Source organism: Parabacteroides timonensis (genome assembly GCF_900128505.1).
GTDB classification, from domain to species: Bacteria; Bacteroidota; Bacteroidia; order Bacteroidales; family Tannerellaceae; genus Parabacteroides; species Parabacteroides timonensis.
Map to the genome: position 1 here is coordinate 57672 of NZ_LT669941.1, position 115343 is coordinate 173014.

General features: G+C 41.6%; 69 protein-coding genes and 1 pseudogene (2 of these 70 cut by a window edge). 43 read left to right on the plus strand and 27 right to left on the minus strand.

Annotated features, from left to right (window positions below; genetic code table 11):
- From BQ7394_RS07930 to BQ7394_RS07940, 3 genes are all read right to left on the minus strand, one after another.
- Positions 1-2422 carry the 5' portion of a TonB-dependent receptor gene (locus BQ7394_RS07930; RefSeq protein WP_235848706.1) on the minus strand. 863 nt of this gene lie to the left of the window's left edge, so the window shows 2422 of its 3285 coding nt (coding positions 1-2422); its start codon is at positions 2420-2422; its stop codon lies beyond the left edge, outside the window.
- Between the two features lie 435 nt (positions 2423-2857).
- On the minus strand, positions 2858-3880 hold the full coding sequence (locus tag BQ7394_RS07935; protein ID WP_075556959.1) for a FecR family protein: 1023 nt from the start codon (positions 3878-3880) through the stop codon (positions 2858-2860).
- 64 nt (positions 3881-3944) lie between these two features.
- Entirely contained in the window at positions 3945-4523 is a 579-nt protein-coding gene (locus BQ7394_RS07940) for an RNA polymerase sigma-70 factor (RefSeq protein ID WP_075556960.1), read from the minus strand.
- Positions 4524-4759: 236 nt separating this feature from the next.
- On the opposite strand from BQ7394_RS07940, the gene BQ7394_RS07945 reads away from it, so the two are divergent.
- Positions 4760-5098 carry a cupin domain-containing protein gene (locus BQ7394_RS07945; RefSeq protein WP_075556961.1) on the plus strand — a complete coding sequence of 113 codons (339 nt, stop codon included), beginning with the start codon at positions 4760-4762 and terminating at the stop codon, positions 5096-5098.
- A gap of 211 nt (positions 5099-5309) precedes the next feature.
- Here the strand turns inward: BQ7394_RS07945 and asnB are convergent, their stop codons facing one another.
- From asnB to gltB, 3 genes are read right to left on the minus strand one after another with little or no spacing between them, the layout of a single operon-like run.
- Entirely contained in the window at positions 5310-6974 is a 1665-nt protein-coding gene (gene asnB / locus BQ7394_RS07950; RefSeq protein ID WP_075556962.1) for an asparagine synthase B, read from the minus strand.
- A gap of 19 nt (positions 6975-6993) precedes the next feature.
- Positions 6994-8433: a glutamate synthase subunit beta gene (locus BQ7394_RS07955; RefSeq protein ID WP_075556963.1), complete on the minus strand. Its 1440-nt coding sequence runs from the start codon at positions 8431-8433 to the stop codon at positions 6994-6996.
- A gap of 45 nt (positions 8434-8478) precedes the next feature.
- On the minus strand, positions 8479-12993 hold the full coding sequence (gltB, locus tag BQ7394_RS07960; RefSeq protein ID WP_075556964.1) for a glutamate synthase large subunit: 4515 nt from the start codon (positions 12991-12993) through the stop codon (positions 8479-8481).
- A gap of 383 nt (positions 12994-13376) precedes the next feature.
- Here gltB and BQ7394_RS07965 point away from each other — a divergent pair, with 383 nt between their 5' ends.
- Positions 13377-13781 carry a GNAT family N-acetyltransferase gene (locus BQ7394_RS07965; protein WP_394333710.1) on the plus strand — a complete coding sequence of 135 codons (405 nt, stop codon included), beginning with the start codon at positions 13377-13379 and terminating at the stop codon, positions 13779-13781.
- Positions 13782-13819: 38 nt separating this feature from the next.
- Here BQ7394_RS07965 and BQ7394_RS07970 read toward each other — a convergent pair whose 3' ends face one another.
- The 3 genes from BQ7394_RS07970 to BQ7394_RS07980 all read right to left on the minus strand — a co-directional run bounded on the left by BQ7394_RS07970 (position 13820) and on the right by BQ7394_RS07980 (position 16821).
- Positions 13820-15364 (minus strand): sensor histidine kinase, encoded by a 1545-nt coding sequence (locus BQ7394_RS07970; protein ID WP_075556965.1) that lies wholly within the window; start codon positions 15362-15364, stop codon positions 13820-13822.
- Positions 15365-15464: 100 nt separating this feature from the next.
- The gene (locus BQ7394_RS07975; protein WP_075556966.1) at positions 15465-15920 is read right to left on the minus strand and encodes a GNAT family N-acetyltransferase; all 456 of its coding nucleotides are present in this window, start codon (positions 15918-15920) and stop codon (positions 15465-15467) included.
- A 10-nt stretch (positions 15921-15930) separates the two neighbouring features.
- A complete protein-coding gene (locus BQ7394_RS07980; protein ID WP_075556967.1) occupies positions 15931-16821 on the minus strand; it encodes an MBL fold metallo-hydrolase in 891 nt (296 codons plus the stop codon).
- Between the two features lie 163 nt (positions 16822-16984).
- On the opposite strand from BQ7394_RS07980, the gene BQ7394_RS07985 reads away from it, so the two are divergent.
- Both BQ7394_RS07985 and BQ7394_RS07990 read left to right on the plus strand, forming a co-directional pair.
- The gene (locus BQ7394_RS07985; RefSeq protein ID WP_075556968.1) at positions 16985-17692 is read left to right on the plus strand and encodes a DUF169 domain-containing protein; all 708 of its coding nucleotides are present in this window, start codon (positions 16985-16987) and stop codon (positions 17690-17692) included.
- 95 nt (positions 17693-17787) lie between these two features.
- Positions 17788-20868: a DEAD/DEAH box helicase gene (locus tag BQ7394_RS07990; protein ID WP_075556969.1), complete on the plus strand. Its 3081-nt coding sequence runs from the start codon at positions 17788-17790 to the stop codon at positions 20866-20868.
- Between the two features lie 60 nt (positions 20869-20928).
- Here the strand turns inward: BQ7394_RS07990 and BQ7394_RS07995 are convergent, their stop codons facing one another.
- The 3 genes from BQ7394_RS07995 to BQ7394_RS08005 form a co-directional block, all read right to left on the minus strand.
- Positions 20929-21558 carry an SLATT domain-containing protein gene (locus tag BQ7394_RS07995; protein ID WP_075556970.1) on the minus strand — a complete coding sequence of 210 codons (630 nt, stop codon included), beginning with the start codon at positions 21556-21558 and terminating at the stop codon, positions 20929-20931.
- 190 nt (positions 21559-21748) lie between these two features.
- The gene (locus BQ7394_RS08000) at positions 21749-22774 is read right to left on the minus strand and encodes an acyltransferase family protein (RefSeq protein WP_075556971.1); all 1026 of its coding nucleotides are present in this window, start codon (positions 22772-22774) and stop codon (positions 21749-21751) included.
- An 898-nt stretch (positions 22775-23672) separates the two neighbouring features.
- Positions 23673-24665 carry a helix-turn-helix transcriptional regulator gene (locus BQ7394_RS08005; protein ID WP_075556972.1) on the minus strand — a complete coding sequence of 331 codons (993 nt, stop codon included), beginning with the start codon at positions 24663-24665 and terminating at the stop codon, positions 23673-23675.
- A gap of 127 nt (positions 24666-24792) precedes the next feature.
- Between BQ7394_RS08005 and BQ7394_RS08010 the strand changes: the two genes are divergently transcribed.
- The gene (locus BQ7394_RS08010) at positions 24793-25203 is read left to right on the plus strand and encodes a hypothetical protein (RefSeq protein WP_075556973.1); all 411 of its coding nucleotides are present in this window, start codon (positions 24793-24795) and stop codon (positions 25201-25203) included.
- A gap of 308 nt (positions 25204-25511) precedes the next feature.
- Positions 25512-26223 (plus strand): annotated as a pseudogene (gene rhuM / locus BQ7394_RS25390) (RhuM family protein); the annotation flags it as partial.
- A gap of 21 nt (positions 26224-26244) precedes the next feature.
- Here the strand turns inward: rhuM and BQ7394_RS08020 are convergent.
- The gene (locus tag BQ7394_RS08020; protein ID WP_075556974.1) at positions 26245-27597 is read right to left on the minus strand and encodes an MATE family efflux transporter; all 1353 of its coding nucleotides are present in this window, start codon (positions 27595-27597) and stop codon (positions 26245-26247) included.
- A 157-nt stretch (positions 27598-27754) separates the two neighbouring features.
- On the opposite strand from BQ7394_RS08020, the gene BQ7394_RS08025 reads away from it, so the two are divergent.
- The 12 genes from BQ7394_RS08025 (at position 27755) to BQ7394_RS08080 (ending at position 47247) form a co-directional block, all read left to right on the plus strand.
- Entirely contained in the window at positions 27755-28588 is an 834-nt protein-coding gene (locus BQ7394_RS08025; protein ID WP_075556975.1) for a helix-turn-helix transcriptional regulator, read from the plus strand.
- A 67-nt stretch (positions 28589-28655) separates the two neighbouring features.
- On the plus strand, positions 28656-31604 hold the full coding sequence (locus BQ7394_RS08030) for a DEAD/DEAH box helicase (protein ID WP_075556976.1): 2949 nt from the start codon (positions 28656-28658) through the stop codon (positions 31602-31604).
- Between the two features lie 157 nt (positions 31605-31761).
- A complete protein-coding gene (locus tag BQ7394_RS08035; RefSeq protein ID WP_075556977.1) occupies positions 31762-32517 on the plus strand; it encodes a uracil-DNA glycosylase family protein in 756 nt (251 codons plus the stop codon).
- Positions 32518-32523: 6 nt separating this feature from the next.
- Positions 32524-33204 carry a hypothetical protein gene (locus BQ7394_RS08040; protein WP_075556978.1) on the plus strand — a complete coding sequence of 227 codons (681 nt, stop codon included), beginning with the start codon at positions 32524-32526 and terminating at the stop codon, positions 33202-33204.
- Positions 33205-33494: 290 nt separating this feature from the next.
- Positions 33495-35381, plus strand: coding sequence for an amidophosphoribosyltransferase (locus tag BQ7394_RS08045; RefSeq protein WP_075556979.1), 1887 nt, complete (start codon positions 33495-33497; stop codon positions 35379-35381).
- A gap of 83 nt (positions 35382-35464) precedes the next feature.
- On the plus strand, positions 35465-36550 hold the full coding sequence (carA, locus tag BQ7394_RS08050) for a glutamine-hydrolyzing carbamoyl-phosphate synthase small subunit (RefSeq protein WP_075556980.1): 1086 nt from the start codon (positions 35465-35467) through the stop codon (positions 36548-36550).
- A gap of 220 nt (positions 36551-36770) precedes the next feature.
- Entirely contained in the window at positions 36771-39995 is a 3225-nt protein-coding gene (gene carB / locus BQ7394_RS08055; RefSeq protein WP_075556981.1) for a carbamoyl-phosphate synthase (glutamine-hydrolyzing) large subunit, read from the plus strand.
- Between the two features lie 163 nt (positions 39996-40158).
- Entirely contained in the window at positions 40159-40899 is a 741-nt protein-coding gene (locus BQ7394_RS08060) for a (Fe-S)-binding protein (protein ID WP_075556982.1), read from the plus strand.
- The gene (locus BQ7394_RS08065; RefSeq protein ID WP_075556983.1) at positions 40896-42263 is read left to right on the plus strand and encodes a lactate utilization protein B; all 1368 of its coding nucleotides are present in this window, start codon (positions 40896-40898) and stop codon (positions 42261-42263) included. Before BQ7394_RS08060 ends, BQ7394_RS08065 begins: the two co-directional genes overlap by 4 nt.
- Before the next feature lies 1 nt (position 42264).
- Complete coding sequence (locus BQ7394_RS08070; protein ID WP_075556984.1) at positions 42265-42846, plus strand: LutC/YkgG family protein; 582 nt, start codon at positions 42265-42267, stop codon at positions 42844-42846.
- Positions 42847-43195: 349 nt separating this feature from the next.
- Positions 43196-45460: a bifunctional alpha,alpha-trehalose-phosphate synthase (UDP-forming)/trehalose-phosphatase gene (locus BQ7394_RS08075; protein ID WP_075556985.1), complete on the plus strand. Its 2265-nt coding sequence runs from the start codon at positions 43196-43198 to the stop codon at positions 45458-45460.
- The gene (locus BQ7394_RS08080; protein WP_075556986.1) at positions 45457-47247 is read left to right on the plus strand and encodes a glycoside hydrolase family 15 protein; all 1791 of its coding nucleotides are present in this window, start codon (positions 45457-45459) and stop codon (positions 47245-47247) included. Before BQ7394_RS08075 ends, BQ7394_RS08080 begins: the two co-directional genes overlap by 4 nt.
- A 29-nt stretch (positions 47248-47276) precedes the next feature.
- Here BQ7394_RS08080 and BQ7394_RS08085 read toward each other — a convergent pair whose 3' ends face one another.
- On the minus strand, positions 47277-49040 hold the full coding sequence (locus BQ7394_RS08085; protein ID WP_075556987.1) for a glycoside hydrolase family 13 protein: 1764 nt from the start codon (positions 49038-49040) through the stop codon (positions 47277-47279).
- Positions 49041-49327: 287 nt separating this feature from the next.
- Between BQ7394_RS08085 and BQ7394_RS08090 the strand changes: the two genes are divergently transcribed.
- Entirely contained in the window at positions 49328-50944 is a 1617-nt protein-coding gene (locus BQ7394_RS08090) for an ABC-F family ATP-binding cassette domain-containing protein (RefSeq protein ID WP_075556988.1), read from the plus strand.
- A 77-nt stretch (positions 50945-51021) separates the two neighbouring features.
- Here the strand turns inward: BQ7394_RS08090 and gldB are convergent, their stop codons facing one another.
- On the minus strand, positions 51022-52017 hold the full coding sequence (gene gldB / locus BQ7394_RS08095; protein ID WP_075556989.1) for a gliding motility lipoprotein GldB: 996 nt from the start codon (positions 52015-52017) through the stop codon (positions 51022-51024).
- A 209-nt stretch (positions 52018-52226) separates the two neighbouring features.
- On the opposite strand from gldB, the gene BQ7394_RS08100 reads away from it, so the two are divergent.
- Complete coding sequence (locus BQ7394_RS08100; protein ID WP_075556990.1) at positions 52227-53549, plus strand: MATE family efflux transporter; 1323 nt, start codon at positions 52227-52229, stop codon at positions 53547-53549.
- A 14-nt stretch (positions 53550-53563) separates the two neighbouring features.
- On the opposite strand, the gene BQ7394_RS08105 is transcribed toward BQ7394_RS08100, so the two are convergent.
- Both BQ7394_RS08105 and BQ7394_RS08110 read right to left on the minus strand, forming a co-directional pair.
- A complete protein-coding gene (locus tag BQ7394_RS08105) occupies positions 53564-54688 on the minus strand; it encodes a DNA polymerase III subunit (RefSeq protein WP_075556991.1) in 1125 nt (374 codons plus the stop codon).
- A gap of 76 nt (positions 54689-54764) precedes the next feature.
- Positions 54765-55352 carry an RNA polymerase sigma-70 factor gene (locus tag BQ7394_RS08110; RefSeq protein ID WP_075559927.1) on the minus strand — a complete coding sequence of 196 codons (588 nt, stop codon included), beginning with the start codon at positions 55350-55352 and terminating at the stop codon, positions 54765-54767.
- A gap of 108 nt (positions 55353-55460) precedes the next feature.
- On the opposite strand from BQ7394_RS08110, the gene BQ7394_RS08115 reads away from it, so the two are divergent.
- The 9 genes from BQ7394_RS08115 (at position 55461) to BQ7394_RS08160 (ending at position 74094) form a co-directional block, all read left to right on the plus strand.
- Positions 55461-56462 (plus strand): FecR family protein, encoded by a 1002-nt coding sequence (locus BQ7394_RS08115; protein ID WP_075556992.1) that lies wholly within the window; start codon positions 55461-55463, stop codon positions 56460-56462.
- Between the two features lie 234 nt (positions 56463-56696).
- Positions 56697-60011: a TonB-dependent receptor gene (locus BQ7394_RS08120; RefSeq protein ID WP_087880596.1), complete on the plus strand. Its 3315-nt coding sequence runs from the start codon at positions 56697-56699 to the stop codon at positions 60009-60011.
- 30 nt (positions 60012-60041) lie between these two features.
- Positions 60042-61511, plus strand: coding sequence for a RagB/SusD family nutrient uptake outer membrane protein (locus tag BQ7394_RS08125; RefSeq protein WP_075556994.1), 1470 nt, complete (start codon positions 60042-60044; stop codon positions 61509-61511).
- Between the two features lie 71 nt (positions 61512-61582).
- Complete coding sequence (locus tag BQ7394_RS08130; RefSeq protein WP_075556995.1) at positions 61583-64825, plus strand: glycosyl hydrolase; 3243 nt, start codon at positions 61583-61585, stop codon at positions 64823-64825.
- Between the two features lie 983 nt (positions 64826-65808).
- A complete protein-coding gene (locus BQ7394_RS08140; protein WP_075556996.1) occupies positions 65809-66462 on the plus strand; it encodes an RNA polymerase sigma factor in 654 nt (217 codons plus the stop codon).
- A 168-nt stretch (positions 66463-66630) separates the two neighbouring features.
- Positions 66631-67659, plus strand: a complete 1029-nt coding sequence (locus BQ7394_RS08145; protein ID WP_082211789.1) for a FecR family protein — start codon at positions 66631-66633, stop codon at positions 67657-67659.
- Positions 67660-67806: 147 nt separating this feature from the next.
- The gene (locus tag BQ7394_RS08150) at positions 67807-71280 is read left to right on the plus strand and encodes a TonB-dependent receptor (protein ID WP_161951785.1); all 3474 of its coding nucleotides are present in this window, start codon (positions 67807-67809) and stop codon (positions 71278-71280) included.
- Between the two features lie 26 nt (positions 71281-71306).
- Positions 71307-73073: a RagB/SusD family nutrient uptake outer membrane protein gene (locus BQ7394_RS08155; protein ID WP_075556999.1), complete on the plus strand. Its 1767-nt coding sequence runs from the start codon at positions 71307-71309 to the stop codon at positions 73071-73073.
- Between the two features lie 112 nt (positions 73074-73185).
- Entirely contained in the window at positions 73186-74094 is a 909-nt protein-coding gene (locus BQ7394_RS08160) for a metallophosphoesterase (RefSeq protein ID WP_235848708.1), read from the plus strand.
- 99 nt (positions 74095-74193) lie between these two features.
- Here the strand turns inward: BQ7394_RS08160 and metF are convergent, their stop codons facing one another.
- Positions 74194-75144, minus strand: coding sequence for a methylenetetrahydrofolate reductase [NAD(P)H] (gene metF / locus BQ7394_RS08165; RefSeq protein WP_075557000.1), 951 nt, complete (start codon positions 75142-75144; stop codon positions 74194-74196).
- Between the two features lie 83 nt (positions 75145-75227).
- Here metF and BQ7394_RS08170 point away from each other — a divergent pair, with 83 nt between their 5' ends.
- The 3 genes from BQ7394_RS08170 (at position 75228) to nifJ (ending at position 81202) form a co-directional block, all read left to right on the plus strand.
- Positions 75228-76247, plus strand: a complete 1020-nt coding sequence (locus tag BQ7394_RS08170; RefSeq protein WP_075557001.1) for a branched-chain amino acid aminotransferase — start codon at positions 75228-75230, stop codon at positions 76245-76247.
- Between the two features lie 185 nt (positions 76248-76432).
- Positions 76433-77611, plus strand: a complete 1179-nt coding sequence (locus BQ7394_RS08175; protein ID WP_075557002.1) for an ATP-binding protein — start codon at positions 76433-76435, stop codon at positions 77609-77611.
- A 33-nt stretch (positions 77612-77644) separates the two neighbouring features.
- The gene (nifJ, locus tag BQ7394_RS08180; protein WP_075557003.1) at positions 77645-81202 is read left to right on the plus strand and encodes a pyruvate:ferredoxin (flavodoxin) oxidoreductase; all 3558 of its coding nucleotides are present in this window, start codon (positions 77645-77647) and stop codon (positions 81200-81202) included.
- A gap of 88 nt (positions 81203-81290) precedes the next feature.
- Here nifJ and BQ7394_RS08185 read toward each other — a convergent pair whose 3' ends face one another.
- Complete coding sequence (locus BQ7394_RS08185; RefSeq protein WP_075557004.1) at positions 81291-82325, minus strand: aldo/keto reductase; 1035 nt, start codon at positions 82323-82325, stop codon at positions 81291-81293.
- A gap of 107 nt (positions 82326-82432) precedes the next feature.
- Between BQ7394_RS08185 and BQ7394_RS08190 the strand changes: the two genes are divergently transcribed.
- From BQ7394_RS08190 to BQ7394_RS08200, 4 genes are all read left to right on the plus strand, one after another.
- The gene (locus BQ7394_RS08190) at positions 82433-83209 is read left to right on the plus strand and encodes a Cof-type HAD-IIB family hydrolase (RefSeq protein WP_075557005.1); all 777 of its coding nucleotides are present in this window, start codon (positions 82433-82435) and stop codon (positions 83207-83209) included.
- Positions 83210-83242: 33 nt separating this feature from the next.
- A complete protein-coding gene (locus tag BQ7394_RS08195; protein WP_075557006.1) occupies positions 83243-83785 on the plus strand; it encodes a beta-class carbonic anhydrase in 543 nt (180 codons plus the stop codon).
- A 189-nt stretch (positions 83786-83974) separates the two neighbouring features.
- Entirely contained in the window at positions 83975-84133 is a 159-nt protein-coding gene (locus BQ7394_RS25960; RefSeq protein ID WP_007658304.1) for a hypothetical protein, read from the plus strand.
- 215 nt (positions 84134-84348) lie between these two features.
- Positions 84349-85347 carry a M28 family metallopeptidase gene (locus tag BQ7394_RS08200; protein ID WP_075557007.1) on the plus strand — a complete coding sequence of 333 codons (999 nt, stop codon included), beginning with the start codon at positions 84349-84351 and terminating at the stop codon, positions 85345-85347.
- 56 nt (positions 85348-85403) lie between these two features.
- Here BQ7394_RS08200 and BQ7394_RS08205 read toward each other — a convergent pair whose 3' ends face one another.
- The 5 genes from BQ7394_RS08205 to BQ7394_RS26240 form a co-directional block, all read right to left on the minus strand.
- A complete protein-coding gene (locus tag BQ7394_RS08205; protein ID WP_075557008.1) occupies positions 85404-86048 on the minus strand; it encodes a hypothetical protein in 645 nt (214 codons plus the stop codon).
- Positions 86049-86117: 69 nt separating this feature from the next.
- On the minus strand, positions 86118-88016 hold the full coding sequence (locus BQ7394_RS08210; protein ID WP_075557009.1) for a SusD/RagB family nutrient-binding outer membrane lipoprotein: 1899 nt from the start codon (positions 88014-88016) through the stop codon (positions 86118-86120).
- A 31-nt stretch (positions 88017-88047) separates the two neighbouring features.
- The gene (locus BQ7394_RS08215; RefSeq protein ID WP_075557010.1) at positions 88048-91473 is read right to left on the minus strand and encodes a SusC/RagA family TonB-linked outer membrane protein; all 3426 of its coding nucleotides are present in this window, start codon (positions 91471-91473) and stop codon (positions 88048-88050) included.
- A gap of 438 nt (positions 91474-91911) precedes the next feature.
- Positions 91912-93267: a VapE domain-containing protein gene (locus BQ7394_RS26235; protein WP_317043302.1), complete on the minus strand. Its 1356-nt coding sequence runs from the start codon at positions 93265-93267 to the stop codon at positions 91912-91914.
- Between the two features lie 83 nt (positions 93268-93350).
- A complete protein-coding gene (locus tag BQ7394_RS26240; protein WP_235848709.1) occupies positions 93351-93983 on the minus strand; it encodes a BT4734/BF3469 family protein in 633 nt (210 codons plus the stop codon).
- A 320-nt stretch (positions 93984-94303) separates the two neighbouring features.
- Here BQ7394_RS26240 and BQ7394_RS08225 point away from each other — a divergent pair, with 320 nt between their 5' ends.
- Positions 94304-94960 carry an HU family DNA-binding protein gene (locus BQ7394_RS08225; protein WP_075557011.1) on the plus strand — a complete coding sequence of 219 codons (657 nt, stop codon included), beginning with the start codon at positions 94304-94306 and terminating at the stop codon, positions 94958-94960.
- 98 nt (positions 94961-95058) lie between these two features.
- On the opposite strand, the gene BQ7394_RS08230 is transcribed toward BQ7394_RS08225, so the two are convergent.
- Entirely contained in the window at positions 95059-96969 is a 1911-nt protein-coding gene (locus BQ7394_RS08230; RefSeq protein ID WP_075559929.1) for a SusD/RagB family nutrient-binding outer membrane lipoprotein, read from the minus strand.
- 19 nt (positions 96970-96988) lie between these two features.
- Positions 96989-100411: a SusC/RagA family TonB-linked outer membrane protein gene (locus BQ7394_RS08235; RefSeq protein WP_075557012.1), complete on the minus strand. Its 3423-nt coding sequence runs from the start codon at positions 100409-100411 to the stop codon at positions 96989-96991.
- Between the two features lie 692 nt (positions 100412-101103).
- On the opposite strand from BQ7394_RS08235, the gene BQ7394_RS08240 reads away from it, so the two are divergent.
- From BQ7394_RS08240 to BQ7394_RS08265, 6 genes are all read left to right on the plus strand, one after another.
- Positions 101104-104520, plus strand: coding sequence for a SusC/RagA family TonB-linked outer membrane protein (locus BQ7394_RS08240; RefSeq protein WP_075557013.1), 3417 nt, complete (start codon positions 101104-101106; stop codon positions 104518-104520).
- A 22-nt stretch (positions 104521-104542) separates the two neighbouring features.
- Positions 104543-106408: a SusD/RagB family nutrient-binding outer membrane lipoprotein gene (locus tag BQ7394_RS08245; protein WP_075557014.1), complete on the plus strand. Its 1866-nt coding sequence runs from the start codon at positions 104543-104545 to the stop codon at positions 106406-106408.
- Between the two features lie 78 nt (positions 106409-106486).
- The gene (locus BQ7394_RS08250; RefSeq protein WP_075557015.1) at positions 106487-107137 is read left to right on the plus strand and encodes a hypothetical protein; all 651 of its coding nucleotides are present in this window, start codon (positions 106487-106489) and stop codon (positions 107135-107137) included.
- Between the two features lie 259 nt (positions 107138-107396).
- Entirely contained in the window at positions 107397-110564 is a 3168-nt protein-coding gene (locus BQ7394_RS08255; RefSeq protein ID WP_075557016.1) for a SusC/RagA family TonB-linked outer membrane protein, read from the plus strand.
- A 152-nt stretch (positions 110565-110716) separates the two neighbouring features.
- Entirely contained in the window at positions 110717-112636 is a 1920-nt protein-coding gene (locus BQ7394_RS08260; protein WP_075557017.1) for a SusD/RagB family nutrient-binding outer membrane lipoprotein, read from the plus strand.
- A 361-nt stretch (positions 112637-112997) separates the two neighbouring features.
- On the plus strand, positions 112998-114584 hold the full coding sequence (locus tag BQ7394_RS08265; protein ID WP_075557018.1) for a carboxylase: 1587 nt from the start codon (positions 112998-113000) through the stop codon (positions 114582-114584).
- Positions 114585-114681: 97 nt separating this feature from the next.
- On the opposite strand, the gene BQ7394_RS08270 is transcribed toward BQ7394_RS08265, so the two are convergent.
- A protein-coding gene (locus BQ7394_RS08270) for a sodium:solute symporter (RefSeq protein WP_075557019.1) crosses the window boundary here: on the minus strand, positions 114682-115343 show its end. 1018 nt of this gene lie beyond the right edge of the window; the window shows 662 of its 1680 coding nt (coding positions 1019-1680); the start codon falls outside the window, past its right edge — the gene reads right to left on this strand; the stop codon is at positions 114682-114684.

The following is a 115343-nucleotide window of genomic DNA, read 5'->3' on the forward strand; positions in this document are numbered from 1 at the left end:
CTCCGAATGTTCCCGGGATGGTACGGACACGATCCATCAGGATATCTGAAGTCTTTTTATGGAAATAGTCAAATTCAAAACTTAATAAACCATTCCACAGACCTAAGTCGAAACCGACGTCGGCAGTAGTTGTTGTTTCCCAAGTAATACCCAAGCTGGGGTAAACACCCGGAAGGATACCTGTTGCACCGGTACCGAATACGACATTGGTCGGGATTTTGTCTGTTTGTGTTGTGAATTTACTGAGATATTGATAGTAAGCAACATCGTCGCCACCATCGTTACCTAATGTACCATAAGATGCACGGAGTTTCAGGTTATTGATAAAGTTCAGTTTCTCATTGGCTTTGAAGAAGCTCTCTTCCGTAATACGCCAACCGGCAGATACTGACGGGAAGAATCCCCAACGTTTGCCCGGAATCCATTTTACTGATGAATCATAACGGAAGTTTGCTTCCAGTAAATAGCGGTTGTCGAATCCATAATTGATACGGCCTACATAACCGATACGTCCGATTTCCGATTCATTACCATCGGCGTCTTTCCATTGGCTATCTGCGCTACCGGCAAACAATTGTTCCAGGGAAGGGGAAAGTAACTCTTTGCGTTGTGCCCAGAATTTATCACCCCATTCTTCATATTGTTCATACAGGAACATGGCACCGATATCATGTTTGCCGAATGTACGGTTATAGTTCAATTGCAAGTTCAGTGTATAAGCACTGGTTTCGTTGAAATCTTTCCGGACGAAGTTACCATTTTCTGTTCTTGTACGGGTACCGACCACCGGAGCGTCATCGCGGATGATATGATTATGTTCGCCTGTTGTTTCATGAATATATAATGTATATTTCTTTCCTGCCTGTTTTTCATTTTCATAATACCGGCGGTAGTTGAACATTGCATTGGCCGTCAGACCTTCTACCCAGGGAATATCCCATTTAGCACTCAGTTTTGTATTCAATGTACTATGTTTCTTTGATACATGACCATTCTTGATTGCTTCCAGGATGTTCCAGTTATAAATAGTCGCGTTTGGCTGGCCATTGATATAAGCCGGTTCTGTCGACGGGAAATTCAATAAGGCACGATACATGTCGTTCATCAATTCCTTATCTGAGTCATGAGGCCAATACGGTGTGCGCTGGTCGCTCATATTACCGTCCACATCCAGTCCGATTGTAAAGTTGTCGGCAATTTTGGCATCCACGTTGGAACGGAAGCTATAACGTTTGAAATCCAGATTGTCGAATGTACCGCTTTGTTGGTAGTAACCTGCAGACATATAGTAATTAATACGGTCGCTACCACCATTTACGCTGAGGTTATGTTGTGTGGTGAACGGATTTTTCCAGGCAAGGTCGAACCAGTCTGTACTATGTGTCTTGAAATATTCCTGTTCGTCGGCTGTATAGTAACGAGAGTCTGTTTCAGGAATACCATTGTACATAAATTGATTATTTAAGTACACTGTTCTGTCATAGGCATTCATCACTTCCGGTGTACGGGTAGGGCGATCTGTACCGAACAATCCTGAGTAACTGAATTGTGGTTTCTGGTTCTTACCGCGTTTGGTCGAAACAACGATTACACCGTTGGATGCACGCGAACCGTAAACGGCGGCCGATGCAGCATCTTTCAATACGGAGATGTTTTCGATCGTATTCGGATCTAAAGCATCGAAGTCGGCTTTTTCACGAACGACACCGTCGATCACATAAGTCGGATTCGTATTATTCGGAGTATTGACACCACGAATGGTGATGGGGGAGGATACACCCGGCATACCGGATTTGTTGTAGGAGAAGATACCCGGCATACGTCCTGCCATTGCATTTGAGATATTAGACACCGGGATAGTGGCAATATTATCAGCGGAGATAGTGGCAACAGATCCGGTCAGGTTCATTTTCTTCTGCGTACCGTAACCGATAACGACGACTTCGTCCAGCTTCTGCGTATCTTCCCGTAGGTTGATTGTGAAATCGGTTTGTCCTTCTACTTTTATGGTTTGAGGCAGATAGCCGATAAATGAGATTTGCAAGGTCGCATTTTCCGGAACCTCCAGACTAAAACGACCGTCCATATCGGTGATTGTGCCAATAGTAGTACCGTTGACAGAAACGTTGGCACCGGTGATAGGTCCTAACTGATCGTTGACAACCCCTTTGATCGTTTTTGATTTCTGCTGAGTAGCTTCTGCTACCATATTTTTCGGACGTAGAATGATTTGTTTGTCATTGACGCTATATTCAATGTTTGCGGCTTTACAAATTTCATTCAAAATAGTTTCGATCGATTTCTCCTTTACTTTAATGTTTACTTTACGGTCAACATTAATAAGTTGACTATTGTACATAAAATAAAAGTCGGAACTTTCTTCGATTTCCTGTAAGACTTGCTCTACAGAAGCATTCCTCATGTCCAAAGAAATTCTAGCAGACTGGGAGTACAATGAGCTTGCACTTGCCGTGCTTAAAAAGCAAGTCAAACATAATGTTGCAAGTTTCATACGCATTGGAATTTTTGGTAATAAGTCAAAATTTGACTTAAAACCTTCTGGGTTTGATAAATTCTTCATAAATTCACATTATCAAATTTAATTAGGTTTGAAAAATAACTTGGTTGGGGATTACCATTCGTCAGGTGAGATTTTCGGATTGGTAATTCTTTTGATTGAAGCAGGAAAATGTGACCAGCATTTTTCTGCTTTTCTTTTAGGTGACTCTTTTCATATAATACTTCTTTTAAGTTAACGTTTATGACATTTGTTTTTATTTTTATATTAGACGTAGCGTGCGGGCAGACACCCTATGGGAAAATTGGCTTTTTTTGTTTTTTTCTTGTTATGTGATTTTTACTTTATTGTTTTTATTATAACTGTGCGTCGTGAATACGTAAAATCAGCGGTTTGCTTCGGCTCTATTACGGTACATTTTATAGGTGCCGTTTTTTCTAACAGGAGTAAAACATCATTGAGTGTTTCTGTTGTGAATGTGGCAGAGTATTTATAGTCATATAGCTCTTCTCCTTCCAATTTGATATCTACATTAAAATGCCGGGCGAGCCGTTGTACGATTTCATTCATGTTGGCACGTCTGAATATCATTTTACCATCTTTCCATGAAGTTTCTACTGCCAGATTGACTTTATCAACTTCCATTCTGCTGGTATTCTTATAATATATCACCTGTTCTCCCGGATGTAATGTTCTGGAGATTGGTTGTCCAATTTCAGATACTTCCACATGGCCTTTTGCCAAGGTAGCTTCTATTTTATTCTCATCTTCATAGGCTTTCACGTTGAATTCAGTCCCATAGGCGCTAACTTGTAAACCATTGGATGTTACTACATCGAAACGGTTTGATTTATCAGATGTTACTTTAAAATAAGCCTCTCCGGTCAGTTGTACATTTCTTTTATTATTGGTAAAGCGTTTAGGATAAGAGATGGAAGAGCCGGAGTTTAACCATACTTCAGAACCATCGGGAAGCGTAACTTTAGATATTAAGCCATAAGCAGAGCTTAACTCTACTTGTTCGACTGGAATATTGTTCCATTCTTTCAGTGTATCATACAAGGTATAAGTTGCGATTAGAACCGGAATCAATAATACAGCTGCTGCTGTCCGGATAAAACTCAAGACTTTCTTTTTATATTTATCTGTTGCAATTTGTTTTGAGATTTTTTTCCAGTTCTGTTGAGTGTTTATCTGTTTATGTAATTTGAGTTCGGCCGTGGTTTCCCAGATGAAACGAATGTCATCTACTTCTTTTTTGAAGTCGAGAGAAGATTGCATTTGTTGGTCGAAAGCTATTCTTTCTTCTATGGAAAGCTTACCTTCAAGATATGCTATTATATGTTCTGTATGAATGTCCACTTTTGCTTTTTATAAATTAGACGTATACTATGAAAGATACCCTATGTTAAATAGTGTTTTTGTATTACCAAAGTAGAAGAAGTACAAGGGGAAGATAGTCTTTTAATTCGATTCGGAGATGTTTTAGTGCTTTTGTCATATAAGCTTCAACCGTCTTGACTGAAATATTATATTCAGCGGCGATTTCTGTATAAGTCATGCCATCGAATCTGTTTTTTTCAAAAACGGTTCTGATATTATCCGGAAGTTTAGCTAATGCGGCCGATAACATCTGTTCCAGTTCGATAGTCGAATAAATATCTCCGGTAGTATATTGTAAAGCATTATTTTCGATCTCTTTTTGTTGCCAGTTTTGTTCTGTTTCCTGTTTGCGTAGAAAATCTATACAGGAATTTTTGACACTGGTGATAAGAAAGTTACGACTGGAAGTACTGATCTCGATATTTTTTCTGTTTTTCCATATTTTGAAAAAGGTTTCCTGTACGATGTCTTCACATGTCTCCCAACGGTCCACATATCTATGAGCGAAGACACATAAAGGAGAGAAAAACTGGAAAAAAAGAGTACGAAATGCTATTTCATCATCTTTGATCGCAATTTTCCAAAATAAACTGTCGATAGTACTAAATTCCTTTTCCTTCATTTTTGTTTATAGCGGGAAAACTATGATTTTTAAATAGTACGTAGTTCTTAAAGAACTCAAGTAAAAAAAGTCTATTTAATAGTTCGAATCCTTCATATTCTCGGTCATAATATTAGCAAAGTATCTAAACATTGAATAATTGACGTATGAAAGTGGAGAATACCCTATGATTATTTGAAAAAACAACAGTATCAGTTATCTTTACCATTTGAATAAAGAATTAAAAAGAAAAGTTTATGAAACAGGAAAGTGTTAATTTTCAGTTCGAAAATGGAATAGAATGGCAGGATCTCGGTGGAGGTGTGCAACGTCAGATCATGGGATACAATGATAACATAATGATGGTGAAGGTTAAATTTGAAACCGGGGCGATAGGTGCTCCACACGTGCATCCCCATTCGCAGGTTACTTACGTGGTAAGTGGCGTTTTCAAATTTATGACGGATGGAGAAACACAAATTGTGAGAGCAGGGGACGGGGTTTATATGAAACCGGATGTTATGCATGGCTGTGAATGCCTGGAAGCCGGTATTTTGATCGACACTTTCAATCCCTTGAGAGAAGATTTTCTGTAATTGTCAAAATGTAACTACGTTGCCGGGTAAATCGGATTAGTATGCCATATATTTAGAATTACCCTACCGGGTAATATTTTTTAACGTATCAGAATGTATCGGATAAGCGTTTATCTGTTGACATAAAGTAAAAAGACATCCGAAAGAATTTTATTTCTTTCCGGATGTCTTTTTGTTTTCTTTCGGAAGGAATAGAAATTCCATCCTTATATCAATAGGCCGCTTCATGTACCCCTTTAATAGAACGGCCACTCGGTTCATTCATATTTTTGAAGGTGGTATCCCATGCCAGTGCCTCAGGAGTGGAACAGGCTACACTCGGGACGGAGGGAACACTTCTCGCGGCACTTTCACTGGGAAAATGTTCTTCAAAAATCGTGCGATAGTAGTATTCTTCTTTATTTTGCGGAGGATTGATCGGGAAACGGTTGGCGGCGTTTGCCATTTGTTGGTCGGAGATCAGTTCGGAAGTAAGCTTCTTCAACGTATCGATCCAGCTATAACCCACTCCATCGGAGAACTGCTCCTTCTGACGCCAGACAATTTCTTCCGGAAGCATATCAGCAAAGGTTTCACGGAGAATTTTCTTTTCGATGGTCTTGCCCGGACACATTTTAGCCGCAGGGTTCAGACGCATGGCAACGTCCAGGAATTCTTTGTCGAGGAAGGGGACGCGTCCCTCCACTCCCCAGGCACAAAGACTTTTATTGGCACGTAAGCAATCATACAAATAGAGTTTACTTATCTTACGCAATGTCTCTTCATGGAATGTCCTGGCGTCGGGTGCTTTGTGGAAGTAGAGATAACCACCGAAGATTTCATCGGCACCTTCACCGCTTAACACCATTTTTATCCCCATGCTTTTGATTACACGGGAGATCAGGTACATCGGGGTGGATGCACGTACGGTCGTCACATCATAGGTTTCGATATAGTAAATCACGTCGCGGATGGCATCAAGGCCTTCCTGCACGGTGTAATTGATTTCATGATGAATGGTGCCGATCGCATCAGCTACCTTTTGGGCGGCGATCAGGTCGGGAGCGCCCTTTAATCCGATGGCGAAGGAGTGGAGCTGAGGCCACCAGGCATCCGCTTTACTGCCAGTCTCGATACGCTTGGCGGCATATTTCTTTGCGATGGCAGAAATAATGGATGAGTCTAGGCCACCGGAAAGCAGGACACCGTAGGGAACGTCACTCATCAGTTGACGCTGGACGGCGGCTTCGAGAGCATCATGTAACGCTGTTGTGCTGGCCTGATTGTCTTTTACGTTCTCATAATTCACCCAATCGCGCAGGTACCATTTCGTCAGGTCGGTATCTTTACTGTAAAAGTAATGACCCGGCTTGAATTGATTGTAGATGGTAGCAAATCCTTCCAGACCTTTTAGTTCAGAAGAAACGAGTAAGTGTCCGTTATCGTCGTAACCCATATACAGAGGGATAACGCCGATAGGGTCGCGGGCGATCAGGTAAGTGTCGTTTTCTTCGTCGTAGAGGGCGAAGGCAAAGATGCCACTTAGCCGTTCGACGCAACCGGTACCATACTTACGGTAGAGGGCGAGGATGACTTCACAATCGGAACCGGTCATGAATTCGTATTCATCTTTTAGTTCCTGACGGATTTCGCGGTGGTTGTAGATTTCACCGTTCACAGTCAAAATCAGTTTGCCGTCTTTGCTTTTCAATGGTTGTCCGCCGGAGGCAGGATCGACGATAGAAAGGCGTTCGTGGGCAAGAATGGCAGTAGGTCCTTGGTAGATACCACTCCAATCCGGTCCGCGATGACGGATTCGTTTACTCATTTCCAAAGCTTGGGCACGAAGGGCGGATGCACCTTCACGAATGTTGAATATTGCTGTAATGCCACACATAAATTATTATTATTTATTGTTAGTGTTTTTCTAAACTAGTTTCACTCAAATAGTTATCTATTGCCTCTGCTGTCTTTCTCCCCGAAGCCATAGCACGTACTACCAGGCTTGCTCCGCTGACGGCATCACCGCAGGCAAAAATTTTACTGCCGGCTATCTGGTTTTTATTGTCGACGGCAATATTTTTCCGGCTATCTGTTGCCAACGAGAGCTCTTTTACAAGGCCTTCCTGTTCGGGATGGACGAAGCCCATTGCCAGAAATACCAAGTCTACTTCTATCGTCTCCTTTTTTCCAGTCAGTTTCATTTCTGGACGGCCTCCATTGCCAGATGGTATCCATTCAACTTCTTCCACTTCAACGCCTTTCAGTATGTTTTTGTCCCCGATAAAGCGACAGGAGGTAAGACACCAGCGACGTATACAGCCTTCCTCATGACTACTACTGGTTTTCAATACCTGCGGATACATAGGCCAGGGAGTTTCAGGATTATGACCGATGGGTGGTTTCGGCATGATCTCTATCTGAGTTACACTGGCAGCTTTGTGACGGTTAGCCGTTCCTACGCAGTCGCTACCCGTATCGCCTCCACCGATTACCAGTACTTTCTTACCTTTGCAATTGATGATGTTTTTGGGAGGGATAGCGATGCCTTCAAGCAACCGGTTTTGTTGTCCCAGAAGTTCAAGAGCAAAGTGAACGCCTTTCAAGTTACGGCCTTCGATCGGCAGGTCGCGTGGAATTTCAGCACCGATAGCAATGCAGACGGCATCGAACCGGCTGATTATATCTTTCATATTAATTTCTTTTCCAACCATTGTATTGACACGAAACAGGATACCTTCCTTTTCCATCAGCTTGATACGTCGGTCGATAATATTTTTCCCCAGTTTGAAATTCGGAATACCGAAACGGAGAAGTCCTCCCGGTAATTCGTCTTTTTCAAAGATGGTGACTTCGTATCCTTTACGATTTAACTGGTTGGCGACAGTCAATCCGGCCGGTCCACTACCGATAACGGCTATGCGTTTGCCATTGCGTACGGGCTGTACGGGTTGTATGTATCCTTCGCGGAAGGCAGCTTCGACAATGGCCACTTCATTCTCACGGATGGTGACAGGTTCGTCGCAACTCAGTTTCAGTACACAACTTTTCTCGCACAGGGCAGGGCAGATGCGGCCGGTGAATTCCGGGAAGTCGCAGGTCTGTTCCAGTACGTGGTAAGCTTCTTTCCATTTTCCCCTGTAAAGAAGATCCTGCCATTCGGGTTGTTTATTTCCGATAGGACAGCTCCAATGGCAGAAAGGGACGCCGCAATCCATGCAACGGGATGCCTGACGACGACGGTCGCTACTGTTGAGGGTTTGTTCTACTTCGCTGAAATCGTCGATGCGATCTTCAACAGGACGGTATCCTGCTTCTTGTCTATGTATGGTAAGGAATGCTTTTGGATTTGCCATGATTTTTATATTTCTAATGTCAAAAAATTATGTCAGAAATGCGGTTTAGTAGTCCTGTTGCATTTCCGCGATCTTAAGTTGTAACTTTTTCATTTGTTCTTCTTGTAATACCTTTTTATATTCGATCGGAACGACCTGTATGAATTCATTTACATATTTATCCCAGTTGTCCAATATCTTTCCGGCCAGATGACTGCCTGTATAATGATAATGCTTTCGGATCAATTCATGCAGTTCCTTACGGGTGGAGCTGTCTTCTATCAATGAAAGTTCAACCATTTCCATATTACAGTAATAATCGAAATCGCCGGCCTTGTTCCATACGTAGGCCACACCACCGCTCATTCCGGCAGCGAAGTTGCGTCCTGTTTGTCCGAGTACGACCACGCGGCCTCCGGTCATGTATTCGCAGCAATGATCTCCAACACCTTCCACTACGGCGATGGCACCACTGTTTCGTACGCAGAAACGTTCGCCGACACGTCCGTTAATATATACTTCTCCATCGGTAGCTCCGTACAACAGAGTATTTCCGGCTATTGTATTGTCTTCTGCTACGAAAGTGGAACGTACCGGAGGCATTACACTGATACGTCCGCCGCTAAGCCCTTTTCCCAGGTAATCATTTGCTTCTCCTTCTAGACGAAAGTGAATTCCGTGCGAGAGAAATGCACCGAAACTTTGTCCCGCTGATCCTTTAAACTTGATATTTAATGTATAATCCGGTAATCCGGCATTTCCATAACGCTTGGCTATTTCACCAGATAACATGGCACCTACGGAGCGATCCGTGTTGGTAATCGCATAATCGAGCGATATCTCATGCTGGAACTCGATAGCTCCTTTTGCATGCCGTATAATATCCAGGTCTTTTACGCCATCGATAGAATGTTTCTGCATCGTCGTATGATGGATGGCCGTATGGGTTGCCTGTTCCGGAAGATGAAGCAGGCGGGAGAAATCGAGCAGGTCATGTTTGGTTACGCCGTCCGAAGGTTTGCGAACGATCAGTTCCGTATGGCCGATAATATCGTCGAGTTTACTGTATCCCATTTCTGCTAGGTATTCACGTACTTCTTCAGCCAGGAAAGTGAAGAAGTTTACCAGATATTCATGCCGGCCGAGAAAACGTTTCCGCAGTTCTTCATCTTGTGTGGCAACACCTACAGGACATGTATTTATATGGCATTTGCGCATCATCACACAGCCTAAGACGATCAGAGCGGAAGTGGCGAAACCAAATTCCTCCGCTCCGAGCAGAGCCATCAGGACGATGTCGCGTCCGGTCTTCAGTTGCCCGTCGGTTTGCAGGCGCACCTGTCCACGGAGGCCGTTTATCACTAATGTTTGCTGTGTCTCAGATAAGCCCATTTCAGGTGGCAGTCCGGCATAACGGATCGAGCTGACCGGCGAGGCGCCCGTTCCTCCTTCGGCACCTGAGATGATGATACGGTCGGCCTTCGCTTTGGCTACACCGGCAGCGATCGTCCCGACACCGTTTTCCGATACTAGTTTGACACTAATCTCTGCTTTCGGATTTACATTCTTCAAGTCGAATATCAGTTGTGCCAGATCCTCGATCGAATAAATATCGTGATGGGGTGGTGGAGATATCAGCGAAATACCCGGTATGGAGTGACGGGTTTTGGCGATGACATCGTTCACTTTATACCCCGGCAACTGGCCACCTTCACCCGGTTTAGCTCCCTGGGCAACTTTGATCTGTATTTCATCTGCATTCACTAGATATTCAGTAGTCACGCCAAAGCGACCTGAAGCCACTTGCTTGATGGCCGATCGAAGAGAAAGACCGTCTTCACGTGGAGTGAAGCGGGTAGCATCTTCACCTCCTTCCCCGGTATTGCTCCGACCGTGTATCTTATTCATGGCCATTGCGATGGTTTCGTGCGCTTCCTTACTGATCGAACCGAAACTCATAGCACCGGTTACGAAGCGTTTCATGATTTCACCAGCTGGTTCCACTTGTTCGATGGGGATCGGCTTTTTCTTTTTGAATGTGAGAAAGTCGCGGAGAAAGATCGGTGACTCTTTATCGTCCACTTTATGGGAATATTCTTTGAATTTCTTATAACTGCCCAGACGCGTTGCCAGCTGTAACGTCGAGATTATTTCCGGATTCCAGGCATGCTTCTCCCCATCTTTGCGGAAGCTGTAAAGTCCTTTGTGTTCCAACATTTCATCGACCGGACGATCGAAAGCCTGATGGTGCAGTGCAATTATATCACATGCAATCTCGTCTAAGCGGATACCTCCTACGTTGCTGGTCGTATTACCGAAGTAAGTACGTGCCAGCTCTTCGTCTAATCCGACAGCCTCGAACAGCTTGGCACCGCGATAACTGCGAATAGTACTGATACCCATCTTGCTCATTACTTTAAACAGGCCTTTGCAGATGGACTTCACATAGTTTTTGCGTGCCGTTTCATAGTTTAATTGTACTTCATGTTTGCTTTCCAGTTCCTTCAGTATGGCGAAAACCATATACGGATTAATGGCACTAGCCCCATATCCCAGTAATAATGCGGCATGCATAACCTCGCGCATTTCTCCTGTCTCGACAACCAATGCTGTCTGTACACGTTTTTGCACTGAAATCAGATGATGATGTACGGCGCTTACGGCAAGCAACGAAGGGATCGGTGCATATTGCTCGTCTACATTCTTATCGCTGAGAATAATATAGTTAACACCGTCCATAACGGACTGTTCCGCTTTCTTACATAGTTCATCGAGTGCAGCCTTTAAACCTTCACTTCCTTTAGCGACTTCGAACAACATCGGAAGTTTCACGGAGTTAAACCCTTTATAACGGATATTGCAAAGCAGATCCAGTTGCGTATTGGTCAGGATCGGATGGTTCAACCGTACCATCTTACAGTGGTTTTCGCTGGGTACCAGGATGTTGTTTCCTACCGCACCGATATATTCCTCCAAACTCATAACCAACTCTTCGCGAATCGGATCGATGGGCGGGTTGGTCACCTGTGCAAACTGTTGGCGGAAATAATTGTACAGTAACTGTGGACGGTCGGATAAAATCGCTAACGGAGTGTCGTTACCCATCGATCCGACAGGTTCGGCTCCTCCTGTACACATCGGGACAATGATTTTCTCCACATCTTCACGACTGTAACCGAAAGCACGGAGGAGCTTGTCATAGTTATCTACTGTGTGAGGTATCTTGCGACCGGACTTTAACTCGTCCAACTCTACGCGATTTCCGGCCAGCCATGACTTATATGGTTTTGCTTCAGCTAATTGTTTTTTCAGTTCGCCGTCGTAATAAATTTCTCCTTTCTCCGTATCGACCATCAGGATTTTACCCGGTTGGAGCCGTCCTTTCTCTTTGATTTCGTTGGCTTCAAAGTCCATTACACCCACTTCCGAAGCTACCAGCATCATGCCATTCTTCGTGATCAGATAACGTGCCGGACGTAAGCCGTTACGATCCAGCATACCGCCGGCAAATCGTCCGTCGCTGAATAACAAGGCTGCCGGACCGTCCCAAGGTTCCATCAGGATAGAATGATACTCGTAAAACGCTTTCAGGTCATCCGATATCGGATTCTTTTCGTTCGAACTTTCCGGCACAAGCATTGCCATTGCATGCGGCAGGCTTAACCCCGAAGCCACGAGAAACTCAAGAACATTATCCAGTGAAGCACTATCGCTCATTCCTGGTTGAATAATCGGTCGGATACTTTCGATATCTCCGATAGTCGGAGAAGTAAGGACGCTTTCCCGTGCTTCCATCCATCCTCTATTTCCTCGGATGGTGTTGATCTCGCCGTTATGTGCCAACAACCGGAATGGTTGGGCCAGGCTCCATGTCGGAAACGTATTCGTACTGAAACGGGAATGGATCAATGCCAATCCACTCGTAAAATAGTTGTTTGTCAGGTCGGGAAAATAGTGACGCAGTTGCATCGATTCCAGCATACCTTTGTATACAATATTTTTAGTAGATAACGAAGCCACATAGAAGTCATTCTTGGCTGTTAAATCAGAAGCTGCTACTTTATTCTCGATACGTTTACGGATAACGTACAACTTCAGTTCCAGTTCCTGTTGGTTTTCAGAGCCGGTCACGAAGATTTGTTTGATATCCGGTTCGGTAGCTAATGCATCTTTTCCTAATATATCGCTGTTTACCGGAACTTTCCGCAGATGCATCAGGGTGAGCTCTTCCTTTTCAATCTCTTCGATCATAATGCTGAGAATAATAGAACGTTGCTCCTCATCTTTCGGAAGAAAGATGAGTCCTGTTCCGTATTTTCCTTTTTCGGGAACAGGTATTCCTTGTAATAAAATGAATTCGTGAGGGATCTGAAGTAGGATACCTGCACCGTCACCTGTTTTATTATCAGCGCCTTCTGCACCACGGTGACGCATATTTTCCAATACTTTAAGGGCTGACTCTACAATGTCGTGCGACTTTCCTCCGTGAATGTTTACCAACATTCCTACTCCACACGCGTCATGTTCATTCGCGGGATCATATAATCCCTGTTTTCTATTCAAATGGGTCTGTTCTTTCATTGTTTGTTGACCTTATGTTTGCTTAATATGTATTTTGTTGTCAATTTGCTTGACAAATATATGTTGTTTCTTTCATAATGATATATAGTGGTGTGTTAATTGATGACATTTTTTCTTTTATCAGAGATTAAAGTTTCTAATTGATATGAGAACTGTTAGTTTTAGTATTAATATGAAATTTATATTCCTATTCTTAATTGCAATTTGAAAGAGGGTGTTTGATAAAATAATATTCAAAAAACAATCATTTTGATCATTTTGGGTGTAGAATTTGCTTTACTTTGTCAGTAAATCTATCTTATATCTGTATAATTGATATTGTTTATAACGAGTAAATTCCGGCTTGCGGCGTTTTTTGTGGTGGCTGTCCTAACTATACACGGATAAAGAATCCTAGTAAAGGAGCAGCGTATTTGGATAGATGCGAACGATGTAAAACATTTCTAAATAGATATAATTGCATGATACATTTTGCTATTAAACTCAGAGGTGAGAATACGATTATTGGTGAAGCAGGTTTATTCTATTCCTTTTCAGATCTGAAGAAGATGGAAGTTGGTTATATTATCGATCGAATGTATTGGAATAACGGATATGGAACAGAAGTTTGTCAGGATCTGATCGATTATGCCTTTAGCCAGTTGAGGTGTACAGAGTTTATTGCCCGTATGTATGATCAGAATATAGGCTCTATCAGAGTTTGTGAAAAATTAGGATTTGAACATGTGTTGACAGGAGAAACAGAAAACAAAAAAGTCTTCCGGGAATACCGGAAGACTTCTGTATAATGATGTCTATTAAAATAGGAAATTAAATTAGAATAGTCTCATATCTGTAATACTAGAATAAAACGGCATCCTTTCTTATAATCCATATCGATAGACAGGTTTCCGTTCAACTTATTAGCGATCAGGGAGCAGATAGGCAAACCTAATCCGTCACCTTCGGCCAAATCCTTGACTTCGCTGAACGGTTTGAAGATATTTTCTTTTTGTTCGTTAGGAATACCGGTTCCATTATCTGTTACGATAATATGGCACAGATGGGCTCCTTTTCTTTTGAATTCCAGCCATATTTTACCGGAAGTGGTATATTGAGCTGCATTGTTTAATAAATGTAATAAAATACGTTCTAATTGTTCCGCATTTGTTTTTACTTCCAGTTGCGGTGCGTCTACGATGACTTCTACATCGGGGTGTATTTTATCCTTTACTTTATCCATTGTTTTCTTGCAGAAGGTACCCACATTGAATGATTGTGTTTCGTAGGGTTCCAGCAAAGAGCTTTCCAATGAAGACAGTTCCTGTATATTAATACTGAACTGTTTTAGTGCATCTACTCGTGCCTGGATAGATTCGGCGTGTTGCGGAGCTGTTGTTCGTAATTCGCCGGCTGATATATCGAGTTTATCGAGCGTAGGCTTCATCTGTTCCGATATACTTTGTATAAACAATGCTTGTTGTTCGCTATGTTCGTTGGTTGTCTGGATAATACCTTTCAGTTTCTTGTTGAGAACGATGAAACGCAGTAGCAGGAATGCAACGAAAAGTAATGCAGCGATAAGGATTACAACCAATGTACAAAGACCGACTATCATATATTGCTTGCCGGATAGTTTATCGTCTTTTTCCTGGATAGTTTGCAAACTGTCATCGTATTTGAGTTGTAATGCTCCTAATTCATCCTGTGCATTTAATGCTTTAACAGAATCTGTCCAGACGATATATTTTTCGTAGGTACGTTCCATCAATGGAGCATTGTTTGCTGTGCGGGCAATTGTGATCAGATTTCTATAGCAGTCACTTACCTTGTCGTATTCCTTTTTATCTTTATACTGGTTAATCAGTTTGCGGAAAGATGCGTCTCCCTGTTCATCCTGTCCAAAAGTATAATAATAATTGGTCTGAGTGTATAACAGGTCATCGGACAGTTTACTGCTTCCGGCCTGACTGGCCAGATTATCCAACGTATTAAGTTGAAGTTGAGCCTGGGCGGCATTCTTCAGCTTTATGTACATTTGTAATCGCTCTTTTGTTAATTGGAAACGTTGGTCATAGAATGTTTTCTGTGCTTTATCTTCCTCGGTTAATAGATATTGAGTCATTTGGCGGCAAAGGTCGAATGCCTCCTGATAATAGTTCTCACGATAATAAAGATATGTTGCTTTAGTCCCACAATCAATGGCTTGTGTGTAATCCCCTTCATTGGAAAAGGCTTTGTAGGCTTGAAGGAAAAGGTAACGGGCTTTAGTGTAGTCTTTCTGTTCCAGGCTACTTTGTGCCTGTTTCATTAGATCATTGGCTCTGTTTTCTGCCTTGAGGGTTGTGCAGAAACAGAGAACAAGAGTGATGATAAAATACATGATTCTCATAACTTCAAATTTAATTTTAAGCAAATATATGTATTTATTCAAAATCAAAGCATGAAGTTCTACCGAAAAATTTAATGAATGTATCTTTTATTTGTTGGAATTATGTTTTTATTTCTATTTCATATATCCGTGATTCGTCTTCCCAGGGATGGTATCCTTGTCCTATATATTTGAATCCCAGCTTTTCATAGAAGCCTATATGTTCGGTGCTGAGGTATAATTTGTTGAAACCAGCTTTAACCGTATCTTCTTTGGCTTTCTCCAATAAAAGGCTGCTGTAAAAATTTCCTCGTTGAGTTTCGTCTATATACACAGCGCAAACCCATGGATACAAGTCCATCCGGCTGATAAAATCGTTCGTGATCAGTCCAGCACAGCCGATGATCTGATCATCTTTCTCCAACAAATACCACTGTGGAAAAGAACTCGGAGAATCTATACAATGATTAATACTATCCTCATACATGACGGGATATACAGAAGGCCATTTACTTTGCAGATAGTTGATCGCTATGTCTTTGTAAGCCGGATTTTCTTTTACAGATATAATTTTCATGAGGTTGTATTTAGTGGGGTGAATGAATGCTTTTCCATTGAAGCATATTGTACTCAAAACTGACGGATAATTTGCCCAGATCTTTGAGCCAGGAAAGATAGGAGCGGATCGTGCTGCCTACCAGTACGTATTGTTCAAAGTTCATCGATAATCCGTATTTGTCGAAAAGCATCTGAAGAATGTTTTCGCTATTTTGAGGGGTGGAGCAGATTTCGAGCAAGGTGTCGGCTATCTCGTAAATCTTATTCCGGTTGACAGATACCAGCTCTTTTATGTCAGTTGTCATTTCTGCATGCGAAGGAATAAATCGTGCAGCCTGCATCTTTTCAACAAAATCCAGTGTTTCCAGGTAACGGGCAACATCGTAAATGAAAGAGACCTGGTATTTATTCAGAGTTGATTCACTACTGATGCAATCTGCCAGGAAAACGGTATCATCAGGAGTACGAAAACCTACCATATCAAAAAAATGGCCGGGTAGGGGAATGATCTCCAGTTCACGGGGGAAATCCTTATCAGTGAAAGGCAACGTCCGGCTTTCTTTCGCTAACAGGAATTTACTCCGTAACTCTTTACAGGGATATCCACCATATAAGAATGACGGTTCCAATATGGGATACTGTGTGAAAGCAGCTTCTATCCCGTTTGCAAAAACCGGACAGTCGATTTGTGCTTGTAAATAGGCATTTCCTCCAATATGATCTGCATTGGAATGGGTATTGATAATCCCTTTTATTTTCCAGTTTTGTGCAGCAGCAATCTTAATGATTTTCTTGACCGCTTCTTTATCGTTTCCGCTATCGATCAGATAAATATCCGTATCGTTTTGCCGATAGATACCGATCTTTGCCGGTGAGTTTATATAGTAGCTTTGTTCTCCTGCTTGTTGAAGTTCATACATAGCTTTTGATTTATATTGTAATGATTGCTCAAATATACTATATATTCTATATAATGTGATTATCTGCGAGAATCTTAAATTTTATTCTTAAGGAAATACAAAGATACTCTATTATAGAATTGAATTTTTCGTATATTTGACAAAACCAATAAATAATCAGATCATGGACATAAATGTATTTCTCAATAATTATCGTGAAGCATTTGGTGAAAAAGTGGATCTTCCAATCGTCTTTTGGTATTCAGAGCAATCGGTAAACTTTGTTGATAAAATCGGAGGATGTTTATTCAAATGTATGAAGGATGTCAGGGATGGGCAAACGGTTACTTTGAGTGTGGAAAATATCGGTTGTGGCGGTGGAAAATTTTATACTGGTTTTACAGAGATGCCCGAACGGATTCCCGGATTTGTGTCTTTAAAAGAAAAATACAAACAAACCCCTGAAGGCGTTTCTGAGTTTTTGGAGGAATTGCAAGTTCCGAGAGCAAAGATGGATTATCTGAACTTTACCCGAATGGATAAAGTAGAGAATTTCGATAATCTCGAAGGAATTCTGTTTCTGGCAACACCCGATATGCTTTCCGGCCTAGCTACCTGGGCGTTTTTCGATAATAATTCACAGGATGCCGTTACTTCTTTATTTGGCTCCGGTTGTTGCTCTGTAGTCACACAAGCCGTTATTGAGAATGCGAGAGGGGGAAAGCGCACTTTTATCGGATTCTTCGATCCTTCCGTACGTCCTTATTTTGAACCGGATATTTTAAGTTTTATGATACCTATGTCACGTTTCAGGGAAATGTACGATACAATGCGGAGTAGCTGTTTGTTTGATACGCATGCCTGGGGAAAGGTAAAAGCCAGGATGGAATAAAGAAATTTTGATATTGTATAAACCTCTATGCATTGTATTTAAAATGATTTAGTAATTTTGTTGGTGGTTAATTGAAACAGCTAACAAATAATACAATGCCAGATTATAAACATATACTTTCCTGTTGGCACAAACTGGAACATTTTTCTCCGGCTCTTCTTCCGAAAGATAATAGTGTAAAACGTTTGGGGGAGGAGCTTCCATGGATGCGTCCATTGGAAGCAAAAGATCCGAGAAAGACGATTCAATACACTATTTATCTGGGTGTCTTTTCTCTGACATCTGTTTCCGATTTTGTAAAAGAATTCTTTAAGGATGAAAGCGTCAATCCGAATCCGGTTAATGCCAAGGTTTGTTATGCTTCTATTAAACTGGATTGTCAGGGTATATACATACAAAATACATTTGGTCTTTCTACGATGCCTTGGGCATTGAAACAGTTGGAAGAAGATAAGGTGGAAACCGATACCTGGTCGGAGGATTTTAATCAGTTAAAATCTAATCTGTTTGAGCAATTAACCGAGAACCGGAAAGAACTGGCTGAAGACTTTCTGAGTTATTTGTCAGATACCCAGACACTCGAAAATCTACAAGAAATTCAATCATTAATCATGCGGAAACTGAAGTGGAGTACTTCTCCTGAAACGGATATATACATTCGTACAGAAGAAGTTTTCAAGAAAAATAACCCTTCAGATCCGGATGAATCGAATGCTGATATATTGAACAGTTTCTATATCGACGATTTGGAGCGGATAATTGCTTCTTATGAAAAAGAAGGTTATAATACAGCATTTAAGAATTATTTGAGTGCCTGTTTGAATGAAGATTTCGCTCATTCGGACCTATCCCTGCATCCTGAGATTCTGAAAGAAAGTCTGATTCCGGAAAATTACCCGGATGGTTGTTGGCCGTCTCCTTATGGGGCAAGTTTGATGCAACAGTTTGCTGTAAATACTGTCAGTAAAGAGTTGGCCGGTGAGAAACAAGAGGGACTATTTTCTGTAAACGGACCTCCCGGTACAGGAAAGACAACCTTGCTAAGGGATATTATTGCTGCAATTCTGGTGAAGCGTGCTAAAAAGATGGTTGGTTTTACTGATCCGGCAAAGGCTTTCCGTAAAATAGGTGAGGTACAGGTCAGTGATAAATATACTCCGTTTATTTATGCACCGGATCCTTCCATCAGTGATGGAGGTATTGTTGTTGCTTCTTCGAATAATGGAGCGGTAGAAAATATCTCAAAAGAACTACCCTTAAAAGGAGAAGTAAAAGGTTATTCTGATCAGGTTGGATATTTCCGGCAGGTTAGTGAGGAATGTCTGGATGAACAATATTGGGGAATAATCGCTGCTGTATTAGGAAATAAAGAAAATCAACGAAAACTGATCGGTAGCATCTGGAATGGGAATTCGGAGAAGGAAACCTATACGCTAAAGCAACAGTTAGCCGATTATAAACCCACAGAAGAAGAATGGTTAAATGTTGTATCGTCTTTTAAAAAGAAGCTCCATGAAGTCGGGGAAGAGAAATCCCGTCTGACCGGTTTTATGAAAGATGAGGAAAACAGAGAGAAGATTCGGATTCAGTGTGAAGATGCAGAGAACCGTTTGACTTTTGATAAGGAAGAATTGAATAAACGGGAAAATGCATCTGCTCTGTTGTCTGCTGAAATAGAAGAGGGTATGCGAAGAAGGGATGAAATAAAGAGTGAAATGCAACTGTTGCAGTCTACTCGTCCCGGATTTTTTACATATTGGTTCAGCAAGGAAGTACGAACTCAATATAAAAAGGCTGTGGCTTCTGTTTTGTCGGAATACAATAGGCAGACAGAGACTATTGCAGAACAGAAAGCCCGGTTACAGGCGCTTTATTCAGAAATAGAGAAGCTGAAAAAGAGACAGGAGAAGAGTAAAAAGGATTATGATAAAGTAAATGCATTATATACTCGGCTGGTGGATTCTACAGAAAAAACTCGTCAAGAGTTAAAAGGAGCCTATGCTGATGCTGAGTTTTGGAAACAAATCGAATCGAAGGAAACACAAGAAACCTCTCCCTGGTATTCTCAGAAACTGAAGCAGTTGCAATCCGAATTGTTCATCGAAGCGATGAAGGTGAACGAACTGTTTATACTCCGGGCAAATGCAACATCGAGTCGGATAAAAACGACATTGGATGGTTTCTTCAATTACCTGAAAACGGGTGGCGACCTTACCGAGAAGGAGATACAGGCGATGTGGAATACGTTTTGGTTGGTTGTTCCTGTCGTCTCTTCCACCTTTGCATCTATCCAGCGTATGTTCAGTACGTTGGGTGCGGCTTCTATTCCGTGGTTATTTGTAGATGAGGCTGGACAGGCCGTTCCACAGGCGGCTGCCGGGGCTATCTGGCGTTCGAAACGGGCCGTTATTGTAGGTGACCCTTTCCAGATAGAGCCTGTCGTAACGATACCGGAGCAGATCATCAATAATTTTAGTCGTTATTTTGGACTGGATAAGACGCAGATACATACTTCACTTTCCGTTCAGTCGATGGCTGACCGGGCGAATCCGTATGGCTGGATTACTAATGATACCTGGACCGGTTCACCTTTACGGGTTCACCGCCGTTGTATCGATCCGATGTTTTCCATTGCTAATGAGATCGCATATAATAATATGATGTATAATTCGACTCTGGGAGGTTCGTCTGGTTTGATTATGCAGAACGGATTTGTACAGGTTGAGGGTCAGGTGTGTGGTCGTCATTATGTACCGGAGCAAGGAACTGTCATCAAACTAATGATTATGGATGAGATCCGTCAATTACAGGATTTACCTGATTTGTTTATCATCTCTCCATTTTCGGAAATACCATCTGTCCTGAAAAAAGAATTGCGTCAACCGATAAAGCAAGCACTTGCCCCCTTTAAACCGATCGGAGATGATGAACTAAAGAAATGGCTGGATGCTCATATCGGAACGGTCCATACTTTCCAGGGAAAACAGGCTGCAGGTGTCATTTTATGTCTAGGACTTGATGAAAAGACAAAAGGCGCTGCTGCCTGGGCTTCATCCAAACCCAATTTGCTGAATGTGGCTTTGACACGTGCTAAATTACGGTTTGTAGCCGTAGGTGATGGAAAGGTTTGGTTGGGACAACCTTATTTTTGTAAATTGAAGGGATTGAGTGTTTGATTGTAGCAATTGTTTTTTATATTATAATAGTAAATGATTGAGAATTTGATATATATTGCTTTAAAAAAGGCAATATTGCTTCTCTTTGTAAATATTTATGATTATGCATATTGTAATATAGAGCAGAGGTAATCCATAGACACAGAAATAATATACAAATTGTACAAGGAAGAAATATCTTGTCTTTGTTAGAAATGTTTGGTATTTTGATAATTTGAAATAAGCTGTTTTTTCTATTTTGAACATGTCTAAATCTATGGGTAGATGATTGTCATAACGCATTAATATTTGTTCATACTCATTTGCTATTTGTTCAATTAATTCAGGCACAATATTGTTATTCATCTTGTTAAAACGTAATTTGTTATATAAGCTAGAAATTTCTAATGCACAGGTATGATAATTTCTTGAATGGACTGAAAAATTTTTTGCATAAGCAAATTGACTAAATACGAGAATTATAATTGATAGTGCGATAGATAGAAAAGAAGCACAATTGTCTGGTAATGTGAAGAAAGGAATTTTACATATATTTAGAACACTAAAAATAATTAGATAAGAAGAAATCCAACCTACAATTCTTGTATATCTTGTATCTGCTTCTTCACATCTTGTACTAGCCTTAAAACGAGCACCTTTTGTGACCCATAATTTGTAATTTAATTCAACTGCAAAATTATTATCATTCAAAAAAAACGACGAGTCTCATCTTTAAAATGATAAATGCGGCGAAAAAGCGGATCATAATCTTTTCCAACTTCTTTTTGCATTTCTGCCAAAGTCATTGTATCGGTAAGCATAAATGTATTGTTTAAGTTAACACTGCGTACACAAATGTAATAATAAACATTGATTAATATTCAAAGTCTGAGGTGTATTTTTATTTTAAATGCTTCCGAATGTATTTATTCACCGGTTTTTCAAAATAGCGGTACGACAGTAAGCTGCAACAAATGGTAATCAAGAGTAATATCGGGATTACTATTTGCCACGGATAATTCCAACCGGTACTTTTGTATAATTCTATAATAAACAGGTGGATAAGGTACATGGCGTAACTTATGTCGCCACCGATTACAAGATATTTATTACTCAGAAAACGGGAAATCATTCCTTTGTTCATTGCAAAGACATAAAGGAGCAAAGAGACGGGTAACCAATAATATACCGAATACCGATATACTTTAGGTAGTACACCGGCTGAACCACAATAATAAAACGCAATGAATAATGCTACCGCTCCGATTTCAAACCATGTCGCCCGATTTACACTCCAATTTCCTGTACTCTTGTCATACAGTTTGAAGAGCAACATTCCCACAAGGAAATCCGGTAGTCGAGTCAATGGATTCACATACCAGTAAGCCCGTATCTGCTCTTCAGGAGTGAAATACATACCACAGGCAACTATTAAACCTGTTGCAATCAATATCCAAAACAACTTACGGGTATCGTTTAGCCATAAAGCTAAAAATGGAAACAAGAAATAGAACAGTTGTTCACACCCCAAACTCCAGGAGGGGGAGTTGAAAGCAAAGAAGTAGTCCGTCTGTGGAATGAACGGGTGAACCAAAAATAATTGTGACACAAGTTTTAATACCGTATCCCAGTTCATAGCCAATAGAGCCCCTCCGATCAGAGGATACAACATAAGAGTGGCGATATGCAATGGATAAACTCGTGCGAAGCGGGCTATCCAAAACTCACGACGAGATATACTTTTGGATTCAAATTTTCGTTGATAATTATATGCGATGATAAAACCACTTAATACAAAGAAGAAACTTACCCCGACAAACCCTTCTTTATATAAAAAATGGGAGAAATGAGGATCGATCACATAACAATGTGCGGCAAATACCATCAATGCAAATATAAACCTTAACGAGGTAAGAGGTTTTATCATGTCTGAATTTTTATTTCTGATTATGGGTGCAAAGATAATTTAAAGTAGTCTCACGTCCTAACGATTCGTCTAATCATTACAGATTGTCATTTTGGTAATTATCCCTTCATTTTCTTGCTTTGTATGGAGAAGGGTAGGTGATAAATGCTCTTTGGAGGCTTCAGCAGAGGTTGAGGTTTATCATTAAGATTTTTGTAGGAGATAGAAAAAAAATTTAATAAGACAATAAAACAATCATCGTGATGATTTCAGGACTAGTGACAGGGAAAAAGCAAAATCTGCTGCAATCTGTCAACTGAAAATGAACTGTTCAGAAAGAGCTTCTAGCTTCCAGAAAGACATGTAAACCTAGTTTTAGAGTATAATCTCAAAGTAAATATCCTAATATTTTGTAGTGTTAAAATTTTCATCACAATGATTGTCCCACTTCATTGTGATAAGTGTGTGAAGTCATTGTGATGACTCTGCCCGGACATTGTGATGATAGAGAAGAATCATTGCAATGATTTCCGAAAGGGGAGGTGATAAAGAGAGGAAAACAGAGTGATAAGGTGGATTTTTCTTCCGGAACAGCTGTTTGAGTGAAAATCGCTGTTAGCCTGATCTGTAAAAATCGAACATTCTGAAAGTTATGAATGTTTATCTTTATCTTTTTGATCAATCCGAATAAAATGGAGAAAGAGTATGAAGAAAAGAGATTTTTATGGACAGATGCTGTTGCAGGAAGAGGATAAACGTTCCTGCGGCGATGAAAGTACGGCTGACCTGTATCGGGTAGTGCGTAATTACTTTTGATCTGTTTTTAGATTTGCAGCAAGATCGGTACGCTTGGCGGGTATCTTGGCAAAGATGAGATTGCCTATGAAGGGGTATTTAGATAACTCATCAATAAATCTATTTATTTGAATTGGCTTGGTGTTGTATGAAAATGTTTGCTGAAGAACTTGTTAAAGGCACTTTGGCTCTCGAATCCTAACAAAAAAGCTATTTCAACTAATGGTATTCTTTCCCGAAGGTATTTCCGAGCTAATTCTATACGCAAATTATCAAGAATTTGTTGGTACGAAGTTCCCTCTGATTTCAGTTTTCGCTGGAAATTTCGTTCACTCATATTGAATCTCTCTGCGATTGGTTTAAGGCTAAGGTCAGACGTTAAAAGGCTATGTGTAAGATATCTGCGGACACTACTCGACAGCAAGTCCTTGTTTTGCATATGTTTCATTTCTGCCATCATTTCTTCAAAGATCGGCAATAACCCTTTGTTTGCAGTTCGAATAGGAAGATTCAAGATCGTTTTTTTGAATGCCATACCCATCCGTTCTTTTTCATAGAAGACAGGGCAATCCAGATACTCCTCTATCAGCTTGTCATTGCTGTCTTCGCTATAAATTGTATATGCAAATTTAGGTCGTAAGAATCTACCGGAATAACCGTAAGCATATTGGAGTCCAATACCAAACTGGGCTTCGTTCCATTGTCGTGCGGCGACGGGGTACTTTTCTGTAAAACTTTCGGAGGAAATGATCTGATAATGAAAATATTCACCATCAGTAAATGTCTTGTGACGTGTTATTGAATCAACGTCTTCGATATTCTCTAATTTATCGAAAAAATCGGCGACCGTTTTGCAATCATGGTATAAATTGAAGTAGGTGGTAGTCACCATAAACGGGATCATAAAACCTGCTTCAAAACCAACATGTTGATTCCCGGATAATCTTACAATTTCTTCCATGTAACGACCGAAGATTCCCATCTCTATTTGGTTGATTGGATTGTCGAGTACACTTCGATTTGTTTCGAACTCATTTAAAATCCGATTCAGATCAATATTTAACTCTCTAAATTGCGTTAAGAAAACATTGAGTAATCCTACTGAGACATTCTTCATGTGAAATCATTTTGTCGTAAAAGGACAAAAATATGGCTTTATTTTCAATAATCATACTATCGGCCTTCCATATCTTTGCATTATAATTAGCACTCAATTTATCACAACAAAATTTAAATAATAAGTTATGCTGAAACTTGGAGGATATATTAATATTTTAATAGCAATCGGGCATGTAGTCAGCCTTTTGTGGGCTGAGCAAGTATTTGAATTGACAGGTGTTGCTGATGAGATGGCATATCTAATGCAAATACATTCAACGCTGCCATATTTACTGACTATTTTAGTTGTGGTCGCTTTTCTTATTTTTGGATTATATGGTTTGTCGGCTGACGACAAATTCAGGAAGTTACCATTTTTGAAACCGGCTATTTTTACAATTGCGGGAATCTATTTACTTCGAGGTATCGCTGGATTTATTCCCATAATTGCAGGTCAATTAAAATATCCTACTTTAGATACTTGTTATTCATTGATAGCTGTTTTCGTTGGACTATTATATCTGATCGGCGGAATTAAAAAATGGAGAACAAAATAGTTTTATTTGCTTTGTGTTTCCGAAAGAACTTCTGACAACAAAACTTGGAAAGTGTTTCCAGATAGGTAGTACAGGGTTCTGGTTTGTTAGGGCAGTTCAGCAATTTGCATTTTGGAAACAGGGAGAAGTTTCTACAATTATTTGGACTTTATTTTTCTTATTGGGGCAGTCCTGTTCCTTGTTCCGGCAATGCGAAAACATGTCTAACTAAAAACCGAATAAAATATTAAATATATTCGGAAATAGTTTTAACTTTGTAGCCAACAAAAACGTTAGGCTATGAAAAATAAAGGAGAAATCATTCTTTACATATCAATAATGCTTTAAAAGAAGAATTAAAGAATTTATCAGTTGTCGCAAATTTTGCGACAACTGCAAGAGATGGCAAAACTTATAATATGGAGTACTATAATTTGGATGTCATTCTTTCTGTTGGCTATCGTGTAAAATCTCAATCCGGTATCCAGTTCCGTATTTGGGCAAATAAAATATTAAAAAATTATTTATTAAAAGGATATGCTGCTAGTCAACGATTTATTCGATTAGAACAGAAGATTCAAGAGCATGATTAAACTCTTGCTGAGTATAGAGAAAAGATTGATTTTTTTATCAAAACTTCTCTTCCTCCTGTTGAAGGCATCTTCTTTGACGGTCAGCTATTTTGATGCTTATAAATTTGCGGCAGATTTGATAAAGTCTGCTCGCAAATTAATTATCCTCATAGATAATTACGTGGATGAAAGTGTATTGATGTTGCTAACTAAACGAGATGTAAATGTTGCAGCAACAATTTATACAGCACAGATATCAAAACAACTGACCTTGGATTTGCAACGGCACAATGCTCAATACGAACCTATCATAATCAAACAATTCAAACAATCGCACGATCGTTTTCTGTTGGTCGATGAAAAGGATATTTTTCATATCGGTGCTTCCCTGAAAGACTTGGGAAAGAAATGGTTCGCTTTTTCAAAACTCAATCTTGACATGAATGATATAATGAGAAAGATTGTTTGAGGTTGTAAAGTCTGTATGTAGTTAAAACTGTTGTTGTCTTCGCTTTGCGAAAACAACAACAGCAACAACAGAAGCCGAAAGTATTTCAGCAACCGGAACCGATAGCCAGATACCTACTGTGCCAAACCACACTGGCAGGATCAAAAAGCAGATCACCGGTAGTATTCCACGTATCGTAGTGAATACTAGTGCCCGTTTGACATTGCCAATCGACATGTAATATCCAATAGCGACTACATTGATCCCGAAGAAAATAAAATCTAACGAGAAATAAGGTAATCCTTCAGAGGCCAATATTCCGGCAGGATTGGTTATGTCGGGTATAAACATCGATACAATCGTTTGATTGAATAAAGTGGATACCAGAACAAAGAATATACTGATACCTATTGCCGAGAATAAAGCCAGCCGGACGGCTTTTATATAACGGTCAGGTTGTCTTAATCCATAATTATAGCTGACAATCGGTTGTGCAGACTGTATAACAGCATTGAAAACCATGAATACAACAGGAAACAGATAGTTTATTACACTAAAGGCTGCCACTCCATCCACTCCGATATAACGGCTGAATATATAATTGCCGGTTACTGCCATGATTGAAATGGTTATTTCACTTAATAACACTGGAAATCCTAATCGACAGATCGAAACTGTATTGCTTAGAGCAAACCGTATATTTCTCCCGTTGATACGAGGTTTGACGAATCGTATGGGTGAAGATCTTCTCATCAGGAAACAGATAAGCATGATCGTACCTACGGTCTGTCCCAGTCCTGTTGCAAAAGCTGCACCGAATAATCCCCATTTGAAAACAAAGATAAACAGGTAGTCGAGTATAATATTTAGTATTGTGGCAACACTTAAACAGAGTAAACTGTAATTAGGGCTGCTTATCCTGACAAAGAACGGTAGCGAACTCAGGGCCATCTGGAACACTGAAAAACATGCAAACGTGATCAGGTATTCGCTGGCCTGGCTAACGATAGCCGAAGGAGCCCCAAGCAAGATCACAATTTCGTCCGGAAAACATACTCCAATGATGGAACACAGGAGCATCAATAGTGAGGAGATGATGAATGACTCGGTTATCACCACATTTGCATTACCTCGTTTTCCTCTTGATAGCTGGATCGTTGCAATAATTGCCGCTCCCATACCAAACATCAGGCCTATACCGGTCATGACGGTGAAGATCGGAACTACTATATTGATGGCGGCCAGTGCATCGCTACCAAGACCATTTCCCACAAATATTCCGTCGACAATAATAAACAGGGCACCGAATACCATTCCCAGGATATTAGGAATTAATTGTTTAATAAACAACTTCCCGATACTTCCGCCTGCATAGTCCATTTTTAATTTTGACATTACTGAAATGTTTTAACGATTTGTTTTTAACGCAGCAAAGGTAAGCTGATGTAAATAGTTAATCCTTTTCATAAGTACGACTATATTGTTCATAATCGCAACTGTCTTGCCTGTTTTATCCATAAAAAGTACTATTTTTGTGTATTAAAATAAACTGATGGAAAAAGATCTTTCACTCTTTAACGGAGCATTCTGGTATGATGAGATGAACCTGGATATACTGCTTAACTATCCGTTCAGGATGGAGGGTGGTTTTATTTTGTTGTGCATAGAAGGGGAAGCTGTGGTGTCGGTCGGTGTACAGAAATGTGAGATCACGCGGAATACGGAAATGATTGTTTTACCGGGTACTACTTTTTATCTGTTGAATGCTTCGGATACGTTTCGTGTCAGGATATTGACTTTCCCAAAAGATATGTATGATGAGGTAAGTCTTCGTCTGGGAGTTCCTTTTTCCAGTTATCTTCGTGAAACACCCAGTTTTACTTATCCTATAGGCTCTCCACTGCTAAAAAAAATCGAAGTATGGATGGATATGGGAAAACTGATCTATGAAGATAAAGGTAATCAGTTTAATGCTTTGATGTTGCGTAATTTTATACAGAACTATCTTTTATGGTTGTATGATAAGTGTATACATTATTTTGAGCAAACAGTAGGTAAGTTTAGCCGCAAACAGGAGCGGTATCACCAGTTCATGTCTTTGCTCGATACCCATTGCCGCGAGCAACGTGATGCTTTGTTCTATGCCGATAAACTTTGTATCACGCTCTCGTACCTCCGGATGGTCTGTCATGCCTGTAGTTCCTTTGCTTCACCGAAAGAGATTATTGACAAACGGGTGATCCTGGAAATAAAAGTGCTACTTCAATCTACCGACTACACGATACAGGAGATATCCCAGTTGCTCCATTTTCCGGATCAGTCTTATTTGGGACGTTATTTTAAAAGGCATACGGGGATGTCGGCAAGTGAATACAGGGAATTGTAAACAAAGAATGCTGTTAAGAAGCTTTTTTCTTGTAACTTTGTTCTATCAATAAAAAAAGAACAACTGAATGCCGGAAAATCATCTTTTGATAATCGCATTAAGTAACCATTCCAATCTGGGACCTTTGCTTATTCCTTATTTTGCCAGGGAGGTATCGCCGGGGGTGATCAGTGTGGAGGAACAGGTTTCGCACGCCGGAAAAAAAAATAATCTGTCTGAATTGGAAAGACAGATTATCGCTATTGCCGAAAGCTACTCGGAGAAAAATCTAATGAAGGTCTATTCGAAGGAACGAACGGTTACCGGTTTTCTGAAGTCGGTGACGACAGATATGCGGCAAAAGCTGATTCGTCCTTTCATTGATAAGAAGATCAGGCAAATGATCCGACTGATGCAAATTCATAAAATACCGGTATATAATAAGGAGGCAGGAGTGAAGTTGCTTTATGAGCATGACCGGGTGTTGTTTTTCGAACATGTGGCAGAAGTTTCTTTTCGTTTTGAGATTACGGAGCAGACCTTTCGTTATACTGCAATTTGTAAAATGAATGGTGAAGAGATCTCATTACAGCAAAAACGGCGGTTTATGGTCTTTTCTTCTAAACCGGCAGTATTGTTTCTTGACAGCCATCTGCTTGTTTTTAAGCGGATAGAAGCGGCGCGGCTTGTTCCTTTCCGGTTTAAACGGTATGTGGAGGTTCCGGTTGCGGAATTAAATAAATATATGGAGAAGGTGGTGCTTCCATTGATAAGCGATTATCCTGCCATTCCTATGGGTTTTGATATCATTCGTGAGTCGTGTGCCTGTGTTCCGGAGTTGTCGGTCGAGAGATCGATCAATGATGATCCGGTCTTACAACTCCACTTTCGTTATGGCGACCATTCCTTTTCTCCGGGACAGGAACCCCGTTACGCTTATCCGTCTTTGAAGGAAGAGGAGGGGAAGCCGGTTGTATATTACTTTGTACGTGATATCAGACTGGAGCAAACCTATGTCGACCTGTTAAAGCAATGGGGGTTCCGACAGGTGTCCGATACCCAGTTTGCCAGGAATGACCTGGAGGGAGATCATACTTTCGTCGATTGGTTGCAGCAACATCGACAGGAACTACAAGCCTGTTTTTCTTTTGTAAAAAAGGAAACTTCTCTTTCTTTCTATTTTGGCGAAGTGTCGTTGACACAGGAGATTGCCTCTTCCCCTGATTGGTTCGATATCCGAATAACTGTCAGGATTGGTGATTATCAGTTCCCTTTTATCCGTTTTAAGAAAAATATTCTGGAAGGGAAACGCGAATTTATTCTACCTGACGGTCAGATCGCTCTGTTGCCGGAAGACTGGTTTGAGAAATACAGTGACCTCTTTGCTTTAGGCGATGGAAAGCAGGAGGAGATTCGGGTTCGTAAAATGCACTTGGGGCTTGTTGCCGCATTGGAAGAAGGACAGGATTCTATACAAAAAGAATATGTACGGAAAGAGTCGGTGGCAGTACCTCCGAAGATAAAAGCGACTTTACGCCCTTACCAGCAGGAGGGTTTCTCCTGGTTGGTTCATTTGGCGGTAAACGGTTTCGGTGGTTGCCTGGCTGATGACATGGGGCTGGGTAAAACCTTGCAGACTATTTCTTTATTGCAACATGTATATGACCCGAGCGAACCGGTCTGTATAGAATATACTCCGGTATCATCGGGAAAAGTGACGGTAGATCAGGACGGACAATTCTCCTTTTTTAGCGAAGGACTACCTGTTGAGACAGAGCACGATACGGTTAATTTCAGGGTAGAGACTCAACAAAACCTACCGGCGACTTTGATCGTTGTTCCTACTTCTTTACTTCCGAACTGGAAAAGGGAAATACGGAAGTTTAGTTCATTAAGCGTTTATTCTTATACTGCTATTACAGAGCAAAAGCGGAAAGACCCTTGTAAGAGTTTCAGCCGTTATAATATCGTTCTGATCACCTATGGATTACTTAGAAGGGATATCGACTTGTTAGAAAATTATCGTTTTACTTATGTGATACTGGACGAAAGCCAGAATGTAAAGAATCCGGCATCGGCAACCTATCATGCGGTAGTCCGTTTGAAAAGCGATCATCGTCTGGTATTGACCGGAACACCGATCGAGAATTCTCTAAAGGATCTTTGGGCGCAATTTAACTTTATCAATCCCGGTCTGCTAGGTTCTTCTGACGGTTTTCGGAAACATTTTATTCTTCCGATCACCAAAGAAGGAAATGAGAAGGTTGGAAAAAGATTACAACAAATTATACGTCCTTTTTTCCTGCGACGTACGAAGTTACAAGTAGCACCGGAACTTCCCCCGTTGACGGAAGAAGTAATTTATTGTGAGATGACACCGGAGCAACGTGAGATTTATCTAAAAGAGAAAAACGTCCTGCGTAATACGATTTTGCAGGAACGAAACAAAAACTCTTTTGTCGCTTTAAACGGTATTACCCGTTTGCGTCAGCTGGCAAACCATCCACAAATGGTTATGCCTGTGTATCTGGGCGGTTCGGGAAAGATGGAGCAGATATTGGACGCTTTCGAGACATTGGTCAGCGAAGGGCATAAAGTCTTAATATTTTCTTCTTTCGTCACTCATCTTAATCTGTTGGCAAGAGCTTTTATTGAACGACAATGGAAATATGCAATGCTTACAGGCAGCACACTCGACAGAGAAAAAGAGATTACCCGCTTCTCTACCCAAAGCGATGTCTCTGCCTTTTTCATATCCCTGAAGGCGGGTGGAGTTGGTTTGAACCTGACGGATGCCGATTATGTGTTTATCATCGATCCCTGGTGGAATCCGGCAGCTGAACTACAAGCCGAAGGTCGTGCACATCGTATCGGGCAGGAAAAGCAAGTCTTCGTATATCGTTTCATCACTGCGGACACGATTGAAGAAAAGATACGTAACCTACAGGAATCCAAGAGTGAACTGGCCGAAACCTTTATCTCTGAAAACGATCCGTTAAAGTTGTTGACAGACCGTGAATGGGAAGAGTTATTGTGATTTGGGTAAAACTAAAGTTTTAGTAAATTGTCATTCATATTTTCTTTTTATTTGTATATGGGCTGTAAGTCTCGATTATCATGATTTTTTATTTTGTAAAGATGATCAAGATGGAGTTTATTGACTGAAATAAGATTGATTGAAGTTATTTGTTATTATGGAAATAAATGAATTGAGTAGTAAATTTAATAGCTTAATAAATAATGAGATAATTGAGCTTGATAGGCGTCTTCAGATATTTGATTCCGAATGTAAGTTATATAAAGGGATACAGATATTAATGACTCCTTTGGTATATAAACCTAAAATATTGTTTGTTGGAATTAATCCAGGAGACGGTTATTATAAAAATGAAGGAGAAGGAAAACCTGTATCAATAACAGATAATATAAATCCTCATAATAATAATCTTTTTAGTGATTATCGTAAGGCGCATCCTTGGCCGATTGCGCGATTGATGACTTCTTTATTTTCTGACAAGAAGGATTTTTATCAATTGAGAGATGACATGGTTTGGACTAATTGTTTTCCGATAGCAACACATACTGAACGGGATTTGAATAATTTGTTTAAGGAAGCAGATACCTGGATGGCTAAAAAAGAGAGAGATGGTGAATTTGTTGGGCGATATAGATGTTATCCTTGTTGTCATCGTTTTATTCATGAATTGGCTTTATTAATAGAACCTAAGATTATTATTTGTCTAGGAAAGAGGGCCTTTGAAGAGTTTCTAAAGGAAGATTATACCGAGACTAAGGATATTGAAGTTATTAATAATTCCTTTAAACGGAAATTGGCAGTCTTGAAAGGCGGAATTCCTGTGATAGGTTTTAATCGATTTTATAGTTCATTGGCCAAAGGTGTTGATGTAGTGTGGTTGCGGGATATGATAATTAATACAATTAATAAATAATACATAATGAAAAATGTAATAGAGTCAATAATAGAAGAGTTGGCAGTCAGACTGAAAGATGGTATGTACACTGAAGGGAAAAATGAATATAAGGAAAATGCTTGTCGATTGATTTTTCCTCGAAAGTATACAGATGGTCGGTCAACTAATCAGCGCATTAGTGAGCAGGAGGCTCGGTTCCTTTTTATTCATTTGTTAGAGTCACGAACAAATGAACATGATTTTTATTATTCAGTAGAAACTCCAACAAGTGGTAAATATTATTTTAAGGGAGAATCTCTGAATAAAAGATCTGCTAGCTTTGATCTAACTTTATATAGAAAAGAAGAGAATCATCTTTTAAAAAGATATTGTCATATAGAATTTAAATGCGGAAATGAAGATACAATCAAAAAGGATTTGATAAAACTATTATATGATGAACATCAAGAGAGTAATGAAAATTACTTTATACATGTGATTAGTAATACGAACTCTGGAACTCTGGAAAGTTTGAAAAAGAAATTTGATTTCTCAGATGAGAGATATCAAAAGTTGATACAGGATTTGGAGCAGGAAAGACTGATTGTTACAGATCGGATTATCAATGTGTACTTTTTAATTATAGGGAATATGTATGGAGAAAGTGCAGGTACATGTCGATTACAAAAATATAAATTTAGAGATAAAACATTTGAGTCTTGTTAATTTAGGAAGATGGAAATGGGTATATGTTTTCTTTGTATAGAGTGAATACCCCAAACAATTTAATATACTATTAGTATAGCCATCCCCATCCTTACAATTTGTATCTCGTAGCTTTCTTCTTCTTTTTATTTATAACTTTGTCGAAACAATGCTAATATATATAATTATTTAACTAAATGTTGGGTAAAGTGATTATTTCTATTAAATTGTCATTTGTTTTGTCGGTATATGAGCATTATGTATAATAAAGTAAGTATCTTTGTATTCGAAATAAAACAAGATAGAACCAGATGGAACAACTTAAACATGAGTGTGGAGTCGCCATGGTCCGGTTACTGAAGCCTTTAGAATATTATCATCAAAAGTATGGTACCTGGATGTATGGGTTGAATAAACTCTATTTACTGATGGAGAAGCAGCATAACCGGGGGCAGGAAGGAGCCGGTTTAGCCTGTGTAAAGTTAGAAGCAAGCCCCGGTGAAGAATATATGTTTCGGGAACGAGCATTAGGAACAGGAGCTATAACCGAGATATTCGCAGCCGTTCACGAACATTACAAAGATTTACCGCCTGGTAAATTAAACGATCCGCTTTTTGTTAAAGCCAATCTTCCTTTCGCCGGAGAACTTTATATGGGTCACCTCCGTTACAGTACCACCGGTAAGTCCGGTATTTCCTACGTCCATCCTTTTTTACGCCGCAATAACTGGAGAGCCAAGAACCTCGCTCTTTGCGGTAATTTCAACCTCACTAACGTAAACGATATTTTTGAAGAGATTACGGCTATCGGACAACATCCGCGTAAGTATTCCGATACCTATATCATGCTTGAACAGATGGGACACCGCCTGGATCGTGAGATAGAGCGCCTGTATCAGAAGTATGAAGGCGAGGGACTGAAAGGAATGGAGATCACAAATGCTATTGAAGCACATGTCGATCTCTCGAATGTACTGAAACGATGTGTGCCGACCTGGGACGGAGGATTTGTGATCTGTGGCCTGACTGGTAGCGGCGAATCCTTCAGTGTGCGCGACCCGTGGGGGATACGCCCGGCTTTCTATTATGTAGACGATGAAATCATGGTACTAGCATCCGAGCGTCCGGTTATCCAGACGGCCCTGAATGTTCAGGCTGAAGATATAAAAGAACTGAACTCCGGAGAAGCAGTTTTTATCAGCAAGGAAGGCCGGTTCAGAACCTCTCAGATCGTGCAACCGAAGGAGAATAAAGCCTGTTCGTTCGAACGTATTTATTTCTCCCGTGGTAGTGATGTGGATATCTACCGCGAACGTAAGCGGTTAGGGGAGAACCTGGTGCAACCGATATTGAAAGCAGTCGACCATGATATCAGGCACACTGTCTTCTCCTTTATCCCCAACACGGCTGAGGTGGCCTATTTCGGTATGCAGGAAGGACTGAATAATCACCTGAACAAATTAAAAAAGGAATGGATTGCTGACCGCAGTCACCTTTTGCAGGAAGAAGAGCTCGACCAGATACTTTCCATGCGTGTTCGTGCTGAAAAAGTAGCGATTAAGGATATAAAATTACGTACTTTTATCGCCGAAGGAAATAGCCGTAACGATCTGGCAGCTCATGTATATGATATAACCTATGGAAGCATCGAACCTTTTGTCGATAATCTGGTTGTTATAGATGATAGCATCGTAAGGGGAACAACACTGAAACAGAGTATTATCGGCATTTTAGACCGCTTGCATCCGAAGAAGATAGTGATCGTTTCTTCATCGCCTCAGGTTCGCTATCCGGACTATTACGGAATCGATATGTCGCGTATGAATGAGTTTATCGCATTCCGGGCGGCAGTGGCTTTGCTGAAAGACCGTGGTATGGAGTCTGTTCTGACAGAAGCCTATCAAAGGGCGAAAAAGCAACAGGCGCAGAAGGAAGGTCCGATCGTCAACTATGTAAAGGAGATATATGCTCCGTTTACCGATGAGGAAATCTCTGCCAAGATGGTAGAGTTGCTTATCCCGGCAGGTACACGGGCAAAGGTCGAGATCGTCTATCAGACGCTTGAAGGTCTGCATGCCTCTTGTCCCGATCATCCGGGCGACTGGTATTTCTCCGGCGATTATCCGACTCCCGGAGGGGCGCGTCTGGTAAACAATGCCTTCATTAATTATATGGAAGAAGAATATTTAATCAGGTGACAGTGGACAGATGACAGTGGACAGATTTTTTTAACTGTCAACTGCCACTTGTCAACAGTCAACTCAAACGTAAGTTTTTATTTATGCAAAGAGAAAAAACAGCAACTTTGATCTTAGACGACGGAACTGTTTTTCGTGGCTTTTCTTTCGGCTACGAAAAAGAGGTGACAGGTGAAGTAGTGTTCAACACTGCGATGACGGGTTATCCGGAAAGCTTGACCGACCCTTCTTATGCCGGTCAGTTGATGGTGTTAACATATCCGTTGGTGGGTAATTATGGTGTACCGGCCCGCACGTTCGGTGCGGATGGGATAGCTACTTTCATGGAGAGTGAAAAGATTCATGCAGATGCCATTATTGTAAGCGATTACAGCCATGAATACAGTCATTGGAATGCTGAAGAAAGTCTGGGAAGCTGGTTGAAGGAAGAAGAAATACCGGGGATTTACGGAATCGATACACGTGCCCTGACTAAGAAACTGCGTGAGCATGGGGTGATGATGGGAAAGATCGTGATCGGTGATGCAAAGACCGACCTAACGGACTTCGGACAATACGGAAATGTGAATTACGTCGACAAAGTATCTTGTAAGGAAGTGATCACTTACGGGAAAGGCGAAGGAAAGAAACGGGTCGTCCTGGTGGATTGCGGGGTGAAGCACAACATCATCCGCAGCCTGCTGAAACGGAATGTAACTGTGATCCGGGTTCCCTGGGACTATGATTTCAATACACTGGAATATGACGGCCTGTTTATCAGCAATGGCCCCGGCGACCCGGATACTTGCGATGCTGCCGTTCAAAATATCCGTAAAGCTTTGAGTGGCGATAAGCCGATCTGTGGTATCTGCATGGGTAACCAGTTGTTGGCCAAGGCCGGCGGGGCCTCTATCTATAAATTGAAATACGGACACCGTAGCCATAACCAGCCGGTGCGTATGGTAGGAACGGAAAAGTGTTTTATCACCTCACAGAATCATGGGTACGCGGTGGACAACACAACGCTGGGTACTGATTGGGAACCGCTCTTTATCAATATGAATGACGGTACGAACGAAGGTATCAAACACAAAACGAAGCCTTTTTTCTCTTCTCAGTTCCATCCCGAAGCATGTAGCGGGCCGACGGATACGGAGTTTATGTTCGATAAATTTGTCGAGTTACTATAAAGAGGAATGCAGGTGATGCATCTTTGCGCGATCAGGCAACACTCCTTTGAGTGGTAAGGCAAAGAGCCTTTGCGTGAACAAGCAAAGCATCTTCACTAACGGCAGAGACACCTCCTAAGTGGGGGCAGTGACAATCCCTCTCCGGAGGCAGCGAGCCAGGCTCACCAACGTTGGTGAGTCAGTGCGCCTAAAAAGTGTTAACAAGAAAAATAAGGTCAATATGAAAGAAGATATAAAGAAAGTCCTGATACTAGGTTCCGGTGCCCTCAAGATCGGTGAGGCGGGCGAGTTCGATTATTCAGGCAGCCAGGCATTGAAAGCCATCAAGGAAGAAGGTATTCAAACGGTGCTTATCAATCCGAACATTGCAACGGTACAAACTTCGGAGGGAGTTGCGGACACGGTTTATTTCCTGCCCGTTACTCCTTTTTTTGTGGAAAAAGTGATCGAAAAGGAACGTCCCGAGGGTATCCTGCTGGCGTTCGGCGGACAAACGGCGCTGAACTGCGGGGTGGCTCTTTATCAGAGCGGCGTGCTTGAAAAATATAACGTACGTGTATTGGGTACTCCGGTACAGGCCATCATGGATACGGAAGACCGTGAACTTTTCGTCCGCAAGCTCGACGAGATCGATGTAAAGACGATTAAGAGCGAAGCGGTGGAGAATGTAGCCGATGCCCGTCGTGCCGCAGCCGAACTGGGATATCCGGTGATTGTGCGTGCTGCTTATGCGCTGGGTGGTCTGGGTTCGGGCTTCTGCGATAATGAAGAGGAACTGGATGTACTGGTTGAAAAAGCTTTTTCTTTCTCTCCGCAGGTATTGGTAGAGAAGAGCCTGAAAGGTTGGAAAGAGGTGGAATACGAAGTGGTGCGTGACCGTTTCGATAACTGCATCACGGTTTGTAATATGGAAAATTTCGACCCGCTAGGTATCCATACCGGTGAGTCTATCGTAATCGCCCCTTCACAGACCCTGACTAATACGGATTATCATAAACTGCGTGAACTGGCTATCCGCATCATCCGCCATATCGGTATCGTGGGTGAGTGTAACGTTCAGTACGCCTACGATCCGGAGTCAGAAGATTACCGTGTGATCGAGGTGAACGCGCGTCTGAGCCGTTCTTCTGCACTGGCCTCGAAGGCTACCGGCTATCCGCTGGCTTTTGTTGCTGCCAAGTTAGGTCTGGGTTACGGCCTGTTCGACCTGAAGAATTCGGTGACAAAGACAACAAGCGCCTTCTTCGAACCGGCACTCGACTATGTGGTTTGTAAGATCCCTCGCTGGGACTTGGGTAAGTTCCACGGCGTTGCCCGCGAATTGGGTTCCAGCATGAAGTCGGTAGGAGAGGTGATGGCTATCGGCCGTACGTTTGAAGAAGCTATCCAGAAAGGTCTGCGTATGATCGGGCAGGGAATGCACGGTTTCGTGGAAAACAAGGAACTGGTGATCCCTGATATCGACAAAGCGTTGAATGAACCGACAGACCGTCGTATTTTCGTAATCAGCAAGGCTTTCCGTGCCGGCTATACGATCGACCAGATCCATGAGCTGACAAAGATCGACAAATGGTTCCTCCAGAAACTATATAATATTATCCAGACAGCGGGAACTTTGGAAAGTTTTAGCAGGATAATCGATATTCCTGACAACCTGTTCCGTCTGGCGAAGAAGCAAGGTTTCTCTGATTTCCAGATTGCCCGTGCCATCTTCAAAGAACAGATGGAAGACGGTGAAAAGGCAATTCTTCAGGTGCGCCAGGATCGTAAATACCGTGGCATCCTTCCGGTAGTAAAGCAAATCGATACGCTGGCAGCTGAATACCCGGCACAGACCAACTATCTGTACTTGACTTACGGTGGTACGGAAAATGATGTACAATACATTGGCGACAGACGTTCTATCGTGGTACTGGGGTCGGGTGCTTACCGTATCGGTAGTTCGGTAGAGTTCGACTGGTGCGGTGTGCAGGCACTCAACACGATCCGCAAGGAAGGTTGGCGCTCCGTCATGATAAATTACAACCCGGAGACGGTTTCGACCGACTACGATATGTGTGATCGCCTCTATTTCGATGAGCTGACGTTCGAACGTGTAATGGATATCCTCGAACTGGAGAATCCGCACGGTGTGATCGTCTCTACCGGAGGCCAGATTCCGAACAACCTGGCGATGCGTCTGGACGAACAGCACGTCAACATCCTCGGAACATCAGCGAAGAGTATCGACAATGCGGAAGACCGCGAGAAGTTCTCCGCCATGCTCGACCGCATTGGTGTGGATCAGCCACGCTGGAAAGAGTTGAGTAGCATGGACGATATTAATCAATTTGTAGAGGAAGTCGGTTTCCCTGTCTTGGTTCGTCCGAGTTACGTACTGAGTGGTGCGGCTATGAATGTCTGCTCCAACCAGGAAGAGCTGGAACGTTTCCTGCAACTGGCGGCTAACGTCAGTAAGAAGCATCCGGTGGTAGTAAGCCAGTTCATTGAACATGCCAAGGAGGTGGAAATGGATGCTGTAGCCGATCATGGAGAGATCGTGATGTATGCGATCAGCGAACATATCGAGTTTGCAGGAGTCCATTCCGGTGATGCAACGATCCAGTTCCCGGCGCAGAAGTTGTATGTGGAAACGGTTCGTCGTATCAAACGTATCAGCAAGCAGATTGCGAAAGAATTGAATATCTCCGGTCCGTTCAATATCCAGTATCTGGCGAAAGACAACGATATCAAGGTGATCGAATGTAACCTCCGTGCTTCACGCAGTTTCCCGTTCGTAAGTAAGATTTTGAAGATAAACTTTATCGAGTTGGCTACCCGTATCATGTTGGGCTTGCCTGTCGAAAAACCGCATAAGAATGCATTCGACCTGGATTATGTAGGTATCAAGGCCTCCCAGTTCTCGTTCAACCGCTTGCAGAAAGCCGATCCGGTTCTGGGTGTGGATATGGCATCTACCGGTGAGGTCGGTTGTATCGGTGATGATCTTTCGGAAGCAGTTCTTACCAGTATGTTAGCTGTCGGACAGCGTATCCCGGCAAAGAATATCCTATTATCTACCGGAACACCGAAACAGAAAGTCGCGATGCTGGATGCAGCCCGGAAGCTCGCCAATAAAGGTTATAGCTTATTCGCAACCGGTGGTACACACCGTTTCCTGGAAGAAAATAATATCCCGAGCACGCAGGTTTACTGGCCGAGTGAAGAGGGTAAACAGCCGCAGGCACTCACCATGTTGCATGAAAAGAAGATCGACATGGTAGTCAACATCCCACGTGACCTTTCAGCCGGCGAGCTGGATAACGGCTACAAAATCCGCCGTGCCGCTACCGACCTGAATGTTCCACTGATCACGAATGCCCGTCTGGCAAGTGCTTTTATCGAAGCATTCTGTACTTTAAGTATCGACGATATTCAGATCAAGAGTTGGCAGGAGTATAAATAATAGATGATTATCATATAGAGCGGGGCTTTGATGGCCCCGTTTTTTGTATCCCGTAATCTTATCGTAAAAAGGATTGTAATCGGGTTTTGCAGATAAATAACGATTTTGAAGAACATAACCGGAACAAGGGTGGTTATATTTATGTTATAATTTATCAACCAATATGAAGATAGGATTATTTATCCCGTGTTATATCAACGCGGTGTATCCGGAGGTAGGCGTAGCCTCCTACAAACTCTTAAAACACATGGGCCTGGATGTCGATTACCCTTTAGACCAGACTTGTTGTGGTCAGCCGATGGCAAATGCCGGTTTCGAGAATGAGTCGTTGAAGTTGGCTCTTCGTATGGAAGAACTATTCCGGCAATACGATTATGTAGTGGGTCCCTCGGCCAGTTGTGTCGCTTTCGTGAAAGAAAATCATCCGGGTATATTGAAAAACGAAGGGCATGCTTGCCTGAACAGTGGTAAGATATACGATATCTGTGAGTTCCTTCACGACGTCGTAAAGCCGGATAAATTACCGGCTGTTTTCCCTCATAAAGTAAGTATCCATAACAGTTGCCACGGCGTACGCGAATTACATTTGTCGTCACCCAGTGAGTTGAATGTCCCTTATTTCTCTAAGTTGCGTGATTTGCTGGCACTGGTGAATGGTATCGAAGTTGTAGAGCCGAAACGCATAGACGAATGTTGTGGTTTTGGTGGAATGTTTGCCGTGGAAGAACCCGAAGTATCTGTCTGCATGGGGCACGATAAGGTAAAAGATCATCTGGAGACCGGTGCCGAATATATCACCGGTGCCGACAGTTCCTGCCTGATGCATATGGAAGGTGTTATCAAACGTGAACATCTGCCCATCCAAACGATCCATATTACTCAAATATTAGCCGCTGGATTATGAGCACAAAACATTCAATAGCCGCTGCCCGTTTCATTGAAAACAGGAAACAGGAAGCCTGGCACGACGAAACACTTTGGATGGTTCGTGCCAAGAGAGATAAGATGAGCCGTTCGCTTCCTGAGTGGGAACGTCTGCGTGAACTGGCTTGTGATATTAAGCTGTATTCAAACAGCCACCTCGATACATTGCTGGAACAGTTTGAAGAAAACGCCAGGGCAAACGGAGCGATCGTACATTGGGCGAAAGATGCAGCCGAACATAATGAAATCGTCCACAATATCCTTCAGCAGCATGGTGCTCGTAATCTGATAAAGAGTAAATCGATGCTGACCGAAGAATGCCGTATGAATGAGTATCTTCAGGAAAAAGGATTTGATATTATAGAAAGTGACCTGGGTGAACGTATTCTTCAGTTAATGCACTTGACTCCCAGCCATATCGTACTTCCGGCCATTCATATCAAACGTGAACAGGTTGGAGAAATGATGGAGCGTGAGATGGGAACGGAGAAAGGAAACTTTGATCCGACCTACTTGACACATGAAGTCCGTAAGAATATGCGCGAAAAATTTTTGCATGCAGATGTAGCCATGACAGGGGTGAACTTTGCGGTAGCATCCACGGGTGAGATAGTTGTTTGTACAAATGAAGGAAATGCTGATATGGGAACCTCTTTTCCAAAAGTGCATATTGCTGTGATGGGAATGGAAAAGATTGTTCCCAATCTGGAGGCTCTGGGAGTCTTTACCCGCTTACTGGCTCGTTCCGGTACCGGGCAACCTATCACTTCATATACTTCCCATTACCGCAAACCGGCTGATGGAGGTGAGTTCCATATTATTATAGTGGATAACGGACGAAGCGATATTCTGGCCAGGCCGGATCATATCCGTACGCTCAACTGTATCCGTTGCGGGGAATGTATGAATACCTGTCCTGTTTATCGACGTAGCGGAGGTTATTCCTATACCTATTTTATTCCCGGTCCGATCGGAATTAATTTAGGTATGCTGAAGAATCCTGTGGAATATTCGGATAATGTATCGGCCTGTTCTTTATGTTTATCTTGTTCGAATGTCTGTCCTGTCAAGATCGATCTGGGCGAGCAGATTTATCGTTGGCGTCAGGGGTTGGATAAGTTTGGTAAAGCTAGTCAGGAGAAGAAGGTGATGTCCGGTGGAATGAAGTTCCTGATGGAACGTCCGGGGCTGTTCAATACGGCATTGAAGTTTGCTCCGTTGGTTAATAAGCTACCTCGTTTTATGGTATACAATGGTTTGAATGCCTGGGGGAAAGGACGTGAGCTACCGACTTTTGCCAAAGAGTCTTTTAATGATATGTGGAAGAAAAACAAAGTAAAATAAGATGAGTACAAAAGATGATATATTATTCCGTATCCGCAATCATACCGGAACACGTTACGAACAACCGGAAATCACATTGGATGCGATCACTTACGAAGATAAGCTCAAACAGTTCTCCGATTCGCTGGAAGCAGCCGGCGGTCAGACTGTCGTATGGCAGCCGGGGAGTGATATTAATGAATTGATCTATCGGTATTTTCCGGAGGTAAAACGTATCGGTTCTAACTTGCCGGAGATAACTTGTGCCACCTTCGACCCGGATTCCGTTTCTGATCCCCGGGAGTTGAATAATACCGATCTTGCCGTTGTCGAAGGCTGTTTCGGAGTAGCAGAGAATGGTGCCGTGTGGATAACACAGCAGGTGAAGTTCAAGGCACTTTATTTTATCACGACAGCCCTGGTAATTATTGTTGATAAAGATGCTTTAGTTAATAATATGCATGAAGCCTACCGGCAGATAGAAGGTTCCGATTATAAATACGGTTTCTTTGTCTCCGGTCCATCCAAAACAGCCGACATTGAACAGGCTTTAGTACTGGGAGCTCATGGGCCAATGAAGGTGTTAGTGGTTTTGAAAGAGTAGTAGGTTTACCACTTATCAGAAATGAAATATTTCTGAAGTTGACAAGTGACAGTTGACAGTTATTTCGGCTTTCAACCGATTTATTTACCGAGCACGAAGCTCAACTGTCATCTGTCAACTCTGCAGTTGCAATTGTCGTTTTGTAGTCTGGCTACTGATTGATGTCTTATTTTATCTACTGGTTCATAGATTGTATTGTTCTTAAGAACCCTTCCAAAATGAAAAAGACACTTCCATTTTAAAAGGGAGTCGGATTTTTCCATTTATATATGTGTATTGTAACTTGTTGATTATCAGTTAAAAGGTGTTTTGTGGTCTGTTTTGGCACAGTCTTTGCCTCGTAATCAATATGAAACTCTATATAATATCAAACAGATTACCAGTTAAAGTCGCTAAGCAGAATGGAGCCTTTGTGTTCTCCCGGAGTGAGGGGGGGCTGACTACCGGTTTGGATTCTCTACGGACTTCTTATGAAAAGTATTGGATAGGATGGCCGGGTATATGTGTAGACAAAGAAGAAGAGAAGATAGAGATCGGTTCCAAGCTAGAAGTAATGAACTTTCATCCAGTTTTTTTATCCGGATCGCATATCGAAAAATATTACGAAGGATATAGCAACAGTACGATCTGGCCTTTATGCCACTATTTCTTTGTATATACTCTTTATAAGAATAGCTTCTGGCAATCTTATCAGGAGGTTAATCAACTCTTTTGTGACGAAATATGCCGTAGGGTAAAACCTGGTGATCAGGTATGGATACAGGATTATCAGTTGATGCTGCTTCCTGCTATGTTACGGAAAGCATGTCCGGAACTAAGTATCGGCTATTTCCATCATATTCCTTTTCCGTCTTATGAATTGTTCCGTATTTTGCCGGAACGGGCGGAAATCCTGAAAGGGCTGCTAGGGGCGGATTTTATAGCCTTCCATACACATGATTATATGCGGCATTTTATCAGTGCTGTGGAACGAGTACTCCATATCGATTTCAAGATGGATGAGATACAGTTGGGAGATCGTATTGTCCGGGTGGACGCTTTACCGATGGGGATTAATTATGAACTCTATCACGAAGCACCCAGGAAACCCGAAGTCCGCTCGGCTATTGACCGGACCCGTAAATTGTTTGGAAGTAACAAACTGATACTGTCGGTCGATCGCCTCGATTACAGCAAAGGTATCTTGCATCGTCTATGGGGATTCGCCTCTTTCCTGGAAAAGCATCCCGAATATCATGGAAAGGTAACGTTGGCTATGGTGATTGTCCCTTCCCGTGACCACGTAGGAAGTTATGCAGAACTGAAAACCAGGATCGACGAGGAGATCGGATCAATTAACGGCCGTTACTCAACAATGGACTGGACACCGGTTTGCTATTTTTACCACGGCTTTTCATTAGAGGAACTAACAGCTATGTATTACGTTGCCGATGTTGCTCTGGTAACCCCATTGCGTGACGGAATGAATTTGGTAGCCAAGGAATATGTGGCGGCCAAATCGGATACGACCGGTGTTTTGATATTAAGCGAAATGGCAGGAGCCGCCGTCGAAATGACAGATGCTTTACTGATCAATCCGAATGATACCGAACAGATAGAACAGACTATCTGTCGGGCCCTGGAAATGACAGTGGAAGAGCAGAAAGAACGTTTACAACGTATGCAGGCTGTTATTTCCGTACAGACGGTTGACAAATGGGCTTCTGATTTTGTGAATAGTTTGAACGAAACATTCTGCAGAAATGAAATGCTTCGAAGCAAACGGATCTCCAAAGAAACGACGGCAATAATCCGACAAGCCTACCGGAATGCCGGCCAACGTTTGATTCTTTTGGATTATGATGGAACACTGGCTGCTCTTGAAGCGCGTCCGGAAGATGCCGTACCCACCCGCGAATTGCTTGATTTTCTGAAACAATTGTCGGATGATCCGGCTAATCATATTGTCATTAACAGTGGACGTGATCATTTGACATTGGAAAAATGGCTGGGTGGTTTACCGATTTCTTTTGCAGCTGAACACGGCGCTTTTTATAAAGAGGATGGGGTTTGGCATAAGAATCAGAAGAAAGAAGAATGGGATACCAGGTTATTGTTTATCCTGCATAAGTTTGTGGAAAAAACACCTCATTCACGCCTGGAAATGAAAGAAACGGCATTAGCCTGGCATTACCGGGAGTGTGATGTCTGGCTGGGTTCTCTCAGGGTTCAACAGATGATCAATACATTGTATCCAATTTGTATGCGTCTGAACTTGCAGATTATACAAGGAGATAAGGTGGTTGAGATCAAATCCCCCGAATATAATAAAGGTTCAGAAGTGAACCGGCTACTACTGAAAAAACGTTATGATTTTATTCTGGCGATCGGAGACGATACGACGGATGAGGACATGTTTTGTGTCTTATCCAAAAAGACGATAACAATTAAGGTCGGAAATGTATCGGAAGTCGCAAACTTCAATTTACCGTTGCAGTCGGATGTCTTGCCGTTTCTTCGCAATATTACCGTTCCTTATGTAACGGATAAAAAAGAGAATGCTAAAGAACGGTTGAAAGCAGCGTTAGGATTTATCAAAGGATTACTTGGAAATAAAATAAAACAAACGATATGAATAATCTGAATTATGGAGTCATTGGTAATTGTCGTACGGCGGCACTCATCTCGGAAACAGGTAACATCGAATGGCTGTGTTTTCCTGATTTTGACTCGCCGTCCATCTTCGCCTGTTTACTCGACAGGGAGAAAGGAGGAAGTTTTGGTTTCGAAGTGGATGAAAGTTATCAGATTACACAAACATACGTTCCTCATACCAATATCCTCTCTACCCGTTTCTTTTCGGAGACGGAAGAGTTTGTGGTATTAGACTTCATGCCTTGTTATCGTTCCAGGGAGAATGAGCATTATCTTCCGGCTGAACTTTATCGCTATATCCATCTTGTGAAAGGAACTCCCCATTTTAAGGTTAATTACGATCCGGCTCCCGATTATGCCCGGGGAGAGGTCATCTATAATATGACTTCGCAATACCTTGAAACGTATTGTTGCTCCGGAGATAAAGACAGACAATATTTGTATTCTTCTATACCCTTATTGCATATTACCGGAAAGAAGGAGATCGTTCTTGAAAAGGACGAATTCTTCCTTCTTTCTTATAATGAGAAGGTGATCCCCATCGATATCGAACGGGAAAAGCTGGAATATTGCCGGACACTTGTCTACTGGTTGAACTGGACAAACCGGACAAAGAAATATACCTTATATAACGAAGTCATCGAACGCAGCCTGTTGGTGCTGAAGTTGATGTCATATTATAACGGAGCTGTCCTGGCGGCTCTTACCACTAGTCTTCCGGAAACCCTTGGAGACGTACGTAACTGGGATTACCGCTTCTGCTGGCTGAGGGATGCCTCCATGTCAATAGAAACCTTGTTCCAAATCGGCCACGCAGGAGCGGCCAAACGTTTTATGCGTTTTATCCAGTCTACTTTTGTTGCCCGTCATGAATCTTATCAGATCATGTATGGAATAAGAGGGGAAACAATATTAACGGAAACGATTTTATCCCATTTATCCGGTTATAAACATTCAACGCCGGTGCGGATCGGAAATGATGCCTATCATCAACGACAGAATGACTCTTTTGGGTATCTGATGGACCTGATCTACCAATATTATCGTTTAATGCCCGGTATATTGGACGAAATAGAAGATATGTGGGAAATGGTGAAAAGTATCCTTTCCATGGTTATAGTCGATTGGAGGAAACCGGATAAGGGTATCTGGGAGATAAGAGGGGAGAGCCGTCATTTCGTTTCCTCGAAAGTAATGTGCTGGGTAGCTCTGGATCGTGGGGTACGGATAGCCTCCATGTTGGATAAACCTGTCTATATTGAACGGTGGCAACAAGAGGCGGACGAGATACGGAAGGATGTGTTTGAAAATGGTTGGAAAGAGGAAATACAGAGTTTCTCTCAAACCTATGATAACCTTTCACTCGATTCTTCTCTGTTACTGATGGAGCCTTACGGCTTTATCCGTGCTGATGATATTCGCTATATAAAGACTGTAGATGCAGTAAAAAAGGGCCTTTTCCATAAGGGATTGATGTATCGCTATAACAGTGAGGATGATTTTGGTATGCCTTCCTCTGCTTTCACGATCTGTACATTCTGGCTGATACAAGCCTTATTTGCTACCGGACGGAAAGAGGAGGCTAGGCAATTGTTTGATGAAATATTGAAATATTCAAATCATTTGGGATTGTTTAGTGAAGATATTGATTTTGATACGAAAGAACAATTAGGAAATTTTCCGCAGGCTTATTCCCACCTGGCAATAGTGAAAACAGCCATATTGTTTGCAGAAGAAGATAAACGGTTATCGTTTGTCCGTCCCTGATTTTTTCGTATACCGGATACTATTCCATATTATTCGAGAAGATCTAGTGAGTCGATATAAGATTCTGTTTTCGGACGAAGTTTCAGTACGATCGCTTCAAAAGGTCGTAATGTGATCTCATCTTTCACATCTATATCGATAGGCTTTTTATAATTGCAGAGAACAACCTCGACCTCTTCCAGCAGAAATCCCGGTAAGGCAATCGCAACCAAAGGAGTAAAGTTGAGGGCTACCAAAAAACGGTCGCCTTCACTTTCCCGCAGGTAGAGGAATGCTCTGGGATTATTTATATCCAGCAAGGTAAATGTACCATATACCAGGTTTGGATTTTCTTTACGGAAAGCGATGACCTTTTTGAAATAATTCAAGATGGAATCTTTTTCTTTCTCTTCGGAAGTAACGTTGAAAGTCTGGTAATCCGGATTTACTTTTATCCAGGGTTTTCCAGTGGTGAATCCGGCATTCGCAGATTTATCCCACTGGAATGGGGTGCGGGCGTTATCACGGCCGATTTGTTTCTGTTCTTCCAGAAAGGCTTGTGTATCTCCACCTTCCTTTTCAGTTCTCTTATATCTGTTTTTTGTATCGATGTCGTTGTAATCGTCTATGTTTTCGAAACATATATTACACATCCCTATCTCATCACCCGCAAACCAGTAAGGTGTGCCGCGCATGGTCAGCAGGAAAGTGGCCAGCATTTTGGCGGATACGGAACGAAACCGGGGATCGTCGCTACCGAAACGTGAAATCATACGCGGTTGGTCATGGTTACCCAGATAGATGGAGGGCCAGCCTCTATCCACCGCTTTATCCCATTCAGCGAACATCTTTTTCAGACTGATCAGGCTGTAATCGATACCTGTGTCCGGGAAATCAGGAAGTGATGTGTTCCGGATACGGGCTGCGTCAAAATGATAAAGCATATTTAGCTCCTCACGATCCGGATCGACGAATTTGGCAACATCTTCAACCGGTACGGCAGAACCTTCTCCTACACTCATACAATCATAATGGCTTAAAACAGCACGGTTCATTTCATGCAAATAATCATGCAGATGTTGACCTTTTGCATAAAACTCGAATAAGCCGGGGAATTGTTTTATGTTTATTTCGGGGAATGAAACATCTTTCGCAATCAATGAAATAGAATCCATACGGAAGCCGTCGATACCTTTGTCGAACCAAAATTTCATCATATCGAAAATCTCACGTCTTACATCAGGGTTCTCCCAGTTGAGATCTGGTTGCTTTCGGGAGAAATAATGAAGATAATAAGAGTCTGTCTGCTTATTATAAGCCCAGGCAGTACCGTCTTCATCGAAATAACTGGGACGTAAAGGAGGTTCTCCTTGTTCGGCCGGCCACCAATGATAATAAGTATAATAGGGATTGGTGCGCGATTTACGTGCTTCCTCAAACCAGGGATGTTCGTCACTGCTGTGGTTAACTACCAGGTCGAGTACGAGACGAAGGCCCCGTTTATGGATTTCGTGGAGCAGCCTGTCGAAGTCTTCCATATTACCGAATTCTTTCATGATTTCGTAATAATCGCTGATATCATATCCGTTATCATCGTTGGGAGAGAGGAAGATAGGATTTAGCCAGATTACGTCTACACCCAGGCTTTGTATATAGTCCAGTTTAGTAAGGATACCGGTCAGGTCGCCGATACCGTCGCCATTACTGTCTTTAAAACTACGGGGATAGATTTGATATATAACAGCCTCTTTCCACCAGGCTCTTTCTGTTGTTTCGATCTGCTCGAGCGTGTTTTTGCTTGTATGTTTTGACATTTCTCGTTTCATTTTTCCTTATAACAACGGGAAAGGGGACATGGTTTAATACAGATTTTGCATACTATTTGGATATATGGAAAAAGTATTCTTATCTTTGTCGCATAATTTTATAAATACTCCGATGAAAATATCTTAAGTAAAGCCGGTTTTGCATAGTAGTAGTATATACTTTCAGTCCTTGAACTGAAAGTCTTATTTGTTACCCTCCCGGCTATCCAGGTGCCATTCTCCGGCACATTTTTTTAATCCATTTCAGTTTCTAACATTTTTAAAGTAATTAGACTATGTGCATATCAGTACAGCAGCTTAGCTATATCCATGCGGATAAAGAACCACTGTTTCAGAATATTAATTTGACAGTAAATAAAGGAGAACAATTATCATTAGTCGGGAATAACGGTTCCGGTAAATCCACCTTGCTACGTATTATTGAAGGCGGATTGAAACCTGTTTCCGGTGAGGTCGTTTGTTCTTCCAAACCCTATTATGTGCCCCAACATTTCGGGCAATACGATCAACTTACGGTTATGCAGGCCTTACAGGTGGAACCAAAGATCAAAGCGTTGCATGCCATTATTGCTGGCGATGCCTCCGAGGAGAATTTTACGATGCTTGATGACGATTGGAATATTGAGGAGCGCAGTCTGGCGGCCCTTTCCTTCTGGGGATTGGAATATGTACAGCCGGATCAGCCGATGTGTCTGCTCAGTGGCGGGGAGAAGACAAAAGTATTCCTGTCCGGCTTGCTGATCCATTCGCCGGAAATTATCCTGATGGATGAACCGACCAATCATCTGGATACCGGAAGCAGAAATAAGTTATATAGCTTTATTGAGTCGAGCCGTGCTACGATGCTTATCGTGAGCCACGACCGGACTTTGTTGAATCTGTTACCTTATACCTGTGAACTGGACAGAAGTAAAATAACTCTGTATGGTGGTAATTATGAATTTTATAAAGAACAAAAGGAACAGGCATTAATAGCCCTACAAAATCAGTTGAATGAAAAGGAAAAAGAGTTGCGCCTGGCAAAGAAAACAGCCAGGGAAGCATTGGAGAGGAAGAATAAATCGAGTGTAAGAGGAGAGAAAGCAGCTGTAAGGAAAGGTATCCCCCGGATAATGATGGGAGCTATGAAACAGCATGCTGAACAAAGCACCGTTAAACTAAAGGATGTACATGATGAGAAAATGAGTTCGATCAGTTCTACCATTACGGATATCCAGACCGCTTTACCAGATATGCGACAGATGCAAACCGATTTTAACTCCCCTAATCTTCATACCGGCAAAATACTGGTAACCATTAAAGGGATGAACTTTGGATATGGCCCGGATCGTTTATGGCCTGAACCGCTGGATTTACAGATTAAAAGTGGCGACCGTATCCAGTTCAGCGGTAACAATGGCACAGGGAAAACGACATTGCTGAAATTGATTTTGGGTGAATTGGAGCCGACCGACGGTTCTATCGACCGTGCCGATTTCAAATATGTATATATCGACCAGGAATATTCGATCGTGAAGCCCCACCTGACAGTCTTTGAACAGTTGGAGCAATTCAACCTGTTCGCCAAACCGGAACATGAGTTAAAAATGATCCTGAGTCGTTTTCTTTTTCCGGTCGGCACATGGGATAAAACCTGTTCCAAGTTAAGCGGTGGAGAGAAGATGAGGTTGGCTATCTGTTGCTTGATGGTCAGCAATAGCACGCCGGATATTTTTATTTTAGATGAACCGACGAACAATTTGGATATACAGAGTGTTAATATAATAACCGCAGCAATAAGAGACTATCAAGGTACGGTGCTGTTGGTTTCACACGATCTTTATTTTGTGAAAGAAATTAAAATAAACAGGTTCGTTGAACTTTTTTCTTCAAGGCCTGTTATTAAGATATAGTGTTTTTCATGGTATTAGAATTAAGTTAGATTAGGTTATCCGTCTTGTTCGTGAGAATAGGGCGGTTTTTTTATGCCCTATGGTTTGTATTTGGATAAAGTCAGTATCTCCTGTGCATTTTCGTTTTTCATCAATGCTTCAAGAGTTGCATTTGTTTCCTTCATATATTGGGTTACGATTTGCAGTCCGATCCAACTTCCGATATTCCCCGGTGCATCGCTTGTCAGGAACTGTGCAGGCATATCTTCGAAGTATTTCATGGTCGTCATTTGGTCGGGAGTATATAAATGTTTACGCTCCACGATAGCTTTCCATAATTTCGCTTCGTTGTTTTTACACCATTCCCATGCTTCGTTCGTATAACCGAACAGACTGGCCGGTGTCATTTCCGGTAGAGCGGATAGAACCAGATATTTGATCTTACCTTCATAGATCATGCGGTCGAGTAGTACATTTTCTTTTCCTGTAAACGGATATTCGGACATCAGCCAACCTGCTACATAATCGGGAACTACGTGTGACGGCTGCATTTTACGGCGTTGGTAGTCATAAAAGAAATCCTGATACAGAGGGTAGTCTTCTCCCATATATTTGTCGATAGAGAGCGATAATAAACTATCTCCTACCAATACATTCTGGTTGAAGCCGGAGACGTGCATATATAAAGCCGGGATCTGCATGGTCGGGAAGTTTTCATGTATCCAGGCAAAAGCATTCCCGAGCGACTGTTCCAGTTCTGTTACGGAGTCATATTTCTGAATGGCATCGCTATAAAGGCTTTTCAATGTCGGCTCCGAATAAAAGTTCTCAAGCTTCGTAAAGAAGCCCGGCATATCCGGCGATTGCATGTTCAGAATACCTTTACCCAGAATTTCAGTCATTTGGGGATATCTGGCCAGTAACTGTTGGTTGAGTGTACTGTCGTCTGAATTGATCAGTTGAAACACTTCTTTATCGAAACGGTTGATAGGCATCGGGGGGGCAGTAGTAATACTGTTTGCATGACTGTTTTGTCCGCTGCAACTGCAAAAACTGACGGTCATAAGGAATGTCAGGAATATTTTGAGGATCATCGTTTATATCTTTATGTTATCTATTTACTTTCTTCCCTGTCATTTTAATACGTTAAAAAATATTACCCGGTATAGTAATTCCAAATACCCGGTATAGTAATCCGATTTACATGGCATGGCAGTGACAAATTGATAAACGGATATTTATCGGTTATATTGTATGGAATGCATCTTATTATTACCTTTGCAACCCTTTTTGAATATCCAATATGCAATTTACGAATAAACAAATTTGGCAGATAACCTATCCTGTACTGATCAGCTTGCTGATGGAGCACATGATCGGTTTAACAGATACGGCTTACCTGGGACGGGTAGGAGAGGTGGAGCTTGGTGCATCGGCATTGGCCGGAGTTTATTATCTGGTGATCTATATGCTGGGGTTTGGCTTCAGTGTCGGAGCGCAGGTATTGATGGCCCGGAGGAATGGCTCGCACGATTATACCCGGATCGGTCCGGTATTTATGCAAGGTACGCTTTTCCTGTTATTATTGGCCGGAATCTTGTTTACCATTTCTCATTTCTATTCTCCTGTTATATTACGGAAACTGATCGGTTCGGATGATGTGTATCAAGCTACTATGAGTTATATCGACTGGCGTGTTTATGGCTTTTTCTTCTCGTTTATAGCGGTGATGTTCAGGGCTTTTTATGTCGGTATCACCAAAACGAAGATATTGACAGCCAACTCGGTTGTGATGGTGTTGACTAATGTAATGTTGAATTATATCCTGATATTCGGTAAATTCGGATTTCCGGCGTTGGGGATTGCCGGAGCAGCTATCGCCTCTTCTATCTCGGAAGCCGTGTCGGTATTGTTTTTTATTCTTTACACCTGGAAAAAAATCGATTATAAGAAATATGCTATGTTCAGCTTCTCCGGGATCGATTTCCGGATGCTCAGGCAGATATTAAGTGTTTCCATCTGGATCATGGTGCAACATGGTATTGCATTTTTAGGTTGGTTTATCTTCTTTGTTGTGATGGAGCATCAGGGAGAACGACCGTTGGCTATCACCAATGTAGTACGTAGTATCTCCTCTTTCCTGTTTATGTTCGTCAATGCTTTTGCTTCCACCTCGAGTTCGTTGGTAAGTAACCTGATCGGTTCAGGGAAATCGGATCAGGTGATGGGATTGTGCAGGCGTATGATCCGTCTTTGCTATTTCTTCGTGTTGCCGATAGGTGCGTTGATTGCTTTATTTCCGGACCTGGTTTTGAGGATATATACAGATAACCCGGACTTGATACAGAGCTCTATCCCTTCGTTATGGGTAATGCTTTCCTCTTATATCCTGGCAGTTCCTGCTTTTATTTATTTCTTCAGTGTGTCGGGAACTGGAAATACACAGTCTGCGTTACTGATTGATATGGCCAGTATATTTGTATATGTAGCTTATACCTATTGGGTTGGTGCCTGGTTAATGGCGGATGTAGCTGTTTGCTGGACAACGGAGTATGCTTATAACGGGATGTTATTGATCTCATTCTTCTATCTTTGGAAAGGGAATTGGCGGAATAAAAGAATCTGAAAACTTCTTTTCTTTCATCGTTTTATAAGAACCGTCAGTCGTAGTGAAAGATCGAAGAATACCATCTTGGCATTTACGTTTTGTGTAATGTGCCGTTCTGCTTTGGCTAGTTCTTCCATGATATCGAATACGTTCCTTTCGTTGACGAAAGGAGCGAACTTGACGGCAAATCCAGCTTCATCTATATTCATATAATTCAATTCCGGAGATTGGAAGCGGTACATAAAGTTTTCACGGATCAGGTGCTGGCAGTATTGTAGGAAGTTTTTCTGCCGTTCGCGTCCGATACCAGCCAGGATATCTCCCATTGCTTTCATCCCTTTTACGTTGCGTGCCCAAGAGTTACGCATCATTGTTTTAAATTGTTCTAGGTAGAAGCTATTTTCTTCACTCAGGCTGATTGCTTCCACAGCCTTCAAATAATTACCGTTTGCCAGGTGGGCAACATGCTTGGCGTCGTCTGCTGCCAAACCGAATTGTGTCATCATGGCTGTCGTGATCGCTTCAGGGTGAATAGATCGGACATTGATCCGTTGTGCACGTGACAAGATTGTCCCTAATATCTGATCGGGTATTTCAGAGACCATCAGGATAACGGTGTTTAAAGGAGGTTCTTCGATAACCTTCAATAATTTGTTGGCACAGGTCGGATGCATTTTTTCTGGTAGCCAAACCAATAAGATACGATAGGTCGCTTCGTATATTTTCAGATTCAGCTTACGGATAATCTCATCGCTTTCCTTTGAATAGATGATGGCTTGGGAATTACCGGCGTCGATGTAATCGAGCCATCCATCTATATTGAAATAAGGACGTTCTTTCAGGAAACTGCGCCATTCGGTCAAATAGTCATCGCAGACTTCCTTTTTCTTTTCTTTCTTGGCAACAATAGGAAATACAAAATGTAAATCCGGATGTGCCAGTTCATTGTATTTCAAACAGGAAGGACATGTTCCGCAGGCATCCGTCTCTGTCCGGTGTGTGCAATTCAGGTAACGGGCATAAGCTAATGCCAAAGGAAAAGCTCCCGCTCCTCCCTGTTCCGTAAATAACTGGGCATGAGGTACAACACCCGTTTGTGCTGAATGGATAAGTCGTTTTTTTATTTCTTCCTGACCGATTATATCTTTGAAATACATGAATGTTCCTTTTGTATTGTTAGAACAAAGGTACGAATAATCGGGAAAAATAAGAAGATATCAGTGCGATATACCTTCAGACCAGGTGAATAAAGTACAGGAGAGGTAGGTAATCCTTTAATTCTTTGCGTAATATATTTAAAGCTTGTTGGATCCGATAGTCTATTGTTTTACTTGATACTCCAACCTGTTCGGCTATTTCTTTGTAGGTCTTATGCTGGAAACGGTGCATGACAAATGCTTCCCGGTAACTGTCGGGTAATTTGTTGATAGCTTTTTTTAGTAATTCTCTTAGTTCGATGATCTGATAGTAGTCGGTATCCTGCAACATATCTTGCATTTGTTCGAAAAATACTGTATCTGCTTTATTCTTTGCTTGCAAACTGGCTATTTTGTTAATCGCCCTGTTATATATTATTTTAAACAGATATTGGCTGAGCGATTTTTCGATAACTAACTCTTTACGGGATTCCCATAACCAAAATAGAACATCCTGTACGATCTCCTCAGAATCTTCTAAAGAAATAAATTTGTGACAGTATGCACATAACATAGGATAATATTTCCGGAATAAGCAAGAATATGCTTTCCTGTCTGACTGGCGTAGTGCCGACAGAAGAAAATTCTCATTTTGATATTGCTCTTGAAGTATACTCCTTTTCATGTCTTTAATCATATCTCAGAGCAAATATCATAATTTTTTTTGAAAAAAGTCGATTTCTGTTTAGGAACTCATGTTCCGGGACCTGTCATAATAATAAAAAGAGATTTAATGAGTGAAAGAAATATAGATATTATAGAGGAACTTCTTCCCCGTTATTGCGAAGGTAATGTTTCTACGGAGGAAAAAGAGGTGGTTGAAGACTGGATCCGTCAATCGGAAGATCATTATAAGATAGCTCAACAGATACAGTTGATTTATTTGGCGACAGACACTATTTCTATAATGGATATGGTGAATACGGATAACGCTTTAAATAAAGTAGATGATCGTATCCGTAGAAGTCAGTTGAAGGTATTGTTTATGTGGGGACAACGGGTGGCTGCAATCTTATTTATCCCGTTGTTGATCGCTTACCTGTTGCAAGTACTTATTCCGGAAAAGCGGGATATACGGATGTTGGAAGTACGGACAAATCCGGGAATGATGACCAATCTTACATTGCCGGATGGTACGAAGGTTAATTTGAACTCTGAATCTTCGTTGACATATCCGGAGATATTTGAAGGAGATCTTCGTTCAGTTCGGTTAGAGGGTGAGGCTTTCTTTGAGGTGGTGAAGAACCCGGAAAAACGTTTTGTTGTAACTACTCCTCACAATGCCAGAGTGGAAGTCTTGGGAACATCTTTTAATATGGAAGCATTTAAGTGGGATTCTATTGTTTCGACAACATTGATCAGTGGAAAAGTCGCTTTTATTACTAAGTCCGGTCAGGTTGATATGAAACCCGGTGAAAAATTGGTTTACAACATACAGGCAAACCGACCAAGAATATATCACACAAGTGGAGAAACAGAGACTTCTTGGAAAGAAGGAATGATTGTTTTTAAGAAGACTCCTTTTAAAGAAGCGATTCGTATGTTGACAAAAAGATATAACGTGGAATTTGTAGTATCAAATAATAAATATGTAAACGATCTTTTTACCGGATCCTTTACCGATCATCGATTAGAACAGATATTGGATATATTCAATGCTTCTTCCGGAATAAAGTGGCGCTATCTTCCGAAAGAAAATAAATTGGATAGAAAAAGTAAAGTAGAAATCTATTAAAAACAAAAGCGTATGGCAAACAGACCCCCTTGAAACAAAAACATTCGGATAAATATTGGCGTATTCATCCGAATGAAAAAATTAAACTGAAAGAAACCTGTTTGGCGACAGGTTCGTATCAAATCATTTTTTTACCTTAAAAGAGTATACAAAGTTATGCAAAAATTATTTATTGCCCAATTGATATGGGTGACAAAGTCACTTGTGTTAACCTTAAAAAAAATCCCATTGGTTATGAAGCTGTTTTTTATCTTTATGATTAGCTCTATTAGCTTACTACATGCCTCTGGTAGTTATGCACAAACAGCTAGGATTAGTTTGGATACTAAAAATCAGACTGTGCAGAATGTATTGGAGCAAATAGAATCAAAGAGTAATTTTTCTTTTTTTTACAACAATCGTCATGTAGATTTGAATCGTAAAGTATCGGTATCTGTTGATGATGCTGATATATTTAAAGTATTGGATGTTATCTTTTCTGGTACTAATGTCGGTTATTCAGTTGTAGAAAATCGAATTGTATTATCCGCAAAATCATCAAATCCTGTAATATCCCAGATTGGAAAAAAAATAACGGGAACAGTCGTTGATGCAGCAGGTGTACCTATTATTGGAGCCAATGTAATGGTTAAAGGGACGACTAATGGAACGGTAACAGACATAGATGGTCGGTTCTTGTTGGAAACATCGGATGATGCTATTTTGGAGGTGTCTTATATCGGTTATACAAACTATGAAACACCGGTTGGTAATAGAACTTCTTTTAATGTTGTTTTGAAGGAAGATCTAAAAACATTGGACGAAGTAGTTGTTGTTGCCTATGGTACTCAGAATAAGAGAAGTGTAACAGGATCTATGGAAACAGTTAAGCTGGATGATCTTTCCGATCTGCCTGTCGGTCAGTTCTCTCAGAAGATGCAGGGACAAGTAACCGGTGTACAGATCAGTCAGGGTTCAGGTAGACCGGGGCAAGGTGTAAATGTCCGTATCCGTGGTGCTGCTTCTATTTCTACATCCTCTACACCTCTATATGTTGTCGATGGTTTTCCGATCGTGGGAGATATCAATAACATCAACCCGAACGAAATAGAAAGCATGACGGTCTTGAAAGATGCTGCTGCTACTTCTTTGTATGGTTCGAGAGCGGCCTTCGGTGTTATACTGATAACGACCAAACGGGCAAAAGCCGGAGAAACCAAGGTAAGTGCAAATGCTTATACGGGTATCCAGCAGGTTCCTAAAAACGGGCGTCCAGAATTGATGAATGGTACGGAATGGGCTCAATTCAGAAAAGAACATTATGAAGACATGGGGATAGATGTACCTGATGCCTTCAAGAATCCGTCTCAGTATGGTGAAGGTTATGACTGGTACGATGCGATGTTGCGTACTGCCATGATCGGTGATTATAGTGTATCTGTAAATGCTAGTAAAGGTGATTTTACAAGTTCTGTTGTATTGGGTTATTTCAGACAGGAAGGTGTTGTAAATAATTCTTCTTATAATCGTTTTACAGCACGTGCGAATAATGAATATAAATTCAATGATAAATTTAAGATTGCCTTTAATATTGCACCGAGCTTTAGTTTCGATGATGCACCTCCAGCCGATGGATTCTTTGGAAGTGGTGGCGGTTTGCTGGATAATGCCAGATTAACACCTCCGATTCTTTCCTGGAAGGATGCAGACGGTTTGTTACCGGTTACAGTAACGACACCGGGTGTAACCTCATTTGAAACCCCGAACTGGATCCGCTCAGCGAAAGATATTACAAACAAATCTCAATGGAACCGTTTATTGACCAATGGTTATCTGGAATATGAACTGATTAAAGATTTAAAGTTAAAAACAAGTATCAGTGTGGATTTAGGAAATAGTAACACCCATTATTTCCAGCCTTCTACAGCCGGACGTGCTTTTGCTGCGGCTCCAAGTAAGATCAATGCTTATCTGGCTGATAAAACATTCCGGTATTGGTCCTGGCTTTCTGAAAATACAGTATCGTATGCAAAACAGTTCGGTGACCATTCTTTCGATATTTTAGGTGGTTACACTGTACAGCAATATCGTAGTGATTACTCGGAAATTACAGGATCCAATTTCCCAGACGACCGTATCCAAACGATCAATATGGCTTTGGTTAAAAATAATCCTTCTATGGATATTCAGGAGTGGAGTATGATCTCTTATCTGGCTCGTTTGAATTATGATTATAAAGGACGTTATTTATTAAATGCAAGTATCCGTCGTGATGGTTCTTCCCGTTTCGGTAGAAATAATAAATGGGGTAACTTCCCGTCTGTTTCTTTAGGCTGGGTAGCCAGTGAAGAAGAATTCATGCAAAAGATAGAACCAATCTCTTTCCTGAAGATTCGTGGTAGTTATGGACTGGTAGGTAATAATAATATAGGTAACTATACACATTATAATGTAGTAAGTAGTGCTAATACCGTATTTGGCGACACATCTTCCAGTGGAACAGCTGTAACACAGTTGGGTAATGATAATCTGGGATGGGAAACGACTAAGCAACTGGATTTAGGTGTTGATTTTGGTTTCTTGAATAACCGTATTAATTTTACTTACGATTATTATGATAAACGTACGACCGAACTGCTTTATAACCTGCCGATCCCTCAGGAATCCGGTTTCTCCAGTTTCACAGGTAATGTTGGTAAGTTGAAGTTCTGGGGACATGAATTCTCTTTGGATACCAAAAACCTGGTAGGTGAATTTAAGTGGAGTACTAATTTCAATATTGCCTTTAGTGACAATAAAGTGTTGGCTTTGTCAGGAAGTAGTAATCAGATCGTAGCTTATGCGGAACGTGTTTCTACAATTACCAAGGTCGGTGGTCGTATAGGTCAGTTCTACGGGCCGATTCAGCTAGGTGTTTATGTCGATCAAAATGATTTCGATAGCTCACCTAAGATGGTGGACTCACAGGTAGGAACTATTAAATTCAAAGATATTAATGGTGATAATGTTATTACATTAACTGATGTAGACGGGGATAAAACAGAAATCGGTAACCCGTTCCCTAAATTTGTATTCGGTTTTACTAATAACTTCTCTTATAAAAATTTTGATTTGTCTATTGTAACTTCCGGAACTTATGGAAACAAAGTATGGGCGAATGAAGAAGGTATTACCAATCTGGATGGTGTATTTAATGTACTAAAGGCTGTGAAAGACAGATGGCGTTCACCGGAAAACCCGGGTGCCGGATTATATGGAAAATCAACCGGAGCAACGGAACCTGACCGTTCTAATCATTCCAGAAGCGTATATAATGGTAGCCATCTGACCATCAATAATGTGACATTAGGTTACAACATTCCTTGTGCAACAATAAAGGGTATCAGTAACTTAAGGGTTTATGGAAGTATTCAGAACCTGTATACATTTACTAAATATCCGTATGGAAATCCGGAAGCCGGTGTTGATCAAAATGGTAATTCGCCAAGTGCCTTGTTGCAGGGAATTGACTTTTCTACCTATCCGGTACCGCGTACCTTTACATTAGGTATAAGTTTGACGATCGATTGATAAATAATAAACTAATAAGTCTATTTTGTTATGAAAATATATAAGTATATAACGTTCCTGGGAATTACTTTCCTGTTAAGTAGTTGTACAAATGATTTTTTGGACATACCGTCTGAAACGACGTTAAGTTCTGCAATATATTATAAGAGTCAGAGCGATTTTGAACAGGCTATAAATGGTGCTTATGCTCCTTTCCGTGGAATGTATAGTGGAAATGAAGGTGCATGGGCGATGGGTGAATTGAGATCTGATAATACAACCTATAAATTCAATCCCAATGACCGTGGAACCATTCAAGGTGAATATATAAAGGATTTTATAGAGCAGGCAGATAATAGAATCCCATTGAATAAATGGTCATCGAATTATTCTGTTATTTCTCGTGTGAACCATTTGTTGGAACCGATCGACGGTATAGAGTTTGACGAACGTGTAAAGAACAATATAAAAGGTCAGGCTTATTTCTTACGTGCCTTTGCTTATTTCGACCTGGTTCAATATTTTGGCAGTGTACCTTTGCATCTGACACCAGTAAAGACGTTGGAAGAAACTTCCCTGCCTTTGTCTCCTGTAGAAGATATCTATAACCAGATTATCTCGGATGCTCAGCAAGCCGCAAATCTATTACCGGACAAGGCAAGTCAGGAAGCCGGTCGTGCTACATCGGGGGCTGCCAAGATGCTTTTAGGGAATGTGTATATAAGTTTGAAGAAATGGTCTGAAGCTGAATCGATCCTGAAAGAGGTGACGGGTTATGAGTTGTTATCGGATTACAATCAGATTTATGAAACCTCCAATAAGAATCATAAAGAGTCTATTTTCGAGATCCAGTTTAAAGAGGGTACTGAAGGTTATGCAAGCTATTTCTTCTATACTTTCTTGCCGCAACCTATCTCCGCAGATGAAATAACGGCTATTACAGGGATTGCAGAATCCGCTCGTACGGTGGAAGGTTACAATATACCTACTCCTGATATTATTGCAGCTTATGAATCCGGTGATTTGAGAAAGGATGCTTCTGTAGGAACGTTGATCGCTAATGGTGAGCCATGTCCTTATATAAAGAAGTATTGCCATTCGCATGCTTTATCAGGAAATACGAATGATAACTGGCCTGTATATCGTTATGCAGAGACGTTGTTATTCCTTGCAGAAGCGGCCAATGAGCAGAATAAAACAGGTGAAGCTCTGGGGTATCTGAATCAGGTGAGACAACGTGCCGGTCTGTCCGATTGTACAGCATCAGGACAGGGTGCCATCCGTGAAGCAATCTTAAGGGAAAGACGTGTCGAGCTGGCTTTTGAGAATAAGAGATGGTTGGATTTGGTGCGTAGCGGAAATGCCGAAAGCATGATGAAAGCTTACGGTGCACGTGTGAAAGCGAATCCTCAGGCTTATTATTTCCCCCAGGGTTATACAGTTTCTCCTTCGGCGTACACCAATATTCCGCTATTATTTGCATTACCGGCATCTGAAGCGGCATTGAGCCCTTATTTTTAAATAAAAAAACAAGGCTCTTTATCATGGTTTTCTTCCGGGTGAAGAGCCTTTACTTATTAATAATGTGAATTATGAAAAGATATCTTAGTATAATAGCTTTTGCTCTATTGGCTATGTCCTGCTCTGGTTCTAAAGCCGATAATTCCCGGTTGGATTCAGAGTTTGCCTCTCCTCCGAAAAGTGTCCGGACAAGTGTATACTGGTATTGGATGTGTGGAAATATATCCAAGGAAGGAGTAATTAAGGACTTGGAAGAAATGAAGCGTGTCGGTATTAACCGAGCTTTTATCGGGCACAATTATTTTGAACCTTATGAAGGTGGACGTAATGTACGGTTAATGAGCGATGAATGGTGGGAGATTTTGCATACCGCTTTGAAGAAAGCTTCAGAGTTGGATATAGAAATAGGCCTGTTCAATTCTCCGGGATGGACACAGGCCGGTGGTCCATGGATAAAAACTAGTCAGTCTATGCGTTATCTGACGCATTCAGACCTGACGGTAAAAGGTCCTCAGAAAATAACTGTCAAGCTGGAGAAACCGAAAGATGATTTCCAGGATGTGAAAGTCATTGCTTATCCTTCATCGTCATCGAAGCAATTTGTATTGAATTCATCCAATGCCCGGATTTCTGTTTCTCCTACATTGAAACAGATGGAAAAAATGTTTGATGGCGATTGCTTGTCTGATGTTCGTCTTCCTCAGAATGTCGATTATAGTATTGATATAAAGACGCAGAAAGAGTTTACTGCCCGTAGTCTGACAATTTATCCTTCCCATTCGAATATAAATGCTACATTTGAATTACAGGCGAAGGAGGGAAATACCTATCGTACTATTTCTCAATTTGTAATAGACTGGCATCATCTGGCTGTAATTGTTGGTTTCCAACCTTTTGCACCGGTTGTGATGACATTGGATGAGGTGAAAGCTACTGATTTCCGTTTGTTGGTTAAGAATACCCATCAGGAAGGTGGTATTGCAGAAATCGAACTTTCTTCTACTCCCCGTATTGAAAACTATGCGGCCAAAACGTTTGCCAAAATGTTTCAGGACCCTCTTCCTCAATGGGATTATTACATGTGGCGTGATCAGCCGGAAGTATCCGATGCTTCATTAAACATTAATCCTGAAAGTGTATTGGATATATCGGACTATATGACTGCTGACGGAACATTGACATGGGATGTGCCTGAAGGAGAGTGGGAGATATTAAGAACTGGGATGACTTCAACGACTGTAACTAATAATCCGGCCGGCCCGGATGGTACTGGATTGGAAGTGGATAAGATAAATAAGAAGCATGTGGCAAGCCACTTCGATGCTTTTATAGGTAAAATATTGAAACGTATTCCGGCTGAAGATCGTAAGACATTCAAGGTCGTTGTACAGGATAGTTATGAATCCGGCGGTCAGAATTTTACGGATGATTTTCTGCGTAGCTTCAAGGAACGTTACGGATATGATGCCTTACCTTTTATTCCGGCTTATTTCGGCCAGGTAGTTGGTAGCCAGGTGCAGTCTGATAAATTTCTATGGGATATGCGCCGTTTGGTAGCAGATAGAGTTGCTTATGATTATGTTGGAGGTTTCAGGGAACTCTCTCATGAACACGGTTTAACGACCTGGTTGGAGAATTATGGCCATTGGGGTTTCCCTGCGGAATTTCTGATGTATGGAGGACAATCTGATGAAGTAGGAGGTGAGTATTGGTTACCCAATGTCGTTCCTTCGTGGGAAAACAACCTGGGTAATATAGAGAACCGTGCCGCTTCTTCTTGTGCACATATTTATGGAAAACCTCTTGTCTCAGCCGAGTCAAATACGAGTGGAGGACCGGCTTTCTCCCGTGTGCCTGCTGATGCAAAGCAACGTACCGATAAATATTTCTCAGAAGGAATAAACAATACCTTGTTGCATGTCTTTATCCAGCAGGCCGATTCAGATAGATACCCCGGCACGAATGCGTGGTTCGGTACGGAGTTTTATCGTACGAATACCTGGTATTCCCATATCGATTTGTTCCTTAATTATATAAAGCGTTGTAACTATATGCTCCGCCAAGGGTTAAATATGGCAGATGTCGCCTATTTTATAGGTGAGGATGTACCGAAGATGACCGGTATCCAGGATCCTGCTTTACCCTTGGGGTATCAGTTCGATTACATCAATGCAGAGGTCTTGCTCCGTGATGCAACTGTAAAAGACGGATTGATAACGTTACCGCATGGAACGACTTATCGTGTATTGGTTTTACCACGAATAAATACGATGCGTCCGGAAGTCCTGACGAAGATCAAACAGTTGGTTATGGATGGGGCAGTTGTGTTGGGAACTCCTCCAACACATTCTCCCAGTCTTCAGAATCAGCCTGCAGCTGACGAACAGGTGAAGAGTATGGCTACCGAATTATGGGGAAAGATCGATGGTACGAATGTCACTTCTGGTCAAGTGGGTAAAGGCATGTTGTTTAACGGTGTCGGCCTGGAAGAGGTATTCTCAAACATCGGATGTGTAGAAGATTGCAGAATACCGGCAGGAACACCCTTCCTTTTTAGTCATCGTAAGATGGATAATACAGAGATATACTTTATCTCCAACCAGAGCGAGTCTGTTCAAAAGGCTGATCTTAAGTTCCGTGTAAAAGGTTTACGTCCTGAATTATTTGATCCTATAACAGGAAGAACACGGGATCTGACAGAATTTACTTCAGATGATAAGGGAACAACTGTTCCAGTGACATTACATGGTTATGAAAGTGGATTTATAGTATTCAGGAAAAAGGGAGAACCGACAGCCGGTACAAAGAATTTCCCGCAGCCGGTTAAAGTCTCGGAACTGAAAGAGGCATGGAATGTGAAGTTTAATGGTAAACTATCCAACCCCGCTTCAATCCGTCTGGAAGAACTTCAGGATTTGTCACAGTCATCAAATGATAGTATCAAATATTTCTCAGGGAATATGATTTATACAACGACATTTGATTTCGATCGTTCATTATCTGATGGCGAACAGATTTATCTGGATCTTGGTGAAGTAAATAAACTGGCCAAAGTGTGGGTAAATGAAGAATATGTAGGTGGAGCATGGACGATGCCGTATCATGTGGATATTTCTTCCGCATTGAAGCAAGGAAAGAATGTACTCCGTATCGATGTAGTCAATACCTGGGTGAATCGTATGATCGGCGATAAGAACTTGCCGAAGGAACAACGCGAAACATGGGCTGGAATAAATGATTACCTGCCAGATTCTCCCTTGCAGAAAACAGGGTTGATCGGACCGGTAAAGCTTGAATCTGTAAAATTTAAATAGTTTAAGAACAACTTATGACAAGTCCTAAATAACTTCTAACGGTTGTTTAGGGCTTGTTTTCTTTCTTCTTTATAATGTGTTAATGTTATCGGTTGTATTTTCTCAAAGATACATTTTGCGATATAGAACAGTAGTAAAAAAGGATATACTGCCAAATCCATAGCGATGAATAGTATGTATTTCATTTCAATCTTCTTTTAAAATTTATCTTTAAGACAGAGATATTTCAAAAACCCCTATCCATATAACAGATTTTTTTTGTTTTTGTATGAAAAGCTATAAGTTATCTCTCAGAATACTCTGGAGAATTCTCTTATAGATAATGACAGATTGTTTATTAAACTAGCTTGTTTGTAATAAAAGTTGTTTGTATTGTCTTTTTTAATGACGCGCAAAGATACAAAAAAGCTGCATCTGTATTTGTTTCAGTGTAATAATTAACTATTTAGTCGTTTTAGAGGCCTTGAATTTTTTCATTCGGACGTTTTTCAAAATAGTTCCGGAGGAAAATTTTTGAAAGTCCGGTCTTTTATCTTCAAAAGTCCTGACTTAACATTTGTAAATAAGGCGGCTTTTTGAAGAGAAAATATGATTTTTTGTGGAAATTGGTATGTTCTCGAGCATGATTTGATTGTGGATCGGTTATTAATGCTCAAAGGTTTTAACTATCCATATGATTGGATTATTATGATATGATGTGCGGTAAGAAGTAAAAAGGGAGTGAATGCTTTTAAATAGTTTGTTTGATCCGTCTTTTAGTGTGTTTCTGATAGTGTAAAAGTCCGTGAGAATGCTGTGTATTTGACCGTAATGTATCTTTGGCCGAAATATGAAATTATCAGGGTGGATAAATATCAAAATGACAAAAAGATAAAATCATTACGATGTAGTGTGTATAAAAATAATTAAGTTTGTAATTATTTTGAAATATTGATTTAGAAATAAATCCTTACATTTGTTTTTGGTAATCATCTAATTAAATTATGACTCAGCTATCGGATACTAACATATGGGATGCTTGTTTGAAAGGAGATCGGAGAGCTTTTGCTGAGTTATACAGGCGATATTATCCGCTACTGTATAATTATGGATGTAAATTTTGTGCCAATAAGGAATTAGTAAAGGATTGTATCCAGAATTTTTTCGCCAAATTAATCCAGAACTATCAGAAGTTGTCGACAACTCAATCTGTTAGAGGTTATCTGTTGTTGGCCTTCCGTAATCGGTTATACGATGACCTGAAACACGAAAACTCCCGTTCGGATATGTTTCTTCCTTGCATTGATGATCTGTTGTCTTTCGATAAGGGGCTGATTCCTTTTCCGCCTGAAGATGAGACCTCCGATGACTTTATAATTATGCGGTTGGCCTTTCTTGAACTATCTTCCCGTCAGCAGGAAGTTCTTTACCTATATTATATGCTAGGAGCCAGTCATTCGGATATAGCCGATATATTGGATATTAATTATCAGTCAAGCAAGAATCTGCTATGTCGCTCTTTACTGAAATTAAAGGAACTATTTTTCATTAAACTAAAAGAATATAAGGATCAGGCGGATTACAAAGAAGAAGATTTGGATGTCTTTTCCCACCTGGCCGAAAATTTTAAATGGTTCCATGTAGAACTGGCTAAATAACCTATCCTCCAATATTTTTTCCGTTTTAAATGCAAATTTCTGATTTTCGTTGAGTACGTTCTTCCTGTCCCATCGTTTTAATAGTGTAAATACAAAGGAAACGTGCTAAGGAAAGATAACATATCAGACAACTACTTTTTCAGGAAAGCCAGGCGATCGGTTAATCTGATGAAAAAAATCGAACAGGTAAATCCACAGGAGATTGACGACTCGTGGAATGCTGTTGAACAAATATTGCTGGCCTCTGAACAAGAAAAAGTAAAAATAAAGAAAACGAGATTCCGTCTTGCCTGGTCTTCTGTGGCCGCCATATTGATTGTTGGAGTTGCTCTCTTCTCCACTTTATATTTGGTACCCGGTGAATCTTCTTTGGTGGCTGCCTTACATGATAACAGTATGGTTGCTGACAGTACAACGGAAATTTCTTTGTTTACTTCCGGTAATCATTTGAAACTGGAGGATGAGTCGATCCTTGACTATGATTCGGAAGGAAAAGTTTCCATCAACAAACAGCAGGTCTATTCTGCACAAAATGTCCATGCTGTTAAGAGTGAAAAAGAACTGAACCATATTATTGTTCCTAAAGGAAGACGGATGAATATCACATTTGAGGATGGAACCAAGATGTATGTAAATGCTGGCAGCCATGTAATATACCCGGCCGTATTTGATAAGAAAAGGAGAGAAATAGCTGTTGAAGGCGAAGTTTTTCTGGATGTGGCGCGTGATCCTCAACGTCCGTTCATCGTAAAGACCGGGAAATTTGATGTGAAAGTGTTAGGAACAGTCTTTAATGTTACAGCATATCGAAATGATAAATCAGCATCGGTTGTATTGGTGAAAGGTTGTGTTGAAGTGGAGACAGATGCGAAAGAGAAAGTTATGATGTCACCGGATCAGCGAGTTTGTATTACAGATGGAAAAACATCGACCGAAAAAGTGAATGTATTTAAATATATATGTTGGAAAGATAACCTGATGTATTTGAAGAATGACCGGACCGGAGACGTCCTGAATCGTGTAGCAAGATATTACGGAGTAAATATCCGTTATGATGAAGAGGTAACCGATATTCCTATTTCCGGTAAACTTGATTTGCAGGGAGATATCAGATCGGTACTGGATGTTATTGAAGAATCGATTTCCGTAAAATCGGAATGCGATAGTTCGGGTGATTTCTATTTATCGTTGAAATGATAGATTATTAACTAAATAAGACAGCCTATGGTTATATCAAGTTGGAAAACAAAAAAGATCGGATAATATTAGCCGTATTACCCGATCCTAAAAATTCTCTAAAATTGTAACTCACTTAAAGAATTAGTAAACAAAGGTATGAAAAAAATGAAGACGATTAGTCCCAAAATGACTAATTATTTAAAATGTTTTTGTTTATCCGCATGTTTTATTTCTATTTCTGTTAACCATTTATCAGCTTTACCTATCCCTGCCCAGCAAGAAAGGTTAAGTATCCACATGCAGGATAAAACGTTGGAAGATGTATTTACATTTATTGAAAATCACAGCGATTATGTATTTATCTATCACGCTTCCAAAATAGATTTAAATCATAAAGTGAATGTAGATATCAAAGATCAACCGATCAAAGATATTCTGAAAGATGTATTTAAAGAGACAGGATTGACTTATGTCGTGAAAGGACGACAGATCGTTGTCAAAAAAGAGGAGGTATCCCAGGCTCCTGTTGTTCAGAATGTTTCTGTTCCCCAGCAGCAAAAAGGAATGATTGTTTCCGGGAATATTAAGGATGATACCGGTTTTCCTTTGATTGGGGTGAATGTCGTAGTCAAAGGTTCTAACCAGGGAGTCATAACGGATGTTGATGGAAACTTTACAATGGAGAACATTCCCTCTTCTGCCATATTGCGATTTTCCTATATTGGATATCAGCCGGTGGAAGTGAAGGCCCAGGAATCTATTGTATTGGTGATGCATGAAGATAATGAAAAACTGGAAGAGGTGGTTGTTGTCGGTTATGGAACACAGAAAAAGGTAAACCTGACGGGGGCTATTGAAGTGGTGGATGGAGATAGATTGAAAAACCGCCCGTCGACGAATGTTTCGCAAGTATTGCAAGGAACCGTTTCCGGCATGAACTTCTCTTATGGGAACGCCGGTTCCGAGCCGGGAGCTAAACTGAATCTTCAGATTCGTGGACAAGGAGAACCCTACGTACTTATCGATGGAACAGTGGGAGACTTGAATATGATAGACCCCAATGATATCGAGAATATTTCTGTATTAAAGGATGCTGCTGCCTCTGCAATTTATGGAGCACGTGCTCCGTATGGTGTTGTCATTATAACTACGAAGTCTGGAAAGCGCGAGGAAAAGATACAGGTAGACTTTTCTGCCAATGTTGCTTTTACGAAGCCGATCCGTAAACCACGCATGGTTGATTCTTATACATTTGTACGGGCTATGAATGAGTTCCATGACAATCAGGGGGAATCTCGTTTATTTGCAGAAGAGACGATAGACCGGATTATCGCTTACATTAATAATCCATCTTTACCTGAGACGGTGCCTGATGCGACAAACCCGAATCAATGGGCCACTTATTTATTGGCAAATGGTAATAATGACTGGATCGATGTACATTTCGGTTCCGGTGTTCGTAATCAGGAAAACGTGTCTATCAAAGGAGGTGGAAAAGATATAGCCTTCTTCCTTTCTGCCGGACATGCTTATGAGAAAGGTATTCTTAATTTTGGAAAAGATACTTACCGACGGATCAACTTCAATGCCAAATTGGACCTGAATTTAACCAAATGGTGGAAAATGTCGTCCAATACACGTCTCGTTCAGTCTACCCGGGAGAATCCGAACTACGATGATGAAGGTGATTATGATATGATGATCCATCAGATTTTCCGTACTCAACCGAATCAATTTTTGAAATCTCCTAACGGTTATTATTCCCGTTTGTCAAGAATACCTATGATTGAAGCCGGATCGGATAAAACCATAACAAGAGGAATACTACAACGTTTTGCAACAGAAATTACTCCGTTGAAGAACTGGACGATCAGTGCCGATTATTCGATAGATTTCCCTTATACCAGTTTTGTCTCCAACAATCTTACAGCTTATGAAGACTTGGTAGACGGATCGTTATCTGCTATCCCGACGACGGTTCCTTCGTATGTAAATAAGTATAAATCACATACTTCTTACAATTCGTTGAATGTCTATACATCTTATAAATTTGATCTGAAAGATAAACACCATTTTGCTGCTATGCTGGGATTCCAGCAGGAATCAAACTCTTATGATTATCTGAGTGGACTGAAAAAAGAACTCATTACACCGGAAGTCCCTTCTATTTCAACATCTACCGGCGAGATGCAAACGACGGACGATTTGACACATTGGTCTACTCAGGGATATTTTGCCCGTCTGAATTATGATTATATGGGTAAGTATCTGGTGGAAGTGAATGCCCGTTACGATGGTACTTCGAAGTTTACAAAAGATCATAGGTGGGGTTTATTCCCTTCTTTCTCTTTGGGTTGGAATATTTCTCATGAGAAATTCTGGGAACCGATTTCCCCTTATGTAAATACATTGAAGTTAAGAACATCATGGGGTAGTTTGGGGAATCAAAATGTGGATGCTTATCAGGATTTACCTTTGTTAGGTACGAAAATGAATTTGGAATGGATTTTAAACGGGAAACGTCCGGCTTATACTACTGCTCCGAACTTAATTAATCCGGTGTTGACGTGGGAATCATCGAAAACGGTAGATGTGGGTGCTGACTTGGGATTCTTTAATAACAGATTGCAGATAACTGCCGATTACTACCAGCGTCTGACTTTTGACCGTCTCGGACCGGCCCAGGCTTTACCAGCTGTGTTGGGAGCCGATATCCCTAAAGTGAATAACTCCGAATTGAGAACAAGAGGATGGGATTTATCCTTAACCTGGAGGGATAAGATAAATAATGATTTCTCTTACTCGGTTACCGCCATGGTGTTTGATTATAAGAGTGTAGTTACTAAGTATAATAACCCGACCGGTATTTTGACAACCGATTATGAAGGAAAGACAATTGGGGAAATCTGGGGATATGAAACAGTTGGACTGATCCAGACGCAGGAGGAAGCAGACCAGATTAATCAAAGTAAATCTCAGAATTTTATAAATGCTCAGATATGGCGTACCGGCGATGTGGTGTATCGGGATTTGAATGGTGATGGCAAGATAAACAATGGAAAGAATACAGTTTCTGATCATGGTGACTTGCGGATAATAGGTAATGATACTCCACGGTACCAGTTTGGAATTACATTGTCGGCCGATTATAAAGGATTTGATTTAATGGCCTTCTTTCAGGGAACGGCAAAAAGGGACCTGTGGTTGACCGGTAATATGTTCTGGGGATTCAATAACTGGAATCAAACGACTTTATTCCCTCATCATCTGGATTATTACCGTGATGCGGAAGGGACGACCTATTCCGGGTTGGGAGTGAATACGGATGCTTATTATCCCCGACCATACAGTCAGTCGAGCCTGTATAAAAAGAATCAGCAGGTTCAAACGAGATATTTACAAAACGGAGCTTATTTGAGGCTTAAGAATTTGCAGTTGGGTTATTCGATACCTCAACCGGTCCTTAGAAAAGTCGGTTTACAGAAAGCCCGGATTTACTGTTCGGCCGAGAATGTATTCACATTGACGAATTTGCCCATAGGATTTGATCCTGAAACAGCGAATTTGGGTAAATACGGAAATGGTAAATCCATGTTTTCACTGGCCGTTCTGTCTTTCGGCTTAAATGTTTCATTTTAATGAATCCTCTTAAAAATATAGATGCAATGAAAAGAAATATAATATTATTGCCTATCGGCTTGTTATTAGCAATACTGATAAGTTCTTGCGAAGACTATCTGGAAAAAAAGCCGTTGACTCAGATTGGGAATGATGATTACTGGAAAGCGACCAGCGACTTGGCTAATTATACATTACAGTTTTATCCGTCGCTTCCTGCATTTGAAGTTGTCGGTAGTTATTTAGGATTATTAGGATGGGACGGAACGAGAGGTTCGGATACACAGATAACAGGTGTACCCAGTACTGTATGGAATGGTTCCCGCTCTCCTGTGACTTCTACTTCCGATAAAGAGTGGAACTGGACGAATATCCGGAGTGTCAATGTGTTTTTCGACAATTATCGGAAGTGTAAAGATCCTTTCGACAGTTATAAGCATTTTGTAGGAGAGGCACATTTCTTCAAAGCCTGGTTTTATTTTGAAAAAGTGCGTGCCTATGGAGATGTTCCCTGGTTCTCTAAAGCGCTGGAAACAGATTCGGAGGAGTTGTACAAGGCTAGGGATTCCCGTATTCTTGTTGTCGACTCGATCCTGTGGAATCTGGACAGAGCAATAGAATATTTGAATCCGTTGAAATCGGTAGATGGCGGTTCGAACCGATTGAGTAAAGAGGTGGCATTGCTTTTCAAATCACGGGTTGCTTTATATGAGGGAACTTGGCAGAAGTATCATAAAGGTACTACTTTTGGAACTTCCGGTGCTGATCCGGATAAATATTTCCGTTTGGCTGTTGAGGCCGCGGAAGAGTTGATGGACCCTCAATATACGACAGGATTATATTCCACCAATTCACCGGAGGAGGATTACTGCAAAATGTTTTCTTTGACGGACCAGACTTCTAATAAAGAGGCACTTCTTTGGAAACGTTATGATAAAGGGCTGGGGATGGGACACTCTTTCCAGATTTATGTATCCGACCGGACAGCTGGAAATTCCCTGACAATGGAACAAATTCATCATTATCTGAAAAAGAACGGAGAACCATACGACTATATATCGGTTGGAAAGACAGTAAAAGGTGGTCAGTTTCTGACCAGGATCGCAGAGGATTGCGATCCGCGTTTGTCCCAGACAATCTGGATTCCCGATATGGTAATGTGGGATAATGGGTATGGTAAAGGTATCTTTACGAAGCCATTCCTGAATCAGTCGGGTGAATATTTGAACAATACGGGATTTCAGATAAAGAAAGGGAATGATCCGAAAGATCCCCAGGCCGGAAGCGGTGTATCATGGAATACCAATTGTGTTACAGGATCTATTGTTTTTCGTTATGCTGAAGCTTTGTTGAATTATGCCGAAGCGAAATGTGAGTTGGGTGAGGTGGTAGATTATGATAAATCGATCAACCTGTTGCGAAAAAGAGTAGGAATGCCAGACTTTAAAGTGCAGACTGATGCTTCCCGTTCATTCTATGCCGATTATGGGTATGCAATTTCGGATGAATTATATGAAATAAGAAGAGAGCGTACTGTTGAATTAGGTTGTGAAGGTTTCCGGTATGATGATATTATGAGATGGGCTGCCCATAGTTTGCTTAAAGGAAAGCGTCCGAAAGGATATCCTCTGGATTTATCGGAATGGGAAGGTATAAAGATTAATTATAAGGTAGATGAGAACGGATTACTGGATCCTTATATCGGTCAGATCCCTAATGGATATGGTTTTGACCCGGAAAGGGATTATCTTGAATGCATTCCGATCAATGAGATAACATTGAATCCGCAACTGATACAAAATCCTGGTTGGTAGTTTTTTATAATTTGAGGTATTGACTTTTTATTAACTTTGTGAGTCTGTGTCAAGAGTTTGTCGTGTTTGGCAAATTCTTGATATAACCTTATAAATCCATGAAACTAATAATATGATGAACAGACGTTTATTTTTGCAAAAGGCATGTGGGGGAGTGTTGTTGTTGGCTGCTTCTCCTTCTTTAATATCATGTGATCGTCAGCAGCATCCTGTTCGGTTCGGAATTGTTACCGATCTGCATTATTCGCGACGTGAACCTTACGGCACACGTTATTTCCCTCAAACGATGGATAAGCTGAAAGAAGCTATAAAGGTTTTTAACCAATCAAAGCTGGATTTCGTGATTGAACTGGGAGATCTTAAAGATCAGGATAACGTTCCTCAGAGGGAGCAAACAATTACTTATCTGGATGAAATAGAAAAAGAATTTCAAACATTTCAGGGACCGGTCTATCATGTTTTAGGTAACCATGACATGGATAGTATTTCTAAAGATGACTTTTTGCAGCATACGTCCAATCATGGTGATGCCGATAAGAAAACATATTATTCGTTTACCTTTAATGGTCTGAAATTCATTGTTCTGGATGCAAATCATAATCTGGATGGAGCACCTTATGATAAAGGAAACTTTGACTGGACAAAGGCTTTTATTCCTAAAGAGCAGGTTATGTGGTTGCAAGGGGAGTTGAAAGAGAAAAATAAACCGATAATAATCTTTATTCATCAGCTGTTGGATCGTTTTTCAGATATCGGTAAAGAGCTTTGTGTCAGCAATGCAGATGATATTGTTCCTCTGTTGGAGGAAAACGGAAATGTGCTTGCTGTATTTCAGGGACATCATCATGCGGGGCATTATAGTTTTCGTAATAATATCCATTATTGGACTATGAAAGGGATGATAGAGGGGAATCTTCCTGATAATAATAGTTTTGCAGTCGTGGAGATTGATCCTCAAAACAATATTCATATCGATGGTTTCTATAATTGTGAGGATAAAGATTTGAACAGGAATTTGTAAAATCGATAATTTAAAGAAAAGGTTTTAATAAAAAAGCCAGATAATTTTGTTTATCTGGCTTTTTATTGTTGTTCTCCGTCTTGGAGGAGATTCTCTTTTTTAATATACTTCTTTCGCAACTTTATAGACGCTATCCGTTGCCATCATTGTATAAAAATGCAGGCTGGGGACTCCGTGAGCGATCAGGTCTTTACATTGCTGGATACACCATTCTACACCAACGGCTTTTACTTCGTCGTCGTTATTACATTTACGAAGTTCGGTGGCAAACGGCTCCGGTATATCGGAACGGAATATTTTAGGTAATACCGTTAATTGATTCTTGAATACGACGGGCTTGATTCCCGGAATGATCGGAACAGTGATTCCTTCTGCACGGCAACGATCCACAAATGAATAATATTTTTCGTTGTCGAAAAACATTTGGGTTACCAGGTAATCAGCTCCGTTTTTTACTTTCTCCTTCAGGTAGAAAATATCAGAATCCATATTGGGAGCCTCTTCATGCTTTTCCGGATAACAGGCCATACCGTAGGAAAATGGGGTTTCATTGGCTTCAAATGTAGAACCGTCTACTGCGATGCCTTTGTTGAAGTTGTTTACCTGTTCCTGTAAACCGGTTGCATGTTCATGATACTGATCGGTGTTCTGCCCTGCCTCTAACGTTTTTACATCCCCGCGGAGTAAAAGCAGGTCGTAAACACCTAAAAAGTTAAGGTCGATCAGTGCATATTCGGTTTCGTCTTTCGTGAAACCTTTACAGATGATATGCGGGACGGCCGGAATGCCATATTTATTCTGAATGGCAGAAGCAATAGCTACCGATCCCGGTCGCTTGCGGATATTCACTTTCTGAAAACTTCCGTCGGGAAGCGTTTTATAAATGTATTCGCTGTGATGGGAGGTTATATTAATGTACTTAGGATCGAATTCTTTTAGTTTATCAATCACATTGTACACTTTTTGTATGCTGTTCCCTTTTATAGGAGGAAGTATTTCGAATGAGAAAGCAGTCGTTTTACTGCCGTTTATCAAATCAATGACTTTCATATTTTAATTATTTTTGCTGCAAAAGTAACAATTATCATCTGAAATAGCTTACTTTTGCGATCATAATCTAATTACGACATTATATGGAAAATATTAATTGGTCTGATCTAGCATTTGGTTATATGAAGACAGACTACAATGTACGGTGTTACTATCGTGATGGTAAATGGGGAGAATTAGAAGTTAGTTCTTCTGAGATCATCAATATTCATATGGCAGCGACTTGTCTGCATTACGGGCAAGAATCGTTTGAAGGTCTGAAAGCTTTCAGAGGTAAAGACGGTAAGATCCGTGTGTTCCGTATGGATGAAAACGGCAAACGTATGCAGGCTTCCAGCCGGGGTATCAAGATGGCTGAACTTCCTGTGGAAATGTTTGAGGAAGCTGTTCGCAAAGTAGTGAAATTGAATGAACGCTTTGTTCCTCCTTACGAGAGTGGAGCAGCATTATATATCCGGCCGTTGATGATTGGTTTGGGTGCACAGGTAGGTGTAAAACCGGCTCCTGAATATATGTTTATGATTTTTGTAACTCCGGTAGGTCCGTATTTTAAAGGTGGTTTCCAACCTTCAAAGGTTTGTATCATGCGTGAATATGACCGTGCAGCTCCTCAGGGAACAGGTACGATAAAAGTCGGTGGTAACTATGCCGCCAGCCTTGTTGCCGGTGAAAAAGCAAAGGAAAAAGGATATGCAGCCGTTCTTTATCTGGATCCGAAAGAAAAGAAATACCTGGACGAATGTGGTCCGGCAAACTTCTTCGGTATCCGTGGTAATAGCTATATCACTCCGCAGTCTCATTCTATCCTGCCTTCAATCACCAACAAGAGTTTGCAGCAATTAGCTGCAGATATGGGACTGACCGTTGAACGTCGTCCGGTTCCAGTGGAAGAACTCGCAACATTTGATGAAGCAGCAGAGTGCGGAACTGCAGCCGTTATCGCTCCGATCTCACAAATCGACGATCTGGACATTGACAAGTCTTATGTAATTGCTAAAGATGGCAAGCCGGGACCTGTTTGTGAAAAATTGTATCATAAACTGCGTGGTATCCAGTATGGTGATGAACCTGATACATACGGATGGGTAACGATTATTGAATAAATAAGATAAGGGTTTGACAGTTAGTGGTTATTTCTAAAAAATACCATTAACTGCCAACTCCGAATTCTCAAACGTCAATACGCATTGTTAACTTTGGATTGCCAACTGAAAATAAAATTGCTATCTCGGTATTGCAAAGTAGCGGATATTTTCTATCTTTGTGGCCTATATAGTAAGACAGTAAGGTGGAAGCATTCTTTAAAACACATAAATACCTTGTAGAACATTTGCATGCACCGGTACGCCGGGGGCTGATGGATGAGATTAACTGGAATGACCGGTTGATCGGTATTAAAGGCTCTCGTGGAGTGGGTAAGACTACTTTTTTACTGGATTATGCTCGCGAACATTTTGGTGCTGATAATAAGGAGTGCCTATACATAAATCTGAATCATTTTTATTTTACGGAACGTACTTTAGTCGATTTTGCTTCTGAGTTCAGGGCGAAAGGAGGGAAAGTATTGTTGATCGACCAGGTTTTTAAATATTCCGGATGGTCGAAAGAGTTACGTTACTGTTATGATAATTTTGAAGATCTGAAGATTATTTTCTCTGGTTCGTCGGTTATGCGATTGAAAGAAGAGAATCCGGACCTCTCAGGTAAGGTTGTTTCATATAATTTACGTGGTTTTTCTTTCCGTGAGTTTCTGAATCTGATGTCGGGAAACAATTTTCCGGCGTATACATTTGAGGAAGTGATCGAAAAACATCAGGAGATTGCCCGTAATATTTGCTCGGTAGCTAAACCGATGGCTTATTTTCAGGATTACCTGCATCATGGTTTTTATCCGTTTTTCCTGGAGAAACGTAATTTTTCGGAAAATCTGCTGAAGACAATGAACATGATGCTGGAGGTAGATGTCCTTTATATTAAACAAATCGAGCAAAGTTATCTGCCGAAGCTCCGAAAATTATTATATTTGCTGGCGATCAGTGCGCCATGTACGCCAAACGTCAGCCAGTTAAGTAAAGACATAGAAACTTCACGGGCAACTGTGATGAATTACATTAAATATCTGACCGATGCCCGTTTGATGAATATGCTGTATCCGGTAGGCGAATCGTTTCCGAAAAAACCCTCTACCGTATATATGTACAATTCGAATCTGATGTACCCCATCCGTCCGATGGAGGTGAACATACAGGCTGTGCGCGAATCTTTTTTCTATAACCAGCTTTTGAAAGACAATAAACTGAACGAAGGAATTAAGAACGCTCACTTTTTGGTAAATGAAAAGTATAATTTCAGGATAGAAGAAAGTATGAAAGTGAAAAACAATCCCGATTTATACTATGCTATTGATAAGGTTGAAGTAGGAGATGGCAACATGATCCCGCTTTGGCTTTTTGGCTTTTTATACTAATAAAATTCTTTTAAATACTAATAGTAAAAGTCTATGACAAAACAGAAGAAATTTTTGACCTGTGATGGTAACCAGGCTGCTGCACATATCTCCTATATGTTCAGCGAAGTAGCCGCTATTTACCCCATCACTCCGTCGTCTACAATGGCAGAATATGTAGATGAATGGGCTGCCGCCGGACGTAAGAACATTTTCGGCGAAACGGTTTTGGTACAGGAAATGCAATCAGAAGGTGGTGCTGCAGGTGCAGTTCACGGTTCTTTGCAGGCCGGTGCCCTGACTTCAACTTATACAGCTTCTCAGGGATTGTTGCTGATGATCCCTAATATGTACAAGATCGCTGGTGAGTTGCTTCCTTGCGTATTCCATGTGTCTGCCCGTACACTGGCTTCACACGCTTTGTGTATCTTCGGTGACCATCAGGATGTTATGTCTGCCCGTCAGACTGGTTTTGCAATGTTGGCAGAAGGTTCTGTACAGGAAGTTATGGACTTATCTGGTGTAGCTCACCTGGCTACTATCAAGTCTCGCGTTCCTTTCGTGAACTTCTTCGACGGTTTCCGTACATCACACGAAATCCAGAAGATTGAAGCGTTGGAAAATGATGACCTGGCTCCGCTGATCGACCAGAAGGCGTTGGCTGAATTCCGTGCACGTGCATTGAATCCGGAAAAGCCGGAAGCTCGCGGTATGGCTGAAAACCCGGATCACTTCTTCCAGCACAGAGAATCTTCAAACAAATACTATGAAGCAGTTCCTGCTATCGTAGAAGAATATATGAACGAAATCTCCAAGCTGACAGGCCGCAAATACGGTTTGTTCGATTATTACGGAGCAGAAGATGCAGAACGCGTAATTATCGCAATGGGTTCTGTAACGGAAGCTGCCCGTGAAGCTATCGACCATCTGACAGCTCAGGGTGAAAAAGTTGGTTTGGTTTCAGTTCACTTGTATCGTCCGTTCTCTGCTAAGCACTTCCTGGCTGCTGTTCCTAAGACTGCAAAACGTATCGCTGTTCTTGACAGAACAAAAGAACCGGGTGCTACCGGCGAACCTTTGTATCTGGATGTAAAAGACTGCTACTACGGAACAGAAAACGCTCCTGTTATCGTCGGTGGCCGTTATGGTTTGGGTTCTAAGGATACTACTCCTGCTCAGATCCTTGCCGTTTATGAAAACCTGGCATTACCGATGCCGAAGAACCAGTTCACACTGGGTATCGTAGACGACGTTACATTCACTTCTCTTCCTCAGAAAGAAGAAATCGCTTTGGGTGGCGAAGGCATGTTCGAAGCTAAGTTCTACGGCTTGGGTGCTGACGGTACTGTCGGTGCTAACAAGAACTCTGTAAAGATCATCGGTGACAATACAAATAAATATTGCCAGGCATATTTCTCTTATGACTCTAAGAAGTCTGGTGGTTTCACTTGTTCTCACCTGCGTTTCGGTGACCATCCGATCCGTTCCACTTATTTGGTAAATACTCCGAACTTCGTTGCTTGCCACGTTCAGGCTTACCTGCGTATGTACGATGTAACTCGTGGTTTGCGTGAAAACGGTACATTCCTGCTGAACACTGTATGGAATGGCGAAGAGTTGGCTAAACACCTGCCGAATAAGGTAAAACGTTATTTCGCTCAGAAAAATATTACTGTTTACTATATCAATGCAACTCAGATCGCATTGGAAATCGGTTTGGGTAACCGTACCAATACAATCCTTCAGTCTGCATTCTTCCGTATCACAGGTGTAATTCCTGTTGACCTGGCTATCGAACAGATGAAGAAATTCATTGTGAAGTCTTACGGTAAGAAAGGTGAAGATGTAGTTAATAAGAACTATGCTGCTGTCGATCGTGGTGGCGAATATACTCAGCTTGCTGTCGATCCGTCATGGGCTAACCTGCCGGATGATGAAGTTGTAGCAAACAACGATCCTGCTTTCATCAACGATGTAGTTCGTCCTATCAATGCTCAGGATGGCGACCTGTTGAAGGTTTCTGCATTCGAAGGTATCGAAGACGGTACATGGCATCAGGGAACAGCTAAATACGAAAAACGCGGTGTAGCTGCTTTTGTTCCTGTTTGGGAACCGGACAACTGTATCCAGTGTAACAAGTGTGCGTATGTTTGTCCTCACGCTTCTATCCGTCCGTTCGTGTTGGATGCTGCTGAACAGGCTGCTGCTCCGTTCTCTAACTCTTTGAAAGCTACAGGTAAGCAATTTGAAGGAATGCAGTTCCGTATCCAGGTTGACGTTCTTGACTGTCTGGGTTGTGGTAACTGTGCCGATGTTTGTCCGGGTAATCCGAAGAAGGGTGGTAAAGCGCTTAAGATGGCAGCTCTGGAAACTCAGCTGGCTGAAGCTCCGAACTGGGATTTCTGTGCAGAAAAGGTTTCAAGCAAACAACATCTGGTTGACATCAAAGCTAACGTGAAGAACTCTCAGTTTGCAACTCCGTTGTTTGAGTTCTCAGGTGCTTGCTCCGGTTGTGGTGAAACTCCGTATGTGAAATTGATAACTCAGTTGTTCGGTGACCGTGAAATGGTAGCTAACGCAACAGGTTGTTCATCTATCTATTCAGGTTCTGTTCCTTCAACTCCGTATACAACAAACGAAAAAGGACAGGGTCCGGCTTGGGCTAACTCATTGTTCGAAGACTTCTGTGAATTCGGTCTGGGTATGGAACTGGCTAACGAAAAGATGCGTGCTCGTCTGACGAATGCAATGAACGCAATTATTGCTGGTGAAAATGCTCCTGCTGAAGTAAAAGAAGTACTTAAAGCATGGGTTGAAAACCAGAACGATGCTGATAAGACAAAAGAACTGGCTCCTCAGATAATCGCTATTGCTGAAGAAGGTATCACTCACGGCTGTCCGCTTAGCGCACAGATCAAGGAACTTTCTCACTTCCTGGTAAAACGTTCACAGTGGATCATCGGTGGTGACGGCGCTTCTTATGATATCGGTTACGGTGGTCTCGACCATGTAATTGCTTCCGGCAAGAACGTCAATATCCTGGTTCTGGATACTGAAGTTTATTCTAACACTGGTGGTCAGTCTTCTAAAGCTACTCCGGTCGGTGCAATCGCTAAGTTTGCAGCTGCTGGTAAGAGAGTACGTAAGAAAGATCTGGGTCTGATGGCTACGACTTACGGTTACGTATATGTTGCTCAGATCGCAATGGGTGCTGACCAGGCACAGACATTGAAAGCTATCCGCGAAGCTGAAGCTTATGATGGTCCTTCATTGATCATCGCTTACTCTCCTTGTATCAACCACGGTTTGAAGAAGGGTATGGGTAAGAGCCAGCAGGAAGAAGCAGATGCAGTAGCATGTGGTTACTGGCACTTGTGGCGTTACAACCCGGCATTGGAAGAAGAAGGCAAGAATCCGTTCACATTGGATAGCAAAGAACCGGATTGGAGCAAGTTCCAGGACTTCCTGAAGGGTGAAGTACGTTTCGCTTCTCTGACAAAACAGTTCCCGGCTGAAGCTGGCGAATTGTTCCAGGCTGCTGAAAACAACGCTAAGTGGAGACTTAACAACTACAAGCGTTTGGCTAAACAGCAGTGGGGTGTTGAGGAATAATAGATTATTTGATCATCTAAAATAGTAAAAACGGAATCTTCGAAAGAAGGTTCCGTTTTTTTGTTGTTGGAGTCGAAAGGATCTTTTCTCAAAACTGAAGCTGTGCATTCAGGAAAGGGAATTGCGCCTGGTGCCAATAGGGATAGACAGGAGTAACCTGGCTGGCGATGTCCAGTCGTTTTACCTGTTCGGGTGTCAGATTCCATCCGACAGCTTCCAGATTTTGTTCCAGTTGCTTTTCCGTACTTGCTCCAATGATAAGGCTGGAGACGGTAGGGCGCTGCAGTAACCAGTTCAGAGCACATTGTGCAACACTATGTCCTGTTTCTTCCGCTACTTCATCCAATACATCCATTATATTATACAAGCGCTCGTATGAAGTGGCTTCATCCGGGATAGGACTTCCGCCACGGGCTACGCGTCCGTCTGCCGGAATGGGGTTGTTACGTCTGTATTTACCACCCAAACGACCTGCAGATAATGGACTCCAAATAATAGAACCGACTTTCTGATCGATACCGAGCGGCATTAATTCCCATTCGAATTCTCTGTTAAGCAAAGAGTAATGTACCTGATGGGCAACATAGCGACTCCAGCCATAGCGTTCAGAAACGGATAACGCTTTCATCAGATGCCATCCAGAGAAATTGGAACAGGCAATGTAACGAACTTTACCGGCTGTGATTAAATCATCCAATGCACGAAGGGTTTCTTCTACCGGCGTATTCGCATCAAATCCATGCATATGGTAAACATCGATATGATCGGTATTCAACCGTTTCAGGCTAGCCTCACAAGCATTGATCAAGTGGAAACGGGAAGATCCTATCGCGTTGCGGCTTTCCGGATTTAGATTGAATGTTGCCTTGGTGGAGATAAGTAATTTATTCCGCAAGCCTTCCATCGCCTTGCCCAATATTTCTTCCGATAGGCCACCGGAATAAACGTCTGCTGTATCAAAGAAGTTTACACCGGCATCCAGGCACTTGTTTATCATACGTCTGGCTTCTTCTACCTGGGTATGTCCCCAACCTTCGAAACCATTGGTTCCTCCAAAAGTAGCTGTGCCTAAACAAAGTACGGGTACATATAAGCCCGAACCTCCTAATTGTCTGTATTCCATAACTTACCTATTAAATTGTTATTAAGATAGCATCTACAAATGTATATAAAAATCGGATGTGTTTATTTATTCTTATCTTTGTAACAAATTTAGGTTAGTAGAAAAGTATGATTAAGGCAGTTTTTTTTGATATCGACGGAACACTGGTTAGTTTTAAGACACATGAAGTTCCTCAGTCTACCATCGAAGCATTGGATCTCTTACGGGAGAAAGGTATTAAGGTCTTTATAGCAACAGGGCGCCACTACACATCTATTAATAATCTGGGAGATTTGAAGTTTGACGGATATGTTACTTTGAACGGTGGGTATTGTTTTGCCGGAGAGGATAAAGTCATTTATAAACACAGTATTCCAGACAGGGATATCGAGGCTTTGATCCGTTATATGGAAACCGAAGAGTCTTTCCCATGCGCTTTTGTGCAGGAAAAAGAAATCTTTATGAATTATAAAGATGAAACGGTGGAAGAGATATTCAATATGCTTAATTTCCCGGAACCACCTATCCGTCCTTTGGATGAGATACGTGGAAAGACTGCTTATCAACTGGTTTCTTTCTTTACTGCTGAACAGGAGAAGAAGATCATGCCTATCCTGTCAAATTGTGAGTCTACCCGTTGGAATCCTTTATTTACAGATGTGGTACCAGCTGGTAGCAGTAAGCGGGTAGGGATCGATAAAATGCTGGAATACTTCAGGATACCATTAAACGAGTGTATGGCTTTTGGTGATGGAGGTAATGATGTTGCTATGCTTAAACATGCCGGTATAGGTGTAGCTATGGGGAATGCGGAAGATGAAGTGAAACAGTATGCCGATTATGTAACAGACTCCGTCGATGAGGACGGAATATTCAAAGCGTTGAAACATTTGAACATTCTTTGATCCTGATTTGTTCCTATAATAAGAACTAACGATATGATTGACGAATTACTAGTATTTAATAAAGAGTTCGTAAAGAACAAAGGATACGAGAAGTTTATAACGAATAAGTACCCTGATAAGAAAATTGCGATCGTATCCTGTATGGATACTCGTCTGATAGAATTACTTCCGGCCTCACTGGGGCTTAAGAATGGTGATGTAAAAATCATAAAAAATGCGGGCGCAGTCATATCACATCCTTTTGGTAGTGTGATACGCAGTCTGTTGGTTGCCATTTATGATTTGGGAGTTACTGAAATAATGATTATCGGTCATTCGGATTGCGGTGCACAACATATGGACAGTGAAACAATGATCGAAGCAATGAAGAAACGGGGTATTCCAGCAGACCGTATCGATATGATACGCTATTGCGGAGTCGATTTTAAAGACTGGTTACATGGTTTCGATTCTTCTGAAGGTTCTGTAAGAAATACAGTGAATCAGGTTATTCATCATCCGCTGATTCCGTCGGATATAACGGTTCGTGGCTTTGTAATTGATTCAGTTACAGGTAAGTTGACGGAGGTGGAGTAGGGTGTTTAGCTTCTGAAAAACTATTTCTATAGATTAAATAAATGTAAAGATAGAAATATTTTATATGTTTTATAGCATGGTTTTAAAGAAAATGCTTATCTTTGCACTGTAAACAAAAAGAAAAGACAAGAGTTTAGGTTAAATTATTAATAAGTCTTCCAAGCGTGGAAGACATAAAATGTAAAAATTATGATGACAAGTAGAAATGAAGAAAATCTTCGTACTTTAGCGATGTTGCGTTATCAGGCTGATCGTTATCAGTCAATGAGAAATGGTACAATGAGTCAGCGAGTAAATGCTGAAATCCGCCGCCTGTTGGAAGAAATGGGGGCTAACGCAAAAAATTAAGTAAAAAGAAAGTATATTATTTTGAAGTATTCTCTTCACCAGGGTCTTTAATAAAGACTGGTGAGAGATAATGGATGGGCATTCGACGCTGGGAAAACAGCGAAGATTAGCCTTTTTTTATTTTCTACCCCTTACAATTCTTAGATTAATCTTTTATCTTTGTAACCGGAAGCTGAAACTAATTATTCCGATAATTTGTAAAACACAATCATACGATGAGAAGAACAGGCTTATTTGTAGCATCCCTTATGCTATCTACTACCCTTTGGGCACAGTCACCGGTTGAAAAAGGACTAGGTGTGATCAATAAAGAAAATGCAGAAGCTTATATTGGCTTTTTAGCCAGTGATGAACTGGAAGGGCGTGAAGCCGGGTTTCAGGGAGGGCGTATTGCTGCAGAATATATTGTTTCGAATCTGAAGACAATGGGCATTGCTCCTTTGAATGAATCTTATTATCAACCTTTTGAAGCCTATAATAAGGAAAGACAGAAAAGAGGACGCTTTCAGGTTCATCCGGATTCGATCGCTCAGTTGAAACAAGGGGTACATCAGAAACTATCGATGCGTAATATCCTGGGTAAGATAGAAGGAAAGAATCCGAATGAATTTGTAATTATCGGTGCACACTATGATCACCTGGGCTTCGATCCGATGCTGGAAGGCGATCAGATTTATAATGGAGCGGATGATAATGCATCAGGTGTATCTGCCGTACTCCAGGTGGCAAAAGCATTTCTGGCCTCCGGACAACAACCGGAACGTACTGTGATCTTTGCTTTTTGGGATGGAGAGGAGAAAGGATTGTTAGGTTCCGAGTATTTTGTGCAGAACTGCTCTTTCCTTAAAGACGTAAAGGGCTATCTGAATTACGATATGATAGGACGCAACTCGAATGAGGCGGTTCCCGAACAAGTAGATTATTTCTATACGGAGGCAAATAAGGCTTTTGGCGACTGGCTGAAAAATGATATAAAGAAATATGATCTGAATTTGAAGCCTATTTATCATGCCTGGGATAAGCCGGTAGGAGGGAGCGATAACGGAACGTTTGCCAAACGCGATATTCCTATTATCTGGTATCACACCAACGGTCATCCGGATTATCACATGCCGAGCGACCATGTGGATAAGATCAATTGGGATAAGATTGTAGATATAACAAAAGCCTCTTTCCTGAATATGTGGAATCTGGCAAATGAGAAAAAATATTGATTGCCGGATTGAGAATAGGAAAGCCGTACAAGACTGACTTGTACGGCTTTTCTATTTTATAATCCCAGGCAATAATTGACTAGTGTGATGACATCTTTCGCATTCTTCATGTCTGTTTTCGTTTCTTTAATATAAGTTTCGATGAGGTTCTCTTTGCCGGGAAAGAGCTTTAATAACGACTTTTTGTTTTTGAACTTGAAAGAGGTGCCATCGCGGAAAATACAATATTCATTCTGATTGGCGAGTTTATAAACTTCAGTGTATTGATTTTCGTAAGCACCGTAATTCAACTGGTTTGTGTTTAAACTTTCCACTTTGGCCTGTTGGGTTACGCCGAAAGCATTTTTATATCCCTGGGAAGCATTCTTCAACAACCAGTTAATACCGATAGTGCCATTCGGTATCTGAAGTATCTCATAGAAGTTTTCCCTGGAACCGGTCGGAATGAATTTGGCATTCCCGATATAAACCGTGTCGACCTGGGCTACGTTGGTGAGTAGCATTTCTTCCGAACCGTTTTTGAACATCATCTTCTGATTGCCGGCATCATAGTTCAGTTCCGCCGGTGTCTTCGAGTTGTTCTTCATTAACACGACACCTTTCGAGTAGTCTTCGAAAAGCATCTGACGCTTCTTTTGTGCATTAGCACTGCCGATGGTTGCTATACAGCACAGGATGGTGATTAACAGGTATGTTCTCATTGTAGTAGAATATGGGAAAGAGCAGTTACAGATTCTGTAACTACTCTTTCGAGGTTATTAATAAAAGAATTAATTCTTTGGTCCTTCACCCCATTGCGGAGCACCCTGATCCTGCCAGGTACGTTCTGAGTTCAGAATAGATGTGTTAGCATCGCCGGCACCAGTAATAGTGTAGCCCTGTGCTGCATAGGCATCTCTCTGGATCTGATACAACTGGCTCGTTTCGTTAGGAACACCTGTCTGGAAACGACGCGGGAAGTTGGTCACAGGGATGGAAGCGTAATTTTCACGGTTGATAAACTGTGAATTGAATTTAGGCAAACCAGAACGACGTGCAGTGACAAACTGGTCGTAAGGATACAAGGTAAAGTTGATCAATTGTTGCAAGTATACTTTTTCCAGTTGTTCGCTGGCTGAACCGCTCAGCTTGTAATCGTCTGATGCCAGCATCGCTTCGATCTCTCCGCTTTTCAGTTCGATGGAAACTTCATTCGGATCATAATCATAAGTAGTACCGTAATAAGCGATCTGGTTTAATCCGGCTACTTTGTCATATTCCTGAACAGACAGTTTAACACCTTGTGTGAAATAGCTTTCAGCCGTACCGGGCAAGTTTGCCCCCAATAGTTTGAACTCAGCCAGATACAGGTTTACTTCACTTCCACCCAGATACAATCCGTACCAGGGGCGGTTGTCGTTTTTGGTGATTACAGGACCGCCGGGAACTGTTGGCAGGGTGAAATTATAGTAACGTCCGATAACCATCTGATGCTGGTACATAGAGTAGGGGCGATAGCTTTTTGCACTCTGCCCGTTTTCATCGGTAATCTTGTAACGGTTTTCATAGTCAAACCATTCACCGTAAACAGCTGAATTGTTCTTGGCATTATATTCAACCGGAAGACCGTAATAACGAACCCAGGGTTCACCCATTCCTTTCCATTTCACGAATGTTTTCTTTCCGCCGGACGTCGTATATTCAACGTTTTCTTCGATATAGGAAGGAATCTCCTTGCTCTGATCATAGAATTCCTGAATGATTTTAGAGTTCCAGTCGTTTTTACGATAAAGGAAACGAACGCGAGGGTCTTTGTTTTCAAGCATGAAATCTACTACGCGCTGGCTGGAAGCCGTTCCGTCCATAAATCCGTTGCTCCAGTGATAAATGTAATCGTCACTGCTTGAGTTTACGATACTTTTATTGAAAATCATGGCGTCATCCAAAGAGTCGATATAGCCGCAGGAAGCATTTGCTACTTCCGAAGCAATAGTCAAAGCTCTTGCTTTATCCTGAGATATCAAACGAGCGGCAATTCTAAGTTTCATTGAATTAGCCAGTTTGGCCCACTTGTTGAGGTCTCCTTTGTAAACGATATCTTGCTCGTTTGTAAAAATCTGATCGGTGGCAGTCGTGAATATTGTAATAGCGTTATCCAATTGGGTCAGCCACAATGTGTACAAATCTGCAATTCTGTCGTAAGCCGGAGTCAGTGTACCGCCATGTAAAGCGTTACCGGCTTCCGTAAACTGGATATCACCATTGATATCACTGCTTGAAAGTGCCAGATAAGCTGTAAGAACATCTACGCAAGCAGCAGTTGCCGCATGTTTGGCCGCATCTTCTTCACTCATGTTGGAGCGTAGATAGGCTATTTCATGAGCGAGTTTCAGTGTTCTCACATAATTCACTCCACCGGTGACAGTAGTCAAAGCAGAGCTTTCCGTAAAACTGCCCGTAGGCACTGCCATTTGGCTCCATGCCGTCAACATCGGTGCATCGTAGAACCAAAATGTATAATCGAACGGATCAAAATCCATGGCAGCCATTGCAAACAGATAGGAGGGGTCACCCACAGTCACCTGCGAAGGGCTGGAGTTGATATCAGCGAAATCGTCACGGCATCCGGTGGTGCACAGCAGGGCTACACCCAGGCCGAATCCCATTAATATATTACTATATTTGTTCATGTCTCAATTAATTTAAAGTTTCTTGTTTTGTTTAGAATCCAACATTAATAGTAAATGTGTAGTTAGCAGTCATACCGTTGAAAGAACGGATACGGAATTCGGAAGCAGATGTACCGCGGACAGATTCCGGGTTGATCTTATTCGGCATCGTATTCAACAGATAACCCAGGTTACGTCCGGATACTGAAAGATTTAAATGCTGTGCTCCCAATTTATGTGCAATCTTATTAGGCATTCTGTACGATACGGTGATTTCACGAAGAGCGATGTAATTCAGTTTTTTCACCCAATCGTCATTCACGACTCCTGTACCCCAGGCGTTGTTCCAGTAATGCCATGCCGAAGCATGCTGTGGGTCTACCAAACCTTTGTCATACAAATTCTGATAAGTTTCGCCACCTTCTGCAACAGTATAAGAAGTTCCGTTCGGAAGAGGAATAGAAGTTCCGCCTTCAACCAAGCCAACCGGGATCAAGCCGTCGTGATATTGCTGGCCATCCCAGATAGAGGTATAAGTCATACCGCCGTTTTCCGAGTCGCGCCATTTCAAGGAACTTTCAGTAAAGCCATAAGCCAAACCGTAGCGGTTGGCATAAGATGCCACATAGCCACCGAAACGCATATCGAACAAAGCACGTAAACTCCAGTTCTTATAAGTAAGCGAAGTGCTTACGGAACCTAAGAAATCGGGAACCATCGAGCCGACAACTTCTGCTTCACCGCTACGTTGGTAATACATGGCGTGCATACCTCTGTCACCTCCATAATAAGAGGTTGCATTTAATATAGGCAGACCGGTTTTTTCATCGATCTTAGCTTTAGAGTCACTCATCAGGACACCATACGATTCGCCTACTTTGGCTACTGAACCGACACGGTAGTTACCGTAAGCTACCTCACCACTCAAAGTAATATAATCAGCTACATTAGGATGTAACTCTACGATTTTATTATTATTCTTGGTATACGTAAAGTTCAAATCCCATTGCCAGTCTTTATTCTTGAACGGAGTGGTATTCAATGCAATTTCCAATCCCTTGTTTTCAATGTTACCGGCGTTGATGTACTGGCTATTGATACCGGATATACCAGGAACACTGATCGACATGATCTGGTCTTTCGTATTTTCCTTATAATATGTCATGTCGATACCGATCCGGTTAGACAGGAAGCGCCAGTCCAAACCTATTTCCCATGCGTTTTTACGTTCCGGCTTCAAATTCGTTGAATAGGCTGTTGTCGGAATGCTCAAAGCATATACGTTTGTTGCGCCTTGCGATTGGGCGGTCAATAATGAATATGCCGAGTTGATGGTGTAAGCATCCGTATCGTTACCCACCTGTGCCCATGATCCACGCACTTTGGCAAAAGAGATCCATGTCGGAAGCTGGTCGCGGAACGTTTCGTGGATCAGCCAGGATGCAGAGATTGACGGATAGAAATATGAGTAGTTACCGTGAGTATCCGAATAAACCAGGGCAGACGACCAGTCGTTACGTCCGGTTACATCCAGGAAGAGCTGATCTTTCCAGCTGACGCTAGCTTGAAAAGATAAAGATAACATCCGTTTTTCTCCTTCTATTTTACCGCTGTAAGAAGGTGTATTAATAGAGTTTGCTATAAAATACTGGTTGGGTACAACTAAACCGCCATTCGTATTTTCTTTCATCACCTGCTGCATATTATTATAATATTCACCACGTATAAAGCCTCCGAATGTGAAATCGTTTATACTTTTATTGAATGTGAATGCAGCATTCAGGTTCGTTTGCTCTTTTGTATACTGCCCCATTTCGTAGTATCCGCTTTTCTTGTTGGCATAACTATCGCCCGGTTTTTTCTCTTCGTGGCGTTTGTAATAATAGTTATAGTTTCCTTCTGCGCGAAACTTCATCCAGTCGGTTAATTCCACGTTCAAAACCAAGGTCGGACGAACTGAGGTTTCCTTCTGTGAATAATCATTTTCATAGATGTTCCACCAAGTACTTCTTCCTGGGTTGTTACCGTATTCGTCACCATAGTCGGCACTAGCCAAACCACCGTGCGATCCTTTATAACGTTTACGGAAATATTGTGTATCATACGTACGTCCCCAGGTTCCGTCTACGAATAACTCTCCGATATTCGGTTGAGCATTTTTCGGATTTGAATTGGCAAAAGAGATAGAAGCTTCCACCTCTACTTTATCGGTTATCTTATGAGATGCTTTAGCCAGGAACGAGGTACGGTCGAAGCTGTTGTTCGGTAATGTACCGCTAGCATACTTATAAGACAGAGAAGTGTAGAAAGATGTTTTTTCGCTGCTGCCGCTTACGGAAACGTTGGTATTGCTGTTGAATCCTAAATTATAGGCATCTTTAAAGTTATTCTCTACCGGGCTGTAAGCGATTGTCGAATAATCATAGTTTTCAATGTTACGTCCGTCGAATGCCGGTCCCCAATGACGACCTGTTCCGCCGGAAAGAGTCGGATTACCCGCAGAGTTCAGATAAAATTGCCCGATATTATCATATAGATAATAATTCCCATTGGCATCCGTTTCTCCATAACTTACGTTACCGGTATATTGTCCGCGTCCATACTTGTTCTGTAATTTCGGTTGTTTGAACATGTGATCGATACCGAAAGTCTGAGAAACATTCACTCCGATACCTTGTTTACCCTTACCTGATTTTGTCGTAATAACGACTGCACCGTTCAGACCGCGTGAACCGTAAAGGGCGGTAGCGGCAGCACCTTTCAGTACAGAAACAGTTTCGAAGTCATCCGGGTTCAGGTTCTTCAACTCATTACCGTAGTCGTAGTTGTGAGCCGTCCAGTCTGCATCACCATCCCTGATAGCGTTGTCCAGAACAACTCCGTCGATTACATAAATCGGCTGGTTGTTTTTACCCAAGGTAGAGGCACCGCGAATCTGGATCTTTGTAGCACCGAACATACCACCGTCGGAACCGGCAATTTCAACCCCTGCCACTTTACCTTGTAAAGCGGAAACCGGATTGATCGCATTGTTTAGCAACTCTTCACCTTTTAATTCGGTAACGGCATATCCCAATGCTTTCGTTTCGCGTTTCATACCTAAAGCGGTTACGACTACTTCGTCGAGCGCTTGAGAATCTTCTTTCAGCTTTACGTTAAGAGAAGATTGTCCGGTATACCGGATTTCCTGTGTTGCATACCCTATAAATGAAACCTGGATGGTGGCCCCGTTTTGCACACCTTCCAATGTAAAATTACCGTTCATGTCGGTAATTGTACCATTAGTGGTTCCTTTCACTACGATAGAGGCGCCGGCAACGGGGCCGAAATCATCCTCTACTACCCCGGTGAGTCTCCCGCTTTGCTGGGAAATACCGGTACTTGGCTTACTTGGCGTCAGATCTGCATAGGCGTTTCCTGAGAAACTAAGTGCTCCTGCGATCAGAACTAAGCTGACAGGCTTTAAGTTTTTCAACATAATTGATAGTTTTTAGATTACCGAAGTGTTATTTTGGCGAATAAGCACTTCTTTGTTTAAAATGATAATAATGTATTAAGCTATGTAATTTAACGTCTGTGTAAAAAAATCATTAGTGATCCTCATAGTTCTAAAAGAACAATGGCAATATTAACATATATAATTGTTGATATTCAATATATGTATCTTTTATATGTGCATTTATTAACATTTAAATAAAGGGCGTTTTTGACCTCTTTTAGCGCTTTTGAGAATATTGCATTTGGTAAATATTTATTAATTGTTTTCAAAGGGAAGCATTGGCATCCGTTTTTTCTTTATTTATATAAATTTCACTTAATCCGGCGTCATCCTTTGTAAGAGAGGTCTTAATGTGTTGTTTTGTAAGTAGATAAAGGGTGACACCAGGGTAGAAAGTGGCGTCACCCGTCTTGATTTCTATACTAGTTCTGTTACATGATAGTAATTGCCCGTCTTGGTATGTTTCTTGACCACATTATTTTTTAGCAGTATTCGTCCGAACAAAGCCATGTTGCGGACACCCGTTTTTATTTTGCTGCGTTGTTCGATCCGTCTGAGTATTTCAGCGGCAGGCAAAAGCTCACCTCTTTCTCCTGCTTCCGGCAGGCGGAAATACTGGAAGAAGAGTTGTTCTTCAATCGGGATCTGCTGGAACTGATGGTTGTTATGGATAATGGCTGTCTCTTCTTCAGAGGTGAACCAGTACCGTTCGTTGCTGCGCAATGCGGCAGCCGCTTGGGTATACAGTTGGGCGTGATTGATCGGCAGGCTGCGGTCGATATTCCCGTTCAGCTCGATACAGATGAAACGGCGGCTTCCGGTCGGGTCGCTCAGTAGGTCCGCATTGTTGGAAGTCGCGATGAAAGAGGCATACCGTTTCATCGGCTGGATGCTACGCTTGTAAGGACGGCGGGCATTGATGACCGGTTTTTGAAGAATATGCTTCAGAAAGGCCTGGTGGTTAGGACTGACCGAGTCGAACTCGTCGATATTAATCAGGGCGAAACGGTTCAGTAGGAGTTCGGCATCACGCTTGTTACTGAAGTCAATGCTGTCGGTATAATATTCCCGCAGTTCGGGTGGGAGCAGGTTGCGACACCAAGTGGACTTTCCGCATCCCTGCCGTCCTACCAGTAGGGGCGAGGCACTGTTGGCATGCATCTCGTCCAGTCCGCTCCAGTGAGCCACCATACTCAGAAACCAGATATAAAACTGATCCCGCCAAGCCGGGTTATTGCAAGGCAGGGTGTCTGCCAGCTGGCGGATATGATCAGTCCCGTCCCAGGCGGGCAACTCCGACATATACTGCTCGATCGGCGAATAAGGCCTTACGCGGTTGGAGTAGACATACCGTTTCACATCCCTGTCCCACAGTGGAATACCTTCTTCCTGCGCGTTCAGGCTGATACTGTTGAGAACCTGTTCGTCGATGGGGAAGAAGTTGAAGTAATAAGATCTTCTTTCGCGATATTCGACATCCCCTTTCAGGATATTGTATCTGAACTCATACCTCCGCTTCATAAATTCGTCCGTCTGCATGGCCAGTGCCTGTTCCGGTCGGATACAGGGTTTCCGTCCGAAACCGGAAGAGAGGCGGTAAACATTCCGCACGGTTGCCCGTATCTCCGTTTCAAAGATCCTGAAATGAGCGTGGATGGGAAGCCACTTGATCACCTCTTCTTCCGGTATGCCGCTGCGGAAACAATTTTCGGCCAGACAGGTCAGAAAAGGTTTGATGTCTTTCCCTTCTTTGTGGTAGCCGCTTATCTCCATCGCTTGCTGCAATGCATTTTCGAAAAGCAGCGAGATGATGCGACTTCGTTCATGACCCGGAACCAGCCGCTGCAACGGATCTTCTACGGTATGCACCTGGGTAGATACGGGTAGATTTTCAGGTAGCTTCCACGGTTGTTCGATCCGGATAGGCAGTGCGTCCGGATTGTAATAAATATCCGGATCGAAAGAGAGGCGGCAGGCTGCGTCCAATGCGTTTTCTTCGACGGCGATATCCTGTTGTAAGGCTTCCCGGTAGTAAGCAGCCGCCCTGTGTATGCTTCTTTATGGAAGAACTGAATTAAGGTATCATTCTGAGGGACAGTGTTATCCGATAATCTGAAAGGGATAACGATTTTGACACTTTTCCCGCTCGAACCGATAAAGGCAGCCATTGTTTGCAAAGACGCAGAAGCCTGTCGGCGTACCTTTTCCGCTTCATTGCGGTTGGTCAGATTATTTATTTTAAGCAGAATTAACCCGTTGTATTCTTTTCTCACTAACTTCTTGTCCTGCTTTTTGAAAGTAGAACAGAAGTAGACCACTGGTAGCCGGTTTGCCTGTTTGACGGAAACTCCGTGTCGGATGTAGCGCAGCGCTTCGCGTAGGGCTGCCACCTGCTTTGTCTTATACCCGCTTCTGATCAGTTCGACCAGTTTTTCCATCCCGACAGTTCGTTGTGCTTTCATGTCAGCACTGAATAATGTAGTTTTCATAAGCTCTCTTTTTATTGATTTTTTCAGCAAATATAAGTGCCGGAATGCCGGTTTGATACACCTTGGAAGCGATCATTATCAACTGTGCATCAACTAATTTATCTATTGAAAACAGGGGAGAGAAGTATTGTTTATATGCTAAAGTTTTGTATCTTTGGGAATAGGTTATTAATTGTTCGACCCAGGAGAAAGATATGGTTGACCTGGGTAAAATAAAAGTATTACCTAGGTCAAGTATATCTTTTACCTGGGTCGAACAGTAAATAACTGCCGTCTTTTGTTCTAATAGTATATAGTATTAAATATAAAAGCTTACCAGTATGCCAGCAGTTTACAGGATGGAGAAGAACCCGCCGAAAAAGGGGGCGAGCCAAAAAGTAGTCTTGCACCCCCGTATCATTCCCAGGGGGACAGTGAGCACAGAAGAAGTTATCGAAGAAGCCTCTTCGCGATCCACTTATTCACGGGGGGATTTGCAGGGTGCCGTCCGGCTGATTGCCGATGTGTTGAAGAAGAAGTTGAAAGACGGGTATAATGTGTCTCTGGATGGCATCGGTTATTTCAGTGTCTCTTTGCAGTCGCGTCCGGTTGAAGATAAAAAGGAGCTGCGCAGTGAGTCGGTAGATTTTAAGAATGTGAATTTCCGTTGCTGTGCCCAGTTGAAACGTGAACTGAAGACGATGAGGCTGGAGCGTTACAAAGAACCCCAAAAAGCCGAATTTTCGGAAGAAGAGAAAGAGCGGAGGTTATTCAGGTATCTGGATCGCAATGCTTATATTACTACGCTGGTCTATCAGGGTCTGATGGGCTGTACGGAATATATGGCGCGGAAAGAACTTAAGCAATTTGTAGCCGACGGCCTCCTGATGGAAAACGGTACCCGCCGTATGTGTATCTATGTCAAACCGCCCGAACCGGAGGAGCTGCCGGATACGTTGGTGGTGGAGTCGAATATAAGGGAGCTTCAACCAGGTTGAAGCATAAAAGAAAAGGTGACGCCGTCTTGTTGAGACGGCGTCACCTTTCTATAGATTGAATATCGGACTGTTTCTGTTATTCAAGAAACAGGTGAACCTTATTCTTTCAGACCTTCTCCCCATTGAGGGGCTCCCTTGTCCTGCCATACACGTTCTGCATTCAAAGTCGGACCGTTCGGACCAGCAGCTGTAGGTGTGAAACCTTGACGTTGGAAAGCATCAACTTTGTTTTGATACATCAAGTCTGTTTCCAAAGGAAGTCCTGTATCCAATCGACGAGGAATACTTGTAACCGGAACCAATGAGAAATCTTCACGTGAAATTAAATTCGAACCAAACTTGGGTAAACCTGTGCGACGAGAGGTTACATACAATTCATCCGGATAAAGCGTATAATTCAACATTTGCTGGATATACACTTTTTCTAATTGCTCTTCTGTACTTCCTGTCAGTTTATAATCTTCATTCTCCATCATTGTATCGATTTCGCCATCTTTCAGTTCAATAGAAACTTCATGTGGGTCGTAATCGTAAGTTGTACCATAATAAGCAATCTGGTTCAATTCAGCCAGCTTATCATATTCTTCAACAGAGAATCGAATACCACGGTTATAATAAAACTCTGCAGATTGAGGTAAGTTTGCACCTAACAGTTTAAATTCAGCTAAGAACAGGTTTGCTTCTGCAGCACCAAGATATAAACCATACCAAGGACGATCTTCTGTTTTTTCAATAACCGGTCCACCCGGAGGTGTCGGCATTGTAAAGGTATAGTTACGACCAATAACCATCTGACGTTGGAACATAGAATAAGGAACATAAGATTTACTTGCCGTACCTCCTACTTCTGTCAATCTAAAACGAGTTTCAGGTTTGAAATAATCTCCGTATAAAGCAGCGTTATCCTGTGCATTGAACTCTACAGGTATACCATAATAACGAACCCAAGGTTCACCCATACCTTTCCATGCTACAAACTGTTTCTTACCGTTTGCATCTGTTGTATACTCAACATTTTTCTCTACAAAAGAGGGAATTGCTCTATCCTGATCATAAAAAGCCTGTATGATAATGGAATTCCATTCATTCTTGCTGTAACAGAAACGAACGCGAGGGTCTTTATTCTCTAGCATGAAATCAAGCACACGCTGACTGCCAGCTGTAGATTCCAAGAATCCGTTACTCCAGTGGTAAACATAGTCGTTAGAACTTGTGTTAGTCATAGCTTTATTGAATAACATCGCATCATTTGCACTGTCGATATAACCACAAGAAGCAGAAGCGACTTGCTGTGCTATTTCTAATGCGCGCGATTTATTTTGAATAACCAGGCGAGATGCAATACGAAGTTTCACCGTGTTAGCCAATTTAGCCCATTTAGCAACATCCCCGTTGTAAACAACATCTTGTGTTGATAGTTCAATCTGGTTTGTTGATGTTGTCAGTGTATTAATAGCAGCATCCAACTGATTCAACCAAAGGTCATATAAACTTTCAATGGTATCATAAGCTGGTGTTAATGTACCTCCGTGAATAGCCTTGGCTGCATCTGTAAATGGAGTATCCCCATACATATCTGTGTCGAAAATACCTAAGTAAGCAGTCAAGACATCCAGACAAGCGCTAATGTTTGCATATTTAGCGGCCTCTTCTTCACTTAATGTTGAACGATAGTGTTCCAAATCACGAACATATTTTAGTGTCTCCAGATATTGTGTTCCCTGTTGTCCGGTAGCTGTCGTTGTTGTAAATGTTGAAGTAAATCCGCTAGTCGGTGTCGCCATCTGCGCCCATGAATACATCATCGGGGCATTGTAGAACCAATACAAATATCCAGAAGGTTCAAATTTTAATACGGCTTGAGCAAAAAGGTAGGTCGGCTCTGCTGTTGTAACTTGCGATGGGCTTGAGTTGATATCCGAAAAATCATCCCGGCAGCTACTTGTGAGTGCGGTTACCCCCATTAAAGCAGCAACCAATATCTTTTTTGAATTATTTATCTTTTTCATATTCTTATTACCTTGTATTTTAGAAACCAACATTTAGTGTAAACATATAGCTGGCTGTCAAACCACTGAAAGAACGAACACGGAATTCAGAAGCAGAAGTACCACGTACAGATTCCGGATTCGATTTATTAGGCATTGAGTTCAGCAAATAACCTAAGTTACGTCCTGTAAACGAAAGGTTCAAGCTTTTAGCATGGAACTTTTCACAGAAACTTTTTGGAACGCGATAGCTTAATGACAGTTCACGCAAAGCGATATAGTTTAGTTTCTTATACCAACTATCATTAATTGTTCCTTGTGCAAATCCGTTAGAGAAGAAATGCCATGCTGAACCATGCTGCGGGTCTACCAGTCCTTTGTCATACAAAGCCTGATAAGTCTCGCCACCATCTGCAACCGTATATGTGGTTCCATCAGGTAATGGCAGAGAAGTTCCACCTTCAACCAAACCAACAGGTATCAAACCATCATGATAAGTCTTTCCATCCCAAATAGAAGTATATGTCATACCACCATGTTCTGAGTCGCGCCATTTTAATGAAGTTTCTGTCATACCATACGCCGTACCGTAACGGTCACCATAAGAGGCTACATAACCACCAAAACGCATATCGAATGAAGCACTTAAACTCCAATCTTTGTATCTCAAAGTTGTATTAATCGAACCTAAGAAATCAGGAACCAGTGAACCGACAATTTCTGCAGTTCCTGAACGTTTATAATACATTGCATGCATAGCACCGTACTGAGTCACAGCATCTAATACTGGTAAACCTGTAGCTTCATCAACTTTTGGTTTAGAGTCGGTCATCAACAGACCATAAGATTCACCAACTTTGGCAACAGAAGCAACACGGAAGTTACCTCCACTTACTTGACCATCCAGTGTTATATAATCGGCTACATTTTCATGTAGTTCTACTATTTTACTTGTGTTCTTTGTATAAGTAAAATTCAAATCCCACTGCCAATCATCGTTTTGATATGGAGTTGTATTCAATGCGATTTCCACACCTTTATTTTGAATGTTACCGGCATTGATTAACTGCTGGCTAATACCTGATACATAAGGAACATCAATTGTCATGATCTGGTCTTTTGTATTTTCCTTATAATAAGTCAAATCGACACCAATACGGTTGTTTATAAAGCGCCAGTCCAAACCAATTTCCCACGCATTTTTACGTTCCGGTTTCAAATCCTGCGAATATGCCTTTGACGGTAATTCCAAGGCATAAATATTTGTTCCATTTGTTGTTGTAGAAGTATTCAACGAATAAGCGGAGTTGATGATATAAGCTTCTGTATCATTACCTACCTGTGCCCATGAACCACGAACCTTAGCAAAGGAAATCCATTCCGGAAGTTGATCACGGAATGTAGAAGAGATCAACCAAGAACCGTTTACTGACGGATAGAAATAAGAATAGTTACCATGTCTGTCAGAATATACTAATGAAGAAGACCAGTCATTACGTCCGGTAACATCTACGAACACCTGATCTCTCCAACTAGCACTAGCCTGGAAAGCAACAGATAACATACGTTTTTCATACTGAAGCTTACCCTTGTATGTAATCTGGTTGATGGAGTTCTCGATAAAATATTGATTCGGAATAACCAAACCGCCATTTGTGTTCATATCCATGGTCTGTTCGAAGTTGTTGTAGTATTCACCACGTAAGAAACCTCCGAAAGTCCAATCACCAACTTGTTTATTCACAGTAAACATAGCATTGAAGTTGGTCTGTTCTTTATTATATAAACCTAATGCATAGTAACCGGATTTCGTATTGGCATATCCTGTACCCGGTTGTTTACTTTCATAACGTTTATAATAATAGTTGTAGTTACCTTCAGCACGGAACTTTAACCAGTCAAGGATATCTATATTCAGGATTAATCCGGGACGAACAGAAGTTTCTTTCTGCGAATATTCATTTTCAAAAATATTCCACCATAATCCGATACCTGGAATATTAGCATATTCATCACCATAGTCAGAGCTAGCCAAACCGCCGTGTGAACCTTTATAGCGGGTTCTCCAGTAGCGGGTGTCATACAAACCACCGAACGGACCTTGGTTTACATCTACAAAATATTCACCAATATTAGGTTGTGCATTTTTCGGATTTGAGTTAGCAAAGGTAATAGATGCTTCCAATTCAACCTTATTTGTAATCTTATGGGAAGCTTTTGCCATGAAAGATAAACGCTGGAAGCTATTGTTCGGTAATGTGCCGTTTGCATATTTGTAAGAAAGGGAGGTGTAGAAAGAGGTCTTTTCGTTTGAACCGCTGACAGAGATATTCGTATTCGAGTTTACTCCCAGGTCGTAGGCATCTTTCATATTGTTCTTATACGGACTGTAGACGCCCATAGAACCATCCCACATTTCGATTGCTGAACCGTCATATTTCGGTCCCCAGTGACGTCCGCTGGCACCGATCAATGTATGCTGTCCTGCGCTGTTCAGCATGAACTGACCGATGTTGTCCCATTTATAGTAGTTACCAGAACCGTCTGTCTGGCCGTAAGAAACGTTACCAGCATATTGTCCCGGTCCGTATTCATACTGCAGATTCGGTTGTTTATACATATGGTCGATACCGACAGTCTGGGAGAAATTGATACCCAGGCCATTCATGCCTTTGCCGCTTTTTGTCGTAATAACGACAGCACCATTCAGACCGCGTGAACCGTAAAGAGCGGTTGCAGCAGCTCCCTTCAATACAGAGATGGATTCGAAATCGTCCGGATTCAAGTTTTTCAGTTCGTTACCATAGTCGGCGTCGGTCGTGGAATATTCAGGATCTCCGTCTTTAATTCCGTTATCCAGGATAACACCGTCTACGACGTATATAGGCTGGTTGTTCGCTCCTAATGTAGAAGCACCGCGAATCAAAATTTTGGAAGAACCGAACATACCACCATCAGAACCGGAGATTTCCACACCTGCTACCTTCCCTTGCAAAGCGGATACCGGGTTGATGACATTCTTATTCAAGTCGTCGCCTTTCATTTCTGTCATGGCGTACCCCAAAGCTTTCGTCGAACGTTTCATACCTAAAGCCGTCACAACGACTTCGTCCAGTTTCTGAGTGTCTTCTGCTAATTTTATCTGCAGAGATGCTTGTCCTGTGTACTGAATTTCCTGAGTGGCATATCCTATAAAAGAGACCTGGATGATGTCACCATTGTTTACTCCCTCCAATGTAAAATTACCGTCCATGTCAGTAATATTACCGTTGGTTGTTCCTTTCACTACGACAGATGCTCCGGCAACAGGACCGAATTCATCTTCAACTGTTCCTGTGACTTTCCCGCTTTGCTGAGAAAAATTCACTTCCGGCCTAACAGGTGTTGTTTCGGCATATACTTTAGGTAAGCATAAGGCGCCAGCAAACAAAATTAAGCCAACTGGTTTAAAGTTTTTCAACATAATTGATGGTTTTTAAAATACTTCAGTGCTCTTTGGCGTAAAAAGCACTTTTGAACTTGTTTTGATATAAAAATACAGAGGCTTTACTATTGAACGCCTAGGTAATTTGGCGTTTTATGGCGTTTGTAGTTCTAAAAGAACTCACGCCAATTTCTTTAAGCAATAATTATGTATATAAACATTAAAATGAAATTACATCTTTCTTGGTATCTATTTGTTTATTAATAATTTATATCTATTTTCTTTGAATAGTGATAACCTGTTTGTAGATTTAGCAACCCCAAAAAGAAAAAGCGTTTTTATATCCGATTTTTGAACTAAAAATGCAAGCTTTAGATATGTTAATAAAAAAATATAAGGAAAATAAACTGAGCAAAAAACGTAAGGCTATTTAACATATACGATAAAAATCAAACCTTGATTTAACTTAATAACGATTGAATATTGTTAGCCAATGTGTTAAAAACAGAATTGCTTGATATTTTTTTGACGAAAAATAACACTGAGTAATAATTATTTCATATATTTGTCGCGGATATAAAATGTACAGAGTTCTTTTAGAACTAAGTAATAACGCCAACAAAAAAATTCGCCAAGTTCTAAATAATCACTGTAAATTGTATCCACACTAGTATAAAGACTCTTGTTTCGCCAAAACAGTGTCTATTTATGTTCAAATAAAACCATCAATTATGTTGAAAAACTTTAAGCCTGTCAGCTTAGTACTGATCGCTGGTGCATTAAGCCTCCCCATGGGCGCTTATGCAGACTTATTACCAGCTAGGCCTGGTACCTCTATTTCCCAACAAAACGGAAAAGTAACAGGTACGGTAGAAGATGATTTCGGTCCTGTTGCCGGAGCATCAGTTGTTGTTAAAGGAACTACTAATGGTAATATTACCGACATGGACGGTAATTTTACATTGGAAGGAGTAAAGAGTGGTGATATCATCCAGATCTCTTTTATCGGTTACTCTACCCAGGAAATTAAATACACTGGGCAGGAGTCTATTTCTGTTAAGTTGCTGGAAGATACTCAGAAGTTGGACGAAGTAGTTGTTACTGCTTTGGGTATGAAGCGTTCAGAAAAAGCCTTGGGCTATGCTGTAACGGAATTGAAAGGTGATGAATTAAGAACAAATGCGATTAACCCTGTTGCCTCTTTACAAGGTAAAGTGGCTGGTGTTGAAATTGCAGCTTCTGATGGTGGTATGTTCGGTGCAACGAAAATCCAGATTCGTGGTGCATCAACATTGAATGGTAATAACCAGCCTATTTATGTGGTTGACGGCGTTATTTTATCCAATGATTTGTCCGGAACAGGTTCTTCCGACTGGGATTCAAACGCTAATGACTATGGTAATATGCTGAAGAACTTAAACCCGGACGATTTCGAAACCGTATCAGTTCTTAAAGGTGCAGCTGCAACAGCTCTTTATGGTTCACGTGGTTTGAACGGTGCTGTCGTTATCACAACTAAAAGTGGTAAAGGGGCTACCGGTTTCGGTGTTTCTGTATCACAAACATTTGGTTTGGATAAAGCACATGGTGGTATGCAACGCCAGATGTTGTATGGCCCGGGTACTATCGGCGGTGATATCTCTTATGGTGAAGTAAATGCTGACGGTTCATTCAAAAAATGGGATCAGAATCAGTTCCGTTTGAACTCTGCAGGTTCACCTACTTTGATCGGTGCTGAAACAATGTTGTGGGGACCCAGATACGATGGTCGCCAGATTGAAAATTATGATGGTACATCCATTCCTTATTCTCCGATCGAAAGCAATATGTCCGATGCTTATCAGTTAGGACTTAACTCTAATACGAACGTTGCGGTTCGAGGAGGTAATGAAACAACTAATTATTATTCTTCAATCTCCTATAAGAAAGCAAAAGGTATTGTTGAAAATAATGACTTCGAACGTTATTCTTTATTGTTGAAGGGATCTCATAAGATTAGTGACCGTGTAGATGTGAACGCATCTATCAGTTTTGCAAACTCAACACCGAAAAATGCACAACGTAATATTGGTGAAAGTTTTGCAACAGGTACCTATTCGACTATATACGATACGAAATATTTCCGCGATAAATATTGGGGAGATCTTCACAATGGTATGGCTAGTACTGACTATGGTGATAAGTATGGTAATGTTCCTGGTAAAACATTATGGTATGAAATCGATAATAACGATAAGACCCGTAAGGAAACAGTAGTACGTCCGACTGTAGAAGTGAATGTGAAGATGTTGGATTGGTTATCTTTCCGTGCAGAAGGTAATATGAACTACTATTATACAAGTTGGGAAGACAAGCAACTGGGTACTGGTTATAACCAGAAAGGTGGTTCTTATGAAATGGGACAGGAATATAATAAACAGGCAACATTCGGTGGTACATTCACTGTAAATAAAGATGTAAAAGACTTCCATATCGGTGGTTTCCTGCGTGGTGAATATTATACAACAAGCGGTGCAACACAAAATTCTAAAACAGATGGTGGTTTGGCTGTTCCCGGACAGTGGTTTGTAGGTAACTCTATCAATACAACAAAGACAACAGCTGAGATCAAAAATACAAAACGTATGCTTTCTGTTGTTGCTGCTGCGAACCTTTCATGGAAAAATCAGGTGTTCCTTGATATTACAGGACGTAATGACTGGTCATCTGGTTTGATCTATACGAACAAGACGGGTAACTATTCTTATTTCTATCCTTCAATCGGTGGTTCATGGTTGATTAACGAAACTTTCCGCGATCAAATGCCGGAATGGATCAATTTAGCTAAGATCCGTGGATCATGGGCACAGGTCGGTAACGATGCTACTCCGTATTCTATCTATTCTTACTATACACTGGGATCTTTGTTGCAACCGGGTGGAACTAACATCTTCACAAATTATTGGAATGATGATAATAAGAAGTTGTTTACTCCTAACCTGAAACCGGAACGTAAGAATTCCTGGGAAATAGGTATTGACTGGCGTATTTTAAATAGCCGAATTGCTTTGGACGCTACTTATTATAAGGAAAATACGACAGACCAGATCATGACAATTGCAATTCCTTCTGAATCAGGTGTTAGCAAACAGTTGATCAATGCTGGTAATATCCAGAACTCTGGTGTTGAAATTGCATTGAATACAATTCCATATAAAAATAAAGATTGGGAATGGACATTGGATTTCACATTTACAAAGAATACTAATAAGATTGTAGAACTCCATCCGAATGTAGCTAATTATATTGCTTTGGAAGGTGATGTCGCTTATGGTAACTATCGCGTAGGTTCGGTTGCTATGGTAGGTGGCTCTTATGGTATGCTGATGTCTGATGCTATGCCGAAAAAAAATGAAAATGGTCAGACTGTATTGACATGGCGTGATAACTATCGTGCAGCTTTTGCTCAGCGTAGTGGTGTTGCAGAAGAAGTTGGTAGTTTGGTTCCGAAGTTCATGGGATCTATTTCTACAGGTGTGACCTGGAAAGACCTGAGCTTGCGTGTAGCATTGGATGCTCGTATCGGAGGTAAGATTGCTTCTTATTCAAGCAAATATGGACAGGCTTACGGTTATACTGAAACTTCACTGGACTTCCGTGATGAAGCTCATGGCGGTCTTACCTGGACATCTAACTATGCAGATTCTAAAGGTATGACATTCCATGACGGTGTTATCCCTGAAGGAGTGTTTGAAGCTGGTACAATGGCTACTTGTGTAGACGGTGTTAAACGTGATCTGGGTGGTATGAGTTATGCTGATGCCGTAGACAAAGGATATTTGGAACCGGTTCATGCATCTGATTATCACTATTGGACAAATGCCTGGGGTACGGGTACTGTAAATGATTATTGGGTTCATGATTTGAGTTATATCGCTTTACGTGAAGTAACCATCGGTTATCGTGTTCCGAAAAGTATCGCTTCTAAGATTGGTGCAAAAGGTTTGAATTTGTCTTTGAGTGCAAGAAACCTGGGTTATTTGTATAATTCACTGCCTAATAATATAAATCCGGAAAGTGTACGTAGTAATAAGTCGGCTGAGTTCCGTGAACGTTCTAACAGTCCGATCACATCCAGCTATATGTTCACAATTAACTTGGATTTCTAATTAATAAAAACGAAACAATATTATGAGATATAAATCTTTTATAGCCGCAGCCTTGTTAGGAACTTCTTTAGTAGTTGCTCCGGGGTGTAAAGATGAATTTGCGGAAACCAACAACAACCAGTCCGCTATAACTAAGCCGGATGTGCGTTATTTATTTACTCAGGTGTTGAGTGAATTCGAACCTTCCAAATATCAGCAGTGGTTCTATAACAATCTGGCTTATACATTACGTTGGACACAGGCAAATGTTCCGGATGGTGGTAATACAAGTTCTTTGAATTTGATGGGTGCTTACGAAGGTTCTCAGAGCCAGGTTGTCAATGTTAAACTCTATACAGAAGAAATAAATCACGTATTGTCGTTAATGGACGAAGAAGAAAGATCTACTTACGACAATATCCATGCTATGTGTAATCCTCTGTTGGTTTATCTAGGTATCTTCGGTACTGATATGTACGGATCAATGGCTTATTCGGAAGCTGGTAAAGCTTTACACGAAGAACTTCTGACTCCGGCTTATGAAACACAGGAATCTCTGTTCTCTACTTGGTTGGCTCAGCTGGACAGTGCAATTGAGGTATTGTTAGCAGACAAGGCCGGTCAGGTGAAACTGGATGCTCAGGATTTTGTCTATAAAGGGGATACGAAGTTATGGGCTCGGTTTGCTAATTCTCTGAAATTGAAGATTGCCGTTCGTATGTTACATGTCGATAAGGCTAAAGCTCTGAAAATCGCAGAAGAAGTAGTTAACAGCAAAGCAGGTTATATGAATCGCCTGGAAGATGATTTCTTCTATTGTAAAGGTTCTCAGGAATATCACTTCGGTGATGATGTTCTGGACGGACAGGGTAGAGGTATCGGTTCTAAGCAACTGATCTCGTTCCTGGTAAATAACAAAGACCCGCGTGTTCGTTTTATTTTCCAGAAAAATGATTTTAACTCGAAAGTAGTGCAGGCCTTCTTGGATCAGGGTAAAGAGTTACCTCCTTATATCAAAGAAGTGGCTGAGATCAAAGACAACAAGTTTGAAGGTTGGAAAGCTCCGGGTGAGCCTTGGGTTCGTTATTTCGGTAGCCCGATACAGACAAGTGCAAGAGAGAATGTAGAGTTGAACAGTGCTTATTTCAATTATGACATGTTCAAATTGAAAACAGCTAAGGGTGGTGATAAACAATATTATCCGTTAGCTCGTATGAATCGTGAGATGTTGCAGGGACAGAAGGATTATACTTTCCCCGACGCTCCGGATGTAACAGCAACTATCGACGATCAGGATCGCGGATGGTACGGCTTGCATTATTCTGCAGCAGAGGTTAATTTGTATTTGGCAGAGCTGAAACTATTGGGCGCTAATCTGCCTAATTCTGCAGAAAGCTATTATAAAGAAGCTATCCGTTTATCTGTTAGTGAATATGACAGACTGGCTTCTTTAAATCAGATTCCGTATTATTCAAGCGTATACGATAAGGACTTTGAAAAGACGATTAAACTGGAAGATGGTGAAATTGATGCTTTGTTGGAACAGGATGCTTATAAACTGACTGGTTCTGTAAAAGAACAATTGGAAAAAGTATATATTCAGGAATATATCCACTTCCTGTTATTCCCGACAGATCAGTTTGTACAGGTTCGTCGTTCTGGTGTTCCTATGAAGGGTAGTAAAATCCTGGCATGGGAAAACTTTACTGACGATGATACTTATTTCCCAATACCACGTCGTTGGACAATCAATGTGCCTTTGCAGAGTGATTTGATGTATCAGATAAAGAAAGATGCATACGAAGCACAGGGCTTTACAACCGGAACACAAGATGCCGGAGTTTTAAACAGCGAACGTGTTTGGTATGATAAGGGTGCTCCTAACTTTGGTGAAGGACCGAATTTCTAAAAACAGGTTATAGTTATATAATTAAGAGAGGGAAGGGTGTCATACATTCTTCCCTCTTAACCTTTTAATAATACAGATATGAAACATCTAATTGCATCGATAATTTTATTGGGGGTACTGGTTTGTCAGGCTGGCGGCAGTGGATATGCACAGAAGAAGTCTATTTATTTGCTCAATGATTTCACCCAAGGTACTGTGTTAATGAAAAATGGAGCTAAAACGAGCGCTTTATTAAATTACGATGGTAGCAACCGAAAAATGAAGTACAAGCAGCAGGATGAAACAATGATCCTGACTAATACACAGGAAGTGGATACGATATTTATTGCTTCACATAAATTCATTCCTTACAATCGTAGCTTTCTGGAGGTAATAGAAATGCCTAATGGGAATCTTTATGTTAACTGGTTGCTGAGGGAACTTTATAAAGGAAGAACCGGTGCTTATGGGTATGCAAATCAAAGTACGACAACTACTTCAATCAATACCAGTTATTATAACAAAAATTATTATAAAGTAGAAAATCCGGATATAATGGAAAATATCAACGAGAATGATTATTGGCTTTTCCGTGATAACAAGCCTGTTAAATTTCGTAATGAGAAATCTCTGTTAAAACTTTTTCCTGGTAAAGAAGAGTCGATTAAGAAGTATATAAAAGAACATAATGTTAATATGAAAAATCCGCAACAGGTAATTGAATTGACAAATTATTGTATGGGTTTATAAGTATGTATCTTTTCTTTTCTATTTGTAAGTATATCTAAAAAAATATTATTGTGATAGGCAGGGGATGTGTGAACTGGTAATTCTATATCCCCTGAATTATTTCTTTTCCGTTTATTCCATAAATATCTGATAAGACACATTGTTTTTTTTTTACAGTGTTAATCTTGCAACAACGCCTGTTTTTTTCTGTTTCAATTAGCAAATGACGTTGGTTTATGCCAAACACATTTGTCTAATAAATTAAACAAAAAACATCAGTATGTTGAAAAGATTCAAATCTGTCAGCATGATTCTGCTCGCGGGGGCGTTGGGTTTCACCGGAAACGCCTATGCTAATCCGGAGGCCGGGAATCCTGCTATTGACATTTCCCAACAGGATACGAAAGTTACGGGAGTAGTTGAAGATGAGTTCGGACCCGTAGCAGGGGCTTCTGTTGTAATAAAAGGAACCACTAACGGTACGATGACCGATATGGACGGTCACTTCACTCTCGAAGGCGTAAAGAAGGGAGATATTATCCAAATCTCTTTTATTGGTTTTGCCACACAAGATATTCCTTACACCGGACAGACCACTCTGAATGTAAAAATGCAGGAAGATGCGCAGAAACTGGATGAGGTCGTTGTTACGGCATTGGGTATGAAGCGCGACAAGAAAGCATTAGGTTATGCTATGCAGGAGTTGAAAGGTGACGAACTGTTATCTTCTCGCGAACCCAATCTCGCCAATTCATTATCTGGTAAAGTTTCCGGTTTGCAGATTGTCCGTTCCAGTAACGGGGTAGGAGGATCATCCAAGATCGTGCTTCGTGGTAACAGTTCCCTGACAGGTAGTAACCAACCACTTATCGTAGTAGATGGTACTCCGATGGATAACTTCACCGGTGGGGTAGATGATGTATGGGGTAACTCCGGTGCCGATATGGGTAACGGACTCTCGGATATCAACCCCGAAGATATAGAGTCGATGACGGTATTGAAGGGCGCTTCGGCTGCTGCCTTGTACGGATCGCGTGCCGGTAACGGTGTGATCCTGATCACTACCAAGTCCGGAAAGAAGAATGAAGGCTTGGGAATTACGGTAAATGCCGGTATCACTACCGAGTCGATTTTCCTGAAACCTCATTTGCAGAACGACTTCGGTCAAGGTTCGGTCGGTGCGTACGATAACCAGTCGCGTCTTAGCTGGGGACCGAAAGCGGAAGGACAGATGGTCACCGACTGGCTGGGCCGTCAGGTTCCTTTGCAGACCTATGATAATATAGATGCCTTCTTCCGCACCGGTACTTCCTTCAACGAAGGCGTCAGTTTCCAGCAGAATATAAAGGGGACTTCCATCTTTACCTCGATCAACCGTTCGGATGATGCCGGTATCACTCCTGAGTCGAAGCTGAACAAGACCAATATCACTATGCGTGCAACCACTTTCCTGGATGAAGCCGAGAAATGGAAGATCGATGCCAAGGTGAACTACATTAATATGAATGCCCACAACCGTCCGATCCAGGGTGTCAATCCTTCGAATGCTTTCAATACGATCTATAACCTGCCACGTTCGTTGAATGTGAAAGAGTTTAAGAATAGTGTCGACGAAGAAGGCAATATGATTTGGTGGGATGCTTCCAAGAATCCACAGGAAAACCCGTACTGGGTGACTAAATACAGACAAAACAACGATACCCGTAATCGTTTATTGGGTAACATTGCTTTGAAATATGCGCCGACCAATTGGTTCGATATCGAACTCCGCGGCGGTACCGACTATTATACTACTACCAAGAACGAAAAAGTGTACGCCGGAGGTAACACGTCTCCCCGTGGTTTGTATAACGAAGGTTCTGAAACGTTCTACGAAAACAATTACAGCTTCCTGGCTACAGCCCGTAAGGATAACCTCCTGGATCGCCTGGGTGGTTTCGTTACTTTCGGTGGTAACCTGATGATGCAGAAACGTACGAAAATGAATGCTTCAGCAGGCGAATTGCTTGTTCCGAACCTTTTCTCCCTGAACAATGGTATAAATAAGCCGACCGTTACTTCCGAACTGATCCGCCGTAAGATGAACTCTCTTTACGGGTCATTGCAATTGAACTGGGATGGTTATCTGTTTCTGGATGTAACGGCCCGTAACGACTGGTCGTCTACCATGTCGAAAGCTAACCGTTCTTATTTCTATCCTTCGGTAAGTTTGTCGGCAGTGATCTCCGATATGCTTCCTAAAATAGGAAGTTCGATGCCCGAATGGTTTACCTTTGCCAAGGTAAGAGCTTCTTATGCAGAGGTTGGTAACGACCTTGATCCGTATCAGTTGTATAATAACTTCACGGTTGGAAAAGATGAAAATGGTAATACGACAGCCGCTCCGGGAAATGTGTTGTTCGACTCGAGTGTCCGTAGTGAGTTGATCAAGTCCTGGGAAGCCGGTTTCGATGTACGTTTCTTCAATAATCGTTTAGGTTTGGATGCAGCCTGGTATAAGACAAATGCCACCCGCCAGTTATTGAACCTGCCGATGGACCCGTTCTCCGGTTATAGTTCCCGTAAAGTGAATGCCGGTAATATTCAGAATGAAGGGGTTGAAGTTTCTCTAAACGGTTCGATACTTGACAATCCGAAAGGACTGAGCTGGAATGCAACAGCACAATTCTCCCTGAACCGTAATAAAATCATCGACCTTTATCCGGGTGTCAGCCTGTATGATATCAAAACACTCGATGCGATCCAGATCGTAGCCGTGCAGGGTAGTTACTATGGTGATATTTACGGTCAAACTTTCCAGCGTGTAGAAGATAAGAATAGTCCTTACTATGGTAGACAAATTGTAGGGGAGGACGGACTTCCTCTGATCACGACCGGCAAATCGAAAGTGGGTAACCAAAGTCCTGACTGGATGCTCGGTCTTACCAACAATTTTGCCTACAAAGGTTTCAACCTGAGTTTCCTGATCGATTTCCGCATTGGTGGTGATCTTTATTCGGCAACAGCTTCCAACCTGTATGCTCGTGGTAATGCAGCCGGAACAGTTGTGAACGGTGGCCGTGAAAACTTTGTCGTACCGAACTCAGTCGTTCAGACTCCTGATGGATATAAAGAAAATAATGTCGCCGTGACTCCGCAGAATTACTGGGAACGTATCGGTTCGACCGGTAACTATGGCTTGCCGGAAATGTACACCTATGATGCAACAAATATCCGTCTGCGTAATATCACGCTCGGATACGATTTTAACCGGGCAATATTAAAGAGTACACCATTTCAGCGTTTGCGTCTGTCGGCAACATGTAATAATGTATGGATGATCCATTATAACCTGCCGGGTATCGACCCTGAGTCAGTATCGGCAACGAATACAAATGCTACCGGGTTTGAAAATGGAGCAGCTCCGACCAGCCGGTCGTTTACGTTTAATGTGACGGTAGGGTTTTAATACATTTCCTTTTGAATTTGTTTAGACACCCTAAACGCTTCTGTTTGGAGATCGCAAACACTCCTGTTTGGACATCATAAACACTGCTGTTGTGACATCATAAACAAATTTAAAGCTGATAAGTAGAAATAACAATAAAGAAATAAAGTAAGATGAATACAAAAAATATATTATTAGCCGGTCTATTCTCAATAGCTGCCTTGCTGTCTTCCTGCTCTGATTTCGAAGAGATCAATGAAGATCCAAACCAGGTGGGAGAGAGTAAGGTGAAGCCCGAATGGTTTCTCAATGCCTCCATTATCGGCGCACAGATGAACCCGGAAATTGCCGAACGTATCTTTATTGCCGAATGGAACCGTGCTTCACGCTTCAATCGCGGAAGTGGTTTCACGATCGGTACCGATAATAACGACTACATCACGCTCTATCTGAGCAACTCTTATGCTGTAAGTTGGCTAAACAAAGCCACTAAAGCAATCGAGTTGGGTGAAAAGAAAGTGGCTGAAGGTGAAGCTGAACAGTATCCTTATTATAAGAATGTCATCCAGATGGCCCGTATCTGGCGTGCCTATCTGAATTCGGAAGTATCCGACGGTTTCGGACCGATTCCTGCCCTGTCTGCCTTCACCGGTGTTCCGGCTGAGTATGATAGCGTAGAAACGATTTATGGATTTATCCTGAAAGAATTGAAAGAGGCTGAGGCTGCTCTCGATCCATCTATCGATATGTCGGACATGGCAAACGAAGATGCTTTCTATGCCGGGAATATCAATGAATGGAAGAAGTATGCGAACTCCCTGCGTATGCGTTTCGCTATGCGTATCTCCGGTATTTCGCCCGCTCTGGCAAAGACAGAGTTTGAAGATGCGGCAAGTAAGACTTTTATCTCTACACTCGATGATATGGCTGCCGTACAGGAAAAAGACGGGTGGGGTGATCTGACCGGTGTTATGTCGCGTACATGGAATGCACAAGCAATGTCGGTAACATTCAAGAATCTGGTAGTCGGTCTGGGTAATACTGAGTTCCCGGTACCCGACTCTTTGAAAAGTCACCTGAAAGATCCTCATACCTACATGGGATTATACCTGAGTAAACATTTCCCGCTGAACACAAACGATCCATGTGCCGGATTCTACTTTGATGGTATACCTCAGTATGTCGATCCACGTGCCCCGAAACTGTTCAGCGTAGTGGGATGGAATGATGGCGTAGTCTATTCCGACTATATCGGTGCCGCCAACAGCGTAGTACCTGTGAATCTGATGGATCCAAGCGATAATTCCAAACCAATGCTTACCATCGATCCGAAATATACCTGGGGAACCTGGGTTGCCGGAGAATGGAATGACCTGACCGGTCTGGTCAGCGAACTGACGGGAAAAAATTACAATTACCCTTCTATGGCTAAACAGTATCGTATGAGTACGATGAAACGTGTGTTCTTCGGTCCGTGGGAAAGTTATTTCTTGATGGCAGAAGCAGCAGTTAAGGGGTGGACTGTTCCGGGAACAGCAAAGTCGAATTACGAAAATGGTATCACTGCCAGCTTCCAGTATCATGGCATAGTAAGCGAAGTTGGTAAATATCTGGCTTCTACCGATTATAACCGTGTAGGTACTTCCGTTAGTTTCGATCATACAACCGAAGCACAGCCTTATACCGTCAATTATGTAGATCCGTATACAAAAGAAAATAAGACGATGACTTATACTTATCCGAAGAATTCGATCTATCGTGGCGGTTCTTATAATAACGATGCATTGACAAAGATCATCACCCAAAAATATATCGCACAGGTACCCTGGTTACCCGAAGAAGCATGGAGCGATCATCGTCGTCTTGGCTTACCGTTCTTTGAAAATCAGGCAGTTGAAAAAGACTATAACCCATTGAATCAGGTTCCTCTGACGATGGCAACCGCTAAAGAATGTCGCCTGGATTTCTACCCGAAACGCTACCGTTATCCGGCCAATATCCAGACCAACAATCAGGAAGGTTACCAAAAAGCATTAGAGTTGTTAGGAGGACCTGATCTGACGACAACATCTTTATGGTGGAATCTAAAATAGAAAAAATGTGGATCTTTTTTATGAGGCAGCGCCTCATGTCGTAGGCTCTATTTTGCCGTCTGCTTCAGCTGACGGATAGATGCTCCGGCAAAGCCGGGTTCCTCTGTGGGTTTTTAACCCCTTTCATATAGGAAGAAAGCTTTGGTTAATAAAGGGGCTTAAGCCCACAAAGGAAGAGGCTTTGCCTCCTGATTATTAAACCGTCAGCTGAAGCAGACGGTAAAATAGAGCCTGCGGCATGGGGTAAGCCCCATTAAAGACAAGGATACAAACGGGCTCACATTTGACAATATCCGAACCAAACCTTAAACGCCAATGTTTTATATATAAAGTATGACAACCATCTTAAACAAAAAGAATTATGGCACATAAACTATTCATCCGTGACGTAACGCTTCGTGACGGTCAGCAATCCTCTTTTGCAACACGCATGTCACAACAGCAAATCGACCGTGTACTTCCTTTCTATAAAAATGTAGGTTTCTATGCTATGGAAGTATGGGGAGGAGCCGTACCGGACACCATTATGCGTTATCTGAATGAGAACCCATGGGAACGGTTGGAGAAGATCAAGGCTGTCGTGGGTAAATCCACCAAACTTGCCGCCCTTTGCCGGGGACGTGATTTGTTTGGCTACAATCCCTATCCGGATGCTGTTGTAAAAAGTCTTTGCCGTAATACGATTGAGGCGGGTATCGACATTATGCGCATTTTCGATGCCATGAACGATATTGACAATATGAAATCAGCAATTAAATATACTGACCGATATGGAGGAATGGTGGATTGTGCAGTTTGTTATTCAATAGATCCCCATCATTCGGCATTAGAGCGTATCGAAGCCGCCTTGCACGGTCATCCATTGCATAAACCGGTCTTTACCAACGATTATTTCTTGTCAAAAGCACAACAGATGGAGCATATCACAGCCGATATCATTACTCTTGAAGATGCTAACGGACTGATTACTCCGCGAAAGACTGGTGAACTCGTCCGCCTCTTTAAGAAGGAACTGAAAGCCCCGATCGATTTCCATACCCGTTGTACAGCCGGTTACGGCCTTGCATCTATGCTCTCTGCTATCGTCAACGGCGTAGATATTGTAGATACCAATATCTGGTATTTTGCCGGAGGTTATTCCGCCCCCGCCATCGAATTGATCTACGTGTTCTGTAAGAAGATGGGAATAGAACTGGAGATCGATATGGAAGCTATCGCCCGCATCAACTCCGAATTATTAAAGATACGTAAAGAGTTAAAAGGCTACGACGCTTCAAGAGAATTACCCAACCCCTTCGATCCGCTGACTGATAAATTACCTACCGAGATCGACCGTTTTTTCAACGATGCCATCGATGCCGCTCGTAAAGATAAAGAAGAAGACGTGTTGATTTTCTGCCATGCCATTGAGGAATATTTCAACTTCCCATCCCCCGATGAGATTGTACAGAAATCGCAGATACCGGCCAGCATGTTCAATCAAATCGTAGCCCAGCTAAAACAGCAAGGTCATCCCGAGCTTTTAGAGAAAACTATGATGCTGATCCCACGGATACGGATGGATGCCGGTCTTCCTCCATTAGTTACTCCTGTAAACAGAGTGATAGCTTCCCAGGCTGTATCGAGTGCATTGTGCGAAATGAACGGACAACCAATATACAGCAAACCTGTTTATCCTTTCGTCTCCCTGGTACGCGGTGAGTATGGAAAGACTCCGCTTCCTATCGATCCCGAATTTCGCTTTCAGATAACAGGTGATAGAGAAGAGTATTTCTACGACGCCTCCGATTACGAAATGGAAGAAAACCCCTTCATCGAAGAACTGGGTATATTGGTAGCCGAAAATGAGAAAGAAGTCTTATTACTCGAACTTTTCCCCATGGTAGCTCGCAACTTCCTGACAAAACGAAAGAAAGACAAGTTCCGGGATAGTATGCCTTTAGCTTGATGATAGATAAGTAACAATAAAATAGCCGATACTGTCTGTTTTTATAACAGTATCGGCCATATTAAGAGAATGCAAAGCGTTATATGATAGGTTTTTATTACCAGAAATAGATATAGAATGCCACTGTGATCAAGAGAATAATGCAAGAATGTATTACATCCCATTTATTCCAGCTGGCACGGGTCGCTGCTCGTTGTTCCGGAGTAGAAGAACCAAATGTGAGTCCTTGTATCTGAGCTTCCGGTGCAGCTGGGGTGAACTTACTGATGATAGCAATTGCGGCTAGACAGAATACCAGCATACCGCCACAGAAGAACAACCAGTTCGTATCGAAGAACAAAGCTTTGAACCAACTGTCGCCGGCATCGATGCCAGCCGTTGTATAATAAACCTTTGCCCCAAGGCGGGTAATACCAATAATGAAACCGATAATCAGTCCCCACATACCTCCCAGCGGAGTAGTCCGTTTAGACAGGATACCCAATAGGAATGCCGCTGCGATACCCGGTGCCAGTACAGATTGTACGTCCTGCAGATAGTTATACAATACCGATCCTACACTCTTCATCACCGGTATCCAGAGAATACCCAGGACAACGACAACAACTGTTGCTATACGTCCTACATAAAGCAATGTTTTTTCACTGGCTTCCGGTTTGTATTTCTTATAGAAGTCGATCGTGAACAACATGGCTGATGAGTTGAACAGAGAAGCTAACGAACTCATTAAAGCAGCCAGAATACCACACACTACTAATC

Coding starts and splice junctions, on each gene's coding strand:
- BQ7394_RS07940 (WP_075556960.1), bottom strand. CDS start 4,523: ATGAAGGAAAAGGAATTTAGTACTATCGACAGTTTATTTTGGAAAATT.
- BQ7394_RS07945 (WP_075556961.1), top strand. CDS start 4,760: ATGAAACAGGAAAGTGTTAATTTTCAGTTCGAAAATGGAATAGAATGG.
- asnB (WP_075556962.1), bottom strand. CDS start 6,974: ATGTGTGGCATTACAGCAATATTCAACATTCGTGAAGGTGCATCCGCC.
- BQ7394_RS07955 (WP_075556963.1), bottom strand. CDS start 8,433: ATGGCAAATCCAAAAGCATTCCTTACCATACATAGACAAGAAGCAGGA.
- gltB (WP_075556964.1), bottom strand. CDS start 12,993: ATGAAAGAACAGACCCATTTGAATAGAAAACAGGGATTATATGATCCC.
- BQ7394_RS07970 (WP_075556965.1), bottom strand. CDS start 15,364: ATGAGAATCATGTATTTTATCATCACTCTTGTTCTCTGTTTCTGCACA.
- BQ7394_RS07975 (WP_075556966.1), bottom strand. CDS start 15,920: ATGAAAATTATATCTGTAAAAGAAAATCCGGCTTACAAAGACATAGCG.
- BQ7394_RS07980 (WP_075556967.1), bottom strand. CDS start 16,821: ATGTATGAACTTCAACAAGCAGGAGAACAAAGCTACTATATAAACTCA.
- BQ7394_RS07985 (WP_075556968.1), top strand. CDS start 16,985: ATGGACATAAATGTATTTCTCAATAATTATCGTGAAGCATTTGGTGAA.
- BQ7394_RS07990 (WP_075556969.1), top strand. CDS start 17,788: ATGCCAGATTATAAACATATACTTTCCTGTTGGCACAAACTGGAACAT.
- BQ7394_RS08000 (WP_075556971.1), bottom strand. CDS start 22,774: ATGATAAAACCTCTTACCTCGTTAAGGTTTATATTTGCATTGATGGTA.
- BQ7394_RS08005 (WP_075556972.1), bottom strand. CDS start 24,665: ATGAAGAATGTCTCAGTAGGATTACTCAATGTTTTCTTAACGCAATTT.
- BQ7394_RS08010 (WP_075556973.1), top strand. CDS start 24,793: ATGCTGAAACTTGGAGGATATATTAATATTTTAATAGCAATCGGGCAT.
- BQ7394_RS08020 (WP_075556974.1), bottom strand. CDS start 27,597: ATGTCAAAATTAAAAATGGACTATGCAGGCGGAAGTATCGGGAAGTTG.
- BQ7394_RS08025 (WP_075556975.1), top strand. CDS start 27,755: ATGGAAAAAGATCTTTCACTCTTTAACGGAGCATTCTGGTATGATGAG.
- BQ7394_RS08030 (WP_075556976.1), top strand. CDS start 28,656: ATGCCGGAAAATCATCTTTTGATAATCGCATTAAGTAACCATTCCAAT.
- BQ7394_RS08035 (WP_075556977.1), top strand. CDS start 31,762: ATGGAAATAAATGAATTGAGTAGTAAATTTAATAGCTTAATAAATAAT.
- BQ7394_RS08040 (WP_075556978.1), top strand. CDS start 32,524: ATGAAAAATGTAATAGAGTCAATAATAGAAGAGTTGGCAGTCAGACTG.
- BQ7394_RS08045 (WP_075556979.1), top strand. CDS start 33,495: ATGGAACAACTTAAACATGAGTGTGGAGTCGCCATGGTCCGGTTACTG.
- carA (WP_075556980.1), top strand. CDS start 35,465: ATGCAAAGAGAAAAAACAGCAACTTTGATCTTAGACGACGGAACTGTT.
- carB (WP_075556981.1), top strand. CDS start 36,771: ATGAAAGAAGATATAAAGAAAGTCCTGATACTAGGTTCCGGTGCCCTC.
- BQ7394_RS08060 (WP_075556982.1), top strand. CDS start 40,159: ATGAAGATAGGATTATTTATCCCGTGTTATATCAACGCGGTGTATCCG.
- BQ7394_RS08065 (WP_075556983.1), top strand. CDS start 40,896: ATGAGCACAAAACATTCAATAGCCGCTGCCCGTTTCATTGAAAACAGG.
- BQ7394_RS08070 (WP_075556984.1), top strand. CDS start 42,265: ATGAGTACAAAAGATGATATATTATTCCGTATCCGCAATCATACCGGA.
- BQ7394_RS08075 (WP_075556985.1), top strand. CDS start 43,196: ATGAAACTCTATATAATATCAAACAGATTACCAGTTAAAGTCGCTAAG.
- BQ7394_RS08080 (WP_075556986.1), top strand. CDS start 45,457: ATGAATAATCTGAATTATGGAGTCATTGGTAATTGTCGTACGGCGGCA.
- BQ7394_RS08085 (WP_075556987.1), bottom strand. CDS start 49,040: ATGTCAAAACATACAAGCAAAAACACGCTCGAGCAGATCGAAACAACA.
- BQ7394_RS08090 (WP_075556988.1), top strand. CDS start 49,328: ATGTGCATATCAGTACAGCAGCTTAGCTATATCCATGCGGATAAAGAA.
- gldB (WP_075556989.1), bottom strand. CDS start 52,017: ATGATCCTCAAAATATTCCTGACATTCCTTATGACCGTCAGTTTTTGC.
- BQ7394_RS08100 (WP_075556990.1), top strand. CDS start 52,227: ATGCAATTTACGAATAAACAAATTTGGCAGATAACCTATCCTGTACTG.
- BQ7394_RS08105 (WP_075556991.1), bottom strand. CDS start 54,688: ATGTATTTCAAAGATATAATCGGTCAGGAAGAAATAAAAAAACGACTT.
- BQ7394_RS08110 (WP_075559927.1), bottom strand. CDS start 55,352: ATGAAAAGGAGTATACTTCAAGAGCAATATCAAAATGAGAATTTTCTT.
- BQ7394_RS08115 (WP_075556992.1), top strand. CDS start 55,461: ATGAGTGAAAGAAATATAGATATTATAGAGGAACTTCTTCCCCGTTAT.
- BQ7394_RS08120 (WP_087880596.1), top strand. CDS start 56,697: ATGAAGCTGTTTTTTATCTTTATGATTAGCTCTATTAGCTTACTACAT.
- BQ7394_RS08125 (WP_075556994.1), top strand. CDS start 60,042: ATGAAAATATATAAGTATATAACGTTCCTGGGAATTACTTTCCTGTTA.
- BQ7394_RS08130 (WP_075556995.1), top strand. CDS start 61,583: ATGAAAAGATATCTTAGTATAATAGCTTTTGCTCTATTGGCTATGTCC.
- BQ7394_RS08140 (WP_075556996.1), top strand. CDS start 65,809: ATGACTCAGCTATCGGATACTAACATATGGGATGCTTGTTTGAAAGGA.
- BQ7394_RS08145 (WP_082211789.1), top strand. CDS start 66,631: ATGAAAAAAATCGAACAGGTAAATCCACAGGAGATTGACGACTCGTGG.
- BQ7394_RS08150 (WP_161951785.1), top strand. CDS start 67,807: ATGAAGACGATTAGTCCCAAAATGACTAATTATTTAAAATGTTTTTGT.
- BQ7394_RS08155 (WP_075556999.1), top strand. CDS start 71,307: ATGAAAAGAAATATAATATTATTGCCTATCGGCTTGTTATTAGCAATA.
- BQ7394_RS08160 (WP_235848708.1), top strand. CDS start 73,186: ATGATGAACAGACGTTTATTTTTGCAAAAGGCATGTGGGGGAGTGTTG.
- metF (WP_075557000.1), bottom strand. CDS start 75,144: ATGAAAGTCATTGATTTGATAAACGGCAGTAAAACGACTGCTTTCTCA.
- BQ7394_RS08170 (WP_075557001.1), top strand. CDS start 75,228: ATGGAAAATATTAATTGGTCTGATCTAGCATTTGGTTATATGAAGACA.
- nifJ (WP_075557003.1), top strand. CDS start 77,645: ATGACAAAACAGAAGAAATTTTTGACCTGTGATGGTAACCAGGCTGCT.
- BQ7394_RS08185 (WP_075557004.1), bottom strand. CDS start 82,325: ATGGAATACAGACAATTAGGAGGTTCGGGCTTATATGTACCCGTACTT.
- BQ7394_RS08190 (WP_075557005.1), top strand. CDS start 82,433: ATGATTAAGGCAGTTTTTTTTGATATCGACGGAACACTGGTTAGTTTT.
- BQ7394_RS08195 (WP_075557006.1), top strand. CDS start 83,243: ATGATTGACGAATTACTAGTATTTAATAAAGAGTTCGTAAAGAACAAA.
- BQ7394_RS25960 (WP_007658304.1), top strand. CDS start 83,975: ATGATGACAAGTAGAAATGAAGAAAATCTTCGTACTTTAGCGATGTTG.
- BQ7394_RS08200 (WP_075557007.1), top strand. CDS start 84,349: ATGAGAAGAACAGGCTTATTTGTAGCATCCCTTATGCTATCTACTACC.
- BQ7394_RS08205 (WP_075557008.1), bottom strand. CDS start 86,048: ATGAGAACATACCTGTTAATCACCATCCTGTGCTGTATAGCAACCATC.
- BQ7394_RS08210 (WP_075557009.1), bottom strand. CDS start 88,016: ATGAACAAATATAGTAATATATTAATGGGATTCGGCCTGGGTGTAGCC.
- BQ7394_RS08215 (WP_075557010.1), bottom strand. CDS start 91,473: ATGTTGAAAAACTTAAAGCCTGTCAGCTTAGTTCTGATCGCAGGAGCA.
- BQ7394_RS26235 (WP_317043302.1), bottom strand. CDS start 93,267: ATGGAGATAAGCGGCTACCACAAAGAAGGGAAAGACATCAAACCTTTT.
- BQ7394_RS26240 (WP_235848709.1), bottom strand. CDS start 93,983: ATGAAAACTACATTATTCAGTGCTGACATGAAAGCACAACGAACTGTC.
- BQ7394_RS08225 (WP_075557011.1), top strand. CDS start 94,304: ATGCCAGCAGTTTACAGGATGGAGAAGAACCCGCCGAAAAAGGGGGCG.
- BQ7394_RS08230 (WP_075559929.1), bottom strand. CDS start 96,969: ATGAAAAAGATAAATAATTCAAAAAAGATATTGGTTGCTGCTTTAATG.
- BQ7394_RS08235 (WP_075557012.1), bottom strand. CDS start 100,411: ATGTTGAAAAACTTTAAACCAGTTGGCTTAATTTTGTTTGCTGGCGCC.
- BQ7394_RS08240 (WP_075557013.1), top strand. CDS start 101,104: ATGTTGAAAAACTTTAAGCCTGTCAGCTTAGTACTGATCGCTGGTGCA.
- BQ7394_RS08245 (WP_075557014.1), top strand. CDS start 104,543: ATGAGATATAAATCTTTTATAGCCGCAGCCTTGTTAGGAACTTCTTTA.
- BQ7394_RS08250 (WP_075557015.1), top strand. CDS start 106,487: ATGAAACATCTAATTGCATCGATAATTTTATTGGGGGTACTGGTTTGT.
- BQ7394_RS08255 (WP_075557016.1), top strand. CDS start 107,397: ATGTTGAAAAGATTCAAATCTGTCAGCATGATTCTGCTCGCGGGGGCG.
- BQ7394_RS08260 (WP_075557017.1), top strand. CDS start 110,717: ATGAATACAAAAAATATATTATTAGCCGGTCTATTCTCAATAGCTGCC.
- BQ7394_RS08265 (WP_075557018.1), top strand. CDS start 112,998: ATGGCACATAAACTATTCATCCGTGACGTAACGCTTCGTGACGGTCAG.